The 111,447-nt window shown below is 69.9% G+C and carries 118 protein-coding genes, 1 tRNA gene and 2 pseudogenes (1 of these 121 only partly in view); 50 read left to right on the top strand and 71 right to left on the bottom strand.

Annotated elements, in window-relative coordinates; genetic code table 11:
• Positions 1–62, bottom strand: the start of a protein-coding gene (locus tag H976_RS0115795) for a chloride channel protein (protein WP_081682962.1). The gene continues 1,369 nt to the left of window position 1, outside the view; 62 of the gene's 1,431 nt are visible here — the first part of the coding sequence; it begins with the start codon at positions 60–62; the stop codon falls past the left edge of the window.
• A 272-nt stretch (positions 63–334) separates the two neighbouring features.
• Between H976_RS0115795 and glsA the strand changes: the two genes are divergently transcribed.
• On the top strand, positions 335–1,372 hold the full coding sequence (gene glsA / locus H976_RS0115790) for a glutaminase A (protein ID WP_051276902.1): 1,038 nt from the start codon (positions 335–337) through the stop codon (positions 1,370–1,372).
• Positions 1,373–1,489: 117 nt separating this feature from the next.
• Here the strand turns inward: glsA and selB are convergent, their stop codons facing one another.
• From selB to H976_RS0115775, 3 genes are all read right to left on the bottom strand, one after another.
• A complete protein-coding gene (selB, locus tag H976_RS0115785) occupies positions 1,490–3,247 on the bottom strand; it encodes a selenocysteine-specific translation elongation factor (RefSeq protein ID WP_027862333.1) in 1,758 nt (585 codons plus the stop codon).
• A gap of 1 nt (position 3,248) precedes the next feature.
• The gene (gene selA / locus H976_RS0115780) at positions 3,249–4,541 is read right to left on the bottom strand and encodes an L-seryl-tRNA(Sec) selenium transferase (protein WP_027862332.1); all 1,293 of its coding nucleotides are present in this window, start codon (positions 4,539–4,541) and stop codon (positions 3,249–3,251) included.
• A gap of 29 nt (positions 4,542–4,570) precedes the next feature.
• Positions 4,571–4,665 (bottom strand) — tRNA-Sec (locus H976_RS0115775).
• 111 nt (positions 4,666–4,776) lie between these two features.
• Here H976_RS0115775 and fdh point away from each other — a divergent pair.
• From fdh to selD, 4 genes are read left to right on the top strand one after another with little or no spacing between them, the layout of a single operon-like run.
• Complete coding sequence (fdh, locus tag H976_RS0115765) at positions 4,777–8,037, top strand: formate dehydrogenase (protein ID WP_255337321.1); 3,261 nt, start codon at positions 4,777–4,779, stop codon at positions 8,035–8,037.
• Entirely contained in the window at positions 8,034–8,930 is an 897-nt protein-coding gene (locus H976_RS0115760) for a 4Fe-4S dicluster domain-containing protein (protein WP_027862329.1), read from the top strand. The genes fdh and H976_RS0115760 overlap by 4 nt, the downstream gene beginning before the upstream one ends.
• Positions 8,927–9,853, top strand: coding sequence for an NrfD/PsrC family molybdoenzyme membrane anchor subunit (nrfD, locus tag H976_RS0115755; protein ID WP_155918309.1), 927 nt, complete (start codon positions 8,927–8,929; stop codon positions 9,851–9,853). The genes H976_RS0115760 and nrfD overlap by 4 nt, the downstream gene beginning before the upstream one ends.
• Before the next feature lie 4 nt (positions 9,854–9,857).
• Positions 9,858–10,850 carry a selenide, water dikinase SelD gene (gene selD / locus H976_RS0115750; protein ID WP_027862327.1) on the top strand — a complete coding sequence of 331 codons (993 nt, stop codon included), beginning with the start codon at positions 9,858–9,860 and terminating at the stop codon, positions 10,848–10,850.
• Between the two features lie 39 nt (positions 10,851–10,889).
• Here the strand turns inward: selD and H976_RS0115745 are convergent, their stop codons facing one another.
• Positions 10,890–11,633 carry a hypothetical protein gene (locus tag H976_RS0115745; protein WP_155918306.1) on the bottom strand — a complete coding sequence of 248 codons (744 nt, stop codon included), beginning with the start codon at positions 11,631–11,633 and terminating at the stop codon, positions 10,890–10,892.
• 144 nt (positions 11,634–11,777) lie between these two features.
• On the opposite strand from H976_RS0115745, the gene H976_RS26695 reads away from it, so the two are divergent.
• Both H976_RS26695 and H976_RS0115735 read left to right on the top strand, forming a co-directional pair.
• The gene (locus H976_RS26695) at positions 11,778–12,047 is read left to right on the top strand and encodes a hypothetical protein (RefSeq protein WP_051276901.1); all 270 of its coding nucleotides are present in this window, start codon (positions 11,778–11,780) and stop codon (positions 12,045–12,047) included.
• Between the two features lie 45 nt (positions 12,048–12,092).
• On the top strand, positions 12,093–12,518 hold the full coding sequence (locus H976_RS0115735; RefSeq protein WP_027862325.1) for a CBS domain-containing protein: 426 nt from the start codon (positions 12,093–12,095) through the stop codon (positions 12,516–12,518).
• An 8-nt stretch (positions 12,519–12,526) separates the two neighbouring features.
• Here H976_RS0115735 and H976_RS0115730 read toward each other — a convergent pair whose 3' ends face one another.
• Positions 12,527–13,144, bottom strand: a complete 618-nt coding sequence (locus H976_RS0115730) for a flavodoxin family protein (protein ID WP_027862324.1) — start codon at positions 13,142–13,144, stop codon at positions 12,527–12,529.
• Positions 13,128–13,628 carry a hemerythrin domain-containing protein gene (locus tag H976_RS0115725; protein WP_027862323.1) on the bottom strand — a complete coding sequence of 167 codons (501 nt, stop codon included), beginning with the start codon at positions 13,626–13,628 and terminating at the stop codon, positions 13,128–13,130. Before H976_RS0115725 ends, H976_RS0115730 begins: the two co-directional genes overlap by 17 nt.
• Before the next feature lie 130 nt (positions 13,629–13,758).
• Between H976_RS0115725 and H976_RS0115720 the strand changes: the two genes are divergently transcribed.
• The 4 genes from H976_RS0115720 (at position 13,759) to H976_RS0115705 (ending at position 16,572) form a co-directional block, all read left to right on the top strand.
• The gene (locus tag H976_RS0115720; protein WP_027862322.1) at positions 13,759–14,709 is read left to right on the top strand and encodes a TIGR03557 family F420-dependent LLM class oxidoreductase; all 951 of its coding nucleotides are present in this window, start codon (positions 13,759–13,761) and stop codon (positions 14,707–14,709) included.
• Between the two features lie 55 nt (positions 14,710–14,764).
• The gene (locus tag H976_RS30940) at positions 14,765–14,899 is read left to right on the top strand and encodes a hypothetical protein (protein ID WP_255337320.1); all 135 of its coding nucleotides are present in this window, start codon (positions 14,765–14,767) and stop codon (positions 14,897–14,899) included.
• Positions 14,900–14,987: 88 nt separating this feature from the next.
• Positions 14,988–15,722, top strand: a complete 735-nt coding sequence (locus H976_RS26690; protein ID WP_036226778.1) for a histidine phosphatase family protein — start codon at positions 14,988–14,990, stop codon at positions 15,720–15,722.
• The gene (locus H976_RS0115705) at positions 15,709–16,572 is read left to right on the top strand and encodes an NAD(P)H-hydrate dehydratase (protein WP_027862321.1); all 864 of its coding nucleotides are present in this window, start codon (positions 15,709–15,711) and stop codon (positions 16,570–16,572) included. Before H976_RS26690 ends, H976_RS0115705 begins: the two co-directional genes overlap by 14 nt.
• 78 nt (positions 16,573–16,650) lie before the next feature.
• Here H976_RS0115705 and H976_RS0115700 read toward each other — a convergent pair whose 3' ends face one another.
• The gene (locus H976_RS0115700; RefSeq protein WP_027862320.1) at positions 16,651–17,076 is read right to left on the bottom strand and encodes an Hsp20/alpha crystallin family protein; all 426 of its coding nucleotides are present in this window, start codon (positions 17,074–17,076) and stop codon (positions 16,651–16,653) included.
• Positions 17,077–17,208: 132 nt separating this feature from the next.
• Here H976_RS0115700 and H976_RS0115695 point away from each other — a divergent pair, with 132 nt between their 5' ends.
• Entirely contained in the window at positions 17,209–17,496 is a 288-nt protein-coding gene (locus tag H976_RS0115695; RefSeq protein ID WP_027862319.1) for a MerR family transcriptional regulator, read from the top strand.
• Here H976_RS0115695 and H976_RS26685 read toward each other — a convergent pair.
• The 4 genes from H976_RS26685 to H976_RS30070 all read right to left on the bottom strand — a co-directional run bounded on the left by H976_RS26685 (position 17,493) and on the right by H976_RS30070 (position 19,405).
• A complete protein-coding gene (locus H976_RS26685; RefSeq protein WP_036226777.1) occupies positions 17,493–17,972 on the bottom strand; it encodes a CinA family protein in 480 nt (159 codons plus the stop codon). The genes H976_RS0115695 and H976_RS26685 overlap by 4 nt on opposite strands.
• The gene (locus H976_RS26680; RefSeq protein ID WP_036226776.1) at positions 17,969–18,193 is read right to left on the bottom strand and encodes a hypothetical protein; all 225 of its coding nucleotides are present in this window, start codon (positions 18,191–18,193) and stop codon (positions 17,969–17,971) included. Before H976_RS26680 ends, H976_RS26685 begins: the two co-directional genes overlap by 4 nt.
• 90 nt (positions 18,194–18,283) lie before the next feature.
• A complete protein-coding gene (gene ligD, locus H976_RS0115680) occupies positions 18,284–19,237 on the bottom strand; it encodes a non-homologous end-joining DNA ligase (protein ID WP_027862318.1) in 954 nt (317 codons plus the stop codon).
• A 21-nt stretch (positions 19,238–19,258) separates the two neighbouring features.
• Positions 19,259–19,405, bottom strand: a complete 147-nt coding sequence (locus H976_RS30070; RefSeq protein WP_155918304.1) for a hypothetical protein — start codon at positions 19,403–19,405, stop codon at positions 19,259–19,261.
• Positions 19,406–19,509: 104 nt separating this feature from the next.
• Here H976_RS30070 and H976_RS0115670 point away from each other — a divergent pair, with 104 nt between their 5' ends.
• A complete protein-coding gene (locus tag H976_RS0115670; protein WP_027862317.1) occupies positions 19,510–20,229 on the top strand; it encodes a GAF domain-containing protein in 720 nt (239 codons plus the stop codon).
• Positions 20,230–20,244: 15 nt separating this feature from the next.
• On the opposite strand, the gene H976_RS0115665 is transcribed toward H976_RS0115670, so the two are convergent.
• A complete protein-coding gene (locus H976_RS0115665; RefSeq protein ID WP_027862316.1) occupies positions 20,245–20,940 on the bottom strand; it encodes a GAF and ANTAR domain-containing protein in 696 nt (231 codons plus the stop codon).
• 209 nt (positions 20,941–21,149) lie between these two features.
• Here H976_RS0115665 and H976_RS30935 point away from each other — a divergent pair, with 209 nt between their 5' ends.
• Genes H976_RS30935 through H976_RS0115645 form a run of 4 tightly spaced genes read left to right on the top strand, consistent with a single transcriptional unit; the run spans position 21,150 to position 23,315 of the window.
• Entirely contained in the window at positions 21,150–21,284 is a 135-nt protein-coding gene (locus H976_RS30935; RefSeq protein WP_255337319.1) for a hypothetical protein, read from the top strand.
• Positions 21,285–21,323: 39 nt separating this feature from the next.
• Positions 21,324–22,559 carry a cytochrome P450 gene (locus H976_RS26675; protein WP_051276899.1) on the top strand — a complete coding sequence of 412 codons (1,236 nt, stop codon included), beginning with the start codon at positions 21,324–21,326 and terminating at the stop codon, positions 22,557–22,559.
• The gene (locus tag H976_RS0115650; protein ID WP_196804108.1) at positions 22,556–22,960 is read left to right on the top strand and encodes a VOC family protein; all 405 of its coding nucleotides are present in this window, start codon (positions 22,556–22,558) and stop codon (positions 22,958–22,960) included. The genes H976_RS26675 and H976_RS0115650 overlap by 4 nt, the downstream gene beginning before the upstream one ends.
• A gap of 46 nt (positions 22,961–23,006) precedes the next feature.
• Positions 23,007–23,315, top strand: a complete 309-nt coding sequence (locus tag H976_RS0115645; RefSeq protein WP_231388960.1) for an ANTAR domain-containing protein — start codon at positions 23,007–23,009, stop codon at positions 23,313–23,315.
• Between the two features lie 20 nt (positions 23,316–23,335).
• Here H976_RS0115645 and H976_RS0115640 read toward each other — a convergent pair whose 3' ends face one another.
• A complete protein-coding gene (locus H976_RS0115640) occupies positions 23,336–23,743 on the bottom strand; it encodes a response regulator transcription factor (RefSeq protein WP_027862313.1) in 408 nt (135 codons plus the stop codon).
• A gap of 194 nt (positions 23,744–23,937) precedes the next feature.
• Between H976_RS0115640 and H976_RS26670 the strand changes: the two genes are divergently transcribed.
• Genes H976_RS26670 through H976_RS0115620 form a run of 4 tightly spaced genes read left to right on the top strand, consistent with a single transcriptional unit; the run spans position 23,938 to position 31,411 of the window.
• On the top strand, positions 23,938–24,861 hold the full coding sequence (locus H976_RS26670; RefSeq protein WP_036226773.1) for an ABC transporter ATP-binding protein: 924 nt from the start codon (positions 23,938–23,940) through the stop codon (positions 24,859–24,861).
• Complete coding sequence (locus tag H976_RS0115630) at positions 24,858–25,547, top strand: ABC transporter ATP-binding protein (RefSeq protein ID WP_027862312.1); 690 nt, start codon at positions 24,858–24,860, stop codon at positions 25,545–25,547. The genes H976_RS26670 and H976_RS0115630 overlap by 4 nt, the downstream gene beginning before the upstream one ends.
• Before the next feature lie 12 nt (positions 25,548–25,559).
• Positions 25,560–28,736: an FtsX-like permease family protein gene (locus H976_RS26665; RefSeq protein WP_051276898.1), complete on the top strand. Its 3,177-nt coding sequence runs from the start codon at positions 25,560–25,562 to the stop codon at positions 28,734–28,736.
• Positions 28,733–31,411 (top strand): ABC transporter permease, encoded by a 2,679-nt coding sequence (locus H976_RS0115620; protein ID WP_027862311.1) that lies wholly within the window; start codon positions 28,733–28,735, stop codon positions 31,409–31,411. Before H976_RS26665 ends, H976_RS0115620 begins: the two co-directional genes overlap by 4 nt.
• Positions 31,412–31,428: 17 nt before the next feature.
• On the opposite strand, the gene H976_RS26660 is transcribed toward H976_RS0115620, so the two are convergent.
• Both H976_RS26660 and H976_RS26655 read right to left on the bottom strand, forming a co-directional pair.
• On the bottom strand, positions 31,429–32,934 hold the full coding sequence (locus tag H976_RS26660; protein WP_081682948.1) for an MFS transporter: 1,506 nt from the start codon (positions 32,932–32,934) through the stop codon (positions 31,429–31,431).
• 55 nt (positions 32,935–32,989) lie between these two features.
• Positions 32,990–33,265 carry a hypothetical protein gene (locus H976_RS26655; protein ID WP_036226767.1) on the bottom strand — a complete coding sequence of 92 codons (276 nt, stop codon included), beginning with the start codon at positions 33,263–33,265 and terminating at the stop codon, positions 32,990–32,992.
• A gap of 226 nt (positions 33,266–33,491) precedes the next feature.
• Between H976_RS26655 and H976_RS0115605 the strand changes: the two genes are divergently transcribed.
• Positions 33,492–35,105 (top strand): DNA polymerase ligase N-terminal domain-containing protein, encoded by a 1,614-nt coding sequence (locus H976_RS0115605; protein ID WP_231388959.1) that lies wholly within the window; start codon positions 33,492–33,494, stop codon positions 35,103–35,105.
• 15 nt (positions 35,106–35,120) lie between these two features.
• Here H976_RS0115605 and H976_RS0115600 read toward each other — a convergent pair whose 3' ends face one another.
• A complete protein-coding gene (locus H976_RS0115600) occupies positions 35,121–35,642 on the bottom strand; it encodes a hypothetical protein (protein WP_051276896.1) in 522 nt (173 codons plus the stop codon).
• Positions 35,639–38,098, bottom strand: coding sequence for a molybdopterin oxidoreductase family protein (locus H976_RS0115595; RefSeq protein WP_027862308.1), 2,460 nt, complete (start codon positions 38,096–38,098; stop codon positions 35,639–35,641). Before H976_RS0115595 ends, H976_RS0115600 begins: the two co-directional genes overlap by 4 nt.
• Positions 38,099–38,388: 290 nt before the next feature.
• On the opposite strand from H976_RS0115595, the gene H976_RS0115590 reads away from it, so the two are divergent.
• Positions 38,389–38,835: a DUF4383 domain-containing protein gene (locus H976_RS0115590; RefSeq protein WP_027862307.1), complete on the top strand. Its 447-nt coding sequence runs from the start codon at positions 38,389–38,391 to the stop codon at positions 38,833–38,835.
• A gap of 37 nt (positions 38,836–38,872) precedes the next feature.
• Here the strand turns inward: H976_RS0115590 and H976_RS0115585 are convergent, their stop codons facing one another.
• The 5 genes and pseudogenes from H976_RS0115585 to H976_RS0115570 form a co-directional block, all read right to left on the bottom strand.
• Positions 38,873–41,002, bottom strand: coding sequence for a xanthine dehydrogenase family protein molybdopterin-binding subunit (locus H976_RS0115585; RefSeq protein WP_036226763.1), 2,130 nt, complete (start codon positions 41,000–41,002; stop codon positions 38,873–38,875).
• 5 nt (positions 41,003–41,007) lie between these two features.
• A complete protein-coding gene (locus H976_RS30930) occupies positions 41,008–41,784 on the bottom strand; it encodes a xanthine dehydrogenase family protein subunit M (RefSeq protein ID WP_369759035.1) in 777 nt (258 codons plus the stop codon).
• A gap of 86 nt (positions 41,785–41,870) precedes the next feature.
• Positions 41,871–41,999, bottom strand: a pseudogene (locus H976_RS31160) (FAD binding domain-containing protein); the annotation flags it as partial.
• Complete coding sequence (locus H976_RS0115575) at positions 41,996–42,499, bottom strand: 2Fe-2S iron-sulfur cluster-binding protein (protein WP_027862305.1); 504 nt, start codon at positions 42,497–42,499, stop codon at positions 41,996–41,998. The pseudogene H976_RS31160 and the gene H976_RS0115575, both read right to left, overlap by 4 nt.
• Positions 42,500–42,717: 218 nt before the next feature.
• Entirely contained in the window at positions 42,718–42,951 is a 234-nt protein-coding gene (locus tag H976_RS0115570; protein ID WP_027862304.1) for a hypothetical protein, read from the bottom strand.
• 162 nt (positions 42,952–43,113) lie between these two features.
• On the opposite strand from H976_RS0115570, the gene H976_RS28945 reads away from it, so the two are divergent.
• The 12 genes from H976_RS28945 to H976_RS0115505 all read left to right on the top strand — a co-directional run bounded on the left by H976_RS28945 (position 43,114) and on the right by H976_RS0115505 (position 54,503).
• Positions 43,114–44,073 carry an alpha/beta hydrolase fold domain-containing protein gene (locus H976_RS28945; RefSeq protein WP_051276895.1) on the top strand — a complete coding sequence of 320 codons (960 nt, stop codon included), beginning with the start codon at positions 43,114–43,116 and terminating at the stop codon, positions 44,071–44,073.
• A 92-nt stretch (positions 44,074–44,165) separates the two neighbouring features.
• Complete coding sequence (locus H976_RS0115560; RefSeq protein ID WP_231388958.1) at positions 44,166–45,284, top strand: glycosyltransferase family 1 protein; 1,119 nt, start codon at positions 44,166–44,168, stop codon at positions 45,282–45,284.
• A complete protein-coding gene (locus tag H976_RS0115555) occupies positions 45,281–46,360 on the top strand; it encodes a glycosyltransferase (RefSeq protein ID WP_027862302.1) in 1,080 nt (359 codons plus the stop codon). The genes H976_RS0115560 and H976_RS0115555 overlap by 4 nt, the downstream gene beginning before the upstream one ends.
• Complete coding sequence (locus H976_RS0115550; RefSeq protein WP_027862301.1) at positions 46,357–47,367, top strand: glycosyltransferase; 1,011 nt, start codon at positions 46,357–46,359, stop codon at positions 47,365–47,367. The genes H976_RS0115555 and H976_RS0115550 overlap by 4 nt, the downstream gene beginning before the upstream one ends.
• Positions 47,367–48,212, top strand: a complete 846-nt coding sequence (locus tag H976_RS0115545) for a glycosyltransferase family 2 protein (RefSeq protein WP_036226760.1) — start codon at positions 47,367–47,369, stop codon at positions 48,210–48,212. Before H976_RS0115550 ends, H976_RS0115545 begins: the two co-directional genes overlap by 1 nt.
• Positions 48,209–49,024, top strand: coding sequence for an SDR family oxidoreductase (locus H976_RS0115540; protein WP_036226815.1), 816 nt, complete (start codon positions 48,209–48,211; stop codon positions 49,022–49,024). Before H976_RS0115545 ends, H976_RS0115540 begins: the two co-directional genes overlap by 4 nt.
• Positions 49,025–49,091: 67 nt before the next feature.
• On the top strand, positions 49,092–50,567 hold the full coding sequence (locus H976_RS31015) for an aminotransferase class I/II-fold pyridoxal phosphate-dependent enzyme (RefSeq protein WP_027862298.1): 1,476 nt from the start codon (positions 49,092–49,094) through the stop codon (positions 50,565–50,567).
• 69 nt (positions 50,568–50,636) lie between these two features.
• A complete protein-coding gene (locus H976_RS0115530; RefSeq protein ID WP_027862297.1) occupies positions 50,637–51,092 on the top strand; it encodes a hypothetical protein in 456 nt (151 codons plus the stop codon).
• Entirely contained in the window at positions 51,089–52,318 is a 1,230-nt protein-coding gene (locus tag H976_RS0115525; protein WP_027862296.1) for an NRAMP family divalent metal transporter, read from the top strand. The genes H976_RS0115530 and H976_RS0115525 overlap by 4 nt, the downstream gene beginning before the upstream one ends.
• 1 nt (position 52,319) lies before the next feature.
• Positions 52,320–53,045 carry a hypothetical protein gene (locus tag H976_RS28940; RefSeq protein WP_051276894.1) on the top strand — a complete coding sequence of 242 codons (726 nt, stop codon included), beginning with the start codon at positions 52,320–52,322 and terminating at the stop codon, positions 53,043–53,045.
• A 63-nt stretch (positions 53,046–53,108) separates the two neighbouring features.
• Entirely contained in the window at positions 53,109–54,158 is a 1,050-nt protein-coding gene (locus tag H976_RS0115510; RefSeq protein WP_027862295.1) for an NAD-dependent epimerase/dehydratase family protein, read from the top strand.
• A gap of 96 nt (positions 54,159–54,254) precedes the next feature.
• Positions 54,255–54,503: a hypothetical protein gene (locus H976_RS0115505; RefSeq protein WP_027862294.1), complete on the top strand. Its 249-nt coding sequence runs from the start codon at positions 54,255–54,257 to the stop codon at positions 54,501–54,503.
• A 47-nt stretch (positions 54,504–54,550) separates the two neighbouring features.
• Here the strand turns inward: H976_RS0115505 and H976_RS0115500 are convergent, their stop codons facing one another.
• A complete protein-coding gene (locus H976_RS0115500; protein WP_027862293.1) occupies positions 54,551–56,821 on the bottom strand; it encodes a catalase in 2,271 nt (756 codons plus the stop codon).
• Positions 56,822–56,962: 141 nt separating this feature from the next.
• On the opposite strand from H976_RS0115500, the gene H976_RS26635 reads away from it, so the two are divergent.
• On the top strand, positions 56,963–57,178 hold the full coding sequence (locus tag H976_RS26635) for a hypothetical protein (RefSeq protein WP_036226758.1): 216 nt from the start codon (positions 56,963–56,965) through the stop codon (positions 57,176–57,178).
• 21 nt (positions 57,179–57,199) lie between these two features.
• Here the strand turns inward: H976_RS26635 and H976_RS0115490 are convergent, their stop codons facing one another.
• Positions 57,200–57,832, bottom strand: coding sequence for an ANTAR domain-containing protein (locus tag H976_RS0115490; RefSeq protein WP_027862292.1), 633 nt, complete (start codon positions 57,830–57,832; stop codon positions 57,200–57,202).
• Positions 57,833–57,989: 157 nt separating this feature from the next.
• Here H976_RS0115490 and H976_RS0115485 point away from each other — a divergent pair, with 157 nt between their 5' ends.
• Positions 57,990–58,649: a UdgX family uracil-DNA binding protein gene (locus tag H976_RS0115485; RefSeq protein WP_027862291.1), complete on the top strand. Its 660-nt coding sequence runs from the start codon at positions 57,990–57,992 to the stop codon at positions 58,647–58,649.
• Between the two features lie 42 nt (positions 58,650–58,691).
• Here the strand turns inward: H976_RS0115485 and H976_RS28935 are convergent, their stop codons facing one another.
• The 10 genes from H976_RS28935 to H976_RS0115435 form a co-directional block, all read right to left on the bottom strand.
• Positions 58,692–60,401 (bottom strand): HAMP domain-containing sensor histidine kinase, encoded by a 1,710-nt coding sequence (locus H976_RS28935; protein ID WP_155918300.1) that lies wholly within the window; start codon positions 60,399–60,401, stop codon positions 58,692–58,694.
• A gap of 90 nt (positions 60,402–60,491) precedes the next feature.
• Positions 60,492–62,177 (bottom strand): MFS transporter, encoded by a 1,686-nt coding sequence (locus tag H976_RS0115475; protein ID WP_027862289.1) that lies wholly within the window; start codon positions 62,175–62,177, stop codon positions 60,492–60,494.
• 71 nt (positions 62,178–62,248) lie between these two features.
• On the bottom strand, positions 62,249–62,725 hold the full coding sequence (locus H976_RS0115470) for a MarR family winged helix-turn-helix transcriptional regulator (RefSeq protein ID WP_027862288.1): 477 nt from the start codon (positions 62,723–62,725) through the stop codon (positions 62,249–62,251).
• A 52-nt stretch (positions 62,726–62,777) separates the two neighbouring features.
• On the bottom strand, positions 62,778–63,665 hold the full coding sequence (locus H976_RS0115465) for an amidohydrolase family protein (RefSeq protein WP_155918298.1): 888 nt from the start codon (positions 63,663–63,665) through the stop codon (positions 62,778–62,780).
• Positions 63,662–65,164 (bottom strand): long-chain fatty acid--CoA ligase, encoded by a 1,503-nt coding sequence (locus H976_RS0115460; RefSeq protein ID WP_027862286.1) that lies wholly within the window; start codon positions 65,162–65,164, stop codon positions 63,662–63,664. Before H976_RS0115460 ends, H976_RS0115465 begins: the two co-directional genes overlap by 4 nt.
• Positions 65,161–66,132 (bottom strand): 3-hydroxyacyl-CoA dehydrogenase NAD-binding domain-containing protein, encoded by a 972-nt coding sequence (locus H976_RS26625; protein WP_051276893.1) that lies wholly within the window; start codon positions 66,130–66,132, stop codon positions 65,161–65,163. The genes H976_RS0115460 and H976_RS26625 overlap by 4 nt, the downstream gene beginning before the upstream one ends.
• Entirely contained in the window at positions 66,132–68,138 is a 2,007-nt protein-coding gene (locus H976_RS0115450; protein WP_196804107.1) for an acetoacetate--CoA ligase, read from the bottom strand. Before H976_RS0115450 ends, H976_RS26625 begins: the two co-directional genes overlap by 1 nt.
• Positions 68,135–68,944, bottom strand: a complete 810-nt coding sequence (locus H976_RS0115445; RefSeq protein WP_196804106.1) for a crotonase/enoyl-CoA hydratase family protein — start codon at positions 68,942–68,944, stop codon at positions 68,135–68,137. The genes H976_RS0115450 and H976_RS0115445 overlap by 4 nt, the downstream gene beginning before the upstream one ends.
• 88 nt (positions 68,945–69,032) lie before the next feature.
• Positions 69,033–70,046: a PDR/VanB family oxidoreductase gene (locus H976_RS26620; protein WP_051276892.1), complete on the bottom strand. Its 1,014-nt coding sequence runs from the start codon at positions 70,044–70,046 to the stop codon at positions 69,033–69,035.
• Between the two features lie 3 nt (positions 70,047–70,049).
• Positions 70,050–71,255: an aromatic ring-hydroxylating dioxygenase subunit alpha gene (locus tag H976_RS0115435; protein ID WP_081682945.1), complete on the bottom strand. Its 1,206-nt coding sequence runs from the start codon at positions 71,253–71,255 to the stop codon at positions 70,050–70,052.
• Between the two features lie 98 nt (positions 71,256–71,353).
• On the opposite strand from H976_RS0115435, the gene H976_RS0115430 reads away from it, so the two are divergent.
• The 3 genes from H976_RS0115430 (at position 71,354) to H976_RS0115420 (ending at position 73,154) form a co-directional block, all read left to right on the top strand.
• Entirely contained in the window at positions 71,354–71,947 is a 594-nt protein-coding gene (locus H976_RS0115430) for a PadR family transcriptional regulator (RefSeq protein WP_027862282.1), read from the top strand.
• A gap of 138 nt (positions 71,948–72,085) precedes the next feature.
• On the top strand, positions 72,086–72,322 hold the full coding sequence (locus H976_RS0115425) for a hypothetical protein (RefSeq protein WP_027862281.1): 237 nt from the start codon (positions 72,086–72,088) through the stop codon (positions 72,320–72,322).
• 31 nt (positions 72,323–72,353) lie between these two features.
• On the top strand, positions 72,354–73,154 hold the full coding sequence (locus H976_RS0115420) for an MBL fold metallo-hydrolase (RefSeq protein ID WP_036226808.1): 801 nt from the start codon (positions 72,354–72,356) through the stop codon (positions 73,152–73,154).
• Positions 73,155–73,548: 394 nt separating this feature from the next.
• Here the strand turns inward: H976_RS0115420 and H976_RS26615 are convergent, their stop codons facing one another.
• The 8 genes from H976_RS26615 to H976_RS26610 form a co-directional block, all read right to left on the bottom strand.
• Positions 73,549–74,244 carry a polysaccharide deacetylase family protein gene (locus H976_RS26615; RefSeq protein ID WP_051276891.1) on the bottom strand — a complete coding sequence of 232 codons (696 nt, stop codon included), beginning with the start codon at positions 74,242–74,244 and terminating at the stop codon, positions 73,549–73,551.
• Positions 74,241–75,404 (bottom strand): N-acetylglucosamine-6-phosphate deacetylase, encoded by a 1,164-nt coding sequence (locus H976_RS0115410; protein WP_036226805.1) that lies wholly within the window; start codon positions 75,402–75,404, stop codon positions 74,241–74,243. The genes H976_RS26615 and H976_RS0115410 overlap by 4 nt, the downstream gene beginning before the upstream one ends.
• A complete protein-coding gene (locus tag H976_RS0115405; RefSeq protein WP_027862278.1) occupies positions 75,401–76,312 on the bottom strand; it encodes an ROK family protein in 912 nt (303 codons plus the stop codon). The genes H976_RS0115410 and H976_RS0115405 overlap by 4 nt, the downstream gene beginning before the upstream one ends.
• Before the next feature lie 25 nt (positions 76,313–76,337).
• Positions 76,338–77,222, bottom strand: a complete 885-nt coding sequence (locus tag H976_RS0115400; RefSeq protein WP_027862277.1) for a carbohydrate ABC transporter permease — start codon at positions 77,220–77,222, stop codon at positions 76,338–76,340.
• Positions 77,219–78,211: a carbohydrate ABC transporter permease gene (locus H976_RS0115395; protein ID WP_027862276.1), complete on the bottom strand. Its 993-nt coding sequence runs from the start codon at positions 78,209–78,211 to the stop codon at positions 77,219–77,221. Before H976_RS0115395 ends, H976_RS0115400 begins: the two co-directional genes overlap by 4 nt.
• Positions 78,208–79,623, bottom strand: coding sequence for an N-acetylglucosamine/diacetylchitobiose ABC transporter substrate-binding protein (gene ngcE / locus H976_RS0115390; protein WP_027862275.1), 1,416 nt, complete (start codon positions 79,621–79,623; stop codon positions 78,208–78,210). Before ngcE ends, H976_RS0115395 begins: the two co-directional genes overlap by 4 nt.
• A gap of 83 nt (positions 79,624–79,706) precedes the next feature.
• On the bottom strand, positions 79,707–80,462 hold the full coding sequence (locus H976_RS0115385) for a sugar isomerase domain-containing protein (protein ID WP_027862274.1): 756 nt from the start codon (positions 80,460–80,462) through the stop codon (positions 79,707–79,709).
• Positions 80,459–81,418: a MurR/RpiR family transcriptional regulator gene (locus H976_RS26610; RefSeq protein WP_051276890.1), complete on the bottom strand. Its 960-nt coding sequence runs from the start codon at positions 81,416–81,418 to the stop codon at positions 80,459–80,461. The genes H976_RS0115385 and H976_RS26610 overlap by 4 nt, the downstream gene beginning before the upstream one ends.
• Before the next feature lie 97 nt (positions 81,419–81,515).
• Between H976_RS26610 and H976_RS26605 the strand changes: the two genes are divergently transcribed.
• Positions 81,516–82,493, top strand: a complete 978-nt coding sequence (locus H976_RS26605; RefSeq protein ID WP_051276889.1) for an N-acetylglucosamine kinase — start codon at positions 81,516–81,518, stop codon at positions 82,491–82,493.
• 27 nt (positions 82,494–82,520) lie between these two features.
• On the opposite strand, the gene H976_RS0115370 is transcribed toward H976_RS26605, so the two are convergent.
• Entirely contained in the window at positions 82,521–83,111 is a 591-nt protein-coding gene (locus H976_RS0115370; protein ID WP_027862273.1) for a CGNR zinc finger domain-containing protein, read from the bottom strand.
• 59 nt (positions 83,112–83,170) lie between these two features.
• Between H976_RS0115370 and H976_RS0115365 the strand changes: the two genes are divergently transcribed.
• From H976_RS0115365 to H976_RS28925, 4 genes are read left to right on the top strand one after another with little or no spacing between them, the layout of a single operon-like run.
• A complete protein-coding gene (locus H976_RS0115365; protein ID WP_027862272.1) occupies positions 83,171–83,779 on the top strand; it encodes a dihydrofolate reductase family protein in 609 nt (202 codons plus the stop codon).
• Positions 83,776–84,252, top strand: coding sequence for a pyridoxamine 5'-phosphate oxidase family protein (locus H976_RS28930; protein WP_051276887.1), 477 nt, complete (start codon positions 83,776–83,778; stop codon positions 84,250–84,252). The genes H976_RS0115365 and H976_RS28930 overlap by 4 nt, the downstream gene beginning before the upstream one ends.
• A 40-nt stretch (positions 84,253–84,292) precedes the next feature.
• On the top strand, positions 84,293–84,700 hold the full coding sequence (locus tag H976_RS26595) for a DoxX family protein (protein WP_051276886.1): 408 nt from the start codon (positions 84,293–84,295) through the stop codon (positions 84,698–84,700).
• Positions 84,701–84,707: 7 nt separating this feature from the next.
• Positions 84,708–85,235: a GNAT family N-acetyltransferase gene (locus H976_RS28925; RefSeq protein ID WP_081682943.1), complete on the top strand. Its 528-nt coding sequence runs from the start codon at positions 84,708–84,710 to the stop codon at positions 85,233–85,235.
• A gap of 45 nt (positions 85,236–85,280) precedes the next feature.
• Here the strand turns inward: H976_RS28925 and nagB are convergent, their stop codons facing one another.
• The 25 genes and pseudogenes from nagB to H976_RS30415 form a co-directional block, all read right to left on the bottom strand.
• Complete coding sequence (gene nagB, locus H976_RS0115345; protein ID WP_027862271.1) at positions 85,281–86,066, bottom strand: glucosamine-6-phosphate deaminase; 786 nt, start codon at positions 86,064–86,066, stop codon at positions 85,281–85,283.
• On the bottom strand, positions 86,066–87,061 hold the full coding sequence (locus tag H976_RS0115340) for an N-acetylglucosamine kinase (protein WP_027862270.1): 996 nt from the start codon (positions 87,059–87,061) through the stop codon (positions 86,066–86,068). The genes nagB and H976_RS0115340 overlap by 1 nt, the downstream gene beginning before the upstream one ends.
• Positions 87,052–88,311: a 6-phospho-beta-glucosidase gene (locus H976_RS0115335; protein ID WP_027862269.1), complete on the bottom strand. Its 1,260-nt coding sequence runs from the start codon at positions 88,309–88,311 to the stop codon at positions 87,052–87,054. The genes H976_RS0115340 and H976_RS0115335 overlap by 10 nt, the downstream gene beginning before the upstream one ends.
• Positions 88,308–89,159, bottom strand: coding sequence for a carbohydrate ABC transporter permease (locus H976_RS0115330; protein WP_231388957.1), 852 nt, complete (start codon positions 89,157–89,159; stop codon positions 88,308–88,310). The genes H976_RS0115335 and H976_RS0115330 overlap by 4 nt, the downstream gene beginning before the upstream one ends.
• Before the next feature lie 10 nt (positions 89,160–89,169).
• Entirely contained in the window at positions 89,170–90,048 is an 879-nt protein-coding gene (locus H976_RS0115325) for a carbohydrate ABC transporter permease (protein WP_231388956.1), read from the bottom strand.
• Positions 90,049–90,095: 47 nt separating this feature from the next.
• The gene (locus tag H976_RS0115320; RefSeq protein ID WP_027862266.1) at positions 90,096–91,430 is read right to left on the bottom strand and encodes an ABC transporter substrate-binding protein; all 1,335 of its coding nucleotides are present in this window, start codon (positions 91,428–91,430) and stop codon (positions 90,096–90,098) included.
• A 24-nt stretch (positions 91,431–91,454) separates the two neighbouring features.
• Positions 91,455–92,654, bottom strand: a complete 1,200-nt coding sequence (locus H976_RS0115315) for an ROK family transcriptional regulator (RefSeq protein ID WP_027862265.1) — start codon at positions 92,652–92,654, stop codon at positions 91,455–91,457.
• Positions 92,655–92,762: 108 nt separating this feature from the next.
• Positions 92,763–93,758 carry a hypothetical protein gene (locus tag H976_RS0115310; RefSeq protein ID WP_027862264.1) on the bottom strand — a complete coding sequence of 332 codons (996 nt, stop codon included), beginning with the start codon at positions 93,756–93,758 and terminating at the stop codon, positions 92,763–92,765.
• A gap of 98 nt (positions 93,759–93,856) precedes the next feature.
• Positions 93,857–96,283 carry an excinuclease ABC subunit UvrA gene (locus tag H976_RS26585; RefSeq protein ID WP_081682941.1) on the bottom strand — a complete coding sequence of 809 codons (2,427 nt, stop codon included), beginning with the start codon at positions 96,281–96,283 and terminating at the stop codon, positions 93,857–93,859.
• 166 nt (positions 96,284–96,449) lie between these two features.
• Positions 96,450–97,097, bottom strand: a complete 648-nt coding sequence (locus tag H976_RS28920) for a hypothetical protein (protein WP_051276884.1) — start codon at positions 97,095–97,097, stop codon at positions 96,450–96,452.
• 160 nt (positions 97,098–97,257) lie between these two features.
• Positions 97,258–97,557 carry a gas vesicle protein K gene (locus H976_RS0115295; RefSeq protein WP_027862263.1) on the bottom strand — a complete coding sequence of 100 codons (300 nt, stop codon included), beginning with the start codon at positions 97,555–97,557 and terminating at the stop codon, positions 97,258–97,260.
• Complete coding sequence (locus H976_RS0115290) at positions 97,550–97,786, bottom strand: gas vesicle protein (protein WP_051276883.1); 237 nt, start codon at positions 97,784–97,786, stop codon at positions 97,550–97,552. The genes H976_RS0115295 and H976_RS0115290 overlap by 8 nt, the downstream gene beginning before the upstream one ends.
• Before the next feature lies 1 nt (position 97,787).
• Positions 97,788–98,555 (bottom strand): GvpL/GvpF family gas vesicle protein, encoded by a 768-nt coding sequence (locus tag H976_RS0115285; protein ID WP_027862261.1) that lies wholly within the window; start codon positions 98,553–98,555, stop codon positions 97,788–97,790.
• A complete protein-coding gene (locus H976_RS0115280) occupies positions 98,548–98,904 on the bottom strand; it encodes a gas vesicle protein (RefSeq protein WP_027862260.1) in 357 nt (118 codons plus the stop codon). Before H976_RS0115280 ends, H976_RS0115285 begins: the two co-directional genes overlap by 8 nt.
• Positions 98,904–99,344, bottom strand: a complete 441-nt coding sequence (locus H976_RS29610; RefSeq protein WP_081682940.1) for a gas vesicle protein — start codon at positions 99,342–99,344, stop codon at positions 98,904–98,906. The genes H976_RS0115280 and H976_RS29610 overlap by 1 nt, the downstream gene beginning before the upstream one ends.
• On the bottom strand, positions 99,344–99,592 hold the full coding sequence (locus H976_RS0115270) for a gas vesicle protein GvpG (RefSeq protein ID WP_027862259.1): 249 nt from the start codon (positions 99,590–99,592) through the stop codon (positions 99,344–99,346). The genes H976_RS29610 and H976_RS0115270 overlap by 1 nt, the downstream gene beginning before the upstream one ends.
• Complete coding sequence (locus H976_RS0115265; protein ID WP_027862258.1) at positions 99,592–100,350, bottom strand: GvpL/GvpF family gas vesicle protein; 759 nt, start codon at positions 100,348–100,350, stop codon at positions 99,592–99,594. Before H976_RS0115265 ends, H976_RS0115270 begins: the two co-directional genes overlap by 1 nt.
• A 193-nt stretch (positions 100,351–100,543) precedes the next feature.
• Positions 100,544–100,696 (bottom strand): annotated as a pseudogene (gene gvpJ / locus H976_RS31155) (gas vesicle protein GvpJ); the annotation flags it as partial.
• A 102-nt stretch (positions 100,697–100,798) separates the two neighbouring features.
• The gene (locus H976_RS26570) at positions 100,799–101,923 is read right to left on the bottom strand and encodes an SRPBCC family protein (RefSeq protein ID WP_036226752.1); all 1,125 of its coding nucleotides are present in this window, start codon (positions 101,921–101,923) and stop codon (positions 100,799–100,801) included.
• A 5-nt stretch (positions 101,924–101,928) separates the two neighbouring features.
• Positions 101,929–103,098 (bottom strand): hypothetical protein, encoded by a 1,170-nt coding sequence (locus H976_RS0115250; protein ID WP_027862256.1) that lies wholly within the window; start codon positions 103,096–103,098, stop codon positions 101,929–101,931.
• Between the two features lie 183 nt (positions 103,099–103,281).
• Positions 103,282–103,503, bottom strand: a complete 222-nt coding sequence (locus tag H976_RS0115245; RefSeq protein ID WP_036226748.1) for a hypothetical protein — start codon at positions 103,501–103,503, stop codon at positions 103,282–103,284.
• Positions 103,504–103,611: 108 nt separating this feature from the next.
• Complete coding sequence (locus tag H976_RS0115240) at positions 103,612–104,415, bottom strand: sigma-70 family RNA polymerase sigma factor (protein WP_027862254.1); 804 nt, start codon at positions 104,413–104,415, stop codon at positions 103,612–103,614.
• 147 nt (positions 104,416–104,562) lie between these two features.
• Positions 104,563–104,862, bottom strand: coding sequence for a DUF4235 domain-containing protein (locus H976_RS0115235; RefSeq protein ID WP_027862253.1), 300 nt, complete (start codon positions 104,860–104,862; stop codon positions 104,563–104,565).
• Positions 104,849–105,094: a hypothetical protein gene (locus H976_RS0115230; protein WP_027862252.1), complete on the bottom strand. Its 246-nt coding sequence runs from the start codon at positions 105,092–105,094 to the stop codon at positions 104,849–104,851. The genes H976_RS0115235 and H976_RS0115230 overlap by 14 nt, the downstream gene beginning before the upstream one ends.
• Before the next feature lie 458 nt (positions 105,095–105,552).
• Positions 105,553–105,816, bottom strand: coding sequence for an ANTAR domain-containing protein (locus H976_RS30415; RefSeq protein ID WP_027862251.1), 264 nt, complete (start codon positions 105,814–105,816; stop codon positions 105,553–105,555).
• A 619-nt stretch (positions 105,817–106,435) separates the two neighbouring features.
• Between H976_RS30415 and H976_RS29600 the strand changes: the two genes are divergently transcribed.
• The 4 genes from H976_RS29600 to H976_RS0115205 are packed head-to-tail and all read left to right on the top strand — an operon-like array spanning position 106,436 to position 109,096.
• Positions 106,436–107,527 (top strand): sigma-70 family RNA polymerase sigma factor, encoded by a 1,092-nt coding sequence (locus H976_RS29600; protein ID WP_027862250.1) that lies wholly within the window; start codon positions 106,436–106,438, stop codon positions 107,525–107,527.
• Positions 107,520–108,398, top strand: a complete 879-nt coding sequence (locus H976_RS0115215) for an STAS domain-containing protein (RefSeq protein WP_027862249.1) — start codon at positions 107,520–107,522, stop codon at positions 108,396–108,398. The genes H976_RS29600 and H976_RS0115215 overlap by 8 nt, the downstream gene beginning before the upstream one ends.
• Positions 108,399–108,809 (top strand): STAS domain-containing protein, encoded by a 411-nt coding sequence (locus H976_RS26560; RefSeq protein ID WP_081682938.1) that lies wholly within the window; start codon positions 108,399–108,401, stop codon positions 108,807–108,809.
• Positions 108,810–108,823: 14 nt separating this feature from the next.
• Entirely contained in the window at positions 108,824–109,096 is a 273-nt protein-coding gene (locus H976_RS0115205) for a phosphatase RsbU N-terminal domain-containing protein (RefSeq protein ID WP_196804104.1), read from the top strand.
• A gap of 335 nt (positions 109,097–109,431) precedes the next feature.
• On the opposite strand, the gene H976_RS26555 is transcribed toward H976_RS0115205, so the two are convergent.
• Together H976_RS26555 and H976_RS0115190 are read right to left on the bottom strand one after the other, a co-directional pair.
• Entirely contained in the window at positions 109,432–110,061 is a 630-nt protein-coding gene (locus H976_RS26555) for a peptidoglycan recognition family protein (RefSeq protein WP_196804103.1), read from the bottom strand.
• Positions 110,062–110,324: 263 nt separating this feature from the next.
• A complete protein-coding gene (locus H976_RS0115190) occupies positions 110,325–111,002 on the bottom strand; it encodes a hypothetical protein (protein WP_027862247.1) in 678 nt (225 codons plus the stop codon).
• A 140-nt stretch (positions 111,003–111,142) separates the two neighbouring features.
• Here H976_RS0115190 and H976_RS30065 point away from each other — a divergent pair, with 140 nt between their 5' ends.
• Positions 111,143–111,379 carry a hypothetical protein gene (locus H976_RS30065; RefSeq protein WP_155918261.1) on the top strand — a complete coding sequence of 79 codons (237 nt, stop codon included), beginning with the start codon at positions 111,143–111,145 and terminating at the stop codon, positions 111,377–111,379.
• The last annotated feature ends 68 nt before the right edge of the window (positions 111,380–111,447 follow it).

Raw genomic sequence — 111,447 nt, 5'->3', positions numbered from 1 at the left:
GCGGCAGCCGCTGGTTCAGCCGCGGGCAGCGACCCGGGCGGCGAGTCCGGAGGATGCGTCATCGGCTCGGTGAGCACACGTCGATCGGCGTCGTGGCGAGAAGGTCGCGCCTGGACCAAGGCCTCTGGGAGCCTCCACAGGTCACAGGCACGAGGTTCACGCGGCGTCCTTCCCAAGCGTCGGGGACCAGGTCTGTCGCATCACTGTGATGCGGGGCTGCCTGGTCTGCCATCCCCCACAAAGGGGGATGCCTTCCTGGCGGCTCACCCGGCATGGTCGCCATGTGGCCGACGTACGACGGCCTCCTGATCCGGCACTCCTGCAGGGAGACCCCATGGCCGAGCTGTCCATGCACGAGGACCTCCCGTTCGACGAAGCAACGCGGCCGGCGCTCGTCTCGACAGGAAACCTCCCGATGCACACGGAGATCCGGCGGTTGGTGACGGAGGCCTACGAGCTCTACCGCGACGACGACAGCGGTGCCGTCGCGGACTACATCCCGGTGCTGGCACAGGCTTCGCCGAAGCTGTTCGGGATCGCCGTCGTCGGGCCCTGGGGTCGGTCCTTCGAGATAGGGGACGTCGAGACCCACTTCTCCATACAGAGCGTCTCCAAGCCCTTCGTCTTCGCCCTTGTCTGCGACACGCTCGGGTATGAAGCGGCGCGCGTCCGCCTGGGGGTGAACAGCACCGGGTTCCCGTTCAACTCGTTGATGGCCGTCGAGCTCAACGCCGAGCGGACGATGAACCCGCTGGTGAATGCCGGCGCGATCGCCACCACCAGCCTCGCGCCCGGGGCCACGCTCGAGGAGAAGTGGGCGTCGGTACGGGAGCGCCTGTCGATGTTCGCCGGACGCGAGCTCACGATCAACGCGGAGGTCTACGCCTCAGAGTCAGCCACCAACCTGCGCAACCAGGGCATCGCCCACCTCCTCAGGAGCTACGGACGCCTCTACTTCGATCCCGAGGAGGCGACCGACATCTACACCCGCCAGTGCTCGCTGGACGTGACCGCGCACGACCTCGCCGTGATGGCCGCCACCCTGGCGAACGGTGGCGTGAACCCGGTGAGCGGCGACCGCGTGATCGGGCCAGGTGTCTGTCGGCGCGTCCTGGCGGTCATGGCGAGCGCGGGACTCTACGAGCTCTCGGGAGACTGGCTCTACCAGATCGGGGTTCCGGGAAAGAGCGGTGTCAGTGGAGGCATCGTCACCGTCGCGCCGGGAAAGGGCGGTCTCGCGACGTACTCACCGCCCCTGGACGCCGCTGGCAACAGCGTGCGCGGCCAGCTGGCGAGCAAGTACCTCGCCGAGCGGCTCGGCCTCAACCTCTTCGCATCGGTGCCCGCGCAGGGTTCTCCGCCCAGGTTCTGATCGAACCCACTCCCCTCGGTCCAGGTCCCGTGTCATTGTCCAGATCCCCGACTCGGTGGGCGCGCAGGTCGTTTCCCGCTGAGGCGCTCGCGAGCTGTCGCCCTCGGTTCGGCTTCCTCACTCCGCGTTCTTGGTGGCATTCCGTTGGCGTAAGCGGCGCGTGTCGTCGGGCAGGCGGACCGTCCGACGGGCACGGTCGAGGTGGGCCAACAACGGCAGCACCACCCGTCGCGTGGTCCCGAGATGCTGACGGGCCTGGCTGGTCGTGAACGGTTGGGGCAGTTCCCGCAACCGTTCGACGGCGAGGTCGTCGGCCCCGGGCAGGAGCACGACGTTGTCGGCCAGCCGCAGCAGATGACCATCACGATGCAGCCGGGCCTGGGTGGCGACGTCGAGCCCGAGCGTCCGGAGGCGCTCGGTCTCGGGCGCCGCGAACGGATCCTGGTCGAGCGCCCTGCGCAGCTCGACCAGGGCGCTCCGCGCCGAGGCATCCAGCTCGTGGTCGCCGGCGCCGAGCTCTCCCCCGCGCTCCCACAGCGGCGGCTCGACGAGGGCGCTCACCAGCTCGGACTCGGCGAGCTCGAGGGCCCGGGCCGCGGCAGCTGCCGTGATCCGGCGGCCGTCCGGCTGCGAGCGCACCAGCTCTTCCAGCCGCGAGCGCAGCTGGCTGGCACATTCAGGGGCGATCACCCAGTCTCCCGAGGTGACGACGGCACCCGGTGGCGGATCGGGCAGCGCCAGGCCGATCCGGCGCAGCTCGGTGCGGCGTACGACGCCCCGCATCGAGAGGTAGGCCGCCGGGGTGCCGTCGAGGTCGTCGAGCGCGGCCGCCCGCACGGACGCAGCGCCGCGACGGTCCAGCGAAGGAGGCTGCGGGTCGAGCACCGCGAGCCCCCAGATCGTCCGGCTTCCCGGGTCTCGGAGCAGAGCGCGGTCACCCACGCGCAGCGGCAGCGGCTGCTCGGTGGTGAGACGGAGGAGCCCGGGTGCGAGGGGGCGGGCATGCACGCCGAGGTGGGCGGCACCGATGTGCAGCACGGGACGCTCCGGCACCTCCGCGTCGTCACGGACGCGTACGTCGACCACCCGACTCGGCACGAACGCGTCCGGCGTCAGCAGCACCTCACCGCGACTGATCGTGTCGGGCACCTGGCCACCGAGGTTCAGCGCCACTCGGGCCACCCCGCTGACCCGCTCACGCGTCGTCCCCAGCGACTCCAGCCCGCGAACCCGCACCATGCGGCCCCCCACCGACAACTGGTCACCCACCGCGACGGTGCCGGCAGGAAGGGTGCCGGTGACGACGGTCCCACTGCCGCGGACGTGGAAGGCGCGGTCGACCCAGAGCCGCACGTCTCCCGCCGGATCGGGTCGCGGCAGCCGGTCGAGCTCGGCCGCCAGGGCTGCGCGCAGCTCGGCGAGTCCGGCACCGGTGCGGCCACTCACGACGACGTCGGGGAGCCGGGCCAGGGTCGTCCGCGCCAGCTCGGCGCGGGCCCTGGCCAGCGCGGGCGCGGGATCGGCGAGGTCGGCACGCGTGACCACCAGCACCCCGTGCGCCACCTCCAATGCGTCCAGCGCGGCGAGGTGCTCGGCGGCCTGGGGCATCCAGGGATCGTCGGCGGCCACGACGAACAGCACGACCGGGACCGGCCCCATCCCGGCCAGGGTGGTGGTGATGAACCTCTGGTGCCCGGGTACGTCGACGAAGGCCACGTCCCCGAGGTCCTCGAACCGGGTCCAGACGTAGCCCAGCTCGATCGACAGCCCGCGCCGGTGCTCCTCCTCGAGCCGGTCGGGATCCTGCCCGGTCAGCGCCTGGACGAGGGTCGACTTCCCGTGGTCGACGTGACCGGCGGTGGCGACGACGTACACCTCAGGAGTCCTCGGCCACGGCTCGTCGTACGGCGTCGATCACCGCCGTGTCGTCCTCCTCGGGGACGGTGAGCAGGTCGAGCAGGAGCCGACCGGCGTGGACACGCCCGACCACGGCCGGCCCGCCGCACCGCAGCGGAGCCGCCAGCCGCTCGGGCAGCGCGACGGCGGCACTGTCGAGCACGACACCCGGCGCTCCTCCCCCGCCGACCCGAGCCTGCGAGAGCACGGCCTCCGCGTCGGCGCCGATCGCCTCGACCCACCGCCGGGCGCGCACGAGCAGGCCGGTCGCGTCGGCCGCCAGCATCTGGGCCACCGGCGGCGGCGGCCCGGTCAGCGTCGCCTCCAGCGCGGCAAGGGCCATCTTGTCGACGCGCAGGGCCCGGGCGAACGGGTGCCGACGCAGCTCCTCGACCAGCGTCGCCGCACCGAGCAGCAGCCCGCACTGCGGGCCGCCGAGCAGCTTGTCGCCGGAGGCGGTGACCAGCGCTGCGCCGGCTCGCAGGGTGCTGGCGGCGTCAGGCTCGTCGGGCAGCCGTGGGTGCGGTGCGAGCAGGCCGGAGCCGATGTCGACCACCAGTGGCACGTCGAGCGTGGCCAGGTCGGCGACCGCGACCTCCGAGGTGAACCCCTCGATGCGGAAGTTGGAGGGATGCACCTTGAGCACGAACGCGGTGGAGTCGTCGAGCGCGCGGGCGTAGTCCTCGAGCCGGACCCGGTTGGTGGTGCCGACCTCGCGCAGCCGGGCGCCCACCGACTCGAGCAACTCGGGGATGCGGAAGCCGTCGCCGATCTCCACCAGCTCGCCGCGGGCCACCACGACCGTGCGGTCGCGGGCCAGGGCGCAGGTGACCAGGGACAGCGCTGCGGCGCCGTTGTTGACGACGTGCACGGCCCCGGCATCGGGGACGGCCGCCGCCAGGGCGGCCAGGGCACCGGCGCCCCGCGGGCCGCGCTGGCCCGTCGCCAGGTCGAGCTCGACGTCGGTGACCCCTGCGGCCAGCAGCACCGCCTGCCGGGCCGCCTCGGAGAGCGGCGCCCGCCCGAGATTGGTGTGTACGACGACCCCGGTGGCGTTGACGACCGGATGCTGCGACGTGCTCCCCCGCGGCAGCGAGGCCCGGACGACGCTGACCACGTCCTCGGGCTCGACCTCGCCGGCTCGACAGCGGTCGAGGACCTCCACCACCACTCGCTTGACGCGCGCACGCCCGAGCCGCTGGAGCGCCGGTGCGAGCGACGGATCGTCGAGCACCACGTCCGTGCGCGGCGTACGACGTCTCGGGTCGGTCACGCGCACACCTCCCGGACGACGACGAAGCCTGGCGGAGGCGGACGGGAATCGAACCCGCCTGACCGGGATGCCCGGTCACTACGGTGTTGAGGACCGCGCCCGTCACCAGACGAGGTACGCCTCCGCGATCAATCTAGTGCTCCCCGAAACGACGTGAAAACGCCGGGGGCCAGGGGTGGGATTCACGGTTCGAGTGGGCCAGAGTGGGTACCGCAGTTCGCGAACGGAGGTGGCGGTGGACATCGGGAAGCGCATCGGCTCGTGGCCGTTGCTGCGCCAGCTGACCGGTCGCGATCTCCTCGGTCGCGGAGAGGCCGTCCAGTCGCCGCGGAGCCGCGACCTGACGCCCCGCACCGTCGACGCCGACGACGTCGTCAGCTCGGTCTGCCCGTTCTGCGCGGTCGGCTGCGCGCAGAAGGTGTTCGTCAAGGACGGGCAGGTCACCCAGATCGAGGGCGACCCGGCCAGCCCCATCTCACGCGGACGGCTGTGCCCCAAGGGCAGCGCCAGCAAGCAGCTGGTCACCTCGCCCAGCCGGGTGACCACGGTGCGCTACCGGCGACCCCACGCCACCGAGTGGGAGGACCTCGACCTCGACACCGCGATGGACATGATCGCGGACCGCGTCATCAAGACCCGCAAGGAGTTCTGGGAGTGGGAGGCCGACGGCAACCGCACCCGCCGCACTCTCGGCATCGCCAGCCTCGGAGGAGCGACCCTCGACAACGAGGAGAACTACCTCATGAAGAAGCTCTACACGGCGATGGGTGCGATCCAGATCGAGAACCAGGCCCGCATTTGACACTCCTCCACGGTCCCCGGTCTGGGGACCTCGTTCGGCCGTGGTGGGGCCACCACCTTCCTGCAGGATCTCCAGAACGCTGACTGCGTCCTGATCCAGGGCTCCAACATGGCCGAAGCACACCCGGTCGGTTTCCAGTGGGTGATGGAGGCCAAGAAGCGCGGCGCTACGGTCATCCACGTCGATCCCCGCTTCACGCGCACCTCTGCGGTCGCCGACGTGCACGTGCCGATCCGGGCCGGCTCCGACATCGCCTTCCTCGGTGCCCTGGTCAACCACGTGCTGAGCAACGACCTCGACTTCCGCGAGTACGTCGTGGCCTACACCAACGCCGCCAACGTCATCACCGAGAGCTACGAGGACACCGAGGACCTCGACGGCCTGTTCTCGGGCTTCGATCCCGAGACCGGCATCTACGACCCGGTCACCTGGCGCTACGACCCGCCGGAGGAGATGAACGCCGAGGAGCGCGAACGGGCCGGCGAGCTCGAGCAGGAGGAGAGAGAGTCCACGGCGGGTGACCACCAGCAGTCGCACCAGGCTGCACGGTCGGAGAGCCATGGCTCCGGCGGCGCCCCGGTCAGCTGGAAGGGCCGGCGAGACGAGACCCTGCAGCACCCACGGTGCGTGTTCCAGATCCTCAAGCGCCACTTCGCCCGCTACACGCCGGAGATGGTGGAGGAGGTGTGCGGCATCAAGCCCGACCAGTTCCGGGAGGTGGCCGAGGCTCTGACCAGCAACAGCGGCCGCGACCGGACGACCGCCTTCTGCTATGCCGTCGGGTGGGCCCACCACAGCGTCGGGGCGCAGATGATCCGCACCGCCTCGATCCTCCAGCTGCTGCTCGGCAACATCGGCCGTCCGGGCGGGGGCATCATGGCGCTGCGCGGCCATGCCAGCATCCAGGGATCCACCGACATCCCCACCCTGTTCAACATCCTGCCGGGCTACCTGCCGATGCCGCACGCCGACCAGCACGCGTCCCTCGACGAGTGGGTCCGCGGAGACGAGGGCAAGGCCGGGTTCTGGGGCAACGTGCGCTCCTACGCCGTCAGCCTGCTCAAGGCCTACTGGGGCGACGCCGCCACCGCGGACAACGACTTCTGCTACGACTACCTGCCACGCGTCACCGGCGACCACTCCACCTACACCACCGTCAAGGGCATGATCGAGGGGAGCTGCAAGGGCTACTTCCTGGTCGGCGAGAACCCGGCCGTCGGTTCGGCCAACGGCAAGATGCAGCGCCTGGGCATGGCCAACCTCGACTGGCTGGTGGTCCGTGACCTGCAGATGATCGAGTCGGCGACCTTCTGGAAGGACGGCCCGGAGATCGAGACCGGGGAGCTGGTCACCGAGGACATCGGCACCGAGGTGTTCTTCCTGCCGGCCGCCTCCCACGTCGAGAAGGCTGGTTCCTTCACCCAGACCCAGCGGATGCTGCAGTGGCGGGACAAGGCCGTCGACCCGCCCGGGGACTGCCGCAGCGAGCTCGACTTCTACTACGAGCTCGGGCAGCGCATCCGGGACAAGCTGGCCGGCTCGACCGACGAGATGGACCGGCCCCTGCTCGACCTGGCCTGGGACTACCCGGCGCACGACGGTGAGGTCGACGGACAGGCGGTGCTGCGCGAGATCAACGGCACCGGACCGGACGGCGCGGCGCTCTCGGCGTACACCGAGCTGAAGCCCGACGGCTCGACGTCGTGCGGGTGCTGGATCTACTGCGGGGTGTACGCCGACGAGGTCAACCAGGCTCGTCGCCGCAAGCCGCACTGGGAGCAGGACCACGTCGCCTCCGAGTGGGGGTGGGTGTGGCCGGCCAACCGGCGCATCCTCTACAATCGCGCCTCGGCCGCCCCCGACGGCACCCCGTGGAGCGAGCGGAAGAAATACGTGTGGTGGGACGCCGAGCAGGGGAAGTGGGTCGGCTCCGACGTACCCGACTTCGTGGCCGACCGCGCCCCTGACCACGTGCCCGAGGACGGCGCGAAGGGTCCCGACGCGATCGGGGGCCAGGACCCGTTCGTGATGCAGACCGACGGCAAGGCCTGGCTGTTCGCGCCGTTGGGACTCGCCGACGGGCCGATGCCCGCGCACTACGAGCCCCCCGAGTCGCCGGTGCACAACCCGCTCTACGGCCAGCAGAACAACCCGGCCCGACGCAAGCTCGACCACCCCTCCAACCCGATCAACCCCAGCTGGAGCGAGGTCTTCCCCTACGTGTTCACGACCTACCGGTTGACCGAGCACCACACCGCCGGCGCGATGAGCCGGACCCTGCCCTACCTGACCGAGCTCCAGCCGGAGCCGTTCTGCGAGGTCTCGCCACGCCTGGCCGCCGAGCGCGGGCTCGAGCACGGCGGCTGGGCCACCATCGTCACTGCCCGCACCGCCATCGAGGCACGGGTGCTCGTCACCGAGCGGCTCCGTTCGCTCCGGCTGGGCGAACAGTTCGTCGAGCAGGTCGGCCTGCCTTATCACTGGGGTGGCAACGGCATCAGCCGCGGCGACTCGGCCAACGACCTCGTCAACGTGACCATGGACCCCAACGTCTACATCCAGGACAAGGTGGGGACCTGTGACATCCGGCCCGGCCGCCGTCCGCGCGGTCGCGACCTCACGGCCTACGTCGAGGACTACCGTCGTCGCGCCGGCGTCGACATGGAGCACCCCGAGGAAGGTGGAGCCGAATGACGAACTCGTTGTGGGGTCGCCTCGACGACGTCGCAGGTGACGCCGGTTACGACGATCACCCGCCACGGATGGGCTTCTTCACCGACACCTCGGTGTGCATCGGCTGCAAGGCCTGTGAGGTCGCCTGCAAGGAGTGGAACCAGGTGCCCGACGACGGCTACCTGCTCACCGGGATGTCCTACGACAACACCGGCGCCCTGGGTGCGAGCACCTGGCGCCACGTCGCCTTCGTGGAGAAGAGCCTCGACGTCTCGACGGTCGACCTCGGGCTCCCGGCGATGGGTCCACCGGAGGGACAGGGCCAGGCGACCGAGTCGGGCGACAACGGCATCCGCTGGCTGATGTCCTCCGACGTGTGCAAGCACTGCACCCATGCGGCCTGTCTCGACGTCTGCCCCACCGGTGCGTTGTTCCGCACCGAGTTCGGCACCGTGGTGGTGCAGCCCGATGTCTGCAACGGTTGCGGGTACTGCGTGCCGGCCTGCCCCTACGGCGTCATCGACCAGCGCAAGGAGGACGGCCGGGTCTTCAAGTGCACGCTGTGCTACGACCGGCTCAAGGACGGCGAGACCCCGGCCTGCGCACAGGCCTGCCCGACCGAGTCCATCCAGTACGGCGAGGTCTCCGAGCTGCGCCAGCGCGCGGCCAACCGGGTGCACGAGCTGCACGAGAAGGGGGTCGACGTCGCCCGGCTCTACGGCGCCGACCCCGACGACGGCGTCGGCGGTGACGGAGCGTTCTTCCTCCTGCTCGACGAGCCCGAGGTCTACGGGCTGCCGCCGGACCCGGTGGTGACCACCCGCGACCTCGGCTCGATGTGGCGCCACGTCGGTGCAGCTGCCGCCACCCTCGTCGGCATCGGCGTCGCCTCGTTCGTCGGGAGGCGTCGATGAGGGAGCAGTCGATGGTGCCGGAGCCCGAGTTCGAGTCCTACTACGGCCGGCAGATCCTCAAGACGCCGACCTGGAAGACCCCCGACGTCCCGCTCTACCTGTTCCTCGGCGGCATGGCCGGCGGGTCGGCGCTGCTGGCCGAGGGGGCTGCGCTCTCCTACCGCCCCGACCTCGAGCGCGTGGCCCGTCTGGCCGCCGCCGGCGGAGCAGCGGCCGGCACCGTCGCCCTGGTCCATGACCTCGGGCGTCCGGAGCGCTTCCTGAACATGCTGCGGGTGCTCAAGCCGACCTCGCCGCTCTCGGTCGGCTCCTTCATCCTGGCGCCGTTCTCCGCGCTCTCCGGCGCCGCTGCCCTGTCCAACCTCACCGGTCGCCTGCCCCGGCTCGGTCGACTGGCCGGAGCGGGCGCCGCCGTCTTCGCGGGGCCGCTGGCGACCTACACCGCAGCCCTGGTCGGCAACACGGCCGTCCCGGCGTGGCACGAGGCCTATCGCGAGCTGCCGTTCGTCTTCGCCGGATCGGGGGCCACCGCCGCCGGCGGGCTGGCCATGGTGTTCACCCCGGTGGCCCAGGCCGGCCCCGCGCGGCGGATGGCGGTCGGCGGCGCCGCGCTCGAGATCGCGGCGGCCGAGGTCCTCCTCACCCGTGTCGGCATGGTGGCCGAGCCCTACCAGCAGGGCCGCCCCGGTCGACTGATGCGCACGGCGCGTGCGCTCACGGCCGTGGCGGCGGGAGCGACCGCCCTCGCCGGTCATCGCTCGCGCACGGTCTCGGTGCTCTCCGGCGCGGCCTGCGTGACCGCATCGGTGCTCACCAGGTTCGGTGTCTTCGAGGCCGGCATCGCGTCTGCGCGCGATCCGAAGTACGTCGTCGTGCCCCAGCGGGAGCGCCTGCGTCAACGTCAGGCCGCCGAGGCACACTGACCGGGTGACCTCCTCCACCACTCCTCGACTGACCCAGTACGCCGCCGGAGGCGGCTGCGCCTGCAAGGTCCCGCCCGGCGAGCTGGAGCGGATCCTGGCCGACGTGTCCCTCCCCGAGGCAGGCGGCGACCTGCTGGTGGGGCTCGACCACGGCGACGACGGTGCCGTCGTACGCCTCGACGGACAGCGCGCCATCGTGGCCACCACCGACTTCTTCACCCCAGTGGTCGACGACCCCTACGACTGGGGTCGGATCGCCGCCGCCAACGCGCTCTCCGACGTCTACGCGATGGGCGGCGAGCCCCTGGTCGCGCTCAACCTGCTGGCCTGGCCGCGTGACCGGCTCCCGTTCGAGCTGGCGGCCGAGGTGCTGCGCGGTGGGGCCGTCGTGTGTGCCGAGGCGGCCTGCCACCTGGCCGGCGGGCACAGCATCGACGACCCCGAGCCGAAGTACGGCCTGGCCGTCACCGGCACCGCCGACCCCGAGCGGCTGCTGCGCAACGACGCCGCCACCGCCGGCACTCCCCTGACGCTGACCAAGCCGCTGGGGCTCGGCGTGCTGAACAACCGCCACAAGGCCACCGGTGAGGTGTTCCCCGAGGCGGTGGCCACGATGACCCAGCTCAACCGCGACGCCTCGCGAGCCGCCCTCGACGCCGGCATCCTGGCGGCGACCGACGTCACCGGCTTCGGCTTGCTGGGCCACCTCTTCAAGCTGTGCCGCGCCTCCGGCGTCTCGGCGGTGCTCGACGCCTCCGCCGTTCCCTACCTCGAGCCGACCCGTCCGTCGTACGCCGCCGGCTACGTGCCCGGCGGCAGCCGGCGCAACCTCGACTGGGTGCGTCCGCACCTCGCGTCCTCGATCGACGACGACGAGCTGCTCCTGCTGGCCGACGCCCAGACGTCCGGTGGTCTGCTGGTCGCCGGTGAGCTGCCGGGACACCCTGTCGTCGGTGAGCTGGTGCCCACGCGGGACGCCGTCATCGAGGTGCGCTGAGCTCGCGACTCCCTGTCCTCGATCGCGGTCAGTGGATCCTCAGCAAACCGCCTCGGTGAACATGCACATCCGGGCCACCACGTCGCGGCCGGAGCGTTCCAGCGCGCGGGCGCCGGCGACCGCCGACTCCCGGGTCCACTCCCCGCCGTCCTCGACCGCCAGGACGGCCCGGCCGACACGGGTGAACGCGAACACCGCACCTCCCGGCCGTCCACCGTGCAGCGTCTCCGCGAAGACCGTCGTCGTGTGCGGGTGGGCGCTGCCCTGAAGCGTGACGTCCATCGCGCCCCGGTGCGGGGTGGCGGGCAAGCGATGGCACCTCGTCGCCCGCACCCGGACCTGCTCGCCGACGGCCCGCGCCGTTGCCGCATCGCGGTAGACGACCAGCTCGCGAGTCACGCCCAGCTCCGGTCCGACCTGGTGGACCACCAGCCGGTCCTTGGCCGCACCCGGCCACACCTCACCCCAACATCTCTGCTGGAGGCTGACCCCGTTTCCGCTCCGCTGCGGCGTGCTCACCTTGGTCTCGCCGTCCGCGGCCAGTCCCTGCGCCAACGGGAAGTCGTCGGGGATGCCCGCCGTCTTCGGTGTCTTGGTGGGTGTCTCGGTGGGAGTCGGGCTGGGGGTGGGAGCGGGCGTCGAGGTCGTCGCGTCCCGGCTCGACGTCGGCGACTCCTCGCCCCCGCAGCCAGCCAGCGCGACGGCCAGCAGCACCGGCCAGACCCAGCAGAGGAGGCAACGGATCGCGGCGCCCCATCGGTTGCGGCTCTGCCACGCAGCCACGTCGAGATCCCCCACGACGGCCATCGTCGCACGCGCGCCCGAGCGGCCCCCCTCGACAGCGGTTGGTGCACCCTCGTGTGGCACCACCGTCCCACCCGACGAGCAGGTGCGCTCATCGGCGGCCAAGGTGGGTACAGGGACGCCATGGCCACGCGTAATCAGACCCAGGCAGCAAAGAAGAACATTCGCAAGGCGGCCAAGGCTGCCGAGCAACAGCGGTCCCTCGCCCACATGCCGAAGGCGACCAGGACGGCCCTCGGCAAGCAGGGCGCGGCTGTGGCGCAGCGCAAGCGCAGTGGAGCGACGAGCCCGAAGACCCGGCAGGAGCTCTACGAGGAAGCCAAGCGGCGCAACCTCAGGGGCCGATCGAAGATGGGCCGCGACGAGCTGGCCCGCGCGCTGGGACACGGCTGACCGACTCGAAGCGGACGACAGCACCGACTCACCACGGAGGAACCCATGCCAACCGCACGCGACATCATGAGCAAGGACGCCGTGTGCGCCCACCCGACCGACAGCCTGGTCGACGTGGCCAGGAAGATGCGCGACCTGGCCGTGGGAGCACTGCCCATCTGTGGCTCGGACAACAAGCTCCAGGGCATGATCACCGACCGCGACATCGTCACCAACTGTGTCGCCAACGGTGGTGACCCCAACAACATCATGGTCGAGGAGTACGCCGCCGGGGAGGCCGTCACCATCGGCGCCGACGACTCGGTCGAGGACACGCTGCGCACCATGACCGAGCACGGCGTACGACGGCTGCCGGTGGTCGACGGTCAGGAGCTGGTCGGGATCGTCAGCCAGGCCGACATCGCCAAGCACCTCTCCGCCGACCAGATCGGCCACCTTCTCGAGGCGATCTCGGCCGCTCCTGCCAACTAGGGGGCCAACTAGCTCGGCGGGTAGGCGTCGGCCTGCAACAGCCGCGCCAGGTGTACGGCGTTGGCAGCCGCGCTCGTCACCGCCGACGCCGTCGCCTCCGGAGGGCTGTCGTGGTCCTTGTAGTCGACGGACTGCATCGCCTCGCCCACCCAGTAGGCGCCGGCGTTCGGAGCCACCGAGAAGCCGGTGTCGTTGAGGGCCTGCAGGCACTCGGCGACGACGTGGTGCGCACCGTCCTCGTTGCCGACCACCGCCACGATCGCGACCTTGCCGTAGGTCAGCAACCGTCCTTCGTCGTCGGTCTCGCTCAGCTCGGCATCGAGACGTTCGAGCACCATCTTGGTGACCGACGAGGGCTGGCCGAGCCAGATCGGGGTGGCGACGACCAGGATGTCGGCGGCGAGCAGCTGGTCGCGGATCTGGGGCCACTCGTCGCCGTCACCCTCGTCGGTGCTGACTCCGAAACGGACGTCGTGGTCGACGACGCGGACGATCTCGCCTGACACGCCCTGCTTCTCGAGCGCGTCCAGCACGTGGCGTCCGATGAGCTCCGAGCTCGACTCCGCCGGTGACTTGTTGAGGGTGCCGACCAGGACCAGCGCGGTGAGGTCAGGAGGTGAGGGCATCGATCGTCTTCTTCAGGGCACCGGGCTGGCTCGGCCGCCTGGGAGCCTTCTCGCGGGCCTCGATCATGGCCGCGCCGAGCTCCTGGAGCTGCTTGCGCCCCAGTCCCTCACGCACCTTGGGGAACCACTCGTCCTCCTCCTCCTCGATGTGGTGCTCGACGTTCTCGATGAGGACGGTGGTCTTGGCCGTGAAGCGCTCGTCGTCCGGCTTCATCGTGGAGAGCTCCATGACCAGCACGTCGGCCACGTGGTGCTCCTCGTAGGACTCGAGGACGTCGTCCTCGACCTCGGGAAGCAGCTCTCGCACCCGCGGGTACATCACCTCGTTCTCGATGTAGGTGTGCACCGTGAGGAGCTCGATGATCCGGTCCACCACCTTGCCCTTGGCGGCGTGCGCCTTCTCGCCGGCCTTCTCGAAGTCACGGAAGGCCTTCTTGATCTGCTTGTGCTCGTCCTTCAACAAGACGATGGCGTCGGTCGACATCTCACTCCTGGCTGCTGATACGGGGGCTGGTACGACGGGACGTCCCCGTACCCGTCGACGCACCCCGCATGCACCGGTCGAGCCCGGGTACCGAGCCTTGGCACGCACACACCTTCCAGGAGGGCGTCCCATGCGCATCGGCTACTTCCTCTCCACCGAGGAGTACAGCCCCGCCGAGCTGCTCGAGCAGGCCGTCGCGGCCGAGCGAGCCGGCTTCGAGGGGCTGTGGATCAGCGACCACTTCCACCCGTGGAACAACGAGCAGGGCAACAGCCCGTTCGTGTGGAGCGTCATCGGAGCCATCAGCCAGGCCACCGACCTGCGCGTCACCACGGCCGTCACCTGCCCGATGATCAGGACGCACCCCGCGATCATCGCCCAGGCCGCGGCCACCAGTGCGCAGATGCTGGACGGGAAGTTCACGCTCGGCGTCGGCTCCGGTGAGGCACTCAACGAGCACATCCTGGGCACCGTCTGGCCCTCGGCCGACGTACGCCTCGAGATGCTGGAGGAGGCCGTCGAGCTGATCCGCGAGCTGTGGACCGGCGAGGTCGTCACCACCGAGGGCAAGCACTACCGCGTCGACCACGCCCGCATCTACAACCTGCCCGACACCCCGCCCGACATCTACGTCTCGGGCTTCGGGCCCAAGGCCACCGACCTCGCGGCCCGGATCGGCGACGGCTACATCAACACCGCTCCCGACGACAGCCTGCTGAAGGTCTTCAAGGACAAGTCCGGCGGCAAGCCGGCGCAGGCCGGCGCCAAGGTGGCCTACGCGCCGACCGCTGAGGAGGGGTGGGAGCACGCCCACCGTCTCTGGCCCAACGCCGGTCTCCCCGGCGAGATGGCGCAGGTGCTGCCGACCCCGGAGCACTTCGAGCAGGCCACCGAGCTGGTGACGATGGACTCCACCCGCGAGTCGGTCGTGGCCGGCAACGACGCGGCCCAGCACGTCGAGCAGATCCAGAAGTACGCCGACGCCGGCTACGACGAGCTCTACGTCGCCAACATGGGACCGCACTACGCCGAGATGATCTCGTTCTACGGCGAGAAGGTCCTGCCCGACGTGCGCGGCTGACCCACCGCCGTACCCGCGCCGCATCACCCGCACTCTCATGGGTACGGGCCACCGCATGACCACCACTCCCAACGAACCCGTGCAGGACCCCGACGTCGTGCCCTCCGGGGACCCGAATACGAACCCCATCGACCCCGTGTCACCCGGCGAGGACGCCGGCGGCCCGGCCGAGGACCCCGACACCCGGTAGTCCTCGTCGACCAGGTGACCCTGCTGCTTCGCGCCGATGGCAGGACACCCCGACAGACCGTCCCTTCGTCTCGAGGAGAGTCCCACCCATGGCAGTGAGCGAGCTGTTGCTGATCCGGCACGGAGAGAGCGAGGGGAACGTCGCCGCCGCCGAGGCGCACGCCTCCGGGGCACACCAGATCGACGTGCCGGCCCGCGACCCTGACGTCGATCTGTCCGAACGCGGGCGAGAGCAAGCCGCCGCTGCTGGAACGGCCCTCGCGGCGATGGCCGAGGCGACCCTCCCCCAGGTCGTGGTCACCTCGCCCTACGTGCGGGCTCGCGAGACGGCCCGCCTGGCGTGCGCGGAAGCCGGGCTCGACCTGCCCACGCGGGTCGACGAGCGCCTGCGCGACCGGGAGCTCGGCGTGCTCGACCGGCTCACCTTCGCCGGCGTCGAGGCACGCTTCCCGGAGGAGGCCGAGCGCCGTCGCTGGCAGGGCAAGTTCTACCACCGGCCGGCCGGCGGGGAGTCGTGGGCCGACGTGGTCCTGCGCCTGCGCTCGTGGCTGGCCGACCTCGACCGCGAGCTGCCGGCCGGGCGTCTCCTGGTGGTGAGCCACGACATCGTGATCGCGCTGCTGCGCTACGTCTGCGAAGGGTTGGACGAGGCCGAGGTGCTCGAGCTGGCCCGCAGCACACCGGTGCACAACGCCTCGCTGAGCAGGTTGGTGCGCCAGGCCGACGGCGGCTGGACGGTGGCGTCGTACGACGAGGTCTCCCACCTCGACGACCACGGCGCGGAGATCACCGAGCACCGAGGGGAGCGTCATGTCGGATCCTGAGCTGGTGACACCCGAGCTGCTGCGCGGCTGGCCGTTGCCCGACCCGGCGAGCTCCAAGAAGGCGCGCGGTCAGCTCGTCGTGATCGGCGGTGCCGCCGGCACTCCTGGAGGTGCGGCCCTGGCCGGGCTCGCGGCGCTCCGTGTCGGCGCCGGACACGTGCAGCTCGCCGTCGCCTCCTCGGTGGCGGCCCCGCTCGCGGCGAACTTCCCCGAGGCAGGGGTCATCGGCCTGGCCGAGACCTCCAGCGGGAGCATCCAGGGCTCAGCCGCCGCCGAGCGCTGTGCCGAGGTGGTCGCCGGCGCCGACGCCGTGCTGGTCGGACCCGGGCTCGACGACGCCGACGAGGCCGCCGACCTGCTGCGGGATCTCCTCCCCCACCTCGGGGACGACACGGCCCTGGTCCTCGACGCCTACGCCCTCGGTGTCCTGCCCGACTTCCGCGATCGCCTGTCCGACCGCAAGGTGCGTCCGGTGCTGACGCCCAACGCCGAGGAGCTGGGTCGCCTGCTGGACCGGGAGTGCGAGCCCGAGCTGGAGGACGTCGCCGAGGCCGCGGCCGGCTACTCCTCCTGCGTGACGGCACAGGGCATGATCGCGGACGGCGTGGGCGGGGCCTGGCGAGTCCCGTCCGGTCACCCGGGCCTGGCAACCGCCGGCAGCGGGGACGTGCTGGCCGGGCTCGTGGTCGGACTGCTCGCCCGTGCTGTCGAGCCCGAGCAGGCCGCGTGCTGGGCGACGTACCTGCACTCGGTGTCCGGAGAGCGACTGGCCTCCTCGATCGGCCGCGTCGGGTTCCTGGCCCGGGAGCTCGTCGACCAGGTCCCGCTGCTGCTGGCCGAGCTCAGCTGACCACGGGCTGGTGGCACGGCCACGCAGGCCATCGGCTGACGGAACCGGCGTGAGGTCTGCGTGGCCGTGCGCGGAGGTTCAGGCCTCGATCGCCGTGCGCTCGTCGCTGGCGTCGGTGATCGTGATCTTGCGCGGCTTGGCCTTCTCCGCCACCGGCACCGTGAGACGGAGTACGCCGGCGTCGTAGCCGGCCTCGATGCGATCGAGGTCGAGGTTGTCGCCCAGCACCAGCTGGCGGCTGAACCGGCCCCTGGGGCGCTCGGACGCGAGCATCTCCCAGTCGCCGTTGCGAGCGACCCGCTCGGCGCTGACGGTCAGCACATTGCGCTCCACGTCGAGGTCGATCGTCTGCGGGCTGACGCCCGGCAGGTCGAACTCGATGACGAACCTGTCGCCCTCGCGCCACGCGTCCATCGGCATCACGACCGGCCGGTTGGTGGTGCCCAGGAGCTGCTGGGTCAGGCGGTCGAAGTCACGGAACGGGTCGGTAGTGCGCAGCAACATTGCTCCTCCTGATCCTCGTGGTCGATCGCCCCTGCGAGCGGGAGTCGACCTGTATTGGCAGTTTCAGGTTTCTTATAGCCCATGAGATAGTTTCCGTGCAAGGGAATCTGCCGACGAAGATGGGACGAGGTCGTGCCACAACGCCACGTGGGCCTGTTCGCCATTTCGGTGGCGGCCGAGATGCTGTCGACGCAGGTGCAGAACCTCCGGGTCTACGAACGCCACGGTCTCGTGGAACCGACCCGTACGCCCGGGGGCACCCGCCTCTACAGCCACGCCGACATCGAGAAGCTGGCGCGCGTCCGGGACCTGTTGGGCGAGGGCCTCAACCTGGCCGGGATCACGCGGGTGCTGGCGCTGGAGGCCGAGGTCGCTCGACTACGCACGGCCAACCGGCGGCTGCGCCAGGACCCGCGCTAGCGGTCGGGCTGGTCCCCCTCGAGGACGTCCTCCAGCAGGCCGAGGCTCGCGGACGCGACCCCGTGGAGCACCTCCTCCGGGTCACCGTCGAGCGCCAGCTCCCGGACCGTCGCCCCGGTCGGCGTCACGACCGCGAGGAACACGGTCCCGGGCGGCTTACCCTCGCTCGGTTCGGGGCCGCCGACACCGGTGGCCGAGACCACGACGTCGGCCCCGAGCAGCTTGCGCGCCCCCGAGGCCATCTGCTCGGCGCACTCGGCCGTGACGACGGGCCCCTCGGCCACTCCGAGCAGGTCGAACTTGACGCCCTCCTGGTAGGCGATCACCCCGCCCCGGAACCACTGCGCTGCGTCCGGGCCCTCACCGAGCCTCGTCGCGACGATCCCGCTGGTGAGCGACTCCGACGTCGCGATCGTGACGCCGCCGTCCGTCGCGAGCCGCGCGATCCGCTTGACCCGGGTGCCGTCGGCTGTCACGACTTGCCGGACGAGGCCTTCCCTCCCTTGCGGCCGGCCTTCTTCTTCTGGGCCGTGGTGCCACCCTGCGAGCTGTCGCCGCCCTTGCCGCTCTGCTCCCCACCGTGCTTGGAGGACTTCGGCGCGTTGGCGATCTTGGCGGCACGCTCCTTCGACATGCCCTTGTCCTTGAGCTTCTCGTACTGCTTCTCGTTCTTCACGTTGGCTGACTTGCTCGGCATGATCGATTCCTTTCTGGTCGGTCCTCCTCGTTGTACCCACCTGACGGGGGTTCTCCACCCAAGGTCCATGACGACCAGCGCGACCGGAGCTCAGCCGCTCTCCCGCACCACGTCGTCGGCGCTCTTGTCGTCGCGCAGGCCGAGGTAGCGCGGGTGCCGCAGCTGTCCCGCGGTCGTCCACTCGGTGAAGGCCACCTGGGCGACCAGCTCGGGCCGAGCCCAGTGGACACCCTTGCTCGGCAGCTTTCCCTTCGTGCACGGGGACTCGTCGACCTCGATGCTCGTCAGTCGATCGTGCAGCGCACGCAGCACCGCCTGGGAGAACCCGGTCCCGACCTTGCCGGCGTACACCAGGTCGTCGCCGTCGGCGGACCGGTCGTGGTAGGCGAGCAGCAGCGCACCGAGCGCGACACGGGAGCGCTCGGGATCGGTCCAGCCGACGACGACCAGCTCCTGACCGGCCTCGCACTTGAACTTCAGCCAGCTGTCGGTGCGTCCTGACGGGTACGTCGCGTCGCTGCGCTTCGCGATCAACCCCTCCCAGCCCTGCCGACAGATCTCGGCGAACCACCGCTCGCCGCCGTTGACGCGGTGCGGCGTCGAGCGCAGCGGCCGCTGCCACCGCAGCAGCGTTCGGAGGCGCCGCTTGCGTTCCAGCAGCGGCTCGTCCCTCAGGTCGCTCCCCTCGGCCTCGAGCACGTCGAAGACGTAGAACCAGATCGCCACCCCCGAGCGGCGCGCCTGCTCCGCGTTCGCGACGTGGATGCGGGGTTGCAACCGCGCGAAGCTGGTCCGTGGTCCCTCGAAGGCAACCACTTCTCCGTCGACGACGAACGCCTCCGCCGCCTGCTCGGCCAGCGCGTCGGCCACCTCCGGGAAGGCCGCCGAGACGTCCCGTCCCGAGCGCGAGTACAGGCGGACGCCGGAGGCGTCACGGACGGCCAGGACGCGCTGCCCGTCGAGCTTGCGCTCGTAGACCCAGCCGGGCTCCCAGAAACGGTCGTGGCACAAGGTGGCGAGGGCGGGCGTCGGTGCGGTCGGCATGCTGCGCGTAGCGGCGGTCGTCTAGCGAAGGGTGCTGTGGAGTGCGTGCATCCCCGCGCCACCGTGGTTGCTCTCGTCCCCGTGCGCCCAGGAGATGACCAGGAACACGACGAGCACGAGGAAGATCGCCCCGAGGACGGTGAGGGCCAGGCCGTGGCGGGTTTTCATACGCCCCCGGTACCCGACCGGGCCAAGGGCATGTCGCGCCGTACTCTTCCTGGACGTCGAGTCCGCCACGTATCGATAGCGCTCAAGTGGGTACAGGGGCGCACATGTCGGAACTCGAACCTGAGCTGCGGCCCGTTGCCGAGAGCCGAGAAGCCCTCGACTGGCTCTCGTCGTACGGTCAGGGACGCGACGTCGAGACCTCGCTTCTGGAGATGGGACGCGGCGTGCGTCAGATCGTCCCCGAGTGTGTCGCACTCAGCCTGTGCTACGCCGGGACGGACTACACGTTCACCCTCATCTCCGACAACCGCGAGGCAGCGCTGATCGACGCCCTGCAGTACGTCGACTCCGGGCCGTGCGAACGCGCGATGCGCACCGGCGAGACCACGGCGGTGACCAACCCGCTCGCCGAGGACCACTGGCAGCTGCTCGCCCGCGGCTGGAGCACCGCCGGGGTGGCGAGCAGCCTCTCCCTGCCGGTGCTGCACGAGGGTGGCCTGGTCGGTGGCGTCAATCTCTACGCCTCGACACCAACCGCCTTCGACGGACACCACGAGGACCTGGCGGCAGTGTGCGGAGCATGGGCGGGAGGCGCCGTGACCAACGCCGACCTGGACTTCACCAGTCGCATCCGGGCAGCGGCCACCCCGGCGCGGATGCGGGAGAAGACGGCGGTCGATGTGGCCAGTGGCCTGATCGCGGAGTACCTCGGCACCGACCTGGTCACAGCGGCGCAGCGGATCACGAACGGCGCCCAACGCGCCGGCGTCGCTGTTTCCGACCTGGCGCGGTTCATCCTGGACGCGCACGAGCGTCAGCTCTGAGCGACAGCGCGCCGTTCAGCGGCCGGAACGTACGTCGTCCTCGTGCTCCTCGATCATGTGCGCCGCGAGATCGCGCACCTTCACGTTCGAGGTCGAGGAGACCCGGGCCAGGAAGGCGAACGCAGCGTCCTGGTCGAGCTTGTAGGTGGCCATCACCATCCCGATGGCCTTGCCGATCACCTCGCGGCTATGCAAGGCATGGTTGAGGTTGGTGAGCTCGCGCACCTTGCCCAGGGCCAGTGCCGCCTGGGTAGCGAACAGGTCGGCGATGACCGGCGCCTCGTCGTCGATGTCCTCGGTGCTGGTCGAGTAGATGTTCAGGCCGCCCAGGGTGCCCTCGTCGTCGAGGTAGAGCTGGACCGCGAACTGCGACTTCAGCCCCAGCTCCACCGCGGCCGGGACGTAGCGAGGCCACCGCTGGTCGTGCCGGATGTGGGGCGCCTCGACCAGGTGGGCGCTGCGCAGGGTGTCCACGCACGGCCCCTCACCCAACCCGTACTGCAGGTCGTCGAGCTGCTTGACCAGCTCACCTGTCTGCGCCCGCGTCTCGATGTTGCCGCGCTCGTCGATGGTGGAGATGCCCACGTGCTCGAAGCCCGGCAGCGAGAGCTGCGCCGTGTGCACGATCGTCTCCAGCATCTCCTCGACGCTGGTTGACTGACCGACCCTGCGTGCAGCCTCGGACAGGGCCACACCGATGTCGCGGTTCATCACGCGCATCACCTTCGACACTCTCGGCTACGGAAGGAGCACAGAGAGCGTTCGCCACACGGGATCGCTGTGAGCCCACCAAGGAGAGCCGGGGTTTGACCCTCCCGGGGTAGTGCCCATCACGCTACACCGCGCCAGCCCTTCCGGCGCCGTAAGATCGACAGCCGGGCCGACCGGTTTCCCTCGCGATCGGTGGGTACCGAAGGCACATGACCACCACGCCGAGCGAACCGGTGCAGGAGCCCGACATCGCCCCTCGCGACCCCGACCCGGGCACGGAGGCCCCCGGTCCCGGCCCGGACGAGCCCGAGAGCGTCCCGGACCCTGACCTGGACACGCCGTAACGAACGCGCGACCACCCGCTGTCGTCCTCAGGAGACTTGATGATCGACCGTTCCGTCCTGCTCACCCGGCACGGATACCTGTTCACCGCGGCCCTGTCCGAGAAGGAGCGCCGTCGCCTGTACGAGTCCGCCGCTGTGGTCATCCCGTTCCTGGGCCGGCGCACGCTGCTCGTCTCGGGCGACACCGGCGTCGGCCTCTTCTACGACCAGGAGCGCATCGCGCGGCACCGGGCCGTGCCCGCCCCGATCGCCACCTCGCTGTTCGGCCCCGGGGCGGTTCACGGCCTCGACGACGAGGCGCACCGGCATCGCAAGGCGCTGTTCCTGCAGGCGCTCGGCGAGGAGGAGCTCGACCGGCTGACGGCGATCGCACGCCGACGCTGGCGTCGCGAGCTCGACCGGTGGCGCCAGGATGGCGTCGGCGAGGTGTACGCCGCAGCGGTGGTCGCCTTCGGTAGCAGCATCGTCGAGTGGGCCGGCATCGACGAGCCGGAGCCGGAAATGGCGCGCCACGCCCAGTGGCTGGCCGACATCGTCAACGGGTTCGGCGTGCTCGGACCGGCGTACGTCAAGGCCGTCGTTGCCCGGCGCCGGTCCGACGCCTGGGCCACTCGCCTCATCCGCCGGGCGAGGGCCTGTGGAGACGCGCCCTCGGGATCGTGGGTGGACCGGGTGGCGTCCTTCGTCGACGCCGACGGCCAGCCGCTGCCGGAACGCACCGCTGCGGTGGAACTGCTCAACATCCTGCGACCGACCGTGGCGGTCGCGTGGCTGGCCGCCTTCGCAGCGCTGGCTCTCGAGGAGCACGCCGACTGGCGGGTCCTGATCAGCGACGAGCGGCCATCAGACCGTCCGCTCCTGGCCGAGGCGTTCGCGCACGAGGTGCGTCGCTACTACCCGTTCGTCCCCGTGCTGGCCGGTCGGGCACGTCACGACTTCGAGTTCTCCGGGCAGCGCATGCGACGCGGGCAACGGGTCCTGCTGGACGTCTACGGCACCAACCACGGCACCGAGTGGGAGGACCCGTGGTCCTTCCTACCGGGACGGTTCCTGGACGTCGACCCGTGCGACATCCCGCACTTCATCCCTCAGGGCGGTGGTCCTCGCGAGACCGGGCACCGCTGCCCAGGTGAAGGGGTGGCCAATCGGCTGGTGGCTGTGGCGGTCTCCGAGCTCGCGAAGATCGACCCGGTCGAGCTCCCGCCCCAGGACCTCCAGTTCTCGATGCGTCGGATGCCGACCCGACCCGCCAGCGGCGTACGGATGTCGCCGTGAACGGGCGAGACGCGGCGACGGCCGAGGACGTCGGAGATCTCCACCTGGCCACCGTCGTCGTCAACGTGCTCGACATGGAGCGCGGGGTTGCCTTCTGGACCGCGGCGCTGGGCTACCAGCCGCGCGAGAGCCGGTTCGACCCCGAGTTCATGATGCTGCAGCATCCCGACGGGCGAAGGCTGCCGGTGTCGCTCCAGCTGACCGATCGCGAGCCCGCAGGCCCGGTCCGGGTGCACCTGGACCTCTACACCGACCATCGGGACGCCCACGTGGCACGGCTCGTGGGGCTGGGCGCCACCCGGGTCGACGACTGGCCCTACCCTCCAGACGCCGACTTCGTGGTGCTCAGGGACCCGGACGGCAACGAGTTCTGCGTGATCGACCACCACGCCCTGGAATGAGTCCCGATCTGGCGACGGCTCCCTCGGCTCGATAGAATCCGATGCCGTGACAAGCCAGGATCTCGTGGCCCGGCTGCGGGAGCTGAGCCAGGCAACCGGCCCCACTGAAGCTCCCAGCACGGGCACGCGCGCCCCCAGGTCACTCGAGGAGGCCACGCGGCACATCGAGAACCTCGAGACCGCTCTCGAGCGTCGTACGGTCATCGGCCAGGCCACCGGCTTGGTGATGGAACGCTTCGGGCTCTCCGCCGAGGTCGCCTTCGAGGTACTGCGACGGCTGTCGCAGGAGCAGAACCGCAAGCTCCACGACATCGCCGCGGAGCTGGTCTCCGACGGGCACGCGGAAGGTCTCTGAACGCCCTTCTGGGGTGGTGGTCAGGTGTCGGACGAGCGTCGCCACTCGAGCACGTCGCGCAGCTGGTCCAGGATCTCCGGGATCCCGGCTCCCTTGCGGATGTAGCCGTGGGCGCCCAGCTCGACCGCGGTCAACGCCGCGGCCGCCTCCGGGATGCCGGTGAGCATGACCACGGCCGACTCCGGGGAGCTCTCCCGGATCAGGGTCAGGGCCTGCAGCCCGTCCATGTCGGGCATGGAGATGTCGAGCAGCACCACGTGTGGTCGGTGGGCGCTCACGGCCTCGACGCCGGCCCGGCCGTCTGCTGCATCCGCGACGAGCGTGAACTCGTTGTCCCGGTCGAAGGCCAGGCGCAGCACGTCGCGAATGTCCTCGGAGTCGTCGATGACCACGACCCGGATCTGCGCATCAGCCGATGCCTGCTCCACGGCATTGCCTCCCCTTCGCCTGACGGTGACGGCTCAGGGTAGGAGGTGGTGGGCGCGCATCGATGCTTCCACGCCCGTCGTCCCACCGACTGACCCGTCCACTCGAAGGCGCGGCCACCCGCGCGAACTCGCAGTCGGCACCCGTGGATGTGGCTACGATCGCGTGAGGTGCAGCAACGGTCGAAGGAGAGCTCGTGTCGGGTCGGGGTGCCGAGCAGCCTGGGACCACGGATCGCGCACCGGCGTACGGGCACGACGCGCTCATCGTGTGCGACAACCTGCTGCGGATCTACCAGTCCGACCTGGTGGAGGTGCAGGCCCTCCAGGGGTTGGACCTCCTCGTGCACAAGGGTGAGATGGTCGCCATCGTCGGCGCCTCCGGGTCCGGCAAGTCGACGCTGCTCCAGGTCCTGGCCGGTGTCGACACGGCGACCGCCGGCCGAGCCCGGGTGGCGGGCCATGACCTGCTGGGCATGTCCCGCAGCGATCGGGTGCACTACCGCCGCCACGTGGTCGGCTTCGTGCGGCAGCAGGCCGCCCGCAACCTGGTGCCCTACCTGACCGCGAGCCAGGTCGTCGACCTGCCGATGAGCTTTGCCGGGGTGTCCCGCCGCGAGCGCCATCGCCGCACCGCCGAGCTGTTCGAGACCCTGGGCGTGGGCCACTGTGCGCAGCGAAGACCCCACCAGATGTCCGGCGGCGAGCAGCAGCGGGTCGCGATCTGCGTCGCGCTCGCCAACCAGCCGTTGGTACTGCTGACCGACGAGCCGACCGGTGAGCTGGACAGTGAGACGGCCCAGGAGGTGTTCGCCGCCCTGCGGACCGCCAACCGAGAGCTGGGCGCCGCCGTCGTCATCGTCACCCACGACGCCGGCGTCACGCACCAGGTCGCGCGGACCATCGCCATCCGGGACGGGCGCACGAGCAGCGAGGTGCTGCGCGGCCCCGGGGCGGAGAGTGGCTCCGCGATCGCCGAGGAGTACGCCGTGATGGACCGCGCGGGGCGGGTTCAGGTGCCCCAGGAGTTCCGGCAGGCGCTGGCCATGAAGGACCGGGTGCGCCTCGCCCTCGCGGAAGGCCACGTCGAGATCCGCCCCTCCCGCGATGAGGGCGAGTGAGGCCTGCTGGCGGGTCGCCGATGGTCTCGGCGCGTGGGCTCTCCCGCACCTACGTCTCCGGTCCGCAGACCGTCCTCGCCCTGCGCGAGGTGTCCTTCGACGTGGCAGCAGGCGAGATGGTGGCGCTGGTGGGCCGCTCCGGCTCGGGCAAGACGACCCTGCTCAACATGCTGGGTGGGCTCGATCGGCCTGACTCCGGAACCGTGCAGGTCGACGGGGTCGAGGTCACCGAGCTCGACGACGGCGGCCTGAGCGCCCTGAGGCGTGAGTCGGTGGCCTACGTGTTCCAGTCCTTCGGGCTGCTGCCGGCACTCACCGCGGCGGAGAACGTCGGCGTCCCGCTGCGCCTACGACGCACCCCCGTGGCCGAGCGCGAGGAGCGCGTCGCCCTGCTGCTCGACCTCGTCGGGCTCGGGGAGCACGCACTGCAACGGCCCTCGGAGCTGTCCGGCGGACAGCAGCAACGCGTGGCCATCGCCCGGGCGCTCGCGGGATCACCCCGGGTGCTGATCGCTGACGAGCCGACCGGCCAGCTCGATGCCGAGACCGGGTTGTCGGTGATCGCCCTGCTCCGCGGGATCGTCGAGTCCGAGGGCGTGACCGCGATCATCGCCACGCACGACGCGGTGATGGTCTCGCTCGCCGACCGGGTGCTCACGATCGCGGATGGCCGGGTCGACGCCTGAGATGGCCGGCTCGTGCTGAGGCTGGTCGTTCGTCGTGCCCTGGTCCAGAGCCGGATGCTCGCGGCGGTCGTCCTCGTGGTCGCGGTGGCGACCACCCTCGTGGGGGTCTGCTCGCTGTTGCTCAGCCAGACCGGGCCCAGGGCGTTCTCGGAGGAGATCCGGCGCTCGCAGGCGCAGGAGGTGGACGTCACTGCCTACGTGGTCGGTCTGAAGGCAGCTGACCTCCCCGCGGTCCGCGAGCAGGCGCGCGGCGCGGTCGAGCGCGTCCTGGCTCCGATGCATCCGTCGGTGTTCAGCCTGGCGAGCTCCCGGATGCGTCGGCTCGGTGACGGCAGCCAGCTCGGCTACCTGGCCACCAGTGACGACCCACCACGTCAGGCGAGGCTCACCGCGGGCCGGTGGCCGGTCGACGGCGGCCAGGGTGTCCTCGAGGCCGTTGCGCCCGAGGCAGCCCTGCACGCTCTCCACCTCCGCCTGGGAGACCGGGTCGACCTGGGCTCCGAGACCGGTCTGGACGCGGTCGACCGGCCGACCACGGTCGTCGTCGTGGGCACCTTCCAGCCGGTGTCGCGCGCCGCGTGGGCCAGCGACGCCCTGTCCGGTGCCGGGGTCGATCGCGCCTACAGTGACGGTTCGGTGACGGCCCCTGCGTTCGGCCCCTTCATCGTCGGACCCACCGCGTTCCTCGGCACCGGGGCGAACGTCGCGGGCCTGCGCGTGGACGCCCATCCGTCGCTCGTTACCGCGGACGAGAGCTCCCTACGCGCAGCAGCGACGTCGCTGGACAGCGCCTCCTCCCTGCTGTCCGCCGGGGTGGGCAGCTCGGCCCGCATCACGCGGGTGGCGTCCGAGCTGCCCGAGACGCTCGATCGAATCGACGGGCAGCAGTCCGCCACCCGCTCCGCCGTACTGGTCGTCCTGCTGCTCACCGTAGTCCTGGCGATCGCCGCCCTCGTGCTGGCCGGCCGGATCGTGGCGGACAGTCGCGCGGAGGAGCGCGAGCTCCTCTCCACCCTCGGCCTCGGGCCCCGGCAGCAGGCGACCGGTGCCCTGCTCGAAGCCGGGCTGCTGGCCGTGGCCGCGGCGGTTCTGGCCGTGCCCGCGGCAGCCGCAGCCCATTCCCTGGTCACGCACCTGCCCGACCTGAGGACCGCCGGACTGACCCAGGACCCGCACGTCACGTCGGGCCTGGTGGTGACCGTGCTCGGGGTGGCACTGCTGATGACGCTGGTGCTGGTGGTGGCACCGCTCCTCACCTGGGAGACGGGGCGGTTGCCGGCACGCCGACGCGCGCTGGCCCGGTCCAGTGTCGACGTCCTGCTGGCGGTCATGGTGGTCGGCAGCTGGTGGCAGCTGTTCAACCGGCCCGCGACGAACAGCGGGAGCGACGTCACCCTCACCCTGGCGCCCGCGGTGTGCCTGACCGCGGCCACCATCTTGGCGGTACGCCGGTTGCCGTCGCTGCTCGCGATGGGCGCGGCCGCGGCATCGCGATCTCGCGCCCTGCTCCCCCTCGCCCTGCATCCTGCTGCGCTTCGACTCAGTGCCGGCACTCCGCTGGTGCTGCTCTCCACGGCGTCGGCCGCCGCCGTCTTCGGCGTCGCGCTGCACGCAACCTGGCTGCACTCGCAGACCGACCAGGCCGACCTCCGCGCGGGGACGAACCTCTCGCTCACGTTCTTCTCACCGCCCACCGCCGGAGAGGCAGCGGCCGTGGACGCCGCGGCCTCCGGCACCGCCACGGCGCTCGGCGTCCCCCGTGCCTCGCCCGTCACGCGACGACCGGTGGCCCTGGGCCGCTACGTCGGCGATGTCGGTGACGAGCCGGAGCTGGTGGCGATCGACGCTCGTCACGCAGGCAGCCTGCTGCGCGGCCGTCTCGACGGTGGCCGGACCTGGACCGGGATCGGCCGACAGCTGGTGTCCGGCGGACCGCTGCGTGGCCCGCCGATGCCGACGAACACCGGCGGGGTACACCTCACCGGGACGACCTCGACCGGCGCGATGACGGTGGCACCGAGCGTGATCGTGCAGGACGGCGCCGGCTTCCGCAGCGTCCTGGATGCCGCGCCCGTGCGTCTCGACGGTGCGGATCATCCGTTGCGATGGTCCACCCCTCCCGCTGCCGGCCAGCGCATCGTCGCCGTACGGCTCAGCATCATCGGCGACGGAAGCCAGCCCGAGGGCGGCACTACGGCGGCCCGGGCCTGGGTGCGGATGCGGATCACCGGCTCGGGCACCGGTGACGACTCCCACTGGCGAGTCCGGCCCCTGGGGCGCGACAGCCCGGTGCGAGGCACGTCGATCTCAGTGGACCGCGCGGCAGGAGCAACGGTCCTGACCGCCACTGCCGGGCTGGACCTCTCCTACCTGGCGTACGCCGACGGCGACCTGCTCGCGACCGCCTTCGAACCGCCGTTGAACGTGCCGATCGCCGTCTCCCGGCGACTGTTGGACGCCATCGGCACCAAGATCGGGGGCGAGCTCACCGCGACCATCGACGACACCGCACTGCCTGTCCGGGTGGCGGCCGTCGTCCCGACCGTCCCCTCCGAGCCGGGACGCATCGCCGTCCTGGCCGACGTGGACACCCTGTCCCGTGCCCTGATCGCCGCCGGCCGTCTCGACCCTGCCGTGGACGCGGCCTGGGTGTCGGGCCCCTCCTCCGGGACAGCGGATGCCGTCGCGGCGCTTCGGCTCGGCGAGGTCACCAACCGAGCCACCGTGGCCGCCGATCTCACGCGTGGCCCGATGCAGGTCACGGTCCCCCTGGCCTACCTGATGCTGGTCGTCGCCTGCACCCTGCTGCTCCTCGTCGGCGCCGTGCTCGTGGTCAGTGCCGACCGACGACGGCGGGTGGCCGAGGTGGCCAGACTGCGCGCGCTCGGGCTCACCCGCCCGGGGGCACGACGGCTCCTGTTCGTCGAGCACAGCTCGCTGCTCGTCCCTCTCGTGCTGATCGGCATCCTGGTCGGTGGGCTGGGGGCAGTGGCCCTGGAGGAGAGCCTGATCCGGTCTGATCGCGGTACGTCGCCGGTCCCGCAGGCCGTGCTCACGTGGCCCTGGGCGACCGAGGCCGTGCTGGTGCTCGGTCTCGTGGTCGGGTGCCTGGTGGTCGCGGCACTGTCGGCCGCCTGGCAGGTGCGTCGCTCCGACACCACGGAGCGCCGGACGGGACGATGGACATGAGGCTCGAACGGCCCCGGCTGCACGGGCCGACCATCACCGGGCGGGTGCGCTCCGACCCGGGACCGCTGCTGCTCATCGGACTGGTGGTGGCGCTGACCACCGCGCTGACGTCGGCAGCGGTTCCGCTGATGGACAGCACCTCGGACCGCGCACTGGCCGAAGCCGCCAGGCAGGCCGGCCCGCGCGGAGCGGTGGTGGCGACCTTCCCGCGCGCGGACGTGGACTACGAGCAGCCCGCCCGCGACCCGCAGGCGGCGGATCGGCTGCGCGCCGATGCGACCGAGACGCAGCGGCAGCTGCCGCGCCGTTTGTCGGCCGTGCTCCGGCCCGGGATCGCCAGCCTGACCACCCCGTCGCTGCACGTCCTCGGCGGTGGCCCGGGACGCTACCTGACCCTTGCCTACCTCGACTCCCCCGCTGGTCCCCCCGACGTCCGCTACCTCGCCGGGAAGGCGCCGCAGGCAACGGTCGGCGCCGATCCGGGCGGCCCGGCCCCCTGGCCGGTCCAGATCGCCCTCTCGCAGGACGCGGCCTCGGCACTCCGGCTCCGACCTGGTGACCGGGTGTCGACCGAGGACGTGCAGGCCCGGCCGGTCGAGGCCCGGGTGAGTGGGATCTTCGTGGCGCGAGATCCCGACCAGGCCGTCTGGCGGACGATCCCCCAGCTGCTGCGTCCGGTCCGAGGCGTCTCCCAGGGGGTCCGGCTCGCCTCTGCGACCGCCCTGGTGTCAGCGGAGTCGTTGCCCGACCTGCGTCTCGCCGTACCCTCCGACGACCTGACCGAACGGATCTCTTTCAGCCCACGACCCACGCGGCTGCACTGGGACGAGTCGGCCGATGTCGTTCGAGCGGTGGGATCGCTCCAGGCCTCGTCCGGCGTGGCTCGCGGGCAGGTTGCCTGGGACAGCGGGCTCGACCGCGTGCTCCAGGAGGGCCGAGCCGAGGTCGCTGCCGCGCGTGGGCAGGCCCTCGTCCTGCTCGTCGGGCTGCTGGCCTGTGCGCTGCTGGTGCTGTGGCAGGCAGCCGAGCTCCTGGTCCGACGCCGAGCCGGATCCGTCGTGCTCAGCCGCGAACGTGGCGGGACCCTGCCCGAGATCTCGGGCGAGCTGTTCGTCGAGGTCGCGGTCTTCGCGACCCTCGGCGCCGCGGTGGGACTGGTCAGCACCCGGCTGGCTGTCGGAGACGCGGGATGGGCCCGCTGGACGCTGATCCCCCTGGCCGCGTCCCTGGCCGCGGCGATCACCGGCGCGGTGCTGGCCCGGCGAGCCACCGACCCACGTCGTACGCCGGCCAACCGCACCGCCCGGATCCGGCTGGCCCGTGCCCGACGACTGCGCCAGGTGCTCCTCGTGACTGCCGTGGTGGCCGGTGCCGTGCTCGCCTTCGTGGCCCTTCGACAACGCGGTGTCCTCGGGACGGACGCAGGCGGCGACGTCACGGCGGCCAGCGCTCCGGTGTGGTGGGCCGTGGCCGGCGCGCTGCTGGCCATCCGGTCCCTGCCCGCCGCAGCCCGGTTGCTGCTGAACGCGGCCCGGCGCGCGACGGGCGGAGTCGCCTTCTTCGTCGCTGCCAGGGTGCGGGACGCCAGCAGGCAGGTGCTGCCGCTCGTCGTCATCACGGTGACGGTCGCCCAGCTCGTCTTCGCGGTGGCCCTGGCCGAGACCGAGCAGCGCGGACAGGCCGCTGGTGCGTTGCTCAGCGTCGGTGGTGACGCCCGGGCCGTCGTGGCGCCCGATCCTTCCCTGGCCGACGCGGCAAGCAGGGTGGCAGCTGCCCCCGGCGTCAGGGCAGCCGTGGCTGGGCGGGTCCAGGACGACGTACGGGCCACCTCGCGTGAGCGCGCCGACACGGTGCGACTGGTGGTCGTCGATGCCCGTGCCTACCGACGGATGCTCGCGGTGAGCGCCTTGCCGGACGCGCCCCACCTCGGCCGACTGGTCAGTGGCGACGAGGATCGGGTGCCGGCTCTGCTCCTCGGAGGAGCTCCCGGGCTGCGGGACGGTCTCGTCGTCCGCGCGTCCGACGACGTGACGGTTCCCTTGCTGGTGGTCGGAACCGCGCCACGCGTGCAGGCGTCGACCGATCCGGTGGTCGTCGTGGACGCGAACAGGTACGCACGCGCCAAGGGCCTCGCCTCGCCGGACACCGTGTGGGCCGTCGGGCCAGGGGCCGCGGCTGCCGTGAAGGACGTGCTCGGCCGCAGCGGCACGATCACGTCGTACGCCGAGACCCTCGCCGCGCGACGCTCCGCCCCGCTCTCGGCGGGGCTGGTCCGCTTGGCCGTCGCGTCGGCCGCGCTGCTGCTGCTGTTCGCCGTGCTCGCAGTGCTGATGGTGGCTGCCAGTGAAGCCAGGCCGCGTGGTGAGTCGGTGGGACGGTTGCGTGCGCTCGGCGTACGCGATGGTCAGCTGTGGCGGGTCATGGCCGGTGAGCTGGCGACCCCGGTCGTGTTCGGCGCGCTGACCGGCCTCGTCCTGGGAGTCAGCTCCGTGCTGGCCATGTTCGGCCACCTGTCGCTCGAGCGGATCACCGGTCAGACAAACACTCCCGACGTGGCCCTGCCGCTGTGGGGACTCTGCGCGGCGGCCGTCCTCGCCGTCACCGTGCTCGTCCTCACCCAGGTCGAGTGGGTCCGGCTACGCCGGGTCGCGCTCGGCCAGCTCCTGCGCAGGTGACTCCGCGCCGTCGCCGATCAGCGACGGCGTCGCAGCGGACCGGGCACCAGGTCGTGGGCCTCGTCGTCCTCCACCCCTGGCCGCAGGTGGACAGCGGTGACAGGCGACTTCAGCCCGCGAGCACCGCTGTCCAGCCAGCTGTCGAGGTCGGGGGCATGCGGACGCGCACCGGAGACGGCCGGGATGACGATCGAGGCGACCAGCCCGGCGAGGGACAGCGTGAGCACCACCCATGCACCGAGATGCACCCCGCGGGCCGGTGACGACTGCTGCTGCGCGAGGTGGATGACCAGGGGGCCGACCGCGAACGTCGCGGTCAGCCGCAGCAGCTGGACGAGTGCGAAGGCCCGGGCCAGCAGCGCCGACCGGACGCCGAGCCCGGCCAGGAAGAGTCCCGGAGCCACCGTGGCTCCAGCTCCGAACCCGAGGAGCAGCGCTGCCCACGGGATGAGCGACGTGGATCCGGACTCGTCCAGCGCGAGCAGCAGCGCCGCCCCGCCGGTCAGCGCGAGCAAGCCGGCGTTGACGAGGTACGGCAGCAGGCTGGTGCGGAACAACGCCCCGAAGGCCACTGCCGCCGGCACCAGGCCGACCGGCATCGTCGCGAACAACCACCCGGCTTCGGTCGGGGACGCCCCGGCCACGTCGGTGAGGTAGAGCTGGGTCAGCTCCACCGCGGTCACGAAGGTGGCGCCGGCCACCATGGCGACCACCGTGCCGGTCACCGGCAGCTGGGTGGACAGCTCCCCGACCGGCATCAGGGGACGATCGCGGTGACCTTCGACGACGATCAGCCCGACCAGGGCAGCCAGGCCCACGACGAATGGTGCCCAGAACAGCCAGGAGCCCAGCGACGTGGCCCCCACCACTGACGTGGCCAGGAAGATCAGCACCGCACTGACCACGGTCAGGCCGAGCGCAGCCGCATCCACCGGCAGGTCGGGATCGACCGGGTCGAACATCGGGTAGCCCAGGTACGCCGCCACCAGGGCGACGGCACCGATCCCGGCGATGACCCACAGCAAGGCGCGCCACGACCCGGACCCCGCCACCACACCGCCGACGACCGGGCCGAGGGTGGTCGCCCCGAACAGACCGAGGTTGACGATCGCGGCCGACCACGGGATGCGGTCGACCCCGAACCTGGTGACCAACGGAGGCAGTGCGGAGATCATCATCAGCCCGGTACTGCCACCCTGGAGCACCCGACCGACCAGGAACATCGGCATCCACGGAGCCAGGGCCGTCAGCACGGAACCGACGACGAACGCCACGGCGTACCCGAGGAACAGCGGCCGCTGCACGTAACGCTGCGCCAGCTGCGCCGCCACCACGACTCCCACGGCGAAGGCCGCGTTGCTCAGGCCGTTGGCGACCTGCAACCACGTCAGGGAGGTGCCGAGGTCGTGCGTCATCGGCGTGCTCAGCGGGAGGAACGCGGTGCTGAGGACGAGGTCAGGGCACAGGCCGAACAGCACGATGACCACGGCCAGTGCATAGCTGCCCCGGAGACGCGCAATCACGCCCGGCCCGTACCCGACTGCCGGCGCCGCGAATCCCGAGGGGAGGGCGTTGGCCTCAGTCCTGGTCGGCGTAGAGCAGCGCGAACCGCTGCAGCACCTCGCTCTCGGGAGCCGCGATGGCCTCCGAGAGCGTGACCAGAAGTGCCCCGCAGAGCTCCGTCATGCCCATCACGAGCTCGACTGCTCCGGCGATCGGGTCCCCGTCGGCACGATCGGCGAGGTTCGAGCGAAGTCGCAGGACGTAGAGGTCGGACAGGGCATCGGGACTCTCGAGCCATGAGGTCATCAGCTCGATGGCATGGCGGACGCCGTCCGATGGTGACGTGGTCATGGCACCTCCTGTCTCACACCGGCGTCTCACACCGGCGGGGGTCTGGGCAGGCGGTCCCGGACGCCGCTTGGTTGGACGCCCGAGACCTCGGAACGCAGTCCTCGCGCGCGAACCTGCTCCTGGGCACTCAGTGCCCGCGCAGGGCATTGCCATGCTGTCGGTGCAGCCAGCAACCTGCTGGCCGACGTCGCGGAGGCGGTCGTCTCGGATGGGTACAGGTGCAGTCGTGGGCGACGCAGTACGGGAATCGCTGGGCCGGTATCGCGAGAAGCGCGACTTCGAGTCGACACCAGAGCCCTCCGGGGAGCGCACCGGTGCCGCGAGTACCGGCGAGCGACGCTTCGTCGTACAGCGTCACCGGGCCCGCAACCTGCACTACGACCTGCGCTTCGAGATCGACGGGGTACTGGTCTCCTGGGCCGTGCCCAAGGGACCCACCCTGGACCCGTCCGTACGACGGATGGCGGTCCACGTCGAGGACCATCCCGTGGAGTACGCCGACTTCGAGGGAGTGATCCCGAAGGGTGAGTACGGCGGCGGCGACGTCATCGTCTGGGACCGCGGCACCTGGGAGCCGCACGGCACCGACGACCCGATGGCAGCCGTCGCCGACGGGGAGCTGCACGCCGAGGTGCACGGCACCAAGCTGCACGGCCGACTGGTGCTGGTGCGCACCGAGCGGAAACCGGATGACCGGGACGACGGCAAGGAGCACTGGCTGTTGCTGCACAAGCACGACGACCACGCCGTCGAGGGATGGGACCCGGAGGACCATCCGCGCTCGGTGCTCAGCGGACGCACCAACGCCGAGGTCGAGGCTGACCCCGATCGGCGCTGGCACTCGGAGCTGCCGGCTGCCGAGGCGGCCGAGGAGGTCCGGTCCTCCTCGGACCTCGCCGACGAGGACGAGCTCGCCGGGCTCGAGGCTCTCGGCAAGGAGGGTGTCTGGCAGGTCTTCGGCCGGCAGCTCAAGGTCACGAACCTCGACAAGGTGCTGTTTCCCGGACGCGGAAGCGAGCACCCGATCACCAAGCGGGACTTCCTGCGCTACGTCGCACAGGTGGCGCCCGTGTCGGTGCCCTACCTCAAGGGACGAGCGCTGAACCTGCACCGCTACCCCGACGGGTCCGAGGGCAAGTCGTTCTGGCACAAGGAGGTGCCGGACCATGCTCCCGACTGGTTACCGCGGTGGGACAACCCGCTCGCTGGACCCGGCGAGACCCAGACCTACCTGGTCGCTGACGAGCCGGCCGCTCTGCTGTGGGCCGCCAACTTCGGGGCGCTGGAGTGGCACCCGTGGACCTCGCTGACCTCGGGGCCCGAGCGTCCGACCTACGCCCTGTTCGACATCGACCCGGGCGAGGACACCTCTTGGGAGGAGGTGCTCGTCCTGGCCCGGCTGCACCGCACCGCGTTCGAGAGGCTCGGCGTGCGGGCGCAACCCAAGGTCACCGGGCGACGCGGCATCCAGATCTGGGTCCCGATCCGTGCGGACCTCGAGTTCGACGAGACCCGGCGGTGGGTCGAGCAGGTGTCCCGCACGGTCGGAGCGGTCGTTCCCGAGCTCGTCAGCTGGAAGTGGCAGAAGCGCGAACGCGGTGGCCGGGCCCGGCTCGACTACACCCAGAACGCGATCAACAAGACCCTCGTCGCGCCGTACTCCACCCGGCCCGCGGCCGGGGCTCCGGTCAGCATGCCGATCGGCTGGCACGAGCTCGACGACCCCGAGCTGCGACCGGATCGCTGGACCATCCGTACGGCGCCGCAACGGATCGCGGAGACGGGTGACCTGTTCGCCGGGATGCTGGTGCACGACCAGGACCTCCCGACATTCGGGTGAGGCCCTTCGAGACCCTCAACCGGTGACCATGATCTGGGCAGCGGTCTCCTTGACCTTGGCGTTGGCCCACCGCAGCTGGCGCAGTGTCTCGGGGTGGCATTCCTGGGCGGTCGAGAGCAGCTCTCGATCCTTGAGGGCCTGCGCTGTCTGGGCGAGGACCTCCCAGTCCAGGGAGACCCCCGCAGCCATCCGGTGGACGCGCCTCAGGTCGGCCAGCAGCAACAGCGACGGTTCGTGGAAGCGGCCGGTCAGCTCGGCTCCCTTCTGCTTGACCCGTGCGAGCAGCGTGGGCTCGTCCTCGGACTCTGGGCTCAGATCGAGGTCGTAGTCGCGACCGACCTCAGCGAGGAGGCGTACGTGCTCCTGGGACCAGCGCGCGATGTCTCGTGCCACGTAGAAGATCTCGTGGTCGATCTTATGCTCGTCGGAGAGGTTGAGCAGGGCCCCGACTAGCTCGTTCTCGGAGCGGTGCAGCTCCTCGATGGCGGCTCCGACCTTGTTGCCGTGGAGGTTCCGCAGCGTCTGCGCGATCTTCATGCCTCGCCTCCCGATGGCGCGTGTTCCTCGTCGACCAGAGCAGAGTCGTCCCCGCGGGTGGCCGGCACTGACCCATGTGCCGGTCGAGAAGCTGTCGTCGAAGGGGCCGGAGCGACGGAGCCGTCGGACGGCCTCAGCCGGGTCGCGGCCGCAGCAGCAGTCTTGAAGATCGGCTGCTTCGAAGCCGGGTCCCAGTCGGTGAGGGTGAGCTCGTTCGCGGCACGGTTGTCACCGGATCCGTTTCCGGGTGCGGTGTCCCAGTAGCCGTAGTGGAAAGGCAGGAACAGGACACCGTCACGGATCCCGCTGACGCGCACGCGCGCGGTCACCTGGCCTCGTGGCGTCGAGACACGAAGCAGGTCACCCTCCGACCACCCGTGCGCTGCGGCATCGGCCACCGAGCATTCCACCCACACGTCCGCAGCGGCGGCCTGCAGCTGCGGCGCCCGACCGGTCTTGGTCCGGGTGTGGAAGTGGTAGAGCGTGCGACCGGTGATGAGCTGGAACGGATGCTCCTCGGTGGGCGGTTCGTGCAGGGGCAGGAACTCAGCGGCCTTGATGATGGCCTTGCCCGACGGGTTCAGGGCCTGGTACTCCGTCGGTTCCACCGGGGCTCCCGTGACCAGGTCGCGTCCGTAGCTCTCACAGTAGGTCGGCGCTGACCAGAATGCCCCGTTTACGTAGATGCGCTCGGTCCCCTCGGGGTGCTCCTCGGTGCAGGGCCACTGGATACCACTGCTGCCGCGCAGCTTGTCGTAGGTCAGCCCGGTGTAGTCACAGGGGCGCCCGCGAGAGCACTCCTTCCATCCCTCGAACGCAGCCTCTGGGGTCTTCCACTTGACCAGGGGTGCACCGTCCTTGTCGCGCAGGTCCAGGCGCTCGGCGTAGTCCAGCAGGATGTCGAGATCGGGTCGGGCCTCGCCCGGGGGATCCACTGCCTTCTCGGAGAGGTGCACGGTGCGGTCGGCATTGGTGAAGGTACCGGTCTTCTCCCCCCACGTCGCGGCCGGCAGCACGACATCCGCGAGCTGGGCAGTCTCGGAGAGGAAGATGTCCTGCACCACGAGGAACAGACGTTCCTGGGAGAGGATGCTGCGCATCCTGCGCAGCTCGGGCATCGACACGGCCGGGTTGGTGGCGGTCACGTAGAGGAAACGGATCGAGCCGTCCTCGACGTAGCGCATGATCTGCATCGCGTGCGTGGGTTCGCTGTAGTGCGGGATGTCGATCGGGTCGACGTTCCAGACCGCTGCCAGTTCCTGGACGTGGTCGTCGTTGGACCAGTTGCGGAAGCCGGGCAGGTCCCCGTCGGCCCCGGCCTCGCGAGTGTTCTGCGCCGAGGGTTGGCCATTCATCTGCAGCACGCCACATCCCGGCTGACCGAGCATGCCGCGGATGATGTGGATGTTGTTGACCTGCACGGCGGCTGCCGTGGCCTGGTGGGACTGGTAGAACCCCTGCAGCACGGTCGACATCAGTCGTCGCGAGGTGCCGATCAGCCGAGCGGCCTCGCGGACTTCGTCGGCCGGCACGTCGCACACCTCAGCGGCTCGTTCCACGGTGTAGCCCTGCACCAGCTTCTCCAGCTCGGAGAACCCCACGGCGTGGGCCTCGACGTAGTCGTGGTCGACCCAGTCGTGCTCGAGCAGCTCGTGCAGCAACGCGTTCATCAGCATCACGTTCGTCCCCGGCCGCGGGGCCAGGTGCACCGTCGCGTGCTCGGCGACCAGTGTTCGCCGCGGATCGACACACACAATCGCGGGCGGGCGTGGTCCGGCGAGCCGGTCCAGGATGCGCATCCACAGCACGGTCTGGGTCTCGGCCACGTTGTGGCCGTAGAGACAGATGACATCCGCGTGGTCGACGTCGGTGTAGGTGCCGGGCTGCCCGTCACAAGCGAACGACTCCTTCAGGGTGGCGGCCGCGGTGGCGGTGCAGAGGCGGGTGTTGCCGTCGACGTGGTTGGTGCCGATGCCGCCATGGGCGATGAGAGCCAGCGTGTAGTACTCCTCCAGGAACAGCTGGCCGGTCGTGTAGAACCCGATTGAGGACGGACCCCGCTCCTCCAGCAGCTCCCGGGTGCGATGCGCGACGGATTCCATGGCCGTCTCCCAGTCGGTCTCCACGAGCTCGCCGGCACGCCTGATCAGGGGCGTGCTGAGGCGATCCGGTGAGTGGTTGGCCTGCCAGCCGTACAGGTCCTTCGGGTCCAGCCGACCGTGGTTGACGCGATCCTCGGACCGCCCACGAACGCCGACGATTCGACCGCCCTTGACCGCGATGTCCATCGCGTCGCCGTTGGAGTGCAGCATCGAGGCCGACTGGACCCACCGGTCGACCTCGGCCGGACGAGTGCCCTCCGTCAGGTGGGAGTCCACCCGCATCGGCCAGCGCTCGCCCGGTCCGTACGGCGTCCTGGTGCCCCACGGCTCTGCGATCCGGTCCACCCGTGCCATCTGCCTCTCGCCTCTCAGCGTTCCGTGGAGGACGAGACGATCGGGAGTGCGCGTATCGAGGCGACGTCCCGCGTCCGCGTCCTCATCATTCGGCGTACCCGCCCGCACGACTTGCATGCCGACGCGCCGTCGTTCCTGGAAATGCCGGGCGCATTGCCCTCGCGCAACCGGGTACCGCTGCCGGACACCTCAGCGAAAGGAATGCCATGAGCGAGCGGGAGGACCGCCTGAAGGGAACAGAAGCGTTCCGGCCAGAGTCATCGAGTGGGGACAACCAGCACGCCAGGAGCGTGGCCCGTACCCAGGCCCACTGGGTCCGGCTGGCCGCGACCGCCGTCGGTGCGGTCTTCCTGCTGGTCGGCATCGCCGGCTTCATCCCCGGCATCACCACCAACTACGACGACCTGAGCTTCGCCGGCCACATGAGCTCGGCCGAGCTGCTCGGCGTCTTCCAGGTCTCGATCCTGCACAACATCGTGCACCTGCTGTTCGGCGTGGCAGGTCTCGCGCTGGCGCGGACAGCGCGCACGGCGACGCACTACCTCGTCTGGGGCGGGGTCATCTACCTGGTGCTGTGGTTCTACGGCCTCGCGATCGGCCACGACAGCAGCGCCAACTTCGTGCCCGTCAACGATGCCGACAACTGGCTGCACCTCGGTCTGGCCCTGGGCATGATCGGGCTGGGGCTGATCGGTCGCCGCTCCCAGATAGCGCCCGGCGAGCCGGTCGAGGCGTAGGACAGTCGGCCGCCCCGTGTCCGCGCCGGCCTCCTGGTCACGCGCGGACACTCTCCAGGAACCTGTCCGGGGTCAGGGGGATCGACCGATGGCGGATCCCGGTCGCGTGATGGGTGGCGTTGGCCACGGCCGCAGCGGTGCCGACGATGCCGATCTCGCCCACCCCGCGGGACCCCATCGGGGTGAACACCTCGTCGCTCTCCTCCAGCCACTCGGCCTCGACGTCGAGGACGTCGGCGTGACTGGCCACGTGGTAGGTCGCGAGGTCCTGCGTGACGACGTGACCGAAGCGCGGGTCGCGGTACGACGTCTCGAAGAGAGCGGCTGAGAGTCCCATGACGAGACCACCGAGGAACTGGGAACGGGCTGTGACCGGGTTGATCACCCGGCCGACGGAGTAGACACCGAGGAGCCGCGGCACCCTGACCTCACCGGTCCAGCGGTGGACCCGAGCTTCCGCGAAGACGGCGCCGAAGGAGTGGAACGCGTACTGCTCGGACGTCGGGTCGTCGGCCGGCGAGGCCGTCGTCTCGAGGCCGGGACGCGGCGAATCGCCGTGGTCCGCGCGGAAGCGCTGCGCGGCCGCGACGATCGTGGTTCCCCACGAGCTGGTCCCGGAGGAACCGCCGGCCACCGACGCCGGGGGCAGTCGCGTGTCGGCGATGGCCAGGTCGACGGCGCCGGTCTCCACGCCGAGCGCGTCTGCTGCGATCTGCGTGAGCGCGGTGCGGGCGCCGGTCCCGATGTCGACACAGCCGATGGCGACGGCGTACCGGCCACCGTCGAGTGCTCGCACGCGGGCGGCGTTGCCCGGCATCTTCATGGCGGGGTACGTGGCAGCGGCCACCCCGGTACCGACGCGCCATTCGCCTTCCGCGGTGACTCCGGCCTCGGCTGCCCGGGACTCCCAGCCGAACCTCTCGGCTCCGTGGTGCAGACAGTCCAGCAGCCGGCGCCTGTTGAAGGGCCGTCCGGTCTCCGGGTCGACCTCGGGTTCGTTGCGCTCGCGAAGCACGATCGGGTCGAGGCCGCACGCCACGGCGAGCTCGTCCATCGCCACCTCGTGCGCGAACATTCCGGGCATCTCACCAGGTGCTCGCATCCAGGAGGGGACCGCGACATCGAGCCGGGCGAGCCGGTGGCTGGTACGACGGTTCGGAGCGGCGTACATCATGCGAGTCGGGGAGGCGGTCTGCTCGGCGAACTCGCGGATCGCGGAGGTCTGCTCCTGGACGGCGTGCTCGATGGCGGTCAGGGTGCCGTCGGCCTTCGCTCCGAGCCGGAAGTGGGAGATCGTCGCGGTGCGGTAGCCGGTCAGCGCGAACATCTGCTGGCGAGTCACCGCGAGCTTGACCGGACGACCGCTGGTGGTGCGCGCCGCGAGCGCCGCAGCCATGACGTGGGCGTGCGCCTCCCCCTTGCTGCCGAAGCCGCCGCCGACGTACGGCGCCTGCACACGCACCTGATCCGGTTCCAGTCCGAGCATCGGGGCCAGCGCCTGGACGACGCCGTGCACGCCCTGGGTCGAGTCGAACATGGAGAGGACTGGTCGTCCCTCCTCCTCTCCCCACCAGGCCAGCGTGGCGTGCGGCTCGAGCGGGTTGTTGTACTCGTAGGGCGTCCGGTACGTCTGATCGACGATCACCTCCGCCTCTGCCAGCGCGGCGTCGACATCCCCGTCGTCGGTGTCGGTCTCCATGTCCGGGTTCACCGAGTCGGGCCGGTAGGTCGCGTTGTCCTCGCGCAGCTCCGCCTCGTGGGGTGTGACGTCGTACTCCACGTCGACCAGGGTGGCCCCTTCCCGCGCGGCCTCGGGCGTCTCGGCTAGGACCAGCGCGATGATCTGTCCCCGGAATCCGACCGCCGCATCCTGGAGGATCGCCAGCTCTGCGTTGTCGGTGTCCTCGAGGCGCGGGGCGTTGGTGTGGTCGATGACGTCCACGACTCCTGGATGGGAACGGGCGCGCTCGGCGGTGATTCGGCGGACCCGACCCTTGGCGATCGTCGACTGCACCAGCCACATGTGCAGGGCCTCGCCCGCGTCGTCATCGGCACGCTGCTCGGCGGCGTACCTGGCGCGCCCGGTCACCTTCTCGACGCCGTCCACACGACGCAGGTCGGTCCCGATCGACCTGACCGGCACGGGTCGGGTTGCCTGTTCGGTCATCGGCCCTACCCAGCCAGCTCGAGCAGCGTGTGCACGGTGGTGTTGCGCACCAGGTCGAGCTTGTAGGCGCTCTGCTCGCTCGCGGTCGCGGCCTCCAGCTCCTCGTCCACGGCGGCGGCGAGGGACTCGACGTCCAGCCGCCGGCCCACCATGGCTCGTTCGGCCCGTTCAGCGCGCCAGGGCTTGTGCGCGACCCCTCCCCACGCGATCCGCAGGTCCCGGACCACACCGTCCTCGAGGTGCACCGCCGCCGCGACCGACACCAGGGCGAAGGCGAACGACGCGCGGTCGCGCACCTTGCGGTACGTCGATCGTGCGGATGCAGGCAGGAACGGAAGCTCGAGCTCGAGGATCAGCTCGTCGGGAGCCAGTGTCGTGTCACGCTCCGGCTCGTCCCCCGGGAGCCGGTGCAGCTCGGCGTACGGCACTCGACGTTCGCCGCCGGGTCCCAGGACGACGACCGTGGGCTCGAGGGTCGCGAGCGCGACGGCGAGATCCGAGGGGTGGGTGGTGACACAGGCATCGCTCGCCCCGAGGACCGCGTTGTAGCGGCCGTAGCCCTCGCGGGCCGGGCAGCCGGTACCGGGGTCTCGCTTGTTGCAGGGGGCGGTGACGTCCTGGAAGTAGACGCAGCGAGTCCGCTGCAGCAGGTTCCCGGCCGTCGTGGCCTGGTTACGGATCTGACCGGAAGCACCGGCCAGCAGCGCCCGGGCGACGAGAGGGAACGACGAGCGGACGACCGGATGGGCAGCGAGGTCGCTGTTGCGGACGTTGGCGCCGATGCAGAGAGCCCGGTGCCACGGGCGTCGTCGTACTCGGTGATCTCGTCCAGGAGAAGACGGCTGATGTCGACCAGCACCTCCGGGGAGGTGATCCCGAGCTTGAGATGATCGACCAGATTGGTGCCGCCCCCGAGGAACCGCGAGTTCGGGTGGCCGGCCACGAGCTCGACGGCATCCTGGGCGCTCTGTGCCCGCAGGTACTCCACGGTTTTCATGCCTGGGCCGCTTGCCGTACGGCAGCCAGGATCCCGGCATAGGCACCGCAGCGACAGAGATTGCCGCTCATCCGTTCCCTGATCTCATCGTCGGTCAGGTCGACGCCGCCCTCGAGGTCCTCGCTGACATGGCTCGGGTGGCCGTTCTTTGCCTCCTCGATCATGCCCACCGCCGAGCACACCTGGCCGGGCGTGCAGTAGCCGCACTGATAACCGTCGTGGTCGAGGAACGCCTGTTGGACGGGGTGGAGGCCGTCGCGCGCCAAGCCGCCGGCGGTGACGACGTCCGCACCGTCATGCGCGACGGCGAGAGCCAGGCAAGTCAGCTGGCGACGTCCGTCCAGCAGCACCGTGCACGAACCGCACTGGCCGTGGTCACAGCCCTTCTTCGGCTCGGTGATGCCGAGCCGTTCCCTCAGTGCATCGAGCAAGGTGGTCCTGGTGTCGACCGTCACCGACTGCCTGGTGCCGTCCACGGTGAGGGTGATCTCGGGATCCATCTCCCGCTGGTACCCACGACGTGGAACGCCTATCGCGGTGGATGGCCCCGACCCGCCTCTTTCGACGTCCGGGGCCGGAGTCGGGGATCAGGTGTGGCGGTCACCCTCACCCCGACGCTGGGCCCGTCCCGCCGCGTCGTGGCGAAGGCGGCGGGACTTGTTGCCGCTTCCGGCAATACCCACTTGCGCCCCGGACATGCCCCGGCCTCGTGAGCGTCCTAGCCCGCGAGGCGCTGCCGCAACAGGTCCTTGCCCTGCTCGGCACCCTTGCGGCTGTCGGCCTGCGCCTTGCGGAAGAACTCCGCGAGGTCGTTGTCGCCGTCACGATCGGCATCCTCGATGTAGGACTCCAGCCGCAGGGCGTTGCTCAGGCACGCCTCGGTGAACCAGATCAGGTTGTAGTCCTTGTCCTTCGTGCCGGTCTTCTCGCCGGTTTCCGTCGTGCTGGTCATCGCTGCGCATCCTTTCTCTCGGTCCGCCGACGCCGACGCCGTACCCGCCCTCGTCGGACAGATTCGCCTGCCTACGGTTCTTTCTCGGGGACGAGCTCGGGCACCCGTCGGGGCTGCCTCTGTGTCGCGCGGTGGATGGGTCGTCGTACCCTGTGGCACCTGATGTTGACCTGGACCACGGATCACAGGCCACCGACCATCTGGACGCGGCTCTACGTGCGCGGGATGCAGCTCAACCGGGACAAGCGAGCCTTCGAGGGGGAGCGCCACACCCTGCGCACCGCCAGGGACCGGCAACGGAAGGGCAACCGTCCCCCGACGCGCTGGACCCGAGCGACACGGCACGTCACGACCCAGACGGTCGACGGGGTCCGGGTCTGGAAGGTGCGGCCGCGGCACCGCGCCCCTCGAGTGCGGGTCGTGTACGTCCACGGCGGCGGTTACATCCACCCGCTGACCCGGGACTACTGGCGCCTGGTCACGGCACTCGCCCGGGTCCCGGCCGAGGTCGTCGTCCCTGCCTACCCGCTGGCACCCGACGCGACCGTCGACGACGTCCTGCCGGTGCTGCTCGACGTCGAGGCCGCGACAGCGGCGAGTGGTCCGCCCCTGCCGACCGTGCTGATGGGTGACTCCGCCGGCGGCGCACTCGTGCTGTCCATGGGTCGATGCGGCGGACGGGAGCTGCGCCGGCGGCTCGTCGGCATCATCGCCCTCTCGCCCTGGCTGGACGCCACCCTCGCCGACGACCGAGTCATCGAGCTCGAGCCCACCGATCCCATGCTCGCCGAGTCAGGCCTGCGGGCAGCGGGGCGCTGGTGGGCGGGGATCCGGGACCCGGCCGACCCTCTGGTCAGCCCGGTCAATGCCGACCCCGAGGGCCTGCCTCCGCTCGATGTCTTCATCGGGGACCACGACATCCTCCGGCCGGCGGTGGATCGCTTCGCCCGTCGACTCGAGCCGTCCCGCACGTCCCTGCACGTCCACGAGAGCACCTCGATGTTCCACGTGTGGATGACCCGCGCCATCCCGGAGGGGAGCCGCACCCGTGCGGAGCTCGTGCGGCTGGTTCGGGTCCGCGTCGGCGCAGTGTCCGACCCACCCGACCGCGTCGTTGGATGAAGGGAATCTCCCAGCACGACGGGCGATAGTCGCCGACCGAGACGGGTACGGCGGGTCCATGCCCGCCCCCTTCTACCTCCGCAGGACGTGCGGTGACCGCTGAGAAATCGACCGATCTGTCGAGCAGGCGCCCGGCCCGGATGCTCGAGGACGAGACCGTGGTCGCCTCGGTCCCCGCCGACCACGTCTACGTGCGGCACATCGCCGCCGAGACCGACGACGGCGTACGCCGCCTGCGCGATCCCGACCCGGACTCCCCCACTCGATCCGCTGAGCAACGCTGGTGGCCGCCGGTCATGCTCGACCCGGCCTGGGTGGAGCAGCACGACTTCGACGTCTTCCACGTCCAGTTCGGGTTCGACGCTTGGGACCCGAGTGACCTGAGCGCTGTCGTCGACGCCGTCCACCGGACCGGCCGCCGCTTCGTCTACACCGCGCACGACCTGCGCAACCCGCACCACGCCACGCGCGACCTGCACGACGCACAGCTGGACGTCCTGGTGCGCGCAGCCGACGAGGTCATCACCCTGACCAGCGGAGCGGCCGACGAGATCGAGACCCGGTGGGGCCGGCGCCCGCTCGTGCTGGCCCATCCCCACGTCGTCGAGCTGGACGACCTGGCCCGCCGGGCATTGAGCGCCCGACGAGCAGACGGACCATTCCGGGTGGGGCTCCACCTGAAGAGCCTGCGAGCCAGCATGGCTCCCGCCACCATCCTGCCGACGCTCGTCCGTGCCGTGGCGGAGATCCCCGGTGCGGTGCTGCAGGTCAACGGGCACACCGACGTGCTGGATCGGGCCGGGCTGCGGTTCGATCCTGATCTCGCCGGCTACCTGCGCGAGGCCGAGGCGGAAGGAAAGCTGGAGCTGCACGTCCATGACTTCATGAGCGACAGCGAGCTCTGGGACTACCTCGCGTCACTGGACGTCTCGGTGCTGCCGTACCGGTTCGGCACCCACTCCGGCTGGCTCGAGGGCTGCCGCGACCTCGGTACTGCCGTGGTCGCACCCACCTGCGGCTACTACGCCGACCAGGGCCCCGTGCACAACTACGTCCTCGACGAGTCGCGGTGGTCCCCGGAGACCCTGCGCGCCGCGGTGCACGATGCCCATGACGGCGGACGACCTGCGCCCCTGTCCGTGCCCTGGCGTCGCCAGCAGCGCTCCGACCTGGCGACGGCGCACCGGGACATCTATCGAGCAGCGCCATGACCGGCCCGATGCGCATCTGCCTGATCGCGTCCTCACGGTTCCCGGTCGGCGAACCCTTCATGGGAGGGCTCGAGGCGCACACCCACGCCCTCGCCTCGCGGCTGATCCGGCGCGGCCACCAGGTGAGTGTGTTCGCGGCAGCCGGAAGCGACCCCGAGCTCGGCGCGGTGCTGGTGCCGGCCGCAGTCTTCACCAGCAGTCCCGCTGCCAGGGCAGACGTCGGCAGTCCGCCCGAGGTGTGGATGCAGGAGCACCACGCCTACCTCGACCTCATGCTGGGGCTGACCCGGGGCGAGCACGGATCCTTCGACGTGATCCACAACAACAGCCTCCACCACCTTCCGGTGGCGATGAGCCCGCTGCTGGAGACCCCCATGGTCACGGTCCTGCACACGCCTCCGGTGCCATGGCTGGAGTCGGCGGTGGGCCTGGCCGCGCGCGGCTCTCGCTTCATCGCGGTCAGCCACGCGGTCTCGCGCGCCTGGCGACACGTGGTCTCCTCGGTCACCATCCACAACGGCGTCGACGTCGACCGATGGGTCCCGGGATCCGGTGGCGGACCAGCGCTGTGGACCGGCCGCATCGTCCCCGAGAAGGCCCCGCACGAGGCGTTGCTCGCTGCCCGCGCTGCCGGGCTGGACCTCGACGTCGCTGGTCCCGTGCACGACGAGGACTACTTCGCCGAACAGGTGCAACCACTGCTCGGCCCGTCGGCGCGCTACCTCGGCCACCTCGAGGGCGAGGGGCTGCGGGCCGCCGTGCGCAACGCCTCGGTCGTGGTGGTGACTCCGCACTGGGAGGAGCCGTTCGGACTGGTGGCCGCCGAGGCGTTGGCGTGCGGGACGCCGGTGGCGGCCTACGACCGCGGTGCACTCTCGGAGATCCTCGACCAGCGCACAGGCGTCCTCGCCCCTGCCGGCGACCTCGCAGCCCTGGCCCAGGCGATGCGTCGCGCCGGGGCCCTGGACCGCGCGGCTGCTCGTCGCCGAGCGGTCTCGCACTTCTCCCTCGACCGGATGGTCGACCGCTACGAGGCGGTGTACGCCGAGATGACCCACGAGGACGAGGCCGCGTGATCGGCTACTACGTCCACCACCAGGGACGTGGCCACCTCCATCACGCCCAGGCGCTGGCCGCCGCCCTCGATGAACCCGTGACCGGGCTGTCCTCGCTGGCACGGCCCTCGACGTGGCGCGGCCCGTGGGTCGAGCTGCCACGGGACGACACCACCGAACCACGCCACGACGTCACAGCCGGCGACCAGCTGCACTGGGTGCCGCTGGGTGACCCGGGTCTCCGGTCCAGGTCCGCCGCGATCTCGGAGTGGATCGAGAGCACCGGACCCCGTGGGCTCGTGGTCGACGTCTCGGTCGAGGTCGCGCTGCTGGCACGGCTGCACGGTCTCCCCGTCGTGTCGGTGGTGCTGCCCGGCCGGCGTACCGACCCCACGCACCTGCTGGGCTATCGGGCGTCGAGTGCCCTGGTTGCCATGTGGCCGGCGGAGGCGACCGGCATGACACCGGCTCTTCCCCAGGACGTCGCTCGCCGCGTCGTCCCGGTGGGCGCGGTGTCCCGGCTCCCGGTGCTGTCGGAGCAGCAGCGTCCGCCGAGGAGCGACAGGCGTCACGTCGTACTCCTGCAGGGCCTCGGCGGCGAACCGTTGACCCGCCTGGATGCCGCCGAGCTGGAGGCAGTGAGTCCGGGCTGGACCTGGACCGTCCTCGGCGGCGAGGCTGGTTGGACCGACGACCTGCACCAGCACCTCCTGAACGCGGACGTGGTCGTGACGCACGCGGGTATGGGTGCGCTGGCCGACGTCGCAGCCTGCCGTCGTCCGGCCGTCGTCGTCCCCGCCGCCCGCCCGCATCGCGAGCAGGTGACCACGGCCGCCGCCCTGGCCGACGGCCCTTGGCCGGCGGTGGTGCTGCCCCGGTTCGCCGAGCGCGGCTGGACCGAGGTGCTGGACCGCGCCGCCGAGTTGGACGGCATGGGATGGGCCCGGTGGTGTGACGGGCGGGCCGCCCAGCGGTTCGCCCAGGTGGTCGCCGAGCACCTGCTCCCCGAGACCCTGCGGCACGCGTGATGGCACCGGTCGCGGTCATCACCCTGGCCCACGAGCGTCACGACCACCTGCGACGCCAGCACCGGTCATTGGCGGTCGGCACCCGGGTCCCCGACCTCTACGTCGTGGTGGCGATCGACGACGACGTGGTCGCGACCTGGGGGCCGGCCCACGGACTGACGCCGACCATCGCCCGCGTCGACCGGTCCGGGCCGTTGCCGCTCGCGCGGGCCCGCAATGTCGGGGCTCGAACGGCGTGGGAGTCCGGCGCCCGCACCCTGGTGTTCCTCGACGTCGACTGTCTGGCCGGACCCGAGCTGGTGGCGGCCTACGACGTCGCCGTCACGGATGCTCCCGGGACGATCTGGTCAGGTCCGGTGAGCTACCTGCCCGCGGGCCTCTCCGAGAAGGAGCTGACCCGCCCGTGGTCGTACGACGAGCCCCACCCCGCGCGTCCAGCCCCGGACCCGGGTCACGTCGTACGCCAGACCGATCCGGACCTGTTCTGGTCACTCTCGTTCGCCCTCCACCGGGACGCCTGGCAGAGAAGCGGTGGATTCTGCGAGGACTACACCGGCTATGGCGGGGAGGACACCGACTTCGCCCAGCAGGCGGCCCAGCGAGGCCTCGACTTCGCCTGGGTCGGCTCGGCCCGCGCCTACCACCAGCACCATCCGGTGCAGGACCCGCCGGTCGACCACCTCGACGACATCGTCCGCAACGCGACGCTGTTCCATGCTCGTTGGGGACGGTGGCCGATGACTGGGTGGCTCGAGGAGTTCGAGCGGCTCGGTCTCCTGCGTCATACCGCTGATGGCTGGACGCGCGTATGCCCGTCGCGAACGCGGGTACCGGGCTCCTCATGAGCGAAGAACGCACTGCCTCCGGCTCGTCCGCCCGTCCCCTGGCTGCCGTGACCGGGGCTTCCAGCGGCATCGGTCTGCACCTGGCGCTCGCGCTGGCCAGACGTGGCTACGACCTGATCATCAATGCCGAGGACGACGCGCTCGAGAGCGCTGCCGACCAGGTCAGTGCCGAGGGCGCGCAGGCACGCACCGTCCGGGCCGACCTGCGTGATCCCAGCGGCGTCGACCAGCTGTACGCCGCCATCAAGGAGGACGGTCGTCCCCTCGACGTGATGGCCCTGAACGCCGGTGTCGGCAAGGGCGGCTCGTTCGTCGAGACCGACCTCGCCGACGAGCAGTCGATCATCGACCTCAACGTCACCGCCACCGTCCGCCTCGCCAAGCTGGTGCTGCGCGACATGGTCGCGAACGACTCGGGTCGCGTGCTGTTCACGTCCTCGATCGCCTCGGAGATGCCCGGCGCGTTCCAGGCCGTCTACAACGCCTCGAAGTCGTTCGTGCAGTCCTTCGCCCAGGCCCTCCAGAACGAGCTGAAGGACAGTGCGGTCACGATCACCTCGCTGATGCCCGGGCCGACCGAGACCGAGTTCTTCGAGCGCGCCGGGATGCTGGACACCAAGATCGGCCAGGCCAGCAAGGACGACCCGGCCACCGTTGCCGAACAGGGTGTCGAGGCCCTCCTGGCAGGCAAGCCGCGCGTGACCGGCGGCGGCCTGAAGACGCGCGTCCAGGACGTGGCCAGCAAGGTCATGCCCGACAAGCTCAAGGCCGCGATGCACCGCAGCATGGCCGAGCCGGGATCCGGCAACTGAGCCGGGCGACAGGCCGCGAACCACAGGCCAGGCTGACTCGACGCCCGTCAGCGGGCAGGATCGGTCCATGACTGCTGACGACCGCCAGGAGCAGGCGCCCGTCCTCGAGGCGCTGCGCGAGCACGACCAGAGTCCGCACGTGAGCTTCGCACCGCCAGGTCACCGACAGGGCAAGGGCGCCGACGAGCGGGTCCTGCAGGCGGTGGGCGCCGACGTGTTCTCCCACGACTACCTCGCCAACGGTGAGCTCGACGACCGGGCCGGGCGCGGACAGGTCCTCGCCCGAGCAGAAGCGTTGATGGCAAAGGCCGTGGGCGCCGAGCACGCCTTCTTCACCACCTGCGGAAGCTCGCTCTCGGTCAAGAGCGCGATGCTCGCCGTCGCTGGACGAGCGGGCAGCTTGCTGCTGGGCCGAGATGCCCACAAGTCGGCGATCTCCGGGCTGGTCCTCGGAGGCATCGAACCGGTCTGGGTGCATCCGCAGTGGGACAGCTCCCTCCACCTGGCGCACCCACCGAGTCCTGACGACTTCGCAGCTGGCCTCGAGCAGGCGCCTGACGTCGGCGGCGTGATGGTGACCAGCCCCTCCCCCTACGGGACCTGTGCCGACCTCGCCGCCATTGCCGAGGTGTGCCATGCCGCTGGGAAGCCGCTGATCGTCGACGAGGCCTGGGGTGCTCACCTTCCCTTCCACGACGACCTGCCGACGTGGGCCATGGACGCGGGAGCCGACCTGTGCGTCGTCAGCGCGCACAAGATGGGGACCGGGCTCGAACAGGGCTCGGTCTTCCACGTCCAGGGCGACCTCATCGATCTCGATCATCTCGCCGCGTGCGCCGACATGCTCTCGACCACCAGCCCCAACGTGCTCGTGTACGCCGCCCTCGACGGCTGGCGTCGTCAGATGGTGCAGCACGGCACCCGCCTGCTCGGTGAAGCGCTCGCTCTGGCCCGGCTCGGACGCGAGCAGATTCGCGAGCGCACCGGCCTCGTCGTACTCCACGAGCAGCTGTGCGGAGCCCAGGCCTCGCACGACCTCGACGAGCTGCACCTATTGGTGCAGGTCGATGCCCTCGGCATCAGCGGCTACCAGGCCGCCGACTGGTTGCGAGAGAACGAACACCTCGACGTACACCTGGCGGACGCACAACGCGTCGAGGCTCAGATCTCGGTGGCCAACACCGAGGCCGACATCGAGCTCCTCGTGCAGTCGCTGGGCCGGCTGTGTGACGCGTCTGCTTCCTTCGATCCTCCCCCAGCCGTGGAGCTGCCGGAACCCGGCGAGCTCGAGCTCGAACAGGTGCTCTCGCCGCGTGAAGCGTTCTTCGCACCCGTCCAGGACGTGCCCGTGCAGGACGCGGCAGATCGCATCGCGGCCGAGCAGATCACGCCGTACCCGCCAGGCATCCCGGCCCTGCTTCCGGGGGAACGGATCGGCCAGGCGGTGCTGGACTACCTCGTCTCTGGCCGTCGAGCCGGCATGTTCCTCCCCGACGCCGCCGACAGTGACCTGGGCACGATCCGGGTGGTGGCCGAGACCTGAGCCAGCCGGCTGTCGAGCGCTCGGCATGTGCCATGGCATGTCGAGCGACAGTTTGGGTAACTCAAAGCCGTGGTCAAGCGGTTGGCAGGCACGTTGCTGCTGCTCGCTGCGCTGCTCCTGCCCTCCGCGTGCCGGCCCTCGAGCCCCGATGAGAAGGGTTGGCGAAGCACAGCCGAGCAAGCGGTCTCCGACATGGTCAGCGAGGTGGCCACGAGCCGCCTGACCGTCCAGGAGCAGCTGCGCGACCGGTTCGTCGGCCGCTACGCGATCGTGGTCCTCACCTACTCCGAGGAAGCCGCTGGGAAGGCATCCGACTCAGTCTCCACCGTGCAACCACCCCCGTCTGCGCGCCCGAGCTACGACGACCTGACCACCTTGCTCTCGGACGCCACCGATGCCATCGCCAGCGCGCGCATTGCGGTCGCCGCGGACGACGAACCGAAGAGCCGCAAGGCCGTCGTCGACCTGACCAGGCTGTTGGCCCGACTACGGCCACTCGCGAGCAGTCTGCGAGCAGCGTCATGAAGAAGGTCTTCGCCGTCGCCCTCGGCATCCTCACGGCCATCGGCGGGTTCGTGGACATCGGGGACCTGGTCACGAACGCCCAAGTCGGCGCCCGGTTCGGGCTGTCGCTGGCCTGGGTGGTCCTCGTGGGCGTCCTCGGCATCTGCGTCTTCGCCGAGATGTCGGGCCGGGTGGCAGCCGTGAGCGGACGAGCCACCTTCGACCTCGTGCGCGAACGGCTGGGTCCGCGCATGGGGCTGATCAACCTGCTGGGCTCCATGGCGGTGACGCTGCTGACCTTCGTGGCCGAGATCGGCGGCGTGGCCCTCTCCCTGGAGCTCGTCTCCTCGGTCAACGAGGTGCTGCTCGTCCCGTTCATCGCGTTCCTGGTGTGGGCGGTGCTGTGGCGGGCGCGGTTCACGGTCATGGAGAACGTGCTCGGGCTGCTCGGCCTGGCGCTCATCGTCTACGTGGTGGCCCTCTGGAAGCTCGGCCCGGACTGGTCCCACCTCGCCCACCAGTGGGTGACCGTGGACAAGCCGGGCGACGAGACCTGGCTGACCTGGTCCTACTACGCCGTGGCGCTGTTCGGCGCAGCGCTGACGCCCTACGAGGTCTTCTTCTTCTCCTCGGGAGGAGTCGAGGAGAAGTGGGGACCGAAGGACATCGGCACGATGCGCGCCAACGTGTTCATCGGCTTCCCGCTCGGCGGCCTCCTGTCGTTGGCGATCGCCGGGTGCGCCGCCGTCGTCCTCGGCCCGCTGGACATCACCGTGGCTTCGCTCGGTCAGGTCGGCCTTCCGGTGGCCATCGCCTTGGGCAAGATCGGTCTGGCCGTCGCCCTGGTCGGGTTCGTGGCCGCCACCTTCGGTGCCGCCTGCGAGACGGGGTTGTCGGTCGGGTACAGCATCGCCCAGTACTTCGGCTGGCAGTGGGGCAAGTACGTGCGTCCGAACGTTGCCGCCCGCTTCCACCTCGTGCTCGTCCTGAGCACGCTGCTCGCGGTCGGAGTACTGATCACGTCGGTCGACCCGATCCTGGTCACCGAGGCCTCGGTGGTGTTCTCGGCCGTGGCCCTCCCGCTCACGTACTTCCCGATCCTGGTGGTCGCCAACGACCACGACTACATGGGCCCTCATGTCAATGGTCGCCTGGCCAACGGTCTCGGCACGTTCTACCTGCTCGTGATCGTGATCGCGGCGGTGGCCGCCGTACCGTTGATGGTGCTGACCGGGATGGGATCATGAGATGAACAGACTCGAGCGTCCGCTGGACGGCCTGCTGCACCTCATGGACCGGCAGGTCATCGACTCTGAAGACCTCCTGGTGTGCAAGTGCGACGACCTCGAGCTCGAGCAGCACGAGGATGGCACCCTCACGGTCACTGCTCTCCTCGTCGGCGCACCGGTGTGGGTGCCCCGGGTGAGCTCCTGGCTCGGCGAACGGTGGCGGCGTCTCGGCGGTGCGCAGAGTGATCGGCAGCGTCCTTACCGGATCGACCTCGCCGACATCGCGCAGGTGAGCCAGGAGATTCACCTCCGGCGCGAGCGCGACGGCGTACTGCGTCGACAGGACCCGGAGCGTGCCTCGGTTCGGCGGCTCGTGGACGACCTCCTCGGTGCCGACGTCGTCGGTCCCGGGGACGAACACCTCGGCAACGTCCTGGACGTGCGTCTGGCTCCGACTCGCGACGCACGGGACCCGGCCCTCGACCTGACCGGGCTGCTGGTCGGTCGTGGTCGTCCCGGTTCCTACCTCGGATACGACCGGAGCGACGACCAGGGTCCCTGGCTGGTGCGGCGCATCGTCCGGCGACTGCATCGCCACAGCGGCATGATCTCCGCCACCGACATCGACGAGATCGACTGGGACCGAGGGATGGTGCGAGCGCGCACCGGCCTGGGCGAGCTGACCAACGTCGACGCCACCGTCGACCCGAGCGAACGAGACGAGCTGCGACACGAACGTTCGTGACGCCACTCGAGGTGTGGCCCGTCCGCCGCAGGGTACCGGGATCGACCTCGGAAGGGAGTGCCCATGCACGTCGTCGTGACAGGTGCCAGCGGGAATGTCGGCAGCGCGGTCGTGGAGGCCCTTGTCGCCGACCAGCGCGTGACCTCGGTGACCGGGATCAGTCGCCGTCCCCACGACTGGCGGCCGCCGCGGACCACGTGGCAGTGGGGTGACGTGGCCGAGATGGACCTCGACACGGTCCTGCGGGGAGTCGACGTCGTCGTGCACCTGGCCTGGTTGTTCCACCCCATGCGGCACCCCGAGGTCACCTGGCACTCCAACGTGCTCGGCACGCGTCGCCTCGTCGATGCGGTGGCCCGGACCGGCGTACCTTCCCTGGTGGTGGCGTCGTCGGTCGGCGCCTACTCACCCCGGCTCGACCTCGAACCGGTGGACGAGACCTGGCCGACGGACGGCCAGCCGCTGACGGCGTACAGCAGGGAGAAGGCGTACGTCGAGCGTCTGCTCGACGTGCATGAGGAGGCCCACCCCGACAGACGCGTCGTACGACTGAGACCGGCGTTCACCTTCCAGCCACGATCGGGCATCCAGCAGCGACGACTCTTCCTCGGTCCGTTGGTGCCCGGCGCTGTCCTCCGGCCTGGGAGGGTCCCCCTGCTGCCGATGCCGAGGGACCTGCGGCTCCAGGCCGTGCACACCACCGACGTCGCGGCCGCCTACCTGGCCGCTGCCCTCGGTACGACGCGAGGAGCGTTCAACATCGCGGCCGACCCTGTGCTCGACCCGGACGCGCTGGCTGCACTCCTGCATGCCCGCTGGACGGCGGCGCCGGCCGGTCTGCTGCGGGGCGGGTTGGCCATGGCCCACCGCGTCCACGTCGTGCCGACCGCGCCGGAGCTGTTCGACCTGCTGATGACCGTGCCGGTGATGAGCACCGAGCGGGCGCGGAACGAGCTCGACTGGCATCCCCGGTACGACGGCCGCGACGCCCTGGCGTCGTTCCTCCGGCCGCTCGACAACGCCGATGAGCCCGAGACCCCGCCACTCCCCCAGCACGACGGTGTGGGAGTGCGGGCGCAGGAGCTCGCGACCGGTCTCGGTCACCGCCCCTGACGGACCGGCCCTCCGCTCAGCCCGCGTCGCCCTGGACGTTTGTCGCCGACCGATGCGGGAACGGGCACTCCCCCCGCAACCACCAGGAGGAGCCGCATGAGTGCTGACCAGAACCCGATCGAGCACGACGACCCACGTCTCGAGGTGCTCCAGGCGGTCTACGACCGGATCAACTCCTGGGAGGAGAGCGCCACCCCGGAGCGGATTCGCAGCGAGCTGGACGAGGCGATCGCCCAGGCGGACATCGACGTGGACGACAGCACTCGCAAGGCCCTGGCCAGTCACATCGAGCAGGGAGGCGGCCGCGAGGACGTCGCTGACGTCCTGGGATCGGGACCGAGCTGAGCCAGGGGTGGGTCCCGCCCGGCACCGGGCGGGATCCACCCTCGGCCTCAGGCCACGCTGGCCGGGAAGCGCTCCCACACCCGGTGGGAGGCCATCAGCTGCTGGACTTCCTCGAACACCGCCGCCGCACTCTCGCCGGTGACCACCCCGGCCGAGCCGTCGGCGCCGGCCTGGGACAGGGCCGGGATCCCGTCACCCCACGCGCCGATGACCTTGGCGTGCCGCCAGCACTCCTCGATCATCAGCAGCACCCGTGGGTCGACGGTCGCCGAGGTGGAGGCGGCCGCCTCCGCTTCACGCGCCGGGATGGCGTCGGGAGCCGGGGGCGGCGACCCAGCCAGCAGCAGCACGTCGTACTCCACCGAACGACCGGTCGAGAAGGTCCGCTGGACGGGCAGCTCCTCGACCATGCCGCCGTGCGGTGCGATCAGCAGGGGCACCATCCCGGCCGCGAAGATCGTCTCGCGCAGCTCCCGCACGCCGTCGAGGTCACGGTCGGGATCGATCACGATGCCGACCATCCGGCCGTCCGGGGGCCACTCGCCCGTCACCTGGGAGAGCGCCGGGCTGGCCTCGACCTCGCCGAACGTCTCCGTCGGCTCCGGCGCCGGCAGCCCGAGGGCGGTGGCCACCTCCGAGCACAGCACCGGGTCGATGTTGGCCAGCGCCCGGAGCTGGCGCTCCTTGATCGCCTGCTCGTAGCACTTGCCGAGCTCGAAGGAGTACGCCCGGATGATGTGCTCCTTCTCGACCGGGCTCATGCTCGCCCAGAACAGCCGCACCTGGCTGTAGTGGTCGTCGAAGGAGGCCGGGTTGGCGCGCACCTTGGTGGCCTCGGCCACCTGCACGGGTACGTCGACGAACGCGCCGTCCTCGGCGCCGGCGAAGAAGGGACAGCCCCCGTCGAGCGAGTTCGGCTTGTACGGCGCGACGCCGGTGTGCACACCATGCTGGTGGAAACCGTCACGCAGCATGTCGTTGACAGGAGCGTGCGGTCGGTTCACCGGGATCTGGCTGAAGTTCGGTCCTCCGAGCCGGGTGATCTGGGTGTCGACGTAGGAGAACAGACGCGTCTGCAGCAGCGGGTCGTTGGTGACGTCGATGCCGGGAGGCAGGTGACCGACGTGGAAGGCGACCTGCTCGGTCTCGGCGAAGAAGTTCGAGGGCACCCGGTTCAGGGTCAGCTTGCCGACCGGCTGCACCGGTGCCAGCTCCTCGGGCACGATCTTCGTCGGGTCGAGCAGGTCGATGCCTTCGAAGGTCTCCTCCGGGTTGTCGGGCATCACCTGGATGCCGAGCTCCCACTCCGGGAAGGCACCGGACTCGATGGCGTCGTACAGGTCGCGCCGGTGGAAGTCGGGGTCGAGGCCGCCGATCAGCTGCGCCTCCTCCCAGGTCAGGGAGTGCACACCGAGCTTGGGCTTCCAGTGGAACTTCACCAGCACGGTCGCGCCGGCTTCGTTGACCAGCCGGAAGGTGTGTACGCCGAACCCCTCCATCATCCGGTAGGAGCGCGGGATGCCGCGGTCGGACATGTTCCAGATCGTGTGGTGCTGGGCCTCGGTGTGCAGGGAGACGAAGTCCCAGAAGGTGTCGTGGGCGCTCTGGGCCTGCGGGATCTCCCGGTCCGGGTGCGGCTTGCCGGCGTGGATGACGTCGGGGAACTTGATGCCGTCCTGGATGAAGAAGACCGGGATGTTGTTGCCGACGAGGTCGAAGGTGCCCTCCTCGGTGTAGAACTTCGTCGCGAAGCCTCGGGTGTCGCGGACGGTGTCGGCCGATCCCCGGCTGCCCAGCACGGTGGAGAAGCGCACGAACACGTCGGTCTGCTTGCCCTTCTTCAGGAAGCCGGCGAGGCACACGTCGTCGGCCGTGCCGTATCCCTCGAAGACGCCGTGCGCTCCGGCACCGCGCGCGTGCACGACGCGCTCCGGGATCCGTTCGTGGTCGAAGTGGGTGATCTTCTCGCGCAGGTGGTGGTCCTGCAGCAGCGTCGGGCCTCGCTCACCGGCCTTGAGCGAGTGGTCGCTGTCCCTGAGCCGGGCGCCGTTGGCCGTGGTCAGGAAGCCACCCTGCTGCCCGAGCGCATCCGCCGGAGCGCCCGTCCGTGCCCCGGTCGGCGTCACGGTGTCCGGTGCTCCGTGCTCGGCCTTGGGTGGCAACGGCTCGCGCGGCTCGGTGGGCTCCTCGACCGAGGGCGGCTCGCTGCCGGGCGCGCCCGGGACGGTCGCGCTTCCCGACTGGATGACGTCCTTGGCCGTGTCGACCAGCTTCTCGACGGTGTCTTCGACGGCCTGCTTCGCGTTGTCGGGGCTCATGGCGAACCTTTCGGTCGTGGTGGGAAGCCCGCCGTACCCGAGGCCGGGCCGGGCATGCTGCTGCCTCGCAGATCCGCACCACGGCCGAGAACATCCGCCGCCGGCGTGGTGCTTCTGCCCGCACCGGGTACCGGAGCAGGCATGACCACGACACCGGACGAACCCAGCCAGGACCCCGCCGTCGTTCCGTCGGGCGATCCCACCCCGGAGAAGATCGATCCCGTGGACCCCGGGGAGACACCGGGCGACCCGGCCGGCGATCCGCAACACCCGCACGGCGACCCGTTGATCGATCCTGACTCGGACGCGGAGCCAGGTCAGATGCCGGAGTCCACCAACACCGAGGTCGGCGCCTGAGCCCAGCCAGGTCCTTGTCGGTCAGTCGTGCAGCTCCACCACGGTCTGGGCCAGGCGCTCGACGGTGATGCCGGCACGCTGTGCTGCGTCGACGAGGCGTTCGTGCGCGGTGGTCACGTCGGTGTCGAGGTGCAGCGTGAGGGCACCGATGGCGCGGTTCAACGCGCCCTGTGCCCGCAGGCTCAGTGGCGAGTGCTCGGCCAGCCGTCGCGTCGTCAGCGTCGTCGCCGAGCCGAGCACGAGGTCGGCGGCCCCACCGCCGTCGACGAGGCGAGCGACGTCTGCCTCGCGATCCTCGAAGGCGTCCGCGAGGCCGGCGTACACGCGCACTGCGCCGAGTGCGACCTCATGGTCGGTGACCGGCAGGGTCAGGGTGCTCTGCACCCCCGCGCGCTGGCTGGCAGCGGCGTACAGCGGCCACCTGCCGTCCAGCGAGGCGGTGCTGGTGGCGCCCCACTGCCGGCGTACGCCGGCCTCCACTCCCGGGCCCCCGTCGAGGTACTGAACTCCGTCGAGCACCGCGACCGTGTCGTCAGACGCCGCGACGGTGCAGCTGTCTGTCTGATCGATCCGGACGATGCTGAGGCCGAGGCATGCGGGCACCACCTCGATGACCTCCTCGACCGTCCTCCCCAGGTGTTCGAGCAGCGGCATGCGAACGTTGTCCTCCCTCTCCCCAGCACCTCTTGTACCCCCGGCACGAGCCGTTCACACCATCCCGGGAGAGCAGGCTGGGGTGTCGCCGACCTGACGGCGGCACATCACTTCCGGTGCATCGGGTAACGAGGTCGAAGCGACGAGGAGGCACACCATGGCCGGCAAGCAGGCGCCCGGTGCCCAGCGCTGGGTGCCCGACCGGGTGACCCCGCAACGATTGCGTGCGGGCGTGGACCAGTGCCGCGGTTGTGAGCTCTACGAGAACGCCACCCACGGTGTGCCCGGACGCGGTCCTCGCGACGCCCCGCTGATGGTGGTGGGCGAGCAGCCGGGTGACCAGGAGGACAAGGCCGGAGAGGCCTTCGTAGGGCCGGCGGGCAAGCTGCTCGACCGTGCGTTGGCGGCGGCAGGTATCGATCCTGAGAGCGTCTACCGCACCAACGCCGTCAAGCACTTCCGGTGGGAGCGAGGGCGTCGTGGCAACCGGCTGCACAAGGGACCGACGCGGACGCACGTGGCGGCGTGCGGACCGTGGCTGGTCGCGGAGCTGGACATGGTGCAACCGCAAGGAGTGGTGCTGCTCGGTGCCACCGCTGCCCAGTCCGTGTACGGGTCGGACTTCCGCATCACCGAGTCGCGAGGCGTGCGGCTCGACTGGCCCGACGAGATCCGCGGCTCTTCCGTCGTACAGCCACCGGACTGGGCGCTGGCCACCATGCATCCGTCGGCCGTGCTGCGCTCCCGGCAGCGCGAGGACGACCTGGCTCGGCTGGTCGAGGACCTCGAGCGCGCGGCCGGCCTGCTGATCCCGTGACACCCCCGCCGGGACAGGACGTCCCCAGCAGGTGGGCCGCGGTCAGACCACCCGCAGGATCGGGCTCTGCTGCTCGACACGGACGGCGGCCAGTGGAATGCGGGCCACGAAGGTGCTGCCGGCGCCGAAGTGGCTCTGCACACTGATGGACCCGCTCATGAGCTCGGTCAGCTCCTTGCAGATGGCCAGGCCCAGGCCGTTGCCGCCGTAGCTCCGGGTGATGGAGCCGTCGACCTGGTGGAAGGAGTCGAAGACCATCTTCTGGTTCTGCTCGGGGATCCCGATGCCCGTGTCGGAGACGATGAACTCCACCGCCTGCCCGGCATCGGTCGCGGGCCGGACATGGAGGCTCACCTGGCCGGCGTTGGTGAACTTCACCGCGTTGTCGAGCAGGTTGGTCAGGACCTGGTAGAGCCGGTCGCGGTCACCCACGACGATCCGCGGGACGCCCGGGTCGATGGTCGAGCCGAAGCGAAGGCCTTGCCGGGTGGCGCGGGGGGCATAGGCGTCTGCGGCATCGGCCACGACGGCGTGCAGGTCGAAGGGAGCGGAGGCGAGCTTGAGCTGCCCGGCCTCGATGCGCGAGAAGTCCAGGATCCCCTCGACCAGTGACGTGAGCAGCCCTCCCGACCGGGCCATCTTCTCCAGGAGGTACGACTGCTCCTCGTCCAGCACGGTGTCCTCGAGGAGCTCAGCGGTGGCGAGGACCGTGGTCAGGGGTGTGCGGATCTCGTGGCTCATGTTGGCCAGGAACATCGACTTGGCCCGCGAGGCGTCCAGCGCCGCATCCCTCGCGTGCTCGAGCTGTCGAAGGGCCCGCTCCTCGGAGCGGATCAGCCGCGCCGTACGCACGAAGGCGATCGCCATCAACGCGATCGTGCCGATCAACAGCTGCCACGGGTGGTCGGGCTGCCCGGCCAGGTCCCCCACCACCTCGAGTCCGGCCGGCACGAACAGTGGTGCCACAGCGACCATGATCTGGCCCAGTGAGGTCACGTTGCGCGGGGCGTTCGCCGCGTCGTAGCTCGCCACCGGATGCCAGGCTGCCCTGGCGATCAGGACGGGCGCGACCATCCACGCGATGTCCATCGCCATGCCGGCAACGCCCTCTTCGGCCGTCCGGAGGTAGGTGATGTCGGCCGCCAGCCACAAGCAGACTCCAGCAGCGAACGAGGCACCGACGGCTGCGCGGGCGCTGCGGCTGAACAGGGCTCGGGCGACGAGCGCGAGCAGGACCGCATCCGCGATCGGGTAGGAGGCCCAGACGACGCGAACCCCGGGGGTCACGCTCGGGTCGGCCACGATCGTGTTGACCGAGAGACTCCAGAAGATCAGCACGCTGACGATCACGATCGTCAGGACGTCGAGCGCGAAGTCCCGGTCGAGGCGCCGGCTGCTCGGACCCAGGCTGCGCCGAAGCGCGATCCAGAGCGCGATGCAGAGGACGACGTAGCTCGCGAACCAGGGCGGGTCGGCGATGGAGACATCGGTGCCGGCGCCCAGCGCGTCGAGCACCGTCCACAGCACGTCCCCCAGCGCGGAGAGCGAGACCCCGGTCGCGATCAGCCCTGGCACCAGCCGCCGGCCCCGTGGGGCCCGCGCGGCTCCGATCCAGGCGCCGATGCCGGCCCCGACCAGGACACCGAGGTAGCAGACGTTGTCCAAGGTCTTGTTGTCGGTCAGGACGTACACGACTACGGCCGCCACGACTCCTGTCGCGACGGCCGCCGAAGTCCACGACGTACGGGCCATGTGCCCACCCTAGTGTCGGAAATGCACGATCTGAGGGTTTTCCGGCATTCCCCCGCCGTGGGTCTGGTATGGGCGCCGGCCCCCGGCGTGTCAGAGCGGGTCGGCCATCTCGCGCTCGACGAAGGCGTGACTCTGCTTGCGCCCCCCGAGCATCGTGGCAGCGATGATGGCAGCGAGCAGGGCGGCGATCCCGCACACCAGGAAACCGATGGCGTAGGCGTGTGACAGGGCGTGGAAGGCGACGTCCTGGAGCGGGTTGAACGGCACCAGGTGGCCGTCGGGTCCCGGCACGTGCGAGGGCACCGCGTTGGCGCCCAGCGGCCCGGACTTCACGGCTCCGACAGCCGCCTCGACCTCGGCTCGCTTGTCGGCGGGCACGTGCGCGGGCGAGGCGTAGAACGCAGTGACCGCCTTGTGGAGGGAGGGTGACTCGGCGATCTTCGCGGCGATGGCGCTGGCCGCGTTGGTGAGGGCGATCGCTCCCACGATGGCCGGGCCGAGGGTGAGACCGAAGTCGCGCAGCATGCTGGTCGCGCCGCTCGCCATGCCGGCCTTCGGCGTGGGCACGCTGTTCACCGCGACCACGGTGATGGCGGTGACGGCGGTCTTGAAGCCGGCACCGACGACGAGCAGGGGTACGGCGATGGCCGCGATCGAGAGGTTGGTGGCCGGGATGGCGGCCAGTACCAGGTCACCGACACCGATCAGGGCCGCTCCGGCCGCCAGCACCCACCCGGGGTTGAACCGCTGCAACGTCCTGCTGCTGACCGGGAAGAGCGCGACGCCCATGATGTTGAGCAGGACGAACCCGACTGCCGTCTTCAGCGGCGGGAACTCCTGGATGGCCGAGAGCCGGATGCTGGTGGCGTACGCCGTGCCGAGGTAGGCGAACATGGCGAGCACGGTCACCACGGCGGAGACCGTGAACATCCGGTTGCTGAACAGCTCGAGCTGGATCAACGGCTTGTCCACCCGTCGCTCGATGTACACGAACGCCACCATGAACAAGGCCGCGACGACGAAGCTGACGATCACCTGCGCGCTCCCCCAGCCGTCCTCGGCTCCCTGGATGATGGCGTACAACAACGCGAAGAGAGACACGGCAATCGTGATCTGGCCCGGCCAGTCGAGCGAGCGACCCACCGGCGACGAGGAGTCCTGGGCCGCGACCAGGGTGATCACGGTGCTGACGACGGCAATCACGGCCATGGCCAGGAACGCGTAGCGCCAGCTGGCGAACTCACCGCCGGAGTGCTCGATCCTGGCGAGCGCACCGCCGATCAACGGAGACATGAAGCCCCCGGCGGTCAGGGCGGCTGCCCAGAGGGAGATCGCGTGCGCCCGCTCCTGGATGGTGTGGGTGCCTGCGGCGAGCATGGCGATCGAGGTCGGGAAGATCGCGGCGGCGCCGAAGCCGGCGATGACCTGCCCGGTGAGCAGCACACCGACGTTCGCGGAGGGGGTGAGGAAGCCGAGCAGGCCACCCAGCACCACCAGCGCCGAGCCGATGGCCAGGAGCCGCTTGCGGCCGAACAGGTCGCCGACCACCCCGAAGGAGAGCTCGAAAAGGGTGACCGGGACCAGGAAGGCGTCCGAGACCCAGGTCAGCTGGGTGGAGGACAACCCGAGGTCCTGGTTGATGTAGCCGTTGATCACCGCGGGGATGCTCAGGCCGAACTGCGCGACGAAGCAGGCGCTGATGGCGGCCACGAGCGTGCCGGTGGTCAGTCGGGGCAGGGAGGCGGGCAGGTCTCGGTTCGCGACGGTCTCGCTCATGGCGCCGAGGCAATCACATCAGGAACCCTGATGTACAGGTTTCCTGATGACTTTTTCGTCCAGTGAGATGACTAGGCAGACTCGGTGGGCGCGTCGGCGGGCGTGAGCAATGCCTGCCGGCACAGCTCGAGCGAGGACCGCAGCACCTCGGCGTCGTCGCGCGAGAGCAGGGAGAGCATCCGGGCCTCGAGCGCGGCCACCTGGGGCCGCAGGCCGTGGAGCAGTCGCTGGCCGTCGGGGGTCAGCGAGATCACCAGACGCCGTCGGTCGGCCGCGTCGCGGTGGCGATCAATGAGGCCACGGTCGAGCAGCGTGGTCACCATGTCGGCCATGCTCTGCGAGGTGACGAAGGAGTGCCGCGCGAGGTGCGCCGAGGTGAGGTCGGGATGCCGCTCGAGCACCGTCAACGCTGTGTACTGCAGTGCCGTCAGACCTACCGGACGGGTGAGGTCGTCGAGCTCGGCGCGAACGGCCAGCTCGACCTGCTTCATCAGGTAGAGCAGGGTCGGCGCCCCGTGCTGGCCGACGCGACCGGTGGTCGGTGTCATTGCGGCCTCCTCGCGACCGGGGCCGCACGTGGTCCGCCCATCCTAGGGAAGCTCACGCCAGGCCCAGGACACCGGCCGCGTTGCCCTTGAGGATCCCCGCCCACCGCTCCGGGTCGATACCGAGGGCTTCGAAGTCCTCCATCCAGCGCTCGGGCGTGATGAGCGGGTAGTCGGTGCCGAACAGCACCTTGTGCCTGAGCATCCCGCCGGCGGCCCGGACCAGCTCGGGCGGGAAGTACTTCGGTCGCCAGCCGGAGAGGTCGATGAACACGTTGGCCTTGTGCGTGGCCATCGAGATCGCCTCGGCCTGCCACGGCACCGAGGGGTGCGCGAGGATCACGGTCAGCCCGGGGAAGTCGGCGGCGAGGTCGTCGAGCAGCAGCGGGTTGGAGTAGCGCAGCTTGATCCCCCGCCCGCCCGGCAGCCCGGCCCCGATGCCGTTCTGGCCGGTGTGGAAGAGCGCGGGTACACCGAGCTCCTCGAGCGCCGCCCACAGCGGGGTGAACGCCGGGTCGTCCGGTGAGAAGGCCTGCAGGCTGGGGTGGAACTTGAAGCCGCGCACCCCGAAGTCCTCCACGAGGTGTCGGGCGCGCGAGACGGCTGCGGCGCCCTGGTGCGGGTCGACCGAGCCGAACGGGATCAACACGTCGGCGTGCTCGGCGGCCTCCTCGGCGATCTGCTCGCTCGACAGGGCCGGGTGACCCGTCGCGGTGGTGGCGTCGACCGTGAACACGACCGCCGCCATACCGGCGTCGCGGTACCGCGTGGCCAGGTCGGCGACCGTCGGCGTCCGGTTCTCCGAGCCCTTGAAGTACGCCGCCGAGGCATCCATGAGCTCCTGGTCGAGCGAGAGGTGACCGTGGTCGTCGGACTCGACGTGCACGTGCACGTCGATGGCGCTGACCGCGCCGAGATCGATGCGCGGAAGGTAGCGGCTCACGGGGTGACCTCTCGTAGACGGGACTTCAGCAGCTTGCCGGAGGCGTTGTGGGGCAGCTCGGGGAGGAACACCACCGACCTCGGCAGCTTGTAGCGCGCCAGGCGGCCCTCGAGATGGGCGAGCACATCGGCCTCGTCCACCTCCTCCCCTGCCCGTACGACGACGAAGGCCCGGCCGACCTCGCCCCACCTCTCGTCGGGTACGCCGACCACGGCGCACTCCGCGACCGCCGGGTGCTCGTGCAGGGCGCGCTCCACCTCGGCCGGGTAGACGTTCTCACCGCCCGAGATGTACATGTCCTTGAGCCGGTCGACGATCCTCAGGTAGCCCTCGTCGTCCCTGGTCGCGAGGTCACCGGTGTGCAGCCAGCCGTCCTCGAAGGCACTGGCGGTCGCCGCGTCGTCCTGCCAGTAGCCAGGAGAGACGTGGGGGCCGGAGACCAGCACCTCCCCCGGTTCGCCGTCCTCGGCATCGCGGTCGCCGGCAACGACGCGCACGTCGGTGAAGAAGCAGGCCGTGCCGGCCGAGCCGAGCTTGCGCACTCCTTCGTCGGCCCGCAGCATCGTGGTCCCGGGCGAGGCCTCGGTCAGGCCGTAACCCTGGATGATCATCAGGCCGCGGTCGAGCCAGGTGCGCAGCAGCGACTCGGGGATCGGGGCGCCACCGCTCAGCGCCAGCCGGAGGCTGCTCAGGTCGGCTCCGGCGAAACGTGGCGCGGCCGCGATCGCGAGGTACATCGAGGTGACGCCGAACAGCAGCGTGACGCCCTGCGACTCGATGAGGTCCACCGCTCGCGCAGCGTCGAACCGGGCCTCGATCAACGCCGTACCGCCCTTGAGGATGGTCGGGAACAGCACCTGGTTGAGAGCGGCGGTGTGGAACAACGGGGCGGTCACGAGCGCCACCTCCTGGCTGCCGATGTCGACGTCGACCAGCAGGTTGGCGACGTTCCACACCACGTTGCCGTGGGTCAGCATGACGCCCTTCGGCCGCCCGCTCGTCCCCGAGGTGTACTGGATCATGAACAGGTCGTCGAGCCCGATCGGCTCGTCGATCTCGGTGAGGTCGTCGACCGCGAGGTGCTCGAGGCCGACGCCGGCGGCGCGGGTGAAGTCGACCGTCTCGAGCCCGAGCCCGGAGACCTGGGGGGCCTGGAGCGCGTCGGCGAAGACGTCCTCGACGACGAGCAGACGGGTGCCGCTGTGGTCGAGCACGTGGGCCAGCTCCGGGGCGGCGAGCCGGGTGTTCACCGGCACCGACACCGAGCCCAGCCGGGCAGTGGCCAGCACGGTGAGGACCATCTCGATCGAGTTCAGGCCGAGGAACGCCACCCGGTCACCGCGTTCGACACCGCGCGCGCGGAGTCCGTGGGCCAGTCGGGTGACGGCGCGGTCGAGGTCGGCGTACGACATCGGGGTGCCGTCCTGGACGAGCGCCGCCTTGGCTGGCGTCATCCGGGCCCGGCGGCGCGGCCACGACCCGAGACCCTGGTCCCTCATCGGTCGGTCTCCTGCGATGCCGGCCCTGGCGACGAGAGCCCGAGCCGGTCCTTGAGGGCGAGCAGCTGACCCAGCGCCTCGTCGCGTCGGGCGAGTACGTCGCGCTCCCGGCCGCCGAGCTCCTCGGACACCCCGTCGACCAGCTGCTCGGTCAGCTCCGGAGTGAGCTCGGGGTGGCCAAGGTCGGCCCACCAGTCCACCATCGGCGGGCCGAGGTGGTCGAGGACGTGCGCCAGTCCGCCGGGACCGCCCGAGAGGTGCTGGGTCGCGATCGGACCGAGCAGCGCCCAGCGCAGGCCGGGGCCGGACGACACGGCGAGGTCCAGGTCGGAGACCGAGATCGCTCCGCGGCGGACCAGGTCGTAGGCCTCGCGCCACAGCGCCGCCTGCAGCCGGTTGACGACATGACCGGGCAGCTCGGCCCGCACCCGGACCGGGCGACGGCCGAGTGCCGTCATCAGGGTCATGGTCGCGGCCACCGTGTCCTCGGAGGTCAAGCGTCCGCCGACAACCTCGACCAACGGCACGAGGTGAGGCGGGTTGAAGGGATGGGCCACGACCACGCGCTCGGGACGCCGGCACGCGTCCTGGAACGAGCTCGGACCGAGCCCCGAGGAGCTGCTGGCCAGTACGACGTCAGGCGCTGCCGCCTCGTCGAGGGCGGCGAAGAGCGTGCGCTTGAGGTCCAGCCGTTCCGGTCCGGACTCGATGACCAGGTCGGCGGTCTCGACGGCACTGGCCGGGTCGGCATGGAAGTGCAGCCGGTCGAGGGCGGAGGCGTCGGCCTCGAGCTGGTGGAGGTGGTCGGCGACGGCCTCGCGCAGCCGCTCCTCCGCATCCGGAGCCGGGTCGCTGACGTGCACGATCGAGCCGCGGGAGAGCGCCAGGGCGCTCCAGCTGCCGCCGATCGAGCCGGCGCCGACGACGGCCACGGTGTCCGGGACGGTTCGCATGGACGACGTACTCATCAGGAGCCCACCTCGGCGCCGGCTCGCTCCTCGGCGAGGGTGACGAACACGTCCAGCGACGTCGGGTCGGCCAGGGAGTCCAAGCTGGCCACCCGAGCGACCGGCACGCCCTGGAGGATGCGCTTGACCGGCAGCTCCAGCTTCTTGCCGGTCAGGTTGCGCGGCACCGCCGGCACCCTGATGACCTGGTCGGGCACGTGGCGCGGCGAGAGCTCGGCGCGGAGGGCGGACCGGATGGTGCCGACCAGCTCGTCGTCCAGCTCCCCGCGGGTGACCACGAAGAGGATCAGCTCGCCGTTGCCGCCGACCTTGTCCTCGAGGTGGACCACCAGGCTGTCGCTCACCCCGGGCAGCTCCTCGACGACGCGGTAGAACTCGGCCGTGCCGAGGCGCACTCCCCCACGGTTCAGGGTCGCGTCGCTGCGCCCGGTGACCACGCATCTGCCGTCGGGCTCGAAGACGATCCAGTCGCCGTGCCGCCAGATGCCCGGGTAGCGGTCGAAGTAGGTGTCCCGCAGCCGGCTGCCGTCGTCGTCGCCCCACAGGCCGAGCGGCATCGACGGCATCGGCGCGGTCACCACCAGCTCGCCCGGCTCGCCGACCACCTCGTGGCCGTCCTCGTCGAAGGCGTGCACGTCGACGCCGAGCGAGCGACCGGAGATCATCCCGGCGCGGACCGGCAGCAACGGGTTGTTCTGCACGAGCCCGCTGCAGACGTCGGTGCCGCCGCTGCCGACGTTGACCTGGACCTCGGGTCCGAGCTGGTCGGTGATCCACGCGTATCCCTCGGGTGGCAGCGGCGCACCGGCCGAACCCACCACCCGGATCCGCAGGTCGAGCCCGGACAGCTCCAGCCCGGCGGCACGGCAGGCCATCACGTAGCCCGGGCTCGCCCCCATCAAGGTGGCCCCGGTCTCCTCCGCCAGCCCCCACTGCCAGCCGAGGTCGGGGTACGCCGGGTCGCCGTCGACCAGCACGATGGTGGCGCCGACGAGCAGGCCGGAGACCAGCGCGTCCCACATCATCCACGCCGTGGTGGAGTACCAGAGGAGGACGTCTCCGGGGCCGAGGTCCCAGGACAGGGCATGGTTCTTCAGGTGCTCGAGCAGGATCCCGCCGTGGCCGTGCACGATCGCCTTCGGCTTACCGGTGGTGCCGGAGGAGAACAGCACGAACAGCGGGTGGTCGAAGGCGACCGGTCGCGTCTCGTGGATCGGTTCGGTGACCGCGGCGATGGCCTGCGACCAGGAGATCGCGCCGTCGACGCGCCAGTCGCCGTACTCGATGTCGAAGACCTGCCGCACGCTCGGCAGCTGGGCGACGATCTCGTCCACCTCGGCGAGGCGGTCGATGTCCTTGCGTCCGTAGCGGTAGCCGCCCGCGACCAGGAGCACCACCGGCTCCACCTGGCCGAAGCGGTCGACCACGCTGCGTGGACCGAACTCGCTCGCGCAGCTCGCCCACACCGCGCCCAGGCCGGCGGCCGCGAGGAACGCCACCACCGCGTCCGGACAGTTGGGCAGGTAGCCGGCCACCCGGTCACCCGGTCCGACGCCGAGGTCGACCAGCACCCGCCGGGCGCGCGCGACCTGGTCGCGCAGCTCTTCCCACGTCAGCGACGTGTCGGGACGGGTCTGCGAGCGCGCGTGGACCGCGACGTCACCGTCGTCGAGCCCCTGTCCGCGCAGGGCGTGCTCGACGTAGTTGAGCATCGAGCCCTCGAACCAGCGCGCTCCGGGCATGGTCCGGTCGGCCAGCACCGAGGTCCGCGACCCGTGGTCGGTCACGTCGAAGAAGTCCCAGATCGCCGTCCAGAACCCCTCGAGGTCGTCGACCGACCACCTCCACAGTGCGTCGTGGTCGCGCAGGTCGAGGTCGCGGTGCTCGCGCACCCAGGACAGGAAGTGGCCCACCCGGGTCGTCTCCAGCACGTCCGCGGGCGGACGCCACAGCACGTCGCCCGGCCTGACCGGGGCGGCCCGGTCGTCGGCGTACGGCGTGCTCACCGGTCGGTCACCTTCTCGGCCCGTCCGTCGAGGAAGTCCTGCATCCGGGCCTTGGCGTCGTCGGTGCCCTGGGCGATCGCGGCCATCATCGCCTCCATGAAGTAGCCCTCGCGGGGAGCCGCCTCCGCGATGCGCGGCAGCGCCTGGATGATCGCGAAGTTGGTCTGCGGGGCGTTGTCCGCGACGCGGCTGGCGAGGTCGATCGCGACGTCGAGGCCGGTGCCGTCGTCGACGACGTACTGCGAGAGGCCGACGGCAGCGCCCTCCTCGGCGTCGTACCTTCGACCGGTGAGCATCAGGTCGGCCATCCGCGCGACGCCGATCAGCCGGGGCACCCGCACCGAGGCCCCACCCCCGACGAAGATCCCGCGCATTCCCTCGGGCAGGGCGTAGAAGGTCGAGCGTTCGGCCACCCTCAGGTGGGTGGCGGCCGCCAGCTCGAGACCGCCGCCGACCACGGCGCCCTTCAGTGCGGAGACCACCGGGACCGGTCCGAACTCGATCTGCTCGAAGGCCCGGTGCCACATCCGCGAGTGACGGACGCCGGACAAGGTGTCTCGCTCGGCCATCTCGGAGAGGTCGAGGCCGGCACAGAAGTGATCACCCTCGGCGTCGATGACCACGCTGGCGATGTCTCCCGGCAACGTCGTGAAGAACCGCTCGATCCCCAGCACCGCGGCGTCGTTGAGCGCGTTGCGCTTCGCCGGACGGGCCAGGGTCAGGACCGCGACCTTGCCGACGCGCCTCGCCCGGAGGTTGTCGGGAAGGTCGATGTCGAGGACCTCCGGCTCGAGCGCTTCTGGCACGACAGGCTCCTCCTAAAGAACAGGTTTCCTGATTGTTGACCACGCGCGCCGTCATGGTCAAGTCAGGGTCGTGCCCTCCTGTCCGAGCTCAGGGACGGTCGATGACCAGGGTGCGGCACCCGTCGGACGCGGCCTGCTGGTCACCGGCAGCGACCCGGGACACGCAGGAGCACAGGGAGGTGTCGCGCTGCTTCTGCTCGTCGCTGAGGAACACGTCGCGGTGGTCGATCCGACCGTCACACTCGAGCACGCGCACCGTGCACAACCCGCACTCGCCCTTGCGGCAGTCCCACATCACGTCGACGCCCGCGGCCTCCAGTGCCTCGAGCATGGAGGCGTCCTCGTCCACCACGACCTCGCGGTCGAGCGACGGGATGGAGACCCGGAACCTCTCGGGAGCCCAGGCGCCACTGTTGCCGAAGGTCTCGAACCTCACGTTGGGCATCGGCAGCCGACGCCCGGCCCACTCGCGGCGAACGGCATCCATCAGCCGGATCGGGCCGCACATGTAGAGCTCGGTGTCGGTCGCCAGGTCCGAGCTCGCCACCTCGTCGACCAGGGAGCCGACGTCCAGCCCGGTGGCTTCGTCGTCCACGTGCACCCGGACCCGGTCGCCGTGCTCGACGGTGAGGTCGTCGAGGTAGGCCATCACCGCGCGCGACCGTCCCACGAGCACGAGGGAGTAGTCGGCCCCGCGGCGGCGCAACGCCGTTGCCATGGCGACCAGCGCGGTCACCCCGATGCCGCCCGCGACCAGCAGGTAGCGCGAGGCGCCGACGCCCAGCGGGAAGTTCTGCAACGGGTCGGAGACCCGGATCCGAGCACCCTCCGCCAGCGCGTGCATCGCCCGCGAGCCGCCGCGAGAGGCGGGGGCCAGCTGGACGCTGACGGTCCAGCGCCGCCCCTCGTCCTCCGAGCGCACGATCGAGTAGGAGCGCCGGATGGTCCGTCCCTGGTGGCTCACCTCGACGTCGAGGTGGGAGCCCGGCGTGGCCGGCCGGGGGCGTTCGGGCGCGAGCACGATGCGGCGTACGCCGTCCGCGACGTCGCTCGCCTCGACCACCTCGGCCTGCTGCCAGCGCAGGGTCGACTGGGCCGCCATCGCTCAGTCCCGGACCCGGGCGTCCGCGGAGCGCCCTTCGGCCTGCAGCATCCGGTCCAGGATGCGGCGCACCCACATCCCGCCGGCATCGATGTTCAGGCTGTAGAACTCGTAGTCGGGGTTGGCGTCGATGGCGCCCTGCTGGGCGATCAGCATCTCCTCGTCCTCACCGAAGACGCCGTGCACCCCGTCGCGCAGCTGGGTGGTGATGGTCTGGCTCTCCAGGCGGTAGTTGCGCATGAAGGCCCAGAAGTAGTGACAGGTCCGCTCGGTCTCGGGCGTGATCGTGTTCATCACGTAGCCGTTGACGCCCTGGCTGCGGTCACCCTCGGGTGCGCCGGTGCCGGCCTTGGCGACGCCGACGTCGATGCAGATGGTCGAGGGCGCCTCGAAGTGGATGATCTGCCAGCGGTCCACGCGTCCCTCGAAGTCGGGGAACTTGTCCCGCATGTTCTTGAGCCAGAACGGTGGCGGCTCGATGTCGCGCATCCAGCGGCTCACGGTCACGTGCCGCTCGTCGTGGGTGACCTCGAACTCGGACTCCGAGAGCTCGTCCTGTCCGATGCTCGAGGAGTGCACGAACTCCTCGTGGGTGAGGTCCATCAGGTTGTCGAGCACGAGCTGGTAGTTGCAGCCCGCCTGGATCGTCTCGCCGTCGCCCGCCCAGTCGGGTGAGTCCATCTGGTGCATGTCGGGGACCAGGTCGGGGTCGGCGAGGTCGGGGTCGCCCAGCCAGACCCAGAGGAAGCGGTGCCGCTCGACGACCGGGAACGCGGGCACGGTGGCGCTCGGGTTCACCGTCTCCTGGGCCGGCATCGAGGTGCACCGTCCGGCCCGGTTGTAGCGCAGGCCGTGGTAGGGGCACTGCAGCTCCTCGCCGAGGATCTTTCCCTTCGACAGCGGGGCCAGCCGGTGCCAGCAGGCGTCGGCCAGGGCGGAGACCCGTCCGTCCGCGGTGCGCCACAGGGCCAGTGGTCGCCCGGCCACGGTGCGGGCCAGCGGCTCCCGGGAGGTGACCTCGTGGTCCCACGCCGCGACGTACCACGCGTTCAGCGGCGAGGCGAAGATCTTGCTGGTCGCCGACGCCGGGGCGCTCGGATCCACGGGGTTGTCGGCCACGCGGTCCCCGGGCCGCAGGGAGGTGGCCTGGGAGGTGGTCTGGGAGGTGGCCCGGCTACGGGCGTCGGTGCCGGGGCGGGTGAGGGTCATCTTCACTCCCTATGCAGATAGGTATTAGGCGCGTCACACTACCTATCTCCATAGTCATTGGCTAGGGTCGAGCCCAGATTGCTCCGGAGGAGGTGGCGATGTCGCTCCGTTTCGCACTGCTGGCGCTGCTCGGCTCGCGCCCGATGACCGGCTACGACCTGTCCAAGCAGTTCAGCCAGTCGGTGGCCCACGTCTGGCACGCCCCGGACTCGCAGATCTATCCCGAGCTGAACCGGATGGAGCGCGACGGGCTGCTGGAGTCGGTGCCGGTCGCCTGGGGGCCGAAGGGGACCAAGAAGGAGTACCACGTCACCGACGCCGGACTGGCGGCGTTCCGCGAGTGGATCAACTCGCCCCTGGAGATCAGGCGGCAGCGGGACCCGGCGTACCTCAAGGCCGCCTATCTCGAGTGGGCCGACGCCGATGCCGCCCGCTCCCAGCTGCGCCAGCACCACGACTACTGGACAGCGCACCTCGACCTCCTCGAGCGCACCCGGCAGACCCTCGTCGACCGGACCCACCCGACCTTGGCCCACCGCCTGGCCAGGCACTCCCCCGACCAGCACGAGCGCATCGTCCGCTACAAGGTGTTCGCCTACGACGGCCTGATCGACCAGGCGCGAGCCGAGGTCGCGTGGGCCGACCGTGGCCTGGCCCTGGTCGACGAGCTGGAGGGTGCGCCCGCCCCGTAGGGCGACGCCTCGTCGCCGGATGTCGATTGCCGGCAGCGCGGGAACGGTGGCGAGCGCACGGTCGATCTCCGGCGCGGGCGCATGCGACCTCGTCGTCCGGGTAGCGGGGGTGTCTCGACCCCCATCGAAGGAGACACCATGGCAACAGGAGAGACCGGCTTCGACGACGTGACCTTCGACCTGATCTCGGTGCAGTACCACGCGCTGAAGGCGGGCCACGACTACGGCCAGTACGTGCGCGACGCCGAGAACGCCGGGACGGATGACATCGCCTCGTTCTTCCGGGAGGTCATGGACCAGGACCAGGCCCGTGCCCACCGCGCTCACGAGCTCCTGGCCCAGCTGGGTGGCACGGACAACACCTCGCCCCAATGACCAGCGCACCACCGACCGCGAGGTGGGACCGGTGCCCTCGCTGACCTTCGTCGGGACGGCCACAACCCTGCTGCGGCTCGGCGAGTTCACGGTGCTCACGGACCCCAACTTCCTGCACCGTGGCCAACGCGCCTACCTCGGGAAGGGCCTGTGGAGCAGGCGGCTGACCGAACCCAGCCTGCAACCGGAGGACCTGCCACCGCTCGACGCGATCGTGCTCTCCCACCTCCACGGCGACCATTTCGACCGGGTGGCGCGCCGCGGGCTGGAGCGATCGCAGCCGATCATCACCACGCCACCGGCTGCAAGGCGCCTGCACAGATGGGGCTTCGAGACGCGCGGGCTCGAGACCTGGTCGAGCGAGACCCTGTACCGAGGGAAGGACTCGTTGACCGTCCACGCCCTGCCCGCGATCCATGCCCGCGGCCTGATGGGCGCACTGCTGCCTCCCGTGATGGGCTCGTTGCTCGAGCACCGGGTCGGGGATCGCCTCAGCGCCCGGATCTACCTCAGTGGAGACACCCTCACCGGAGCACACGTCGACGAGATCGCCGCTCGGCATCCGGACATCGATGCCGCCGTCGTGCATCTCGGGGGCACGCGCGTGCTCTTCCACACCGTGACGATGGACGACGCCCAGGGCGTCGACTTCCTCACGCGGGTCCGGCCGCGCCAGGCCGTGCCGGTCCACTACGACGACTACCGCGTCTTCCGCAGCCCGTTGTCCGCCTTCCTGCAACGGGCGGAGCGTGAGGGCCTGGGCTCGACGGTGAGCACCGTCGAGCGCGGCCAGACCATCGAGCTGAGCAGCCGGCGCACGAGCACCCAGTAGACGACGTGAACGCCCGTCCAGTCGCCTGAGCCGTCCCGCAGAGGCGGCCGGCCGCGGGGCATCGGCCCCACCCCGGCGAATTCCCGGGAGAAAGTCGGCGGACCGCGGGTTCCGGCTCTCGGTTCGGTGCCATGCTGGGGGGTAGGACGCAGCGTCAAGAAGCGGAGCTTGTGTCCTGACGGCCAGAGGCTCTGGACCTCGGCTCTGGACCGTCGGCCCTTCCGTTCGGGAGGCGGGGCATCTGCCCCCCACGAGGTCCTCCACGGCGGTTGCGGCTGGGGCCATCTCGCGTGCCTCATCACGAGTGGACGCGGGGTGGCCCCCCTGTGGGACGCCGTCGAGGCGGACGCGGGCCCACCGCGAGTGCTACGGAGACGAGCACACGTGGGCTCGTCTACGTAGTCGCGTCCTCGACCCACGGTCGCCCCACCGGGGTGCCGTGCGCCATCGCCTCCGAGAGGGTCGGCTGGGCACAGTCGGCTGAGGAGATCCGCTCGAGAACGGCCCGAGCCAGCAGCGCCCGGTCGACCGGCGGTGGCGGGCCGTCGTCGACCAGGTCGCGCTTGTCGGCGTACGCATCATGGGACAGGACGATCTCGCCGGCGCGCGTGACCGCGTCCAGCGCAGCCAGGTGCTCTTCGAGGGGCACGTCGAGCCAGTCCCGGATGTCGCAGGTCCAGCATGCGGTGGTCAGGCCCACGTCGTGCACGGCTGCCCAGGCCGACAGCGTGAACCGTCCGTACGGCGGCCGGTACCAGACCACCGGGCGCTGGATGACCTGCTCGAGCAGGTCCTTGGTCTCGACCAGGCCGCTCGCGAACTCCGCCTCCGGTACCTGGTCGACACGACGGTGGTCGGCGCCGTGCAGGCCGATCTCGTGGCCCTCGGCGACGACCGACCTGAACACGTCGGGGTAGAGCCTCACGCGCGTGCCGAGCACGAAGAAGGTGGCCCGGGCGCCGGCCGCGGCGAGCTCGCGCAGGACCGCGGGGGTGCTCTCGGGGTCAGGGCCGTCGTCGTAGGTCAGCAGCACCGAGGGCCCCTCGTCCGGGCTGACGGCGACGAGAGCCTCGCCGGGTTGCTGGATCATCGGATCCAGTCACCTCCACGCATCACCCGGCGGACCCGCCAGTCGCGGTCGAGCACCACGAGGTCCGCTCGCAACCCGGTCTCCAGGCTGCCGCGGTCGTCCAGGCCGAGCAGGGCTGCGGGCGTGGAGGTCGCCGCAGCCACAGCGGCGACGGGATCGACGCCGGCGTGGACCACGCAGCGGCGGACCAGGTCGGCGGCGTGCGCCGTACCTCCCGCGAGCGACGGCGGGTCGGTCCGCGTCCACGCCCGGCCGTCCGCGACCCGCACCCGCACCGACCCGAGCTCGAAGTCACCGTCGGGCATCCCGGCAGCCACCATCGCGTCGCTGACGAGCACGACGTGCCGCCCGGGGTCCACGGCGAACACCAGGTGCGCCGTCTCGTCGGCGACGTGCACGCCGTCCGCGATGAGCTCCACGTGCGCTGCTCCGCGGGCCAGGGCGTCCAGGGAGGCGGCGACCGGGCCCGGCCGGCGATGGTGCAGGGGCTCCATGCCGTTGAACAGATGGGTGACCAGGGGCTTGTCGAGTGATCGCAGGGCCTCGCCGAAGGCGCGGGCGTCGGCTCCGGTGTGGCCGAGACCCACGAGCACGCCGGAACGCTCGAGGAGCTCGGCGGCGGCGACCGCGCCGGGCAGCTCGGGGGCGAGCGTCACCATCCGGACGGTCGGACGCCCGGCGTCGTCGACCCCGGCCGCCAGCCAGTCGGCGATCTCGTCGGTCCCGGGTAGGCGCAGGTGGGCGGGATCGTGTGCACCCCGGTGCTCCAGGTCCAGGAAGGGTCCTTCGACATGGCACCCCACGACCGAGGATCCCGTCGCCGCCACCGAGGCGATCGCCCTGATCGCGGCGAACAGCTCGGGGGCCGGCGCGCTCACCAGACTGGCCAGCATCGTCGTGGTGCCGCGGGAGAGATGGTGCGCTCCGACGGCGGCGACCTCGACCGTGTCGCCCGAGGTGACGGTGTGGCTCCCGCCGCCGTGGCAGTGGATGTCGACGTACCCGGGCGCGACCGTGTCGACCGGTTCCGGGGCCGGTCCCGACCAACCGGACGCCGGACCGACGTACCCGATCGTGCCGTCGGGGCGCACCTCGAGCACGCCCTCGTCCAGGATCCCGGCGGTCGTCACGAGCCGCCCGGCCAGCGCCGCCGCGGTCATGACTCGGGCGCCCATCCGTCGCGGGCCAGGAGCGCCGCACCGATCACGCCACCCCGGTCACCGAGGGTCGACGTGGTCAGCTCGGCGGGATGGACGATGGCGACCCGCTGGTGCAGCGCGACCCGCAGTGGGGTCAGCAGCGCTTCGCCGGCGCGGCTGAGTCCCCCGCCGATCACCACCCGGGCCGGGCTGACGAGCAGGGAGAGGATGTCGAGCGCGTCCGCGAGGGCGTCCACCGCGTCCTGCCAGACCTGCCGTGCGACGGCGTCCGCGTCCAGCCGCGCGGCCACGTCGTGCGCGCCCGTGACGTCGTTCCCGCTCAGACCCGTGTAGCGGCGCGCGATCGCCGCCGCGGAGGCGACGGCTTCGAGGCAGCCGTCACGACCGCACGCGCACCGGACGCCGGGCCGGACGACGAGGTGCCCGATCTCCGCCGTCTCGCCGCAGTGCCCGGTCAGCAGATGCCCGCCGGAGACGATGGATGCGGCGATTCCGGTGCCGATGGGCATGAAGACCAGGTCCTGGGTGCCGACACCCGCGCCGAGCCGGTGCTCGGCCACGCCGCCGGCGGCGACGTCGTTGGCGATCCGCACCGGCAGCTGCCACTCGGCCCCGAGTGCGCGGACGAGCTCGAGGTCGCGCCACCCGATGTTGGCGCTGTACGTCGCGACGCCGGTCTCGCGGTTGACCAGGCCCGGGACCACGACGCCCGCGCCGACCACGGATGCGCCGGACCGTTGTGCAAGCAGGGTGTGACCCACCTCGGTGATCGCCTCCAGGGCTCGTTGCCCCGGTGGTGTAGGACGTTGCTCGGCCGCCACCACCGTCCCCGCGTGGTCGACCAGTTCCGCCTTGATGGTCGTGCCGCCGACGTCGACGGCGAGTGCGAGCCCCTCGCCAACCGTCATGGGGCCGGCCCGAGGACAGCGGACCTCATCGGAACGTTCCCTGGGACACCGACCCCTCCAGCCGACGCTGGAAGATCAGGAAGACGATCAGCACCGGCACGACCGTGATGACGACTGCGGCGAAGAGCGCGCCGAAGTCGACGGCGTAGCCCGCCTGCGAGGCGAACTCCGCCATCCCCTGGGTCAGGACGTACTTGCTCATGTCGGTGTTCAGGGCCACCGGCAGCAGGAACTGGTTCCACAGCCCCAGGAAGTTGAAGATCGCGACGGTCGCCATCCCGGGCCGGGCCATCGGCAGCATGATCTGGAAGAACGTGCGCCAGTCCCCCGCACCGTCCATCAGCGCCGCCTCGTAGACGTCGTCGGGCAGGGACTTGAAGAAGGCATAGAGGAAGAACACCGTGAACGGGAGGGCGAACGCGACGTACACCATGATCAGCCCCGGCAGGGTGTTGAGCAGCCCGACGTTCTTCAGGACGAAGAACAGCGGCACGATCGCGAGGAAGATCGGGAAGGTGAGCCCGGCGAGCATCAGGTAGTAGATGACTCGCGCACCGGGGAACTGGAACCGCGCGAGCACGTAGGCGCACATCGCTCCCAGCAGCATGACGAGCACGAGGGCGACACCCACCACGATGACGGTGTTCAGGAAGAACTGCCGGATCCCGGCGTCGGTCCATGCGTGGACGTAGTTGTCGAAGCTCCAGTGCGCCGGCAGTGAGAACGGTGAGGCCAGGATCTCCTTGGTCGTCTTGAAGGAGGACAGCACGACCCACAGGAACGGGACGATCACGATGAGCGTCCAGATCGCCAGGAGCACGTGCGAGGTGGCTTCGACAGCGAGGTCGCCACCGGTCCGGTCGTTGCGCGTCTCGGTGTCGACGCTCTCGTCTGCCGCGACGGCGCTCATCGGCGCAGCCTCCGCTCGCCGCCTCCGGTGAACCGATTGGCCGCGAACACGATCGCGGCGAACAGCAGCGTCACGACCGCGAGCACGACGCCCATCGCCGTGGCATAGCCGAACTGGCCCTTCCGGAACGCCGTGTTGAAGAGCTCCTGGCTCATCGTCCGAGTGGTGTTGTCGGGTCCGCCGTTGGGGTTCAGCGCTTGCATGTACACGAAGGCATCGAGGGCCGTGATCCCGAGATAGATGTACGCCGTCTGCACGTTGTCGCGGACGAGCGGGAGGGTCACCGAGATGGCCGTGCGGAACCGGCCGGCGCCGTCCATGCGAGCGGCCTCGTAGATCTCCGCCGGGATCCCCTTGATGGCCGCGACGAACAGCACCGTGTAGAAACCGACGAAGCTCCAGATGATCACGAACATGGACGCGGGCATCGCCGTACGCGGGTCGCCGAGCCAGGCGAAGTCCTCGAACCCGCTGAGGCCGATCTTGGTGAGGGTGGCGTTGAGGAGACCGGCCGAGGGGTCGTACACCTGCGCCCAGATGAGGCCGATGACGATGGCCGGGACGGTGTAGGGGAAGAACGACACGATCCGGTAGAACCCGGAGCCGCGGATCCCGCGGATGTTGCCCTTGGTGGGACCGCCCACCGTGACCATCGTCGCGATGGCGAGTGCCAGCACGATGGTCACGAGCGGCACCACGATCGCGAGCTGGATGTTGTTGCCCAACGACTTCATGAAGGTGTCGTCGTGGAACAGCTTCGTGAAGTTGTCCAGCCCGATGAAGTTGTACGACGGAGAGAACCCGTTCCAGTCGGTCATCGCGAAGTACAACGCCTGGCCGAACGGGTAGATCACGAAGACGAGGAAGATCGCCAGCGGCAGCCCGAGGAACACCGCCATGAAGCTCAGCCGTTCGAGGCTCGGCATCCGGCGCGACCGGGCGACCGGCCGAGGCCGGCCGCCGGTCGTCGTCGTCATGGCGCTGGTCACGTGATCTTGAGCTTCTTCACCGACGAGTCGTTCGCGATCTTGTCGGTGATGCCCTGCAGCCCCTTGGTGAGGCCGGCGACATCGGTCTGACCGGACAGGAACGAGTTCCACACCACCAGCTGGTCGGTGTTCATGCCGTAGTAGTCGACGAACTGGTAATTGAAGATGTTGCTGCCGGCGGCGCTCAGCATCTTCGTCTGCGAGACCAGCGCCGTCGACCCGAAGCCGTCATCGGGCACCAGGCCCTTGACGATCGTCGGCGCCAGCCGCGTCTTGGAGAAGTTGGTCGCGGCATCCTTCGACAGCATCGCTCGCAGGAGCTCCTTGCCGCCGGCGCTGTTCTTCGACTGGGACGGCACGACGTACGGCTCACCGGCAGCGGCACGGAGCCCCGCGGCGGGCAGCTTGGGGCTGGACGAGACCGTCGGCTCGGGAGCGCCGGTCATCTCGAAGCCCGACTTCGTCGCCGACTTCATCTCGTTCTCGATCCAGCCACCGGACGGGTAGAGGATCGCCTGTTCGTCGTTGCTCCACTTCGCCTGGGCAGCGGTGAACTGGGTGCCGGCACCGCCGGGGACGAAGTACTCCTTCGACACCATCTCGGCGAGGGCCTTGAAGACGTCCTGGAGCTGCGGCATCGACCAGCACTTCGGCTGGAGGTTCTCCAGCGCGAGGCGGACCTCGTCGCCGCCCTCCTTGATGGCGGAGTTGACGGACATCGTCTGGTAGTACGTCGCCGCCTCCTTGCCCCACACGAAGAGGTACTTGCCCTTGGCCTTGGCCTTGGCGCCGAGGGCGAGTGCGTCGTCCCAGGTGGCCGGAGGGGTCCAGCCGTTCTGCTTGAACAGCGACGCGGAGTACCAGACGCCGTAGACCGTCATCACGTAGTTCATCGCGATGAACTTGCCGTCGAAGGTGCCGGGGACCTTGACGTTCGGGTAGAGCGTGTCGGAGATCTTGGTGCCCTCGTAGTTGTTGGCCTCGAACACGTCGTCCAGTGTCTCGCACTGCTTCGCGATGACGTTGAACCCGATGGCGTTCGCACCCGAGTTGTCGATCAGGTCGGGCGGCGTGCCGCCGACGAAGCGCGGCTGCAGCTGCTGGGCGATCTGCGTCGACGGGGACACCTTGATGGTGACGCCCGAGAAGCCCTTCTGCTTGGTGACCTGGTCGGCGGCGTACTTGACGTAGTCGTAGCCGTAGCCGCCGTTGAAGATCACTGCATCCACGCTCGAGCTCTTCGCGAGCCCGAAGGGGTTGGTCGCGGACTTCGTGCCGCCACCGCCACCGCCGCCTCCGCTGCTCGGGGACGAGCAGGAGGCGAGCGTGCCGGCGAGCGGTACGAGTGCCGCTGCTGCGAGCGAGCCACGGAGGAAGCTACGTCGGTCGAGTTGTGCTTTTTCTTGAGTCATCGTCGGGTGCCTTTCGTGATGTCCCTGCTGGTGGTGCTTGGTTCTCACGGGTGTCCTGCTGCGCGCGCTGCCGCACGTGGCGGTCAGGTGAGGCCGGCGATGCGCTCGCCGTACCGCGCCTTGAGTGCGTCGTTGTGCTCGTCACCTCCCGGAACGTTGGCCGAGATGTACAGCGGCGGGATCTCGCCCGCGTCTCGGAGTCGCTGAGCCGTGCCGAGCGTGAGGAGCTGGGCGATGTAGGCCGCCGTGATCGAGGAGACGGCGCCGGCCGAGAGCCCGTCGCCGAGGTCGATCGTCGCGTCGCCGTACGGCGCCCGGTTGTCGATCACGATGTCGGCGATCTCCGAGAGCCGCTTGCCGCTGCTGTGCTTGGGGCTGACCGCGTTGGTGTGCTCCAGGCTCGTCACCGCGATGACGGGATGGCCGTCGGCCTTGGCGCGCAGGGCGAGTCCGACGATCGACCCGTTGACGCCGGAGTTGGAGGCGACCATGAAGACGTCGGCGGGGTCGAAGGAGTACAGCTCGTAGAGCTCGTCGGCGACCGACTCGTCACGTTCGAGCGTGCCGCCCTCGAGCACCGAGACGTCCCGGTTGCCGCGCAGGACGACGTCGCGCAGCACGATCGCATGCGTCGGGATGAGCCCGCCCGCACGGCCTGCGACCTCCATGGCGAACGCCTGGGAGTGGCCGGTGCCGAACACCTGCACGACGCCGCCGCGCTGCATCGAGGACACGATCAGCTCGATGGCCGGGTCGAGGCCGCCGGCGCGGACCTCCTGGTCGAGGGCGTCGAGCCGGTCGCGGACCTCGGTGGCGAAGTCGGCAAGTGGGGCGCTCATGTCGTGGCGGTTCCTTTCGACGAGGGCGAGGTGCGTGGCCGGGCCGGCGTACGAAGCGGGCGGCGATGTGGGGCGACGGCTGCTGCCGAGGCCGCCAGCAGGCTCGTCGTACGTGAGAAGTCGCGTTGGGCCGCGAGGAGGTAGAGCAGGTCGATCACGAAGAGCTGGGCGTGCTTGGCCGACAGGTCGTCGGGCTGGAGGTACTCCCCCGGCGCGTAGCTGATCAGGTGGGCGTCGGCGAGCTGCGCCAACGGCGAGCTCGGGTCGCTGGTGACCGCGACGGCGTAGGCACCCGACGACTTCGCCAGGGCCAGCATCTCGATCGTGGCCTCGGTGCGACCGGTGTTGGAGAAGGCGATGGCAACGCTCGAGTCGCCCAGCCGGGCGGCGCTGGTGAGGCCGACGTGGACCTCGCTCCACGCGTGCGCGTTGATGCCGATCCGGTAGAGGCGAGCCTGCAGCTCGACGGCCATGCCGGCGCTGCCGCCGATGCCGTAGATGTCGACGTGGGAGCTCTGGGCGACGGCGTCCGCGACCCGACCGACGAGCGCGGGGTCGAGCCGGTCCGCGGTGGAGGTGAGCGCCACCGTGTGGGCGTTCACCAGCGTGTGCATCACCTCGGTCGCGGTGTCCCCCGGGTGGAACGCGCGCCCGATGTCGGCGTCCCAGGTCTCGTCGGCGCTCAACCGACCCTGTTCGGCCGCGGCACCCACGCGCAGGGCGGGGTAGCCGGTGTAGTCGATCGCGCGGCAGAACCGGGTGACCGTCGCCGGCGAGGCACCTGCTCGCGCGGCCAGCTCGGTGATCGAGAGCCGCAACGGAAGGGACGGGTCCTCGAGCAGGAGGGTGCCGATCTTGGCCATGGCTCCGGGCATCTGCGGCAGGGCCGCACGGATCCTGCTGCTGGCGCCGTAGCCTGCCAGCGCATGGACCGCGGGGCCCTCCGCAACAGCCATCTGAAAATCCCTATCAGCGATGTCAGTGGTTAGAGGAAAACTATTTGCATATCGTGATCCAGATCACCAGCACCCGACAGTCACGAATAGGTAACGAATGACCGAGCAGCTCACCGGACTGGTCGCCGTCGACGCCGGCGGCACCAGCACCCGCACCGTGGTCCTCGACCCGGCCGGCCACTGCCTGGGCTACGCAGTCGCCGGCAGCAGCAACCCGGTCGCCGTCGGGCCGGAGACAGCCGCTGCGTCCGTGGCGCAGAGCGTCCGTGTCGCGCTCGAGAAGGCGAGGATCCCGAGCACGGCGACCCGGTTGGTCGTGCTCGCGATGGCCGGTGCGGGCAGTCCCTCAGTCTCGGCGGAGGTCAGCTCGCGGCTCGCGGACGTGGGCCTCGAGGCGCCGGTGGTCTTCGAGTCCGACCTGCTGGCGACGTACTTCTCGGGGACCCATCGCGCCGACGGGTACGCCGTGATCTCCGGGACCGGTGCAGGCGCGATCCGGGTGGAGCAGGGGCGACAGGTCGCTGTCGCGGACGGGCTGGGTTGGCTGCTGGGCGACGAGGGCTCCGGCTTCTGGATCGGCCACCGCGTCGTACGCGCCGCACTGGCCGACCTCGACGGCCGCGGCCCGGCCACGGAGCTCACTCCGCTCCTGCTCGGGCGGCTCGGCGTGGCCGCACCCTCGGATCCGACCGACCGGGAGCCGATCCTGGCGCTGGTCCGGGCGCTGTACGCCGGCCCGCCGGTCCGGCTGGCCGACCACGCACGCCTGGCGTTCGAGGTCGACGGGGACATGACCGCGGACCGCATCCTCGACGCCGCCGCCGCCGCCCTCGAGCGGACCCTCGACGCTGTCCGGTCCCCCACTGTCTCCGGGCCGGTGGTGCTCGGCGGGGGCATCCTGGGCCGCGGCGACAAGCTCGTCGACCGACTCGTCGGCGCCCGTGGCGCGGCCGAGGTCCACGTCGTGGCTGACGGCGTTCTCGGGGTCTGCGTCCTCGCCCTCCGTCGTACTGGCACGACCGTCGACGCGGCCGCGTTCCAGCGGTTGGCGACCTCCCTCGCTGCCGTGCGCTGATCGTCGAGGACACCCGAAGGAGGACCCTCAGCGTTGTGCTTGCGCGGCACGACGTCGCCGGAGTGCGGCGGCCTTCACCCGGTTCTGGCACCGCTCCGAGCAGAACCTTCGGGTGCCGTTCTTGGTCGTGTCGACGAAGGCCCTGCCGCAGTCCTCGGCTGCGCAGAGATGCACCCGATCTGCATGGCCTTCTCCGATGAGGAGAGCCATCGCCTCGGCGCACAGGGAGGTCCACGCCAGGACGAAGTCGGCACGTTGAGGGTGGTGGTGCAGGCTCCACGTCCCATCGTCGCTCCGGACCAGGTGGGGAACGGCCGGCGCTTCCGCCAAGAGCTCGTTGAGCGTGCTCGCGGCCAGGTCGACGTCGCCGACATGCATTGCTTCGATGACGTGGCGAAGGCGGTGCGCGAGCGCCGTCATCTCCTCGACCCGTTGGCCCGGGCGGTCCGCAACGGACTCCGGGTCGAAGGCAAACACCTGCTCGAGGATCTCTGCTGCCGGCTGCGTGGGCGTGATCACCAGGTCATTGACCAAGGCCAACGCGACCCGGGCACCAGTCGCTTGTGCATACCTGTCTATGAACACTTGACCAGGCACCTCTTTCTGCTCTACCGTCACTGTTCAAACAGTATATGTCAGGTACGTATGAATGCGCACCTCAACCCCCGGAGGACTCGATGGGAACAGTGATCATGCACAGTGTGGTCTCGGTCGACGGCTTCATCGCCGACGAGAACGATCAACCCGGCCCCTTGCACGAGTGGTACTTCGGCGGGGACACCCCGATCACGAGCGACCAGGCCTCCTTCGACCACTCAGGTGTGGGCAGCCACTTCCGGGTCTCCCGGGCATCTGCCCGCTACGTCGCGGAGGTGTGGGACTCGCTGGGCACGATCGTGATGGGCCGCAGGCTCTTCGACCTCGTCGACGGCTGGCAGGGTGACCCACCGGCGGGCGAGCACGTCGTCGTGGTCTCGCACCGGCCCAAGCCGGCCGGCTGGCATCCCGAAGCCTCCTACCACTTCCTCGACGAGGTGGCGGCCGCGATTGCGAAGGCCAAGGAGCTCGCGGGTGACCGCACCGTTGCCGTGAACGCCGGTGACGTGGGTGCGCAGGCACTGGCGGCAGGGCTCGTCGACGAAGTGGCCATGGACGTCGTGCCGGTGGTCTTCGGCTCGGGTCGGCGCTACTTCGGTCGCATCGATCGCCAGTACCTGCTGGAGGACCCTCACGTGGTCATCCAGGGTGACGGGGTCCTGCACCTTCGTTTCAAGGTGCGTGCATGACGCGCTCGACGAGGCCCGATCGCACCTCGGTCGACCGGATCCTCGATCACAACAAGTACCTCGTGATCGGATCGGTCGACGAGGCCGGCAGGCCGTGGACGACACCGGTCTTCTTCGCACCGAGGGACGCCGACACCCTGGTCTGGCTCTCTTCACCCGACAGTCGGCACTCGTCCAACATCGAGCAGCAGCCTCAGGTCGCCCTCACCGTCTTCGACTCACGTGTCGAGGTCGGTCACGCCGAGGCGGCGTACTTCGATGCGCAGGCCGAGCGCGCCGGGGCCGACGCCATCCACGCAGCACTGGCGGCGTTGAACGCACGCCTCCCACTCGATCGACGCGTGGGCATCGAGGACATCGCACCGACCGGCCACTTGGCGGTCTACCAAGCACACGTCCAGCACCGCTACGTCCTCGTCCGTGGGGGCAACGAACACTTCCGCAACGTCCTCGACATGACCGTCGAGGTATGAGCACCTCTCCCTCTCGCAGCACTCATCCCAAGGAGCCACCATGAGAACCACCGTCTGGATCACCTCCGTCCTACTCGCCGCCGCGTTCGTGATGACGGGTGCCGGAAAGCTGTTCGTCTCCGTCGAGGACCTGCGCCAGTCAGCCCAGGGCGTTCCCGTCGCCATGCTGCGCATCGCCGGCGCTGCCGAGATCCTCGGCGCGATCGGTCTCGTGCTGCCGGCTGCCACCAGGGTCTTGCCCGTGCTCACCCCCGTGGCGGCCTCCGCCCTGACCGTCACCATGGTCGCCGCCACCCTCACCAACATCTCGATCGGTGAACCCGGCACCAGCATCGCCACCGGCGTGCTCGGCATGGTGAGCGCCGCTGTGGCCTGGGCCCGCTTCGGTCGCTACTCGGTGCAACCCCGGCGGAGCACCAGTCCTGCCTTCTCGTTGCTCGGGGCCTAGGACAGCCATGCAGCCCCGCAGCACCAACCGGATCCGACCCGCAACGACCTCTGACATCCCGGAGATGCAACAGGTAGGTGTGGCTGCCTGGCGCGTGGCCTACGCGTTCGCCGGCCCCGCCTACATCGAACGCGGGCTGAAGACCTGGTGGACCCCCGAGGCCCTCGCGACCTGCCTCGCGACAACACAGCTGGTCGTCGCCGAGCGAGACGGACGGATCCTCGGTGTCGGCAACCTGGACACGCGCGGCGACGTACCAGTCATCTGGAAGCTCTACGTCCACCCCGCAGCGCAGCGAACCGGCCTCGGACGCGCACTGCTGAGCCACCTCATCAGGATTGCCCCACCCGACACGGCTCGCGTCGCCCTGGAGTACGTCGCCGGCAATGAACATGCGGCTCAGTTCTACGCCGCGAACGGATTCACCGAGGACCACCGGTCACGATCTGCCGACCCGGACGAACCAGAGACGGTGTGGGTCAGCGTGGCGCAGGACGTCATACGTTCCGGTCGCCATGACGACCACTTCGTATGACGTCCGCCAGCTCACCTGCTCGCAAGCGTCCACACCGGTCACTCACTACAGCCCCTGCCACTCCGGCTTGGCCTCGTAGGTCTCGACGTACTGGTCGCGGCGGTCCAGCCTCGAGGCCGCGTCGGGGTCCACCAGCACGGTCGCGTGGGGGTGCAGCTGGAGCGCTGTCGCGGGCCAGCTCGCCGACACCGGGCCTTCCGCCAGCTGGCGGACCGCCTCGGCCTTGGCCGGACCGGACGCGATCAGCACGAGGTGTCGCGCCTCGAGGATGGTGCCGATGCCCTGCGTCAGGCAGTGGCGGGGTACGGCGTCGGGATCTCCGCCGAAGAACCGCGCGTTGTCCTGCCGGGTCTGCGTGGTGAGGGTCTTGATGCGGGTGCGCGACGCGAGCGACGACCCGGGTTCGTTGAAGGCAAGGTGGCCGTCGGTGCCGACGCCGAGCAGCTGGAGGTCCACACCGCCGGCGCCCGCGATCGCTTCCTCGTAGGCCGCGCACTCCCGGGCCACGTCGGTCGCGTTGCCGTCAGGCCCGTGGACGTTGGCCGGATCGAGGTCGACCCGGCTGACGAGCTCCCGGTGGATCACGGATCGGTAGCTCTGCTGGTGTCCCTCAGGGAGTCCGACGTACTCGTCGAGCAGGAAGGCCCGGGCGCGGGACAGGGTCAGGGTGCCGGCCTGGACGCGGCGGGCGAGCTCGTCGTACACACCGAGGGGGCTGGAGCCGGTGGCCAGGCCGAGCACGGCGTCGGGAGTACGACGCGCCAGTCGCTCGATGGCGTCTGCCACCAGGACCGAGGCGGCACCCGAGTCGGGACAGATGACGACCTCCATCAGCGCTCCCCCGCCGGCGCGACGCTCTCGCGCAGGCGCTCCTTCGAGCTGTCCGGCGCCGAGACGTGGTCGAGCCCGAGCAGAGCGGCCCCGAGGACGAGAGGAGTGGTGACCACCCGGGTGAAGGCCTTCGGCGCCGAAGCGGCGAGCTCCTCGTCGATGCCGTCGAGGAGCATCCGGTGCCCGGCCGTGAGCACGCCTCCTCCGAGAACCACGGGGGTCGGCTCATCGTGCAGATCCAGACGGGTCAGCGCCGCGTTCGCGAGGGCGACCACCTCGGCCGCCTGGCGTCGTACGACGTCGACAGCGATGCGGTCGCCGCCGGCAGCGACGTCGAACAGCAACGGCGTCATCTCCACGCAGCGTTCCGGGGCCAGGTGACCGAGGTGGACCGCCTCGATGAGCGCCTCCATCGTCGGGAGTCCGTAGTGCGCCGGTAGGGCCTCGCGCAGCGCGGTCTGCGGGCCACGTCCGTCGGCGGCCCGTGCCGCCCACCACATCGCCTCGGTCCAGAGGAACCCGCCTCCACCCCAGTCTCCGGAGATGTGCCCGACCGCCGCGAACCTGACCTCGCGCCCGTCGCGCGAGCGGCCGGTGCAGTTGATGCCAGCACCGCAGATCACGGCGACACCCTGCGGTTCCTCCAGTCCGGCGCGCAGCAGCGCGTAGGTGTCGTTGAAGACCGCGCTCGTCGCACCCCAGGCCCGCGCCTCCACGGCCTGTTCCAGGAGCCGTTGCTCGACGGGCAGGTCCACGTTGGCGAGGCAGGCGGAGACGTGGCGCACCATGCCGGTGGGCGCGGCGATGCCGGCATCGGCGGCCGCCTGCTCGACCAGGACGTGCAGGCTCGCCACCGCTGTATCAGGCTGCACGATGTGCGGCAGGAAGCCGGGTCCCCGGGAGGATCCGAGGACCTCGCCGTCCTCGGACACGACCGCCACGTCCGTCTTCGAGTTGCCGGCGTCGACGGCCAGCACGGCAGGTGTCACGCCCATGGCAGGTAGTCCCTGTTGTGCGCGAGCAGCCGGTCGGTCAGCCCGTCGGCGAGCTCGACCTGCCCCACGAGCGGGTGCGCGAGCAACGCCTCGAAGACGCGCTCCCGGCCGCCACGCAGCGCGGCATCGAGCGCCAGGTGCTCGTAGGCCGTGACCGCGGACACCAGCCCCGCGAAGAGCGGCGCGAGCGGCTCCACGGGTAGTGGTGTCACCACTCCGGGCTCGACCCTCGCCGGGACCTCCACGACCGCGTCGGCCGGCAGGAAGGGCAGCGTGTCACCGTTGCGGACGTTCACCACCTGCTCCTCGGCCTGCGTCGAGCTGCCGAGCAGGCGGGCGCACAGGTCGACGGCGGCCTCGGAGTAGAACGCCCCGCCGCGCTGGGTGAGCAGCTCGGGCTTCGTGTCGAGCCGCTCGTCGGCGTACTGCCGCAGCAGCTCCTGCTCGATCTCGGCCACCCGGGCAGCGCGCGAGGGCGAGGCCATCAGCTCGCGGACGACCTCGTCGTGGGCGTAGAAGTAGCGCAGGTAGTACGACGGCACCACGCCCAGCTGGCGCAGCAGCCACGCCGGGAGCTCGAGCGACTCGGCGATGTCCTGGACGTGCTCGTCGAGCAGCTCGGGCAACCGGTCACGGCCGTCGACGAGCACGCGTCGCTCCCAGGTCAGGTGGTTGAGCCCGACGTGGTCGAGCCGCACCCGCTCCGGCTCGACGCCCAGCATCCCGGCGAAGCGGCGTTGGAAGCCGATGGCGACGTTGCACAACCCCACCGCCCGGTGCCCCGCCTCCAGGAGGGCCCGGGTGACGATGCCGACCGGGTTGGTGAAGTCGACGATCCACGCGTCCGGGCTGGCCTTCTGCACGCGCGACGCGATGTCCAGGACCACGGGGACGGTCCGCAGGGCCTTGGCCAGGCCTCCGGCCCCGGTGGTCTCCTGCCCCACGCACCCGCACTCGAGCGGCCAGGTCTCGTCCTGCCCGCGCGCGGCCTGTCCGCCGACGCGGAGCTGGAGGAGCACCGCGTCCGCCCCCTCGACACCGGCGTCGAGGTCCGACGTCGTGGTCAGGACGCCGGGGTGGTCGTGTCGCTGCAGCATCCGTCGGCCGAGGGCACCGATGAGTGCGAGCCGGTCCTCGGCCGGATCGATCAGCACCAGCTCGTCGACCGGCAGCGCCGCCTGCATCCGGCCGATGCCGTCGACCAGCTCCGGTGTGTACGTCGACCCGCCGCCGACTACCGCGATCTTCATCCCTTCACCCCCGTGAGTGTGACGCCTTCGATAAAGGCTTTCTGCGCCAGGAAGAACACCGCGATCACCGGAGCCATCACCAGCAGGGTCGCTGCCATGGTGAGGTTCCAGTTGGTGTGGTGTGCGCTCTTGAACGATGCCAGTCCATAGCTCAAGGTCCACGCCCCCGGGTTCTCGCTCGTGTAGATCTGCGGCCCGAAGTAGTCGTTCCACAGGTAGAAGAACTGGAACAGGCCCACCGCCACGATCGCAGGTCGTGACAGCGGCAGCACGATGCGCAGCATCGCGCCCAGGTCGCTGCAGCCGTCGATCCGGGCCGCCTCGATGTACTCGCGTGGCACGGTCAGCAGGAACTGACGCAGCAGGAAGATGGAGAAGGCGTCACCGAAGGCCAGCGGGATGATCAACGGCCACAGGGTGCCGGACAGGTGCAGCTCCTTGGCCCAGAAGAGGTACATCGGCACGATCACGACCTGTGGCGGCAGCATCATCGTCGCCACCACGACCATCATCGCGAGCTTGCGGCCACGGAAGCGGAAGTGGGCGAGTGCGTAGGCCACCGGAATGCTGGAGACCAGCGTGAGCGCGGTCCCCAGAGTCGCGTAGAGGATGGTGTTGCGCCACCAGGTCGCAAATCCGCCGGTGTGCCAGACGTCGACGTAGTTGTGCCACTGCCAGGTCTGCGGCCACAGGTCCTTGGTCAACGTCTGCTGGTCGGACATCACCGAGGTCAGGAACACGAAGACGAACGGCAGCACGAACAACAGCCCGAGTCCGACGGCCACCGCGTGCTCCGCGATCCACCCCAGCATCGGGCGTGACCGGTACGTCGGTCGGTCTGCGCTCACGGCCGCCACCTCAGTCCTCCGCCAGGAAGCCCGAGCCGCGACGCATCAGCAGCGCCGCGAAAACCATGGAGAAGGCGAAGAGGACGAGGGCGATGACACAGGCCGCACCGACGTCGAACCGCTGGAAGCCGAGGTTGTAGACCAGCTGCGGGAGCGTCAGCGTGGACCCGTCCGGATAACCGGGCTCGGTCTGCGTGCCCGAGCCGATGATCTGACCACTGGCGACCTGCCCGGCAACTTGCGGCTCGGTGTAGTACTGCATCATCGCGATCACGCCCGTGACGGCGGCGAAGACCAGGATCGGCTGGATGAACGGCAGCGTCACGAAGCGGAAGCGCGCGAACGCACCGGCTCCGTCCAGGTCAGCGGCCTCGTACAGGTCCCGGGGCACGTCGAGCAGCGAGGCCATGAAGATGACCATCAGGTCACCGATGCACCACAGCGCCAGCAGCGTCAGCGACGGCTTGGACCAGGCAGGGTCGTTGAACCATCCCGGCTGGGGAAGCCCCAACCGGCCGAGGACTGTGTTGACGGCACCAGTCCCCGGGTTGAGCAGGAAGACGAAGGCGATCGTGCCCGCCACCGGCGGAGCGAGGTACGGCGCGTAGTACAGCGTCCGGAAGAAGCCCCCTCCCCTCTTCAGCCGGATCACGAGCATGCCGACCGCGAGTCCGAACAGCAGCCGGAGGGTCACGATCACGATCACCAGCCACAGCGTGTTGCGCATGGCCGGCCAGAAGAACGGATAGTGATGCACGACGTACGACCAGTTGCGCAGGCCCGTCCACGTGGGTGCCGTGAAGCCGTCGTAGTGCGTGAACGAGAGGTACGCCGTCGCCACCAGCGGGTAGAGGAAGAACAGCCCGGTGCCCACGAGCCAGGGTGACAAGAACGCCAGGTTGCGCAGCGTGTGTCTTGCCGGTCGCGCAGGACGGCTCATTGGGCCTGGGCGATGTCGGTGTCGATCTGCTTGGCGGCCTTGTCCAGCGCCCCCTTCAGGTCATCGTTCTTGCCCGATTCGTAGGCATACCCGACGTTCTGCAGGGTGAGCTGGTAGGCGCCGCCGTTCGGGCTGGACGGCGTGGTGTTGCTGTGCGGGTTCTGCGCGATCTTCAGGAACGTCTGGAAGTTGGGGTCCTGGTCGACCTTGGGCGAGGCCAGCGCAGCCTTCGTCGAGGGCACGTTGTGGATCGCGTTGGCGAAGCTCACCACGGCATCGGTGTCAGTCGTCAGGAACTTCACGAACTGCCAGGCCGCGTTCTGCTTCTGGCTCGTGCTCGCGATGCCCACGATCGTGCCGGTCGTGTAGCCCTTGCCGTACTCGTCGGCGAGGGCGTCGGGCACCGGGAACGGCGCCGTGGCGTAGTCGATGCCGGACTTGCTGTCGTCGATCATGCCTCCGCGCCACTCGCCGTCGATGAGCATCGCGACCTGGCCGGCCATGAAGGCGTTCTTGGCTCCGAACTCGTCGCCGAACGAGGCGCGGTACTTCTCGAGCTTCTGGAAGCCACCCAGCGAGTCGACGAGCTTCCGCTGCCACTCGTAGGCCGCCTCGAGCCCCGGGTCGTCGGCCACGGTGGACGTGCCGTCCTCGGAGAAGTACGTCGGGTCGAACTGGGCCGCGAAGTGAGTGATCGTGGACTCGTAGAAGTGGTAGTCGGGCATGAACCCGAGCTGGGAGTAGGAGTCACCGTTGCTCTTGGTCAGCTTGACGGCATCGGCGTCGAACTCGGAGAGGGTCTTGGGCGGCGCGGTGATGCCGGCCTTCGCGAACATCGCCTTGTTGTAGTACAGCCCGTAGGCGTCACTGAGCAGCGGCAGCGAGCACTGGTCTCCCTTGTACTGCGTGTAGTCGAGCTGTGCCTGGGGGAACGTCGCCGCGGGGTCGATGCCGGACTTCTTGAGGAACGGCGTGAGGTCGACGAAGGCGTGCGAGCTGCAGAACTCGCCGACGTTGTCGGTCGTGAACGACGACACCACGTCCGGCGCCTTGGGCCCACCCGCGCGCAGGGCCTGGTTGATCTTGTCGTCGGTGATGTTGCTGACTGCCTTGACGGTGATGTTGGGGTGGACCTTCTCGAAGGCGGCGATGTTGTCCTTGATCGCCTTGACCTCGTTGGGTGCGCTCCAGCCGTGCCAGAAGGTGATGGTCGTCTTGGCGTTCGGGTCGTCGCTCGCGCCGCCCGAGCCGCCGCACGCCGTTGCGCTGAGGACGAGGACGGCGGCGGTCGCCGCAGCCGCCAGGTGGCGGCGGTGTCGTGATGCGGGCATGGGATTCCTCCTACTGGTCGGTGCTCAGGTGGTGACCGAGAGGGTCGGGTGGGTCTGCAGGGTGTCGAAGACGTGCTCGCGGGTCGCGGCGAGCGCGGTGTGCAGCGCTCCCGTCAGCACGGGAGCCTCCGAGACCGCGGAGAGCTCCAGCAAGGGGCGGGCCACGGTCAGGTCGGCCAGCTCTGCGCGCACGATGTCCGCGAGTCGCTCGCCGCCAGCGCTCAGGACCCCGCCGCCCAGCACGATGAGCGCGGGGTCCAGGACGGCGACGATGGACGCCAGCCCGAGAGCGACCCGCTCGCCGACCAGCTGGAGGAGCTGGTCCCCGGAGCCAGGTGTGCTGAGCGCCAGAGCGACGGCCGACTCGGGGCTACGTGCCCGCAGGCCCATCGACCGGGCCAGGGCCAGCACCTGCTTACCGCCGGCGAGCTCCTGGAAACCACCCGTGTTGCTGCGGCTCACGTGGCGGACGAGCGGCGTGCCGGGCAGCGGGAGGAAGCCCACCTCGCCGGCCCCGCCGGTGGCGCCTCGGTGCAGGCGGCCGTCGATCACGATGGCGGCGCCGAGCCCCTCCTCGGCCCAGAGCAGCACGAAGTTGTCGACTCCGACCGCCCGCCCGACCTCCCGCTCGGCCACCGCGGCGAGGTTCACGTCGTTCTCGGCCTCGACCGGCACACCGACGGCGTCCGAGACACGGGCGAGCATGTCGGGGTCGTGCCAGCCCGGGAGGTGCCGGGCGTAGCGGAGTCGCCCCGTCGTCGGGTCGAACGCTCCCGGAGTCCCGATGACGACGCGGTGCAGATCGGCTCGACCCACCCCGGGCTCGCCCGCCAGTGCGTCATCCAGCACGCGCTCGACCTGCTGGATGGCCGTCACCCCCGAACCGCGCCGGGTGCGGAGCTCTGACCTGCCGACGACGCTGCCACTGACATCGGCGACGGCGGCCACGATGCGGGTCGACGTGACGTCCAGCGCGGCGGCGTACGCACTCACAGGGTTGATCTCGTAGAGCTGCGCGTTGCGGCCAGGCCCACCTTCCCGGACGCCGGTCGCGACGACCAGGCCGGCACGCTCCAGCCGCGCCAGGAGTTGGGAGGCGGTCGGCTTGGACAGCCCGGTCAGCTCACCGAGCCGCGTGCGGGACAGCGGTCCGTGCTCCAGCAGCAGGTCGAGGGCGGCCCGGTCGTTCATGCCGCGCAGCAGCCGTGGAGTTCCCGGCCTCATCCGCGCCTCCGGTTCGTTAGGAAACTTTCCTAACGGACAATGGCACTGCCGACGCGGGACCGCAAGAGGGACGCGCGAGTGTGCGCGGACAGGCCGCTGACCAACCTCTCAGTCGCGGTCCCCCGCGAGGCGCTCCCGGCGCTCCTCTTCACGCTTGGAGTACGCCGCTGCCCGGATCGCCTCGTCCGACTCCAGACCGGTGCCGAGCGCACCGCCGACGGTGGCCGCCGACGCCACGAACCAGGTCAGCACGAACAGCTCGCCGTATCCCATCGGCTGTTTCAGGTAGCTGCCCATCAGGCCCGGATCCAGGATGAACATCGCCCACGCCAGGTTCACGACGTACAGCGCGGCATAGCAGATGAGCACCCCCGTAGTCAGCGTCAGCAGGGTTGAGGTGTTGTAGAGACGGGACCTCTCCCGAGCCTCCGCTGAGTCGTTCTCAGGTCTGTCCCAGAGCTCGCCGTCGATCACGATCCAGCCGACGACCAGCGCGATGGACACGACCGTCGCGACCGTCAGGCGCCACCAGGACAAGGAACCGGCGAGCAGCCACACCGTGGAGTTGATCGTGGCGATGGCACCGGTCGCCAAGGCCGCGACCAGTGCAGACTTCAGGCCGGGCACGAGCAACCACGGACGGTTGGCCAGCACCATGCCCAGGAGCAGGCGCCAGCGGCCTCTGCGCCGAGGCAGCGGCACGCGATGTTGTTCCTTCGACGTGGAGTCGACCATGCCGGTGAGGAGCCGACGCAGGGCGGCACGGGTGCGTGCGTGCACCCGGACGCCGCCGAGCGCAGGCAGCGAGATCACTGCAGTTCGGCACTGCGGGTCGGTCTCGACCAGCAGGTACGAGCCGTCGGCATCACGAAGCGGAAGCTCGGTGAGCCCCACGACCAGATCCCACTCGTGCTCGTCCGCCTGGTCTCGTAGTCGCCCCACCGCCGTCTCGATGTCCTCGCAGTCGATGGTGAAGGGCTGGCTGACGACCTCGATGTCCCAGTCGCCGTCGTCCTTGCCGTGAGGACGGAGCCTGCCCACCCGATCGGCGACCTCGGTAGGGGCGGCCGGATCCGCGACGAGGCCGACTTTCGTAGGCTTCATCCGATGCCGGTACCCCGCCAGCTCACGGCGACACCGTCGCAGCGCGTGGTCGCATCACCGCACCTCTCCTTCGCGGGAGGGAGCCATGACCTCGGTCCTCACGACGCGCGACGTGGACGCCGGACCGCGCGCCGTGGATAGCCGTCGGTCACCCCGTTCAGGGCCCGCTCCAGCCGGCGTGCGAGGTACGGCGCAGTCGCGCTGGCCTCGACCCTGGCGACGTCGGACGGAGTGCCGGTCGCAACCACGCGACCACCGGCGTCTCCCCCGCCCGGGCCCAGGTCGATGACCCAGTCGGCCGTGGCGACCGCATCGAGGTCGTGCTCGACCACGACCACGGTGTTGCCGGCGTCGACGAGGCGATGCAGCTGCCGCAGGAGCAGAGCGGTGTCCGCAGGGTGCAGCCCCGACGTCGGCTCGTCGAGCAGGTACAGCGCGTGGCCTCGGCGGGCGCGTTGGAGCTCGGTGGCGAGCTTGATCCGTTGCGCCTCTCCCCCACTGAGCTCGGTCGCCGGCTGTCCCAGCCGGAGGTAGCCCAACCCCACCTCGCGAAGCGTCTCGAGGCTCCGGGCCGCGGCCGGCACGTCGGCGAGGAACCTCGCCGCAGCATCGACCGGCAGGTCGAGCACCTCCGCGACGTTCTTGCCGTGATAGCTGATCTCGAGCGTCTCGGCGTTGTACCGCGCACCGTGGCACGTCGGACACGGCGCGTAGGTGCCGGGGAGGAAGAGCAGCTCGACAGCGACGAAGCCCTCCCCCTCGCACGTCTGGCACCGGCCCTCGGGGACGTTGAAGGAGAAGCGGCCCGGACCGTAGTCGCGCCGCTGCGCCTCGTCCGTCGCGGCGTACAGCTTGCGTACGGTGTCGAACATCCCGGTGTACGTCGCGAGGTTCGACCGCGGCGTGCGACCGATCGGACGCTGGTCGACGAGCACCAGCCGGTCGAAGGACTCGAGAGCACGTGCGTCCTCCGCGAGCACCTGGCTGACCAGGGTCGACTTGCCGGACCCGGAGACGCCGGTGACGGCAGTCAGCACGCAGCGCGGGATGTCGACAGACACGTCGCGGAGGTTGTGGCGGGACACCCCAGCCAGCCGCAACCAGCCGTCGGGAGCACGCACGTCGTGCTCCAACGGCTCAGCACGACCGAACAGGTGGGCGCCGGTGATCGACTCCTGGACATCCTCGAGACCCGCGACCGGACCGCTGTAGAGCACGCGACCCCCGGACTCACCTGCTCCCGGGCCGATGTCGACCACCCAGTCCGCCCGGCGTACGACGTCGAGGTCGTGCTCCACGACGAAGAGGGAGTTGCCGGACTCCTTGAGCCGGTCCAGCACCTCGAGCAGCGGCTCGGCATCGGCCGGGTGCAGGCCGGCAGAGGGCTCGTCCAGCACGTAGACGACGCCGAACAGCCCGGAGCGGAGCTGGGTGGCGATCCGCAGGCGCTGCGTCTCGCCGGGTGACAGCGTCGTCGAGCTCCGTCGCAGGCTGAGGTATCCCAACCCCAGGTCGAGCAGCACCTCGACGCGGGCCACCAGGTCACTGCAGATGCGCACGGCGACCTCGTTGGTGTCCTCGGGCAGGTCCGCGAACGGGCGCAGGATGCCGACCAGCTCGCCGAGTGGCAGGTCGTTCAGCTCGGCAATCGACCTCCCCGCAAAGGTCACCGCGCGTGCCTCGGGGCGCAGACCGCTGCCATGGCACTCGGGGCAGGGCGCGTCCTCGACGAACCGCAGTGCCCGCTCGCGCATCCGCTCACTCTTGGAGTCGGCCAGCACGTGCATGACGTGCTTGCGTGCACTCCAGAACTTGCCGTAGTACCCGTAGTCGACGCGGTCAGGTTCAGGCTCGATGTACACCGACGGCTGCTCGTCGGTGTAGAGCAGCCAGTCGCGGTCCTTCTTCCTCAGCCGACGCCACGGCTTGTCGATGTCGATGCCGAGACCGGAGACGATGCTCCGGAGGTTGGCGCCCTGCCAGGCGCCGGGCCAGGCGGCGATCGCTCCCTCACGGATGCTCAAGGACGGATCCGGGACGAGCAGCTCTTCGGTCACGTCGTGGACGACACCCAGACCGTGGCAGCGGGGACACGCCCCGGCCGCGGTGTTGGGTGAGAACGCCTCGGCGGCGAGGTGGTCGGCTCCGGCGGGGTAGTCCCCCGCCCGTGAGTAGAGCATCCGCACCAGGTTGGACAGGGTGGTGATGGTGCCGACGGACGATCGGGACGTCGCTGCGCCGCGTCGCTGCTGCAGGGCCACCGCCGGCGGCAGTCCGGTCACCTCCTCGACGTGCGGAGCGCCGACCTGCTGCAGCAGCCGCCGCGCGTACGGCGCCACCGACTCGAAGTACCGGCGCTGCGCCTCGGCGTACAGCGTCCCGAAGGCCAGCGACGACTTGCCCGACCCGGAGATCCCGGTGAACGCGACCATGGCGTCGCGCGGGATGTCGACATCGACGTGTCGGAGGTTGTGTTCGCTGGCTCCGCGGACGCGCACGAAGTGGTCGGACGCATCGGTGGTCACGGATGCCTCGTACCCAGTACCGCGGATCCCGAGACATGACGCTCACGCACACGCACGGCCGACCTTTCGAGGCCAGCCGGTGCTCGGGCAGCAGTATCGACCGTCCGCAGCGTTCGGGACGGCGAGCTGTTGGCTCGCCGCCCCGAACCCCGCTAGCTGTCGTGCGTCAGGCGCGCAGCGCTCCGAGGGCCCCGAGAATCCGGTTCAGCAGGGTGGTGACCCGGCCGAGCAGGTTGGACAACGGGCTGCCCCCATCGAGGAGACCCGCCACGAAGCACAGCAGGTTGCCCAGCAGCTGTCCCGCACCCGACTGGGCGATGACGTTGAGCACCACCCGGTTCAGGTGCACCTGCAGCCCCAGGATGTTCAGGTCCAGCGGAGCCAGCACCAGGTTGAGCACGTTGCACGCGCCCGCCGGCGGGGTGGGCGGGAAGGCCGCCGCCCGCGCGGCCGGCGCCGTTGCCCGGTGACCGTCGACCGAGGCCACCTTCATGACCACTCCACGCTTGAGGAACTTCAGGTCGGGACCCGGGCGCACGATGCGACCCTTCAGGATCCCTCGCGCCGTCAGCACTCCCGCGGTGGTCTGGAAGTGCTTGGGAACGAACACCGCTCGCACGACGCGGCCGCCAGCGGTCACCCCGCGCACCGGCGCGGTGATCTTCACGTGCTTGGCCTTGGCGTGGATCCTTCCTGGGGCGGTAGCGGCTGATGCGCTGCCCACCGCCGCTCCGAACAGAGTCATCGACAGTGCCAGTACGACGGCGATGAGCCCCGTCGGGCCCAGCCGCCTGATGGCGTTGCTGTGGGTCATTTCCAGAACCTCCCTCGCCGGGGTGTTTCCCCGGCATTCCGAAACCACTACCCCCAGCGGAGTGCCCGTAACGCCATACTGAATAGTCACAAAAGTTACCGAAAGGTACGGCGCACGCGCAGGCGGACGTCGTGGTGTGCCAGCACCCTTCCCGACGTCGTCAGGGCTCGGAGAGCAGGGTGCCGAGCGGACCGAGGTCGATGTTCAGGTCCTCCGTGGTGAGGTCGTAGCGCGACTTCAGGTCCTCCATCGCCTCCTCGAGCCGACTCAGCCCGAGCCCGAGGGCCTCCACCTGGTCGTCGGTGAGGTCCCCCTCCTCCACCCGGCGCAGCGCCTGGGCCTCCATCAGCTGGCGGACCAGCTCGATGATGGTGAGCACGAGCTTGAACAGGTCGCGCTCCACGGAGTCCGGGTCGGTCTCGAGCCGCTGGGTCAGCAGTCGACGGGCGTTCTCAGCCATCTGTGCCTCCTCCTTGCAGGTTGCGCGGAACCGGCATGTCCGCCCTCACGGTCGTGATGAGCGCGTGCAACCGGATCTGCACCAGGTCCACCCCAGCCAGGGAGATCAGCACGTCACCGGCCAGCACGACACCGGTGCCGAGGAGTCGATCCAGAAGGTCCACGAGCGAGATCTGGCCGGCATCCCGCACCGAGAGCTGTCCCCCGACGGAGCTCTGGATCTCGCTCATGTCAGTCGAGCGTGGCGAAGGAGTAGGGCGGCCACGGACCGTTCAGCTCGATCTCCAGCGTCGGGTTGAGCTCGGCCAGACGGGACACCACGGCGCGGAAGCCGTCGGTCTCCTCCGTGGGGACGAGGTAGGCACCGTTGAGGATCATGGTGTCGGCCCTGCCGGTCAGCCGAGGGTCCTGCGGTTGCAGCACCCTGGTCGCGACCACCGAACGCGTCAGCGTCTGGTGGATCTCGTCGGCCTCTCGAAGGTGCTGGTCGCCGGTCGACCGCCGCTGGGCCGCCTGCTCGCGCTTGCGCTGGAGGTACGCCGCGCCGGACGCCGGTCGCCCCGCGTCAACGGTCTCCGGTGGCGCCGGCCTCGTTGCGTAGACCTTGACGCTCCACTCGCGTCGCCCCTCGACACGGCTGAGCGCCTCGGACAGCTGGGTGTGCAGAGTCTCGACGCGTCCCCGCACGCTGGCGTCGTCGGAACAGATGGTGACCAGCCGCGTGGGGGCGACGGCACCTACCTCGGAGACGGCGTAGACGACATCGTGGTGCGTGCGGGCGACCTCCTCGAGCCACTCCATGTCCTCGAGGTGCTCCTTGAGCCGGTCCTCGCCGAACTCCTCGAGGTCCACCGAGCAGACGACCGCCTGCAGGTCCCGATGCTCGACCACCTCGAGTGGCGCGCCACGAAGGCCCAGGACACCCACCAGCCGCGCTGGATCCAGCCCTCGAGCGAAGGCGAACAGGTAGCGACCGTGCTCGGGTTGCGACTCAGGCATCGGCCCTGTCTCCCCCCGAGCCGGCCTCCAGCTCCTCGAGTCGGCGCCTCAGCTCGCGGTTCTCGTCGGCCAGTCCCTGCTCGCTCGAGCTGAGCATCGGATCGTTGCGCCACCAGTCGATGCCCATCTCGGCTGCCTTGTCGACCGAGACGATCAGCAGCCTGATCTTGATCGTCAGGAGCTCGATGTCGAGCAGGTTCACCTTGATGTCACCCGCGATGATGATGCCCTTGTCGAGCACCCGCTCGAGGATGTCGGCGAGGTTCGCGGGCGCAGGTCCGTAGGAGCTGCGCTCCACCGAGCTGGAGTAGGGACGAGAGGTGGCGGGGGTGCCAGCAGCCTCGGTCATCAGTCGTCACCCGGTGTTCCCCGGGCGTAGCGGCGCAGCCGCCGGTAGCCGAGCAGCGAACCCTGCTTGTCGGTGCTGACCTCGTAGAGCGCCAGCACGTCGGTGGTGTCCGGGATGCGGCGCATCTCGACCACCTCGACCTGCACGGTCCAGCCGTCGTCCGTGCTCTCCAGTCCGGTGACGCCCTCGACGGCCTTGCCGGTCAGCTCGAGCAGCTCACCGGCAGCCTTGGCGGCGACCTGGCTGGCGCGCGCGGCCGGACGCGACTCTGCGCGCGGCGCACTCTGCGAGCGCGGGGACGCCTTCCTCGTCGAGCTGCTGCCGCTCTTCTTGGTGGTGGTGCTCTGGTCCTCGTTTCCCTCGTCGCTGCTCTTCTTGGCGGCGGTCTTGCGCGTGCTCGATTTCTTGGTGCCGGATGACCGAGACGTGCTCGCTGCCATCACTGCTCCCTTCTGGGACGGTCCCGCGCGACCAACAGCCGCTCGACGAGCTCGTCCTCCCACATCGTTGCTTCAGCATCACTCAGGATGCCCTCGGCCCGCTGGCGCTCGACCTCTTCCAGCTGCTGACGGATCGCCACCGGGTCGTAGAAGACCTCCTCGGCGTGCTGGCGCACCTGCTCGGCCGCCGCGACGACGCCGCGGAGCGGTGCTGTCGGCAGACCGAGGATGCCCTTGATGAGGCCCATCAGCCGGCGCCCGCGAACTCGTACGGCGCCACCGGTCCGACCAGGCGCAGACGCACACGCTCGTGCAACGCCTCGGCCAGCTGCTCGAGGCCGTCCTCGAACTCGGCGATCCGCTCGTCCTCGACCAACACGGCCAGGTCCAGCAAGTGGTCCACTCCCCCACCTTGCCGACGCGCCTCGTCCAGCGCAAACGGTCGGATCGTGTCCAGGATGGTGCGGGCGTCGTCGTCGCGCTTGTCCTCGAGCACGCGCGAGACGAGCTCACCCAGCCGCACCAGGTCGGGGTGCATCGTGCCCTCGGGCAGCTCCCGCGTCCGTCGTCTGAGCTCGGCGATCTCCGGATTGCTCTGCACCACCTCGGCCAGGACCTGGTCCTGCACGTAGGTGGCCCTCAGGTTGAACTGGCGACAGCCCGCCAGGTTGGCCAGGAGGTCCGCGAAACGATCGTGCGACGGGGCGAGCAGGTCGTGGATGACGCTGTCGCGGTCCGCCATGATCGAGCCGAACTTCACCGGCAGCACCGTGGTGGCGTTGGCCAGCGCGTCGACGACCGAGTTGTGCGCCATCAGCTCGGCCCGGCGTCCGGGAGGGCGGTCGAGAGCGATGACCGACACCGCTGCGGCCACCTCCTCGTACGCGACGTACTCGACGTCAGCCTGGTCGATGCCCTGCAGTGGCAGGGGCGAGCCCCCGGGGGCCGGGACCACGCCGTAGACGTAGTACCCGGTCTCGGGGGCGCGCTCGTGAGCCTCAGGCATCCTCGGTCTGACGTCGGCGCGAGGACCTGCTGCGACTCGACGAGCGGTCGTCGTCGTCGCTGCCGCCCTTGATCGCCTTCTTGACCCCCTTGACGGCTCCACCGACCTTCTTGGCGGCGCCGCTCTCCTGCAGGTCGCCGACAACCTCGGTCAGGTCCTTGCCACCGTGCTCGTAGAGGTCGAGGCGGTTGGTCGCCTCCGCGAAGCGCAGGTAGGTGTCGACGCTCGCGATGACGATGCGCGCATCGATGGTGAGCAGCTCGATACCCACCAGCGAGACGCGCAGGTAGATGTCGATGACGATGCCCTTGTCGAGGATGATCTCGAGGACGTCGGCGAGCCCGCTCGGGGCGGGTCGCTCGAGATAGCCGCCGCCGCGGCGCTGCGTGGTCTGAACAGTCACGGTGTGTCCTTTCGTGGTGAGCCTGAGGTCTGGTGGTCGGATCTGCTAGCTGGCGCGGCGCCGGCGTGGCGGTGACTCCTCTTCCTCCTCCTCGGGCTCCTCCTCGGCTTCGTCTTCCTCGGGCTCACCCTCCTCGTCGTACTCGTCCTCGGGCTCCTCCTCGGCCTCGTCGTCCTCGGACTCACCCTCCTCGTCGTACTCGTCCTCGGGCTCCTCCTCGGCCTCGTCGTCCTCGGACTCACCCTCCTCGTCGTACTCGTCCTCGGGCTCCTCCTCGGCCTCGTCGTCCTCGGACTCACCCTCCTCGTCGTACTCGTCCTCGGAGTCCTCTGGACTCTCGTCCGCTTCCTGCTCTTCCTGCTCCTCGCGCTCGAGAGCCTCCTCATGGCTCTCCACGACCTCGCCGTCCTCGATGCGGCCGCGCCACCCCTCGACCCCGTCGGGATCGAGGATGGTCCGCGTCATCACGTGGCGACGGAAGTGGCGCACCTCGGCCCGGGCCCGACGTCCCTGGGCCTCCCAGATGTTGCCGGTCTTCTCGAACAGACCCTGCGGGTAGTACTCCAGTACGACGAGGATGCGGGTCAGGTTGGGCCCGATCTCGTGGAAGGTGACCGCGCCGTCGACGTGCCCCTTCTGACCCTTCGAGCGCCACACGATGCACTCGTCGGGGATCTGCTGGAGGATCGTCGCCTCCCAGCTGCGGTGGCTGAGGAAGATCTGCGCCTTGAAGTTGATCTTGTTGTCGTCGGTTGCCTCGGCGTTCTCCACCTTCTTCATGAAGCTGGGGAACGCACCGAACTCGGTCCACTGGTTGTAGGCGACCCGCACCGGCACGCCGACATCGATCGTCTCGACGATGTTGGTGGACTTGGTGGCCTTCCCGCCGCCGCTCTTGCCGCCGCCCCCGCCGGTGATCTTGTCCTTGATGCCGGACGCTGCGCCCTTCAGACCACCCAAGACCGGGTTGTCCCCCTGGGCGGCGGCCTCGCCGGCCTTGGCCGTGGCCTTGCCGATCGGACCTCCGTCACCGATGTCGGTCAGCTTGTCGGTCAGGCCGCTGAGCTTGTCGTTGACCGTGTCCATGGCCTTGTCGCCCAGGTTGCGGAGCAGCTCTGACCCGGAGTCCTTCAGCTTGTCGAGGCCCTCGGTTCCTGTGTTCTTCGCCATCGCGATCAGCTCCTCGAGCCTGCGCCGGAGCGCGAACGGCTCCGCGAGGCGGATTTCTTGGCCGTGGACTTCTTGGCCGTGGACTTGGTGGCCGGCGCCTTCTTGGCGGCTGCCTTCTTGGCGGGCGCCGACTTCTTCGCCGGTGCCGACTTCTTGGCAGTCGACGTCCGCTTGGTCGTCGTCTTCTTGGCCGTCGCCTTCTTCGCGGGCGAGGTCTTCTTGGCCGTTGACTTCTTGGCCGGAGCCGACTTCTTCGCCGGCGCGGACTTCTTCGCGGCGGACTTCTTCGCCGGCGACGCCTTCTTGGCCGCAGACTTCTTCGCCGGAGCCGACTTCTTGGCTGCCGACTTCTTGGCCGGAGCCGACTTCTTCGCCGGTGCGGACTTCTTGGCTGCCGACTTCTTGGCTGTACGACGGGAGCGACCGCGCCGCGGCCGGGATGAACGGGAGGACCGGCTCACCGGCTCCTCGTCATCCTCGTCCTCGGGCTGATCGGCCTCGTCCTCAGGCTCGTCCTCGGCCCCGTCGTCCTCGGGCTCGTCCTCAGGCTCGTCCTCGGGCTCGTCAGCCTCTTCGTCCTCGTACTCGTCAGCAGGCTCTTCGGACTCCTCGTCCTCGGACTCCTCGTCCTCAGGTTCCTCGTCCTCGGCCTCTTCGTCCTCGTACTCATCAGCAGGCTCTTCGGCGTCGTCGCCCTCGGACTCCTCGTCCTCAGGCTCCTCGTCCTCGGACTCTTCGTCCTCGTACTCATCAGCAGGCTCTTCGGACTCCTCGTCCTCAGACTCCTCGTCCTCAGACTCCTCGTCCTCAGGCTCCTCGTCGTAGTCCTCCTCGGGCGCCTGCTCGTCCTCCTCGTAGTCGTCGTACTCGTCCTCGTCATCGCCCCGACGCTGCGAGGTGAGCGCCTTGTTGGCGGAATCCAGACGGTTGCTGGCGACGGAGATGGCCGCGCTTCTCGCGGCGGTGAACAGCTCGCCCTTGATCCGGTCCTGCAGCTTGGCGAACTCCGGATTCTTGTCGGCCAGCTCCCCCAGTTGCTTCATCAACGCCTGTGGGTTGGTGGCTATGCGCTGGCCGGCGAGCATGCTCCCCACGGTGATGGCCAGCTTGAACTTCTTGGTACGGCCCAGCAGGTAGCCGGCGGCCACCCCGAGCCCAATTTTGGCAGCGGACATGGTTCTCCCTGTTGCTCCCTCGACGTCACCGACCCGGCGACGCATCCCCGAACACCCCACTCGAGACAACCGATCTGCGGAAGGCTCGAGCCCCGTCGTGCTCGTCTCTTTCCTTACCCACGTTGCTGTGTGTTACGCACATCACAGGCAGATCTGCCGTAGGACACCCGGCAGTTCCGAGCCTCAGACGAGCGCGGTGAGACGCTTCAGCAACGGAATGCTCGGATACGACTCCGAGCGAATGCGGTCCTGCAGGAAGACGACGTACGCCGGCGTCTCCTCGGGCGTCAACAGCTCCTCGATGAGATCCAGCATCGTGGTCGATGGATATTGATCCTGCTGCACCTTGTCCAGCAGCGTTGCCACGAGCTCTGCGCGTGCGTCGTCCTGGTCGATCCTGGCCACTGTTGCCTCCCTCGCTCCAGCCCCGTCCTCCACGTCGTGCCCCTCCCGACGCCTTTCATGCACGGGCGAGGGCACGACATCGCCGAACGGGTTCGTCGACGGATCCCGTCAGACCTTGTCATCGAGACCGCCTATGCCGAGACGCAGGTCACGGTAGATGCGGTTCAGGAGACGAGAGACCTGCATCTGGGTGACACCGATGTCCGCTGCTATCTCGCGTTGCGTCAGCCCGTGCACGAACCGCAACGCCAGGATCCGGCGGTCTCGCTCGCTGAGCCGGCGGATGACCGGCAGCAGGACGACGCGGGCCTCGGCCAGGTCCCGGGCATCGTCGGTTGCGCTCAGAAGCTCGCCCAACGGGGGGCCGGAGCCGTCCGCATTGACCGGCCTGTCCAAGGACGATGGCGCGTAGCAACCTTCGGTACCCAGTGCCTCCACCACGACCTCGCGTGGTTCCCCGATGCGATGTGCGATCTCGCTGGGACGAGGGGATCGTCCGAGCTCGTGCCACAGCTCGTCCTGTGCGCGGTTCATCAGTGGCTGGAGCTCCTGGATACGCCGAGTCGGACGGACCATCCAGGCGTGGTCGCGGAAGTACTTGCGGACCTCGCCTCGCATGGTCGGGACCGCGAACGCGACGAACTCGCTGCCCTGCGTGGGATCGAAACGCTGCGCTGCTCGGGTGAGAGCCGCGTAGGCGACCTGACGCAGGTCTTCCCGGGCGACCCCTCTGCCCGTGTAGCGGGAGACGACGGCATCGGCCATCGTCATGTTGAGGACGATGATCTGGTCGAGCAGCCGACGACGCTCCTCGGAGTCGTCGGTCCCGTGCACGCGACCGAACAGCTCCTGGGTGCGCCTTGCTCGCGTCTCCCTGCTTTTCCTGCGCTCAACTGCTACCAACGACGTCATGTCAGCGCCTTCGGTTGCCTGGCACGCCGCCTGGGCTCGACGGCGTGAGCATCGACCCGCCCACCCCCGCGGGTATCACTGTTCCTGCCCTGCGGCGCGACCACCCAAACCTGGCGGTACATCGCGATGGCCTGCGCACATCGGCGATCAATCCCCGGGCCACTCGCCGGTCCAGCGCTCGAACGCCCTGGCACCACCTCGGTTCACCAGTGCCTTGACCGCTGCGAAGATGGCGCCTTGCACGAGTGCCGCGATGAGCACCTCACGCAGGTTGTACTCCGACTCCAGGGCCTTCGGTGCGTCTTCCTGATCACCGGGGGTGGCGTGCTTCCACACCTGCTTGAACACCTGGCCGGCGACGACGCCCGCCACCACGCTGCTGATGAGCCCCACAGGCTGGTAGAGGATCTTCGCCGACTTGCTGGATCGCTTCTCAGTTCGTGCCATCGGACTTCTCCTTCGCTGGGCCCGTGCCCGTGTCTCCCGTGCCGTGGCCCGTTTCCTGACTCTCTCCTCGGCTCAGGCGAAGCTGCCGTCCCCGCGCTACGTCTTCCTTCGCCTTGGCCGACCCCTTCTCGGTCTTGGTGGCGTCGCGTGCCGGCAGCTGGAGTGTCTCCTCGGCCTCGAGGCTGGCCAACAGCCACAGCAGGCCCCCCAACAGACTGCGCAGGAACCTCACTGTCGTTTCACCTCCACACGAGGCTCGGGATGCGTCCTCGTTCTGATGTCACCGTGATTCATGTCGAGGCACCGGCTTGCTTGCGTCGGACCATGGCGGCTGCAAGGGCGACCGCTGCACTCAGGCACATCAGCACGGCCGGCGCCGCGCGGCGTGGAGCCCGTCGGCGTTCCCGGCTCCGACGCGACAGCCAAGATGACGGTGGTCGGTCATCACCGCTCGGCTCCTCGGTGAGGTGGGTGAGCTGGCCAGGCAGCTTCGCACGGCCCTCGGGCTGCCGATGGGCCCTGAACCGCCGCAGGCGCACGGGTGGCTCGACGAGCGGCGGCGCCACGACGGGGATCATGGTGTGTCCTCGCTGGTCCGGACGACCCTGATGCGTCGGGTTGCGGGCCGAGGCCGGTCGGGCCAGGTCTCGGGCAGGAGACGCATGAGCTCCGACAGGGCTGGTGGGTGCATCATCTCCCGAGCCCGGGTCGCGTTCGCCGTGCGACGACACCGGCGGCAACGTCGCGCACCTTACGGTTCTCGTGGGACGACATCTTCGTCAACGCCGCGAACGCCTCGTCCGGGGACAGGCGGAGCGCAGCCATGAGCAGGCCGGTTGCCTGGCCGAGCACGGTGCGGGACCGAAGCGCTTCGTGGAGCTGTGCGTTCTCCTGCGTGATCCGGGCCAGCTCGTCGTGCGGGTTTCCGGAGGAGTGGGCAGGTAGCTCAGCCACCAGGCCGAGCTCTCCGCGCGAAGGCAGGGGCGGACGGCCGGGGCGGGAACGCCTGGTGCTCGGCCCCGGCACCGTCGCGGTCCTTCGGGTCAGGGAGGTCTCGGGGGCGGGTACGCCCCTCTCCTCCTCAGAAGATCGCTGGCTCATACCTGTGACACGCCCCCGTCAGCCGTGCATGACGTGTCGGTTGCGTTGTTTCTCGGTGTCCACCCTCCTGTGCAGGCGCAGCAGCTCCGCCGGAAGTCCTGTGCGATCGACGTGACCTCTCGAGCGCGGCGACATCTTTCTCGGCGGATCTCCGTCATCTGGTGTGCCCGAAGGCATCTACATCTACGAGAGGCGGAAGGGCGACGGTTGACCATGCAAGGACTCGGCGATCCAGCTCCATGCCTCTCTGGACTGGCACGGGTCGGGACGGTCACCTGGTGTCCTGAGGTCGTGAGGTCCCTCCGCCAGGGACGCCGCGGTCACAGGATCGGGTTTCCGGGGAGGACCTGTGCCGTGTCCGGGAAGACGGTGCCCGAGCGGCCAGGGAGGGACGCATCGGGCGCCGTCCTCCGACGTCCTTGTCAACTCCCCGTCTTGGTGCTCGGCGTCGGATCAGCCGTAGTGTTCAGGCATGGGTGTGATGGAGTCGGCCGATGCCTCGGCGGACCCCGGCGAGGACCCTGACATCACGGCGCTCATCCCGGTCGTGCGTCGCGTCATCCGCGCACGCGTGAGCGATCCCTCAGCCGCCGAGGATCTCGTCCAGGAGACCTTGGTCAGGGTGCTGGGCGCTGCCCACCGGATCGAGCCCGGGACGCTCGAGCCCTATGCGATCGTCACTGCGAGAAATGTCGTGGCCTCCATGTGGAAGGAGCGCGACCGGCATCGTCGCAACCAACATCGTGTCCTCGACCTTTCCCCTGTCGAGGCGCCCGACGACGAGCTGCTGCGGCAGGAGGACGAGAAGGCCATCACCACCGCCTTGGAGCGATTGTCCGAGAGGGAGCGTCAGACCCTCCTGGCCCACGAGGTGTCCGGGCTCGACACGCGGGTGCTGGGCGACGACCTGGGACTGACTGCCGGTGCTGTCGCTGCTCAGCTCAACCGGACGCGCGCCCGACTGCGAGTCGAGTACTTGTTGGCCCTGCACGACATCAGTGCGCCGACTCCCCAGTGCCGGCCAGTGCTGTTGGCCTTGTCCAGCGGAGAGCGTCGCCGACAACGGGAGGTGCACGCAGCACGGCACTTGTTGGAATGCGATGTGTGCGCGGACCTGAGCCTTCCGCTGATGAGCCGTGGGCAACAAAGTGACACCGAGGTGCGAGTCCCGATCCACGACGCACCAGACGTGGTCCTGGCGCGCAAGCAGGCACGTGAGCTGGCATCCCGCCTGGGATTCTCTGGGACGGATCAGACCATCCTTGCGACGGCTGTCTCCGAGATAGCGCGCAACATCGTCAGGTTCGCCGGCAAGGGAGTGGTGCTCATCGAGATGCTGGACGACCCACGGCCGGGTCTCCGCGTGACAGCGAGCGACACCGGACCGGGCATCACTGACGTCGACCGCGCACTGAGGGACGGGTACAGCACCTACAACGGGTTGGGGATGGGCCTGCCCGGCGCTCGCCGCCTGATGGACGAATTCACCCTGGTCTCCGAACTGGGACGAGGCACCACCGTGACCATGACCAAGTGGCGACAGGAAGGAACACCCCATGAATGAGGCATCGCGAGCTCAGGCAGCCAGCGACGAGGAGCAGGAGCTGCTCCCACAGCTGGTCGCACACCTGCGTGAGCACCGCACACGCCTGCGCCAGGAATGGGCCACCAGGATCCACGACGCGCACCTGCTCGAGGCGATGTCGCCGCAGGAGATGGAGCTGGAGACCACGTCCGTCTACGACAACTACGTCGAGGTGCTGGAGACGGGCAGTGTAGAGGCACTGCAGCACTACGCGCGGGACCTGTCGGAACGCATCATCCCGCGCGGCGTCGAGACCCAGGAAGTAGTCGGCATCGTGCTTCTGCTGCGCGACGCGCTGGCCCGATCGCTCTTCAAGAAGTACCAGCAGGACTTCGCACTGCTGAACCGCGTACTGGATGCGTACGAACCCGCAGCCAACAGAATCGCCAACACCGTGGCAGTCAGTTTCGTCGATGAGCGGGAGCGGGTCATCCGGCAACAGCAGGATGCCATCCGTGAGCTGTCCACTCCCGTGCTGCCGGTTCGAGAGCGGCTGCTGATCCTGCCCATCGTCGGCGTCCTGGACACCGAGCGGGCACGACAGCTGACCGAGCAGCTCCTGATCGGGATCCGGACGCACCGCGCCAAGGTGGTGGTCATCGACATCACCGGTGCACCTGACGTCGACGAGGCGGTGGCCAATCACCTGGTGCGCACGGTGGACGCGTCCCGCCTGATGGGAGCGAGCGTGATCATCACCGGGCTGTCGCCGGAAATCGCTCAGACACTGGTCACCATCGGAGTCGACCTGAGCAAGATGAACACCATCGGCGACCTTCAGGGCGGCCTCGAAGAGGCCGAGCGGTTGATCGGCTACACCATGCGTCGGCAGGACGGGTTGGTGGAGTAAGTGGACACGGGGCCGGCACTGGTTTCCATACTGCGGCAGGGGCGGTACCTGCTCGCATCGATCCATACTGCGCTGGACGATGCCCAGATGGAGAGGTTCCAGCACGACCTCATCCAGGAGATCGGTCAGCACCGGTCGAGCGGTGTGATCATCGATGTCGGCGCCCTTGACGTCCTGGACTCGTTCGGCTCGCGAACCCTGGGCAACATCGCCGAGATGTCCCGGCTGCGCGGGGCGCTCACCGTCATCGTGGGCATTCAGCCCGACGTTGCCTTCGCCATGGTCGAGCTCGGCATCCACGCGGATTCCATGCACACGGCACTGGACCTCGAAGAGGGTCTGGCGTATCTGGGGCGCCACACATCAACACCTTCGGCACCGGCCTCTCCTCCTTTCCGGGGAGCGCCATGACTCGGTTGGCGGACTTGAAACGTGACTACAAGACCGGTCTCTTGCGCTACCTGGTCCGGACCGACGAGCCCCCTCTCCACACGGCGTACGTGATCGGTCGCTGGGCCGTGACGGAGGGGCTCAGCATTCTCGACCTGTCACGGATTCACCACGAGGTCCTGGTCGAGATCCTGCAAGACACGGAGAGAGAAGAGCTCGGCAGCGTCGTGACGAGCGCCTCTCAGTTCTTCGGCGAAGCGCTCGCCACGTATGACATGACTCAGCGGAGCTTCCTCAGCGGCTCCTGAAGAGTGGGTGACGCACCGGTCGGGGCGCCGACATCGCCCCCGCTGGGCACAGGTGCAGCAGAACCGCCCCGGCACTGATGGGCCGAGGCGGTTCCACGAGCTAGGAGTGCTGCGGCCCCCCGATCACCGACACAGCTCCCTCACCCGTACGGCCGGTACCCGGGAAGGCCGTGAGGATCACGGCTCTCTAGACCGGACCGTCCCAGGTTCTGAGATGCAAGGCAGACTGGACCTGCGGCCGCCCCGCGCATCTCGGCTCCCCCCGTGTCGACAGCGCGGGGTGGCCGTTCGTCACTCCATGGGCTCCATGCACTCCACCGACGGTCTCGATTCGCTCAATCGGTCCCGTTCTCGATCCGTGTGGCCCGCGCTCTGCCGGCGCTCACGCTCAGGGCCCGCATCGTCACGTGTCCCCGGCGCCGTCGTACACGACGCCGCACTGTGCCGTTGAAGATGAGGCGCCGCAGGTCGGCACCCGGGCAGAGTGTCGAGGCATACGCCCGGTGACCGCGAATCGCGGCCGGAGCGATGCCGAAACGGGAGCTTCCCCAGGCCAACACGTTGAGCAGGGCGCTGAACTGGGCCGTCGAGACAGCCTGCTCCTCGAAGTTGCCCAGCGCCATGACCAGTAGGTGCCCGCGCGGGTTGTAGTCCGTGTTGGTGTCGCCCACCGCCCATATCGGGCGACCCTGGTAGACGTTGCCATGCCGGTCGATCAGCAGGTGATAGGCGATGTCAGGCCACCCCCGCGCCTGATGGTCCGCCTGAAATGTGCGTAGCTGCGCGGGCGCGGTCCGGTTGTCGCGCAGGATGACGCCGCTGTGGTGGATGGTGATGTGGCTGATCCGATGGCGGACAAAGGGCTTGGTCGCGGGACGTGCGTCCCATGCGGAGCGTCGCAGCAGCGGAACCTTCCGCGTGGCGGCCTCCGCCGGCGAAGCGCCCAGCAGGGTGGCACCGACCACGGCGGGTGGCACCCACAGTGCGCGGCGGCGACTGATGGTGGGGCCGCTGCAGTCAGCACACATGGTGGTCTCCGCACCCTCGACGATCCATCAGATCAGCACGCGGGATGTGCGCCTCACAACCGCCGTCTTGCGGGGTGAGCGCACGGAGCGAACCGCCACGGCGCTGTGACTCCGTGCCCGACACACCTGGCGCCCCGCGTGCTCAAACCTCCGGACATGCCGATGTCCGGACGCTCATCCAGGAGTAGGTCGCGGCCCGTTCAGCTCTCTTCGGGTGGCGTGTGACCCGAGATTTCCCAGTCCAACCAGGACATTGTTGACGCGTCAGGTGCGGTGACCAGGGGTGTGGTTCCCCATCCCGAGAAGGTGAAGGGCCAGTGCATGTAGTGCGGGTGAATGCTCCTGGGAAGACCGGCCGCATCAATGACGATCCTTGTGTCCACGCCCGGTTCGCTCCCGTCGTATCCCTCCCCACGGACGTTCTCGCCGACGGCCTTTTGAATCGCCGCGATGCTGAGGAGGCACTTGTACGTTGTCGAGTCTTCATCTCTCGAAACAACCTCGACATCACCATCGGGCAAGATGCCCTCGATCAATCCCAAGGGAGTCCCGACAGTGGTCCATTCCCGCTCGCCCGTGAGGTCGGTTGTGGTCCACTGCTGGGTGACCAGCGGGGGGCCATCGGTGTTCGTGTCGTAGCGGTGGGCCAAGCGGTATTCGGTGTCCCCAACCACTCGATACTCACTGTCGGGGTCATCCTCGCCGAGTCCGACAACGCGAACGTCTGTGCCGCCCGGGTGAATCGTGAAGTCCACGTTGACGTCGAAGCAGTCAACGAACGCGCCGTGGCCCGTTCGGGCGAAACGGACGGCGTCAGCAAGCCCCGCCGCGAACAGGAAGCCTGGGACCGTCTCTCGCTCGCGATCTGACGATGTCATGCCGCACATTCTGGGCGACGTTCCCCGAAACCATGTCGAAACCGGCACATAGCCTCGGCGATCCGCCTGCTGGTCGTCTAACCGGTGCGTCCGGACATGCCGCACAGACGCTGCCTCCGGCGGACTCGTATCGTTCAGGCGTGGCGAAACACACCGGGGTGCTCTTGCGGTTTTCCGACGGCAGGAGGCAGTTCATCGACGACGCGCACGTGCATGGGTTCCGCGACGGTGACCTGCTGATCGCACTTGGACCTGCTGAGGCGGGTCTCCATGCTGTGGTGGCTCGAAGAGTTCCGGTCGCAGAGCTGGCCTTCGCTGACACCCGCAATGCCTATGACGACGACGGCGAGCCTGATACGCATACCCTCAACTGGTGAACCGTCTTATGGCGAGGACATCGCGATCAAGGTCTGGCTCGGACCGGCTCTGACATCGGATCAGCGGG

It is taken from the genome of Marmoricola sp. URHB0036 (genome assembly GCF_000426045.1).
Lineage (GTDB): Bacteria > Actinomycetota > Actinomycetes > Propionibacteriales > Nocardioidaceae > Marmoricola.
The sequence above is the reverse complement of the archived record's forward strand: the minus strand, read 5'-3'. Positions and strand labels throughout refer to the sequence as shown.

Bases quoted from the DNA above. Each gene is read 5' to 3' on its own strand.
- glsA (WP_051276902.1), top strand. From the start codon at position 335: ATGGCCGAGCTGTCCATGCACGAGGACCTCCCGTTCGACGAAGCAACG.
- H976_RS0115760 (WP_027862329.1), top strand. From the start codon at position 8,034: ATGACGAACTCGTTGTGGGGTCGCCTCGACGACGTCGCAGGTGACGCC.
- nrfD (WP_155918309.1), top strand. From the start codon at position 8,927: ATGAGGGAGCAGTCGATGGTGCCGGAGCCCGAGTTCGAGTCCTACTAC.
- H976_RS26695 (WP_051276901.1), top strand. From the start codon at position 11,778: ATGGCCACGCGTAATCAGACCCAGGCAGCAAAGAAGAACATTCGCAAG.
- H976_RS0115735 (WP_027862325.1), top strand. From the start codon at position 12,093: ATGCCAACCGCACGCGACATCATGAGCAAGGACGCCGTGTGCGCCCAC.
- H976_RS0115730 (WP_027862324.1), bottom strand. From the start codon at position 13,144: ATGCCCTCACCTCCTGACCTCACCGCGCTGGTCCTGGTCGGCACCCTC.
- H976_RS0115725 (WP_027862323.1), bottom strand. From the start codon at position 13,628: ATGTCGACCGACGCCATCGTCTTGTTGAAGGACGAGCACAAGCAGATC.
- H976_RS0115720 (WP_027862322.1), top strand. From the start codon at position 13,759: ATGCGCATCGGCTACTTCCTCTCCACCGAGGAGTACAGCCCCGCCGAG.
- H976_RS30940 (WP_255337320.1), top strand. From the start codon at position 14,765: ATGACCACCACTCCCAACGAACCCGTGCAGGACCCCGACGTCGTGCCC.
- H976_RS26690 (WP_036226778.1), top strand. From the start codon at position 14,988: ATGGCAGTGAGCGAGCTGTTGCTGATCCGGCACGGAGAGAGCGAGGGG.
- H976_RS0115705 (WP_027862321.1), top strand. From the start codon at position 15,709: ATGTCGGATCCTGAGCTGGTGACACCCGAGCTGCTGCGCGGCTGGCCG.
- H976_RS0115700 (WP_027862320.1), bottom strand. From the start codon at position 17,076: ATGTTGCTGCGCACTACCGACCCGTTCCGTGACTTCGACCGCCTGACC.
- H976_RS26680 (WP_036226776.1), bottom strand. From the start codon at position 18,193: ATGCCGAGCAAGTCAGCCAACGTGAAGAACGAGAAGCAGTACGAGAAG.
- ligD (WP_027862318.1), bottom strand. From the start codon at position 19,237: ATGCCGACCGCACCGACGCCCGCCCTCGCCACCTTGTGCCACGACCGT.
- H976_RS30070 (WP_155918304.1), bottom strand. From the start codon at position 19,405: ATGAAAACCCGCCACGGCCTGGCCCTCACCGTCCTCGGGGCGATCTTC.
- H976_RS0115670 (WP_027862317.1), top strand. From the start codon at position 19,510: ATGTCGGAACTCGAACCTGAGCTGCGGCCCGTTGCCGAGAGCCGAGAA.
- H976_RS0115665 (WP_027862316.1), bottom strand. From the start codon at position 20,940: ATGAACCGCGACATCGGTGTGGCCCTGTCCGAGGCTGCACGCAGGGTC.
- H976_RS30935 (WP_255337319.1), top strand. From the start codon at position 21,150: ATGACCACCACGCCGAGCGAACCGGTGCAGGAGCCCGACATCGCCCCT.
- H976_RS26675 (WP_051276899.1), top strand. From the start codon at position 21,324: ATGATCGACCGTTCCGTCCTGCTCACCCGGCACGGATACCTGTTCACC.
- H976_RS0115620 (WP_027862311.1), top strand. From the start codon at position 28,733: ATGAGGCTCGAACGGCCCCGGCTGCACGGGCCGACCATCACCGGGCGG.
- H976_RS26655 (WP_036226767.1), bottom strand. From the start codon at position 33,265: ATGACCACGTCACCATCGGACGGCGTCCGCCATGCCATCGAGCTGATG.
- H976_RS0115600 (WP_051276896.1), bottom strand. From the start codon at position 35,642: ATGAAGATCGCGCAGACGCTGCGGAACCTCCACGGCAACAAGGTCGGA.
- H976_RS0115595 (WP_027862308.1), bottom strand. From the start codon at position 38,098: ATGGCACGGGTGGACCGGATCGCAGAGCCGTGGGGCACCAGGACGCCG.
- H976_RS0115585 (WP_036226763.1), bottom strand. From the start codon at position 41,002: ATGACCGAACAGGCAACCCGACCCGTGCCGGTCAGGTCGATCGGGACC.
- H976_RS0115575 (WP_027862305.1), bottom strand. From the start codon at position 42,499: ATGGATCCCGAGATCACCCTCACCGTGGACGGCACCAGGCAGTCGGTG.
- H976_RS0115570 (WP_027862304.1), bottom strand. From the start codon at position 42,951: ATGACCAGCACGACGGAAACCGGCGAGAAGACCGGCACGAAGGACAAG.
- H976_RS28945 (WP_051276895.1), top strand. From the start codon at position 43,114: ATGTTGACCTGGACCACGGATCACAGGCCACCGACCATCTGGACGCGG.
- H976_RS0115555 (WP_027862302.1), top strand. From the start codon at position 45,281: ATGACCGGCCCGATGCGCATCTGCCTGATCGCGTCCTCACGGTTCCCG.
- H976_RS0115545 (WP_036226760.1), top strand. From the start codon at position 47,367: ATGGCACCGGTCGCGGTCATCACCCTGGCCCACGAGCGTCACGACCAC.
- H976_RS0115540 (WP_036226815.1), top strand. From the start codon at position 48,209: ATGAGCGAAGAACGCACTGCCTCCGGCTCGTCCGCCCGTCCCCTGGCT.
- H976_RS31015 (WP_027862298.1), top strand. From the start codon at position 49,092: ATGACTGCTGACGACCGCCAGGAGCAGGCGCCCGTCCTCGAGGCGCTG.
- H976_RS0115525 (WP_027862296.1), top strand. From the start codon at position 51,089: ATGAAGAAGGTCTTCGCCGTCGCCCTCGGCATCCTCACGGCCATCGGC.
- H976_RS28940 (WP_051276894.1), top strand. From the start codon at position 52,320: ATGAACAGACTCGAGCGTCCGCTGGACGGCCTGCTGCACCTCATGGAC.
- H976_RS0115510 (WP_027862295.1), top strand. From the start codon at position 53,109: ATGCACGTCGTCGTGACAGGTGCCAGCGGGAATGTCGGCAGCGCGGTC.
- H976_RS0115505 (WP_027862294.1), top strand. From the start codon at position 54,255: ATGAGTGCTGACCAGAACCCGATCGAGCACGACGACCCACGTCTCGAG.
- H976_RS0115500 (WP_027862293.1), bottom strand. From the start codon at position 56,821: ATGAGCCCCGACAACGCGAAGCAGGCCGTCGAAGACACCGTCGAGAAG.
- H976_RS26635 (WP_036226758.1), top strand. From the start codon at position 56,963: ATGACCACGACACCGGACGAACCCAGCCAGGACCCCGCCGTCGTTCCG.
- H976_RS0115490 (WP_027862292.1), bottom strand. From the start codon at position 57,832: ATGCCGCTGCTCGAACACCTGGGGAGGACGGTCGAGGAGGTCATCGAG.
- H976_RS0115485 (WP_027862291.1), top strand. From the start codon at position 57,990: ATGGCCGGCAAGCAGGCGCCCGGTGCCCAGCGCTGGGTGCCCGACCGG.
- H976_RS28935 (WP_155918300.1), bottom strand. From the start codon at position 60,401: ATGGCCCGTACGTCGTGGACTTCGGCGGCCGTCGCGACAGGAGTCGTG.
- H976_RS0115475 (WP_027862289.1), bottom strand. From the start codon at position 62,177: ATGAGCGAGACCGTCGCGAACCGAGACCTGCCCGCCTCCCTGCCCCGA.
- H976_RS0115470 (WP_027862288.1), bottom strand. From the start codon at position 62,725: ATGACACCGACCACCGGTCGCGTCGGCCAGCACGGGGCGCCGACCCTG.
- H976_RS0115460 (WP_027862286.1), bottom strand. From the start codon at position 65,164: ATGAGGGACCAGGGTCTCGGGTCGTGGCCGCGCCGCCGGGCCCGGATG.
- H976_RS26625 (WP_051276893.1), bottom strand. From the start codon at position 66,132: ATGAGTACGTCGTCCATGCGAACCGTCCCGGACACCGTGGCCGTCGTC.
- H976_RS26620 (WP_051276892.1), bottom strand. From the start codon at position 70,046: ATGGCGGCCCAGTCGACCCTGCGCTGGCAGCAGGCCGAGGTGGTCGAG.
- H976_RS0115435 (WP_081682945.1), bottom strand. From the start codon at position 71,255: ATGACCCTCACCCGCCCCGGCACCGACGCCCGTAGCCGGGCCACCTCC.
- H976_RS0115430 (WP_027862282.1), top strand. From the start codon at position 71,354: ATGTCGCTCCGTTTCGCACTGCTGGCGCTGCTCGGCTCGCGCCCGATG.
- H976_RS0115425 (WP_027862281.1), top strand. From the start codon at position 72,086: ATGGCAACAGGAGAGACCGGCTTCGACGACGTGACCTTCGACCTGATC.
- H976_RS26615 (WP_051276891.1), bottom strand. From the start codon at position 74,244: ATGATCCAGCAACCCGGCGAGGCTCTCGTCGCCGTCAGCCCGGACGAG.
- H976_RS0115410 (WP_036226805.1), bottom strand. From the start codon at position 75,404: ATGACCGCGGCGGCGCTGGCCGGGCGGCTCGTGACGACCGCCGGGATC.
- H976_RS0115405 (WP_027862278.1), bottom strand. From the start codon at position 76,312: ATGACGGTTGGCGAGGGGCTCGCACTCGCCGTCGACGTCGGCGGCACG.
- H976_RS0115400 (WP_027862277.1), bottom strand. From the start codon at position 77,222: ATGAGCGCCGTCGCGGCAGACGAGAGCGTCGACACCGAGACGCGCAAC.
- ngcE (WP_027862275.1), bottom strand. From the start codon at position 79,623: ATGACTCAAGAAAAAGCACAACTCGACCGACGTAGCTTCCTCCGTGGC.
- H976_RS0115385 (WP_027862274.1), bottom strand. From the start codon at position 80,462: ATGAGCGCCCCACTTGCCGACTTCGCCACCGAGGTCCGCGACCGGCTC.
- H976_RS26610 (WP_051276890.1), bottom strand. From the start codon at position 81,418: ATGGCTGTTGCGGAGGGCCCCGCGGTCCATGCGCTGGCAGGCTACGGC.
- H976_RS26605 (WP_051276889.1), top strand. From the start codon at position 81,516: ATGACCGAGCAGCTCACCGGACTGGTCGCCGTCGACGCCGGCGGCACC.
- H976_RS0115365 (WP_027862272.1), top strand. From the start codon at position 83,171: ATGGGAACAGTGATCATGCACAGTGTGGTCTCGGTCGACGGCTTCATC.
- H976_RS28930 (WP_051276887.1), top strand. From the start codon at position 83,776: ATGACGCGCTCGACGAGGCCCGATCGCACCTCGGTCGACCGGATCCTC.
- H976_RS26595 (WP_051276886.1), top strand. From the start codon at position 84,293: ATGAGAACCACCGTCTGGATCACCTCCGTCCTACTCGCCGCCGCGTTC.
- H976_RS28925 (WP_081682943.1), top strand. From the start codon at position 84,708: ATGCAGCCCCGCAGCACCAACCGGATCCGACCCGCAACGACCTCTGAC.
- nagB (WP_027862271.1), bottom strand. From the start codon at position 86,066: ATGGAGGTCGTCATCTGTCCCGACTCGGGTGCCGCCTCGGTCCTGGTG.
- H976_RS0115340 (WP_027862270.1), bottom strand. From the start codon at position 87,061: ATGGGCGTGACACCTGCCGTGCTGGCCGTCGACGCCGGCAACTCGAAG.
- H976_RS0115335 (WP_027862269.1), bottom strand. From the start codon at position 88,311: ATGAAGATCGCGGTAGTCGGCGGCGGGTCGACGTACACACCGGAGCTG.
- H976_RS0115320 (WP_027862266.1), bottom strand. From the start codon at position 91,430: ATGCCCGCATCACGACACCGCCGCCACCTGGCGGCTGCGGCGACCGCC.
- H976_RS0115315 (WP_027862265.1), bottom strand. From the start codon at position 92,654: ATGAGGCCGGGAACTCCACGGCTGCTGCGCGGCATGAACGACCGGGCC.
- H976_RS0115310 (WP_027862264.1), bottom strand. From the start codon at position 93,758: ATGAAGCCTACGAAAGTCGGCCTCGTCGCGGATCCGGCCGCCCCTACC.
- H976_RS28920 (WP_051276884.1), bottom strand. From the start codon at position 97,097: ATGACCCACAGCAACGCCATCAGGCGGCTGGGCCCGACGGGGCTCATC.
- H976_RS0115295 (WP_027862263.1), bottom strand. From the start codon at position 97,557: ATGGCTGAGAACGCCCGTCGACTGCTGACCCAGCGGCTCGAGACCGAC.
- H976_RS0115290 (WP_051276883.1), bottom strand. From the start codon at position 97,786: ATGAGCGAGATCCAGAGCTCCGTCGGGGGACAGCTCTCGGTGCGGGAT.
- H976_RS0115285 (WP_027862261.1), bottom strand. From the start codon at position 98,555: ATGCCTGAGTCGCAACCCGAGCACGGTCGCTACCTGTTCGCCTTCGCT.
- H976_RS0115280 (WP_027862260.1), bottom strand. From the start codon at position 98,904: ATGACCGAGGCTGCTGGCACCCCCGCCACCTCTCGTCCCTACTCCAGC.
- H976_RS29610 (WP_081682940.1), bottom strand. From the start codon at position 99,344: ATGGCAGCGAGCACGTCTCGGTCATCCGGCACCAAGAAATCGAGCACG.
- H976_RS0115270 (WP_027862259.1), bottom strand. From the start codon at position 99,592: ATGGGCCTCATCAAGGGCATCCTCGGTCTGCCGACAGCACCGCTCCGC.
- H976_RS0115265 (WP_027862258.1), bottom strand. From the start codon at position 100,350: ATGCCTGAGGCTCACGAGCGCGCCCCCGAGACCGGGTACTACGTCTAC.
- H976_RS26570 (WP_036226752.1), bottom strand. From the start codon at position 101,923: ATGGCGAAGAACACAGGAACCGAGGGCCTCGACAAGCTGAAGGACTCC.
- H976_RS0115250 (WP_027862256.1), bottom strand. From the start codon at position 103,098: ATGTCCGCTGCCAAAATTGGGCTCGGGGTGGCCGCCGGCTACCTGCTG.
- H976_RS0115240 (WP_027862254.1), bottom strand. From the start codon at position 104,415: ATGACGTCGTTGGTAGCAGTTGAGCGCAGGAAAAGCAGGGAGACGCGA.
- H976_RS0115235 (WP_027862253.1), bottom strand. From the start codon at position 104,862: ATGGCACGAACTGAGAAGCGATCCAGCAAGTCGGCGAAGATCCTCTAC.
- H976_RS29600 (WP_027862250.1), top strand. From the start codon at position 106,436: ATGGGTGTGATGGAGTCGGCCGATGCCTCGGCGGACCCCGGCGAGGAC.
- H976_RS0115215 (WP_027862249.1), top strand. From the start codon at position 107,520: ATGAATGAGGCATCGCGAGCTCAGGCAGCCAGCGACGAGGAGCAGGAG.
- H976_RS0115190 (WP_027862247.1), bottom strand. From the start codon at position 111,002: ATGACATCGTCAGATCGCGAGCGAGAGACGGTCCCAGGCTTCCTGTTC.